Source organism: Blastopirellula marina (assembly GCF_002967765.1).
Classification (GTDB): Bacteria; Planctomycetota; Planctomycetia; order Pirellulales; family Pirellulaceae; genus Bremerella; species Bremerella marina_A.
The window spans coordinates 346,030-461,372 of record NZ_PUHY01000014.1 but is presented as its reverse complement, the minus strand read 5'-3'; the positions used below and the strand labels follow the sequence as shown (position 1 = coordinate 461,372).

The following is a 115,343-nucleotide window of genomic DNA, read 5'->3' as shown; positions in this document are numbered from 1 at the left end:
GGAAAATACTTGTCATTGATGTAATTTTAGCGATATCCCAATAGCACAACGAGTAGCTGTCCGTCTTCCTGAAACGAGCAGGGGAGATTTATCGTGTTAGGACTCTTTGTTTGTATCCTGCCTCCGTATTTTCTGTGTCGCGTTATCTACCGCGTCGAGCCATAAAACTTTCCATCTTTCCGTCGATCTATCGGTGCCGCGATGAGTATCGATTACCTAGTCGCCAACCTCACGAAACGGCAGTACTTCGACACCTTTGATTTAGGAGGTCCGAGTTTGCGCTGGATCTTGCGTGGTGAGAGTCCGCGTGGACTGGGACCGCTTCTCAGTCCTGAAGTGAAGTTGGGTTTCCATCTCTCTTCCTGGGTCGGCGATTGCTTTTTTGTGGTGACCGACCGTGATGACTGCATCGTGCCGCAAGAGCTTGTCGACTTGCGTTCAGAACCGCGAGAGTCTCCCTATTGGACCGTCAAAAATCGCTTCGCAAATATTTCGCTAAACTTGCTCGCCGAGATGTGCTCGTTTCGAGACGTACGAGAAGAGTATCTGGACTTGGCAACAAGGGACGGTCGAGCATTCTTCAATGTAGCGCACATGGTCATGTATCTCGATGCCCCCGACATCGAAGCGGCGTTCGTACACACGTTCGGTACCGATTGGCGGAAGCGATATAAAGAGATCGCCGACGCCCGACAGTGGGATCATCCAAGACCGATGCTGCCACTTGATTAGCACCTTACTACTTGACTTTCGACGGGCACCCCCTACCTTGGATGGACGCACCCACTCGTCTTGACTCCATGCCGTAGGATCTCTGTCATGAATGGACAACTCTGCCGACCGATCTCCTCTTTTCTTTTCGTAGGGATGATCCTTTTCGGAAGTTCGGTTTCCACCACATATAATGCCTTTGGCTCAGGTTGCGAACCAGAACCCAACAACGACCCGCGTGGTATCCAAGAGGTATTCGGTCCGATCGAACGGGCGGCATTGGACGAAACGGAAGAAGCGCAGAAAGATGCAGAGTTGAAACGTATTACGCAAGAGCGCGCGACGATTCAGCGAGAACGCTTGGAAGCGGATTTAAGACGCGTGACCGATCGCTTGCAGACGTCTCTTAAGAATGTTCAACTTTGGCTCACCAGGGCGCGCATTTACGAGCAACTGGAAAGACGTGAAGCCGCAGTCAGTGATTTGTCCGAAGCAATGAAGTTGCAAGGAGAATCGGTCGATCTGCTCATCCGCCAGGCGAATCTTTGGCAGGATCTCAACGAATTCCAGAAAGCGGATGACGCGCTTCTACAAGCGTTCAAGCTTGAGCCGCAAAATGCAGACATTTTCTTCACTCGCGGAAAACTCTTTCAGGAGCAGTGGGAAACTCAAAATGCGTATAACGAGTTTTCGAAGGCGATCAAACTCGACCCACAACACAAGATGGCTCGTTATCATCGGGGCTATATCTTAATCAACGGGCGAATCACGGAGGAAATGGCGGAATTAGCGTGTAAAGACTTCGCCGCCGCTTTGGAATTAGACCCTGACATGATGCAGGCTCGCTACTTCTACGTCCGAGCTGCTTATATTTCGGGAAGGCCGAAAGAGGCAATTAGACAGGCGAATTACGTTATCTGGGATGATCCGAAATCGGATTGCACGTACCTGTATCGCTGCAAAGCGTACATGGATTTGGGAAAACTTGATCAAGCATTGCACGACGCTACTCGCTACATCCTATTCGAGCCAGACGACATGCTTCGCTACGGCCTTCGGGCGTTGGTATACGAAAAGCGCAAGGAGTACGACAAAGCCGTGAAAGATTGGACCAAGTACATCTCGGTGATGAAGCACGCCCGGCAGCCATATAAGTCGCGAGCAAAAGCTTACGGCTATTTAGGAAGGTACGAGGAAGCAGCAGCCGACTGGGATACACTCGTCAAGATGGAGCCTAACAATTCCGACTTCATAAGGTTTCGCGCGAGTGCTTATGCCGGAATGGGCAAATACGATGAAGCCCTGGCCGACATTGAAGCCGCAAAACGAGTGAGCTATTTTCCCGCTGGGTTAGACGGGGATCTAGAAAATATTTTGACCAAAATGGGTGAGTTTCCTCGAGCACGCGCAATGGCGAATGAAGCGATGATGGCGGGATATAAGCGTCAAAACAGATTGGACAAATTCGAACAAGAGTTCGCCGCCGAGCAACTGGAACTTCGTCGGAATGTTGAGGAACAACTTGCTCGTGTCAGACAGGGAATTCCTACGCAAGGCAACAAGTTCTCACTGCATCACAACGCAAGTGTCTTCAAAGCGAAGGGCTGGACTGGGCCTTGGCTCGAAGGGTTAACCCAATTGCTTGCAAGTACGAAGGATCCCAAGATCCAACAAGGCACACTAGACGCCTCGAACACCTTCATAAATTCTATTGGAATTCATACGCTACCGGAAAAGGAAACTCAGCAAGCGATTGCCGCCTTGCGGAAACTGTCTGAGTCGGAACCCACGCCACAAATCAAAGAGATGGCGGAAGTCCAAATCAAGACATTGCAAGTACTTAAGGCCGTTAACGAGCCTGACAATAAGATAACCGAACCGAACTGCTTGTCGTTCGAGAAGTTTGAGTATCTCGAAAGTAAAAGTGGCGAGCCTGTTCAATTCAAAAAGTACGGACACCGCTGGACCGAAAGTATCCCCGGCCAGCCGACGCACTTCTACCGGGAAATCAAAAGAACGCCGGAATATATCGAAATGTTTGACCTGAATCGTGCGGTTTGGGTACGCCTGAGCGAGACGAAAGCTACAACATCCAAAGACCGGGAAAGTTGGGATCTGATTAGCGAAGGGAAAGTGATCGCTAAGTAAGTAGCTTATCGGCTGTTGTATTTGTATGCGGTCCCGATAACCACATTCCATGAAGAATCAGGCCGATCTTAAGATGTGCCTAGGTGAAAGTCTCTTTCACCTACTTCAAAAAGACACGTTTTTCCCTTGACAGGTTAACGTACCGCCTCTTAACGTGGATGGCCACACCCCTCATCGTTACTTCCCTGCTCAGGATGTGGCCCCATGTTAGTCTGCGGAATGCGTTTCTGGGTGGCTTGTTCGTTGGTGCTCTTCGGTTCCATTCAAGCTACCCTCTTCGAGTTACCACGCGCGGTCGGCTCCGATTGTGAGCCAGAGGTAGGCAATTCGCGGAAAGCTCTTGCCGAGTTGGCTGGCCCGATCGAACGCGACTTCCCAGTACTGACTGAGGACGAAAAGGATGCCGAGCTGAAGCGAATCGCGCAAGAGCGTCTCAAAATCGAGCGAGAACGCCTGGAGCAAGACATCCGTCGGATTACGAATCGCCTGCAAACGAATCTTGATAACCTCAATCTCTGGAACACGCGGGCGCACCTCTACGAGAAGCTAGGACGACGTGAGGCTGCAATTGGCGACTATACCGAAATCCTCAAACGTGATCCGAAGGCAACAGATGCTTTGCTCGAGCGCGGTCGTCTGTGGCTAGCGTTGAATGAATTTGAGAAGGCGGAAGAGGACGCCGATCTTTTGATCAGCCTGGAGCCTGACAACGAAGAAGCTCATTACGCGCGGGGCAAAGTCTTCATGGAGCAATGGGACACCGAGACCGCCAAGAGTTGTTTCAACAAAGTCTTGCAGTTAAACCCCGATCATGTTTTGGCGCGATATAACCGAGCCTATCTCTTAGTTGATGGGAGTCCCTCCAGCACGCAATTGGAAACGGCGGCAAATGATCTGAAGAAAGTGCTGACTCTCGACCCCGATTTGCTGGCCGCCCACTATCAAGCTGCCCGAGTTCTGCACGCGATGTGGCGAAACGAAGAGGCGGCAAGAGAGGCTACCTATATCCTCTCACACAATCCAGATACCGAATGCATGTATTACCTTCGCTGCCGAATCTACATGAACATGGGCAAGTACCGAGCTGCCTTGAAAGACATCAACCGGTTCATCTCTTATTCTCCCAATATCGCGGCGCGTCATGGAGTCCGCGCACAAATTTATTCTCGTATGGGGAAATACGAAAAGTCGCTGGATGACTGGAAGATCTACCTTGAGGAGTATCCGAATGATGTCGATGCAATTCAAGGACGTGCCGAAGCCCTACGTTCCACAGAACGCTACGATGAATCGATCGCGGCCTGGACGGCACTCATGAAACTAAGTCCAAGACTTAAGTCCAATTGGCTCGAAGAGCGCGCCAAGACCAAAGCCGCTGCAGGTGACATTGAAGGTGCATTGGCAGACATCAATCCAGCAATCGACACAAGATCGTACCCACAATATTTTCGTGCCCGGAGCGAGTTCTATGAGATGATTGGTGAGTATGTTAAAGCCAACGCCGAGATGATTCAAAGCCAGAAGGCTTCCAATAATCATATTTCAAATGGGGATCCCGAAACGCGGTACGAGCAACAACGGATCCGACTCGTGAAACATGTCGACAAACAAATTGGTTTAATACAAGCTGAGGATCCACTCGCGAATTCTCAGTTTGGTTCCAATATTTACGACGACCATGAAGATTGGGGCTTGCTGTGGACCATCGGCCTTTCCAAGCTATTGGCCAATCCCGAAAAGGCATCGATCGAAAATCAGCTGAAGTATGTCACTATGTTTATTGAAGCCGTCGACTTGTATCCCCTGCCCGAAAAGGAATCGAACAAGTTGGTCGCCGCGCTCACGAAGATCGCGGAAAGCGATGAGCCAGAACAGTTGCGAAATAAGGCTCGACTGGAAGCCAGAGTACTTGCTGCACTAGTAGAAGCGAATGATCCAAATCAGAGCATGAGCACCCCAGGAGCCCTATTTTTCGATCGATTTGACTTCGCCGTTGATGAGTCTGGCAACACACAAAGCTTACGCCGAGGTAGAACGCCTTACCAATGGATATACTTCCAGAACGATCGAAATAAAGGAAAGGCATATCGCGAAATTAAGCGAACTCGCGACTACATCGAACTACTAAGTCTTCGTGATGGCGAGTGGATTCGCCTGGAGGAGGATCAAGTGCTCAAGTCGAGCGATCGTAAAAACTGGACCGTTCTCGCTCAAGGGAAGATCGCTCCGAAAGAGGAAGAGAAGAAGTCTAAGTAGTTCCTGCCAGAGGGCGACTGCAACCCACTTCCGTGCCGATCATGTTTCATCACCCTGCACCGGTCAGGCGGGCGCCAAGGAAGATTTCGTCAACGCTTGGGGAAATGCCATTAAATCTGTATAAGTTGCTTGCAACAGACGCTTCTCCCCCCTAACCTGGGCGTAGCCCCTTCGCTCAGTCTTATTACTCTTTCGGAGCGTCACGGATGTTGATGTCGGCTCGCCAACTGCCGCTGCGGTTATTCTTTGCAATTGTGTTGTCGATAAGCCTCACGATTCCATCCACCAGGCTAAGCATCGGGTGTGAGCCAGATGCGAACGATGATTTGCCCAGCATCGAAGTCCTCTTCGGGGCAATCGAGCCTGCCAGTGAAGAGCCAACCGCGCAGGAAAAGAATTCTGCCGACCTGCGGCTTTTGGCCGAAGAACGTGCGCGGATTCAGCGAGAACGTCTCGAACAAGACCTCCGCCGAACGACCGATCGCCTGCAAACCGATTTAGACAACGTCAAAATCTGGACCCATCGTGCCAGCCTATACGAGAAGCTGAAGCGATACGACGCGGCAATCAGCGACCTGAACGAAGCAATGAAGCGTCAAGGCGAGTCCCCCGATCTTTTGATTCGTCGAGCCCACATGTGGCTCGGAAAAAATGAGTTTGAACCAGCCGAATCGGATGCCGAAAAAGCCATCGAACTCGATCCAAAAAGCGCCGCAGGCTACTTCGCCTTAGGGGAAGTATTCCGGGAACAGTGGAAGATTCAAGAGGCGTTCGATAGTTACTCAAAAGCCATCAAGATCAACCCAAAGCATAAGATGGCTCGCTACAACCGGGCCTATGTGATCATCGGTGGACGCCCCGACGACAAAGGCCTGCAGCTCGCGGCCGCCGACCTAAAGCAGGTCATCGAACTCGATCCCGAGATGCTCAAAGCGCATTTCGATCTTGCGAAAGTGTTGTATGCCACGAGGCAACTTGAAGAAGCGGCGCGTGTCGCGGACTACGTTCAGACCCAAGATCCCGATCTTGAGTGCTTGTACCTATTACGATGGAAAATCCATTCTCAACTCGAAAGGTACGATCTCGCCATCTACGATGCCACACGCTATATGGCTTTCAAGCCGGAAATCGTCTCTCGTATCCGTTTGCGGGCCAAATCTTATTACGCCCTGCGAGAGTTCGAGAAGTCGATTGCCGACTGGAATGTTTATATTGAGTCCGAGCCAAACGCGATCGACGGGCATTACTTCCGGGGCCGCTGCTATGACGAGTTGTGGATGTTCGACAAAGCCTTGGAAGACTGGAACGCGCTGATTTCGCTTCAGCCCGATAACCCAGATCACTTGATCGAACGGTCGCGAACCTATGTCAGCATGCATCGTTACGACGATGCGTTTGCCGACATCGATAAGGCGGAAGGTGTTAACCCCTTAAGCCCGCAGTATTGGAACTCACGTCAGTCGGTCTATCAGACGATGGGTGAGGATGCGAAAGCTCGGTTCGCTAACTGGATGGCACGAACGCATACGCATCGTCGCCAGAACACAATGAGCAAGTATTACCGAGAACAAGACGAGGAGAAGCGACAACTTGTCCAGCATGTGGTCGAAGAAGTCGCTGCGCACCGTCATGGGCAATCACTTGACATCACTGCGTTCCGCAAATTCACCAACAACGATGCCTATATTCCCGTTTGGCTCGGTGAAATTACTCCATTGCTTACTACTCCGAACGAAGCTGTTCAAAAGCGCGGCATGGAGGCAATGCAAACATTTCTTCGGTACGTGATGGTCCAGCCGGTTACCGAAATCGACATTGCCCCCACCATGGCCGCACTCGATGCGATTGTCGAGGATGATCACTCTGAGGAAATGAAGCAGGACGCCTTGATCTTACGTAAAGGACTTCCCGTCCTAGTTGAGATCAACGATCCGAATACCTTCAAGAACCACGTAAACCCGATCCGCTTCGACCGCTTCGAGTATTCCGCGGACGAAGAGGGGCGAGCCGGCTACTTCAAGTATGTCGGCGCGGTACCTGTGATGTGGGACGAGTTGAAATTCAACGGAAGCGGGAAAGTCCGCGTTTTCGATGTCTACAAGGAAGTTGGTCGCACGGCAGAATACGTCGAGATGTATTCGTATCGGACGGGAACATGGGTTCGTCTCGGTAAGACGAAGTACGAAAAGTCGACAGATCGCAGCGAGTGGAAGTTAGTGGGCGAGGGAGAATCTTATACTAAGAACGTGAAGAAGCCGCCAACGTATTCTGGCAAGGCGCTTATCCGCGTTTCCGAGGACGATTAAGCGTCGTTTGGCAATATCCATTGCTTAGCCAACTTGGCAACCGATCAGACCGAGTGGGCACCACCCTCGCATCCTTCCTTCGCTTCTGCTTCGAGATAAAGGTCCACAAATGTCCGAATCGGTTTACCGGCTACCGCTTCGTTTTCTCACTTATTCTTTACTTGGCATCGGCCTCCTGTCGATGGACGCATCGGCCATTGTCGTCGCGGCCGATTGCTCTCCAGGTAAGGAAGAGAGTCTCTCTGCCGTCGAAGCTGCCGTTGGCCCATGGAAACTTAAGCCAGGGGGATCAGCCGAGGATCCGAACAAGGATGCCGAACTGCAGCGAATCGCCGCGAAGCAAGCTCAAGCAGAACGGCAACGTCAAGAGAAGCAGCTTGAAGAGATAACCGAGAAATTGAGGGAAGACGCAGATGACGCCGAACTTTGGCTACTCCGAGCTAGCCTTAATGAAAATCTGGGCAATAGGCAAGCTGCGATTAGCGACTTGACGGAGGCTATCGAGATTCAGGGAAGCTCGGCCGAGACACTCATTCGCCGTGGTTATCTCTGGCAGAAGGAGAACAAATTCAAAAAGGCCGAAGACGACATGAATAGGGCCGTCATGCGTGATCCGCACAACGCGGAAACATCGTTCGCCGAAGGCAAGATATATCTCGAACAATGGCGACCAGTTCAAGCCCAAGCGTCGTTCAACCGAGCGATAGGCATCGATCCGAAACATCATCAGGCCCGGTATTGCCGAGCTTATGTTATCCTCGGCTCACAACACGAACCGCAAGCCTTGGAAATTGCCAAAGACGATTTGAGTCAAGTCATCCAACACGACCCAGATAACCTACTTGCTCGCTATCATCACGCCCGAGCATTATTCGCTTTGAGAGATTACGCGGCCGCCTCCGAGGAAGCAACTTACGTACTCAATCGCGATCCGAGCATGGTATGTATGTATCGTGTTCGTGCTGTATTTCATTCCGAGGCCGGCAAATACGAGTCCGCCATTGCCGATGCCACCAAGTACATCGAGCTTTCCCCCGATAAATCTTCCGCTGCCAAGCTCCGCGCGACGATCTTCTTCGAGATGCATGCCTACGCAAAATCGATCGAGGACTGGGACAAATACCTTGCCGCAAATCCGAAGGATGTTAACGCCTATTATTATCGTGGCGTTGCTTTAGAAAATACGCGTCGCTTTTCAGAGGCAGCCGCAAACTGGACGAAGGCCATCGAGCTGGAGCCTAAGAACGCGGATTGGTTCCATTATCGTGCGTTTGCGAAATGGCGATCGGGTCAGATTCAAAATGCCCTTGCCGATCTTACAGCAGGTATCGATCTCGCACCGAACGACTCTGATCTCTATGCGACGCGAGCGTTCGTCTACCGTAACATGCACGAGTTCGCAAAAGCTCGCGTTGACCAGCTCAAAATGAAAGCCCTTGAGCAAGGCAAAGGTCGAGCCGAACAGAATCAGCTTCAAGAGATTACTGTCAAGAAACAGCTTGCCACGCACACGACAAAAATGGTTGCCAAGCTCTTGCAAGGTCAGCCCCTGTCCGAGAACGATTTCCAGGAGTCTTCCGAACACGAAGCTTGGGGCGAACTGTGGCTAAATGCCCTCACGCTGGCACTGCGTGATTCACAGCCCGATCAACATGAACGTCTTCTCCAAGGTTTTCGCTCGCTCGCCAAGTACACATCGCTCAATCCTCTTCCCCCAGAGGAAACCAAGCAAGCTCAAGAGGCGTTAGCCGACTTAGCGGCGGACACAAAAATCGAGTCGTTGCAAAACGAAGCCAACATAATCTCTCGTGTTTTAGGTGTCTTATCAGAAGTTAACGATCCCTCGTACACGGCATCCAGCCCAGATGAGATTACACAGTGGCGTTTTCGCTACCCATCAGACGAATCGGGGCGTCCTGGCATTTTCATTGCCTCTCAAGAAGAATTCATCATCTGGGATGAATACAAGAACTGGAGAGAAAACGCCAACATAAAGCGGTGGGGAAGATTCCGCGAGCTGAAGCGAACAAGCGAATTCGTCGAGCTGTTCGACACAAAGCGCGGACTTTGGATTCGCTTGGCCCCGACCGAGGCGAAATGGTCGTTCGATCACGAAAACTGGGAACTGGTAGGCAAAGGACAGTTCGTAGACGAATAAATAGGTCCAAGTCTTAAGAATGCAGAGAGATCCACCAGGCCAACTTTCGGCTTGATTGTCGCGGATCGCCATGGGAAGATCACCTGCCTACCCCTTCCCTCTTATCTCCCTCCGCTTACGAGTCAAACCGATGCGATTCGCCCCGACAAGGCGGACTTTGGTGTCCGCTGTTTTCGCCTGCATGGCCCTTCTTTGTCTTTCCCCGCGTCCCGCATTCGCTATCGAACCTTGGAAACAAGATCATTGGTATTGGTCGGTCGACGGCCAGCCGGTCTTACTACTTGGTGGTAGCGACGACGACAACTTGTTTCAGTGGCCCACCGAAAAGTTAATTCCGCAGTTAGATCGCATTGCCGCCGCAGGTGGCAATTACGTTCGCAACACGATGAGTGATCGCAAAGACGGTGGCTGGGAGGTCTATCCGTTTGCCCAGCGTGACGACGGCAAGTACGACCTTACCCAATGGAATCCAGAGTACTGGAATCGCTTCGAATCGTTCCTTGAGGAAACCGCCAAACGTAAAATCCTCGTCCAGATCGAAGTATGGGATCGTTTTGATTACACGGACAACCGAAGTAGCGATCCGAAGCGTTGGGAGAACCATCCTTACAATCCGATCAACAACGCAAACTACACAGCGGAAGAAACAAAGCTGGCCAAGCGGTACCCCAATCATCCCGGCAAGAATGATCAACCATTTTTCTTTTCCACTCCCAAACAGCGGAACATCAAACCACTTCTTCAAGTTCAAGAAGCGTTTGTGAACAAGATGCTCGATCATTCGCTGAAATACGATCACGTGCTCTATTGCATCGATAACGAGACCGCCGCCGAGCCCGCTTGGGGAACCTATTGGGCGACCCTGATCCAGAAGCGCGCTGCCGCAATCGAAAAGTCGGTTCCCGTAACCGAAATGTGGGATGATTGGAACTTAACAGCGAAACGTCATCGCCAAACCTTCGATCATCCCGAAATCTACACCTTTGTCGATGTCAGTCAAAACAATCACAATAGCGGGCAGAAGCATTGGGACAACTTTCAATACGTTCGCAATTATCTCAGCAAATCGCCTCGTCCAATTAACACCACCAAAACGTATGGGGCCGACGGAAACAAGTTTGGCCATTCCGATCAAGATGCGATCGAACGATTTTGGCGACACCTGCTGGGAGGCGCTGCGGCGATTCGCTTCCATCGACCAGACTCCGGGTTGGGAATCAACGATAAAGCGGTTGCTTGTATCAAGGCTGCACGACTGGTAACCAACGAAGTCCCGGCGTGGGAATGGGTACCGGCAATGAATTCCCTGAAATCCAACGAACCGAACGAATGCTATGCCGCCGCCACGCAATCAGGCGGCACAATCGTTCTCTTCTTTCCGAAGAGCGACAAAGCACGCGAAGTGAAATGGAACGCAGCAAAGCCCTCGTCAACCGGTTGGCATGTTACCTGGATCGATGTCGACCAAGGAACGATAGCAAGCGACGAACAGCTTTCCGGCAACGAAATTGTACCACCAAAACATCTGGGCAACGTCGCTGCCATTTTACAAGCGGAATAAACGCCTAACCCCAGTAATTGATTTTGGCACATCCTTTGCGGTCTTTTCTGATCCATGCATGATCGCTTCGAACTCGTAAAGGTACGACATGACTGACATCAACATCCCCCTTCCTCAATGTAAACCTCTCAAGATTCTTACGGGCCAAAAGGCGCTCGTCACCGGAGGCAGCTCCGGTATTGGCAAAGCGGTGGCGATTGCCCTCGGTGAAGCTGGAGCTGATGTGGTCGTCAATTACCACAGCGATGAAGATGAAGCTCACGAAGTTGCCGAAACGATTACTTCTGCTGGCTCGCAGGCCTTGGTCGTCGGCGCGGATGTCTCGAAAGAAGAAGACGTCCAACGGATGTTTCAGCAAATGAAGGATAAGTTTGGGACGATCGACATCTTGGTGGCCAATGCCGGCTTGCAGCAAGATGCTCCCTTCGACGAAATGACGCTCGACCAATGGCAGAAGGTCATTTCGGTCAACTTAACTGGCCAGTTTCTGTGCGCACGCGAAGCGGTTCGCGAATTCAAACAACGTGGCGTTGTCGAAGAGGTTTCTTGCTCGGCAGGAAAAATTGTCTGCATGAGTTCCGTGCATGAGACAATTCCTTGGGCAGGGCACGTCAACTACGCTGCCTCAAAGGGAGGCATCATGCAGATGATGCGTAGCATCGCGCAAGAAGTTGCGCCATTCCGGATTCGTGTCAACAGCCTATGCCCGGGTGCGATTCGGACGCCCATCAATTCCGAAGCTTGGAACACCAAGGAAGCGTACAACTCGTTGATGAAGTTGGTCCCGTACAATCGCATTGGCGAGCCGGAAGACATCGGTCGGGCTGCCGCTTGGCTAGCGTCTGATCAGGCGGATTATATTACCGGAGCGAGCCTGGTAATCGACGGGGGGATGTGTCTTTATCCAGGCTTCGCTCACGGCGGTTAATTAATCGAAGCGTATCCTTGCGCTCGATTAAGCCAACTGCTCTTGCATTTCGTTCTCGAAGCAAGCGACCAGGAAAGCGAATAGATCGTCTGCCGAAAAACGTTCTGCTGGCATCCCTGGCTCGTAGTGATGTGCTTCCAGGATCTCGTCGGCAATCTGAGTCTTATTCCGTAGCGCCATCCAATCGTCCGCGAAAAGGGGTGAGATCACACGTTGCTCTCGACGAACTTGAATATCATGATGCCGCCAATCGCGGTTTATCCGCTGCATGCTGGCATCCACATCATTTGGTAGGCCTTCCAGTAACTGGAAAAAGTAGCCATCTAAAAAGACCAAACCGCCTGTCAAGCTGGACTGGCTGTTTCGATTGCTGGAAACGCGAGTAATTTCGAAGACATCCCGCATCGAGATATCGGTATTGGCTGTGCTTGAATACAGGATCTGTTTCAACATGACGGTGCTCCCCACTTACAAATTCAACGTTGGAACCAATCTTTCCAAAGGCACTGGCTTGCTTAGATAGTATCCCTGAACGTGACTACATCCGGCCTGTCGCACGAGATCGAGTTCGCTTGCTGTTTCGACGCCCTCAGCCGTCGTGGCAACTTCCAGAACGTTACCAAGGGTCGCGATCATTCGCACAAACGCAGCCGATTCCGAGTTCAAGTGTGCTCCAGTCACCAATGACCGATCAATCTTGATCTTGTCAAAGGGGAACTGGCGAAGATAGTTAATGGAAGAATAGCCCGTACCGAAGTCATCGAGCGCCACTCGCACACCATTTTCACGAAGTTGTCGCAAAATCGCGAAAGCCAGTTGCCCATCCTCAATTAATGAAGACTCGGTGATTTCTAGCTCTAAGCGATCTGGTGGTAGCGAAGTTTCCTCCAGGATGCGAGACACGGTCGACACAAAGCTGCGATTGCGAAGCTGAATTGGGGAAACATTCACGGCAACTCGGTACGTCCGACCGGGCTCGGCAGCATCGCGGCATGCTTGTTCGAGCACCCAGGCCCCGATTCCAATAATCTGACCTGTTTCTTCCGCCAAGGGGATGAAGCTATCAGGCGAGACCAATCCAAGTCGCGGATGCTCCCAGCGGATCAGCGCTTCGAGCGTCGTCACTTGATCGGTACCGATTTCGAGCACCGGCTGATAGTGCAACTGAAATTCGTTACCATCGAGCGCTTGCCCGAGTTCTTTTTCCAACACTCGACGGGCTTCGGCACGAATCCGCATCTCAGGCTCGAAATAGCGGATGACGTTACGTCCCTCTGATTTCGCTTGAAACAGCGCCAGATCGGCATGCCTAAGCAGATCTTGCGCGTTATCTCCATCGATCGGAGCGACGGCGATTCCGATGCTCGCTCCGACTCGAATTAAGTTGCCATCCACCACAATCGGACTGGCAACCGATTCGATGATTCGTTTTGCCGTTTTCCGAGGAAGCGAGTTCTTGCTGGACCATTGAATAAGCGCAAACTCGTCACCACCCAGTCTCCCCACAAAGTCAGCTGGCGAGACAGCACGCACGATTCGTTGCGCCACTTCCTGGAGAACACGGTCGCCCACTTGATGGCCAAGCGTATCGTTAACCCACTTGAATCGATCGAGGTTGATATAGAAGAGCGCGAACTCATCTCCCCCATCAAGCTGACTGCATGCCCGATCTAGTGCGCCGAAGAACGCACGACGATCATTCAGCCGAGTCAGGAAATCAGGCTGTAAGCGTTCCGTGGTTTCCCCTGTCAATTCAGCAACATTCTCCATTCGCTCGGGACAGGCCACGTGCCACTCCGATGGCATGGCTGCGGTACGAATCGTCGTGGCGACTAACGTGCTATCAATCTTGTTCATACGCTTAGATTCGCGATGGCGATAACGAAGGGGGCGGCATTCACGCAAAATTAGATGAGACAAAGCGAAGCCTAGCATGAGTCCCGCTCGTTCGACGGAGTTCAAGCGGCAACCCGCGAGGGGGTTAATGGAACCCGTTTCATCGGCGTGCGTCCTCCTCAGCTAAACCAAACGACTGGCGTAGCATTCGTGGCTCGACGTTTCGATTTTGCCACACCGGGTAAGGCTCTTTCTGGCCGTGATTGGTTGCATGAGAACGGCATGCCCGAAACTTTTTGACGCGTTGAGTAAGCCCGCTTACTGAAATCACGTAAGCCACTTCACACTGGGAGAATAACACATTGACATCTCGCGACATCTCGATCTATACAGAGTAAATGGACATTGCCGGAATCGGGGCCGCGCGATGCACCGCCGTCTATTTCCGACAATTAATCCACGAGGCGAGAACAGAAATGAGCAAATCAATGAACCCAAGACCAACAATCTCGGAAGCCGTTTTCCGGGTCTTACTGAGCGGTATTTTTCTCGTCGCAGGCTTCAATCACTTGGTAGCCCCAGACAAGGTAGCGGCTCGCCTGCTCAATGCGCCGTTTGGCTATTTAGCGACTCAGTTCGCCTCGGCCGAACTGTTAGTAATTTTAGCTGGCATTGCCTTACTGGTTGGTGGTGTCGGATTAGCGACGGGGACTTTCACGCGAATCTCGGCGACCGGGCTGATTTTGGTACTGATCCCAATCACGGTCACCGTGCAGATCAGCCCAGCTACGCTCGGTCCCCTGTTCAAGAACGTGGCCATCTTAGGTGGCTTGATTTACTTCGCCACCAACGGCGCCGCATGTTGTAGCGTCGATTCGTTATGGAGTAGAAACGCAGTTTCCGTCTCGGCCCCTGAAGAATTGTTGGCTTAACCTACCACCAATAAACGGAGAGAATCTCATGTTTCAGAAAAAGACATTTATCGCATTTACCACCCTCCTCGTGATCACTGCGACAGTCGTTTGGCTTTCAATCAGCAACGACACGACAGCCGCCGAGGCTAAGTCCGGTCCATCGAAGTCGGCTCTGATATTGGTTCAAAACCCGAAGCAGATTCCAGTAGTGCTGAAGACGTGCGAGGAACTTTTGACCAATTCCAAATACCAAGTGAAACAAGCCCGCGTATTAGTCTGCGGACAAGCAGTGAATGCGATCACCGCCGATAGCGAAAACGTATCGGTCATCGCCCACGCCAAAAAGACAAGCATCCAGATCGATGCGTGTGGCATCTCGCTGAAGAAACTCGCGGTATCGCCAGAGCAACTCGCGGAAGGTGTCTCTCACGTCGACAACGCGTTAATCACGGCGTTCGAACTAAAAGTGGATGGTTGGATTTCAATCGATCTCTAAAAACTTCGACCTCTAAAAACATCGCAGGCCCGTCCGATTGATTTGATCGCGACGGGCCTGCTTTGTTCCAGCCTTCGTGAAAGCAACCGTTACTTCACATCCTTCAATCCCGACTCATCACTAACGACGGCGGGTACCAACTTGCCAACGTGCCCTTGCTTGGTATTGGTATCGCGTCCGATCAGAAACTTGCCAGGGCCGACGCCGATGATGCCGAGCGCGGCATCGTACGGCCACCGCTTCACCTCTTTGAATTCTGGCGATGTACGAATCAACTCCGCTGGCTTGCCGTAACATCCGAACCACCAATGGCCATCGTGAAACGTGGCGGTTTGAATTCCCATCAGTGTGTAACCACTCTCGATAACGTGACGCTGAACGAACTTGAAATTAGCGTCGTACTCGTAGGCGTAATTCTCATTCGTTCCGGGAGGCAAACCACCGATGACATAGAAATGACCCTCGTAATCGTCCATTCCCCCTGCCCCGTGTACGACCTCAGAGACGTCATGACGCGAGATCTCTTTGAAAGTCTCAGCATCGTAAACAAAGACCCATGAGTCGGCCTTGCCGGCAGGCTGATTGAACTGGCCGAGATTGACCGCCACGTAGACCTTGCCGTCTCGGTAACATAAGTCTCCCTGGTGACTCGGCGCGTCAACCGCGACTAAGATTTGCCCCTCGGTGTCGGTCTTAACCAGCCGATCGGTAAACGACCAGTAGACGCCTCCTGCCGAATCGCAGCACACGCCTTGTAGATGACCGCGATAGGTCCCCTGGCAATCAATCGCGTGAAACGGGAGCAAAGTCTTTTCCGTTTCTGCGGCCTCGGCTTGTTGCCCGTAGGCCATCCAAGCCGTTGCAGTAATCGCCAGAAGAACGAGACATTGCCGTAAAAACTTCATAGTAACTCGTGGTGGGTGTACGAGAATGTTGGTCGCGATGAGAACTCGCTTGGAGGGCCGCTTGCGACATTTTGGCATTGAGATTTAGGCGGTTCAACCTGCAAGCGCAACTTTAACATTCGCGAAGCAAGACACGTCTCAGAACAAACAATGGCATTCTTTCAGACCACGCTCGTTTTGCTGAACTCGCAAGGATCCTATCAATCCGTTTACGATTCGCTGGACAAAGCAGTCCTACAAGCCAAGCAGAATGGAATCCCCCAGCAATCCGTCCAGGATGCGATCTTGCAGGCCGCTCATAAGTATGGCAATCATGACGGCGAGAAGCACGAAGCAGCACTCGATATCTTGGATCGGGTTTGCGGCTGGGTGTAACCCAGCGTACACCTATCGGGAGGCGCAACTCGCCGACGAAGCGTTCGGCTAGTGGCTTTCCACGGAGTATGGGACTAGCATCAATTTGCGAGTTCCTGTCACCCCCGGTTAGAGAAACATCCGCCTCTTCGCTATAACAAAGGGGACGACACACGCCATGACTTCGGCCCCCTAGGAACTTCTTTTATGTCACGCAGTAAGAGTCACGACATTTTTGCCCGCGCGAAACATCTGATGCCTGGCGGCGTGAACAGTCCGGCCCGGGCTTTCGGAGCTGTCGGGGGCGAACCAATCGTGTTCGAGCGAGGCGAGGGGGCCTACCTGTACGATGTCGATGGGAATCAATACATCGATTACATCGGTTCGTGGGGGCCAATGATCCTGGGACATTTGCATCCCAAAGTTAAAGAAGCTCTGCACGCAGCTGTCGATCAGGGCACCAGCTTCGGTGCACCGACCGAACGTGAAAACGAACTGGCTGAGTTGATCATCGACATTATTCCTTCGGTCGAGCAAGTTCGGTTGGTCAACAGTGGAACCGAAGCGACAATGAGCGCGATTCGGTTGGCCCGCGGATTCACCGGTCGTGACAAGATCATCAAGTTCGCCGGCAACTATCACGGTCATGTCGATAGTTTACTTGTTGCGGCCGGAAGCGCCGCAGCGACGCTTGGTGTTCCCAATTCGCCAGGTGTCACGGCAGGAACCACGAAGGACACGATCGTCCTTCCCTACAACAATTCGGTCGCCCTGGAAGAAGCGTTCGAACGAAACAAGGATCAGATCGCTGGAGTGATCTTCGAACCTGTGGTCGGCAACATGGGCTGCGTCCCGCCGCAACCTGGATTCCTCCAAGCGATCCGCGACGTCTGTAACAACAACGGCGCCTTAATGATCATGGACGAGGTCATGACTGGCTTCCGCGTTGCTGCGGGCGGAGCACAAGACTTGTATGGCATTACGCCCGATTTGACGACACTTGGCAAGATCGTCGGCGGCGGGCTCCCTATTGGGGCATACGGCGGACGGGCTGATATCATGGGGCACATTCTTCCTGCAGGCGAAGTCTTCCAAGCAGGCACGCTCAGCGGTAACCCCTTGGCAACGGCGGCCGGGATTGCCACGCTGCAAACCTTGAAAGAACTCAACCCCTATCCAGAACTCGACCGGAAGACCAAGACGCTGGAAGAAGGCCTGTTAAAAGCGGCAGAAGAGGCGAACGTCGCTATCTCGACGGCGCGCGTTGGAAGCATGCTCACGCCGTTCTTCCACGATGGTCCAGTCCATAACTGGGACGCTGCGGCCCATTGCGATACCAAACGCTATGGCAAGTTTTTCTGGGAACTGATCGAACGGGGCGTCTATTTTCCATGCAGTCAGTACGAAGCCCTCTTCGTATCGATCGCCCATACCGACGACGATATCGCCAAGACCATCAGCGCCGCGAAAGAAGCGTTCGATAAAGTTCGCTAGAACCTAAAAGGCCTGGTATCTAGGAAGCGTCCGCTTCGAGCTTTTCCTCAGCGGCGCTCTTGCGATAATACTTCGGATTGAGTGTCCAGAAGTCATCCGACTTGCCGGCTAGAAATTCGGCGATGCCGATTCGTCCCACCGCTTCGGCCGTTGAAGCCCAATAGTTTTCGTCGACCACCCTAACACCTTCGGGGACCAGGGCATGTTTGTTATGCAAACCGGGCCCCGTAATCGTCTGGCCGGCGGTTAAGCTGGCGAAGAACTCTTCTTGGTCGACGATTCGGGTATCCTGCTGCGCGACGTATTTCCCGTATTCATCCCGCTCGAAATGGGAATGAAAGAACTGATTTCGCTGGGCGTCCATGATGACATGCAGTGAAGAAACCGGTTCGTTGCAGCGAACCGTAATCGCTTGCAGCGTATTTACCCCCAAGGTGGTTGCTCCGGCGACGTAAGCAATCGTCTTGGCGGTCATCACACCAATTCGCAGCCCCGTGAACGAACCTGGCCCTTGAGCGACGATCACCAGTTGTAAATCGGTTGGCTTCCAGCCAACTTCATCGATCAGCCGTTTCAGGGTTGGCGTGATGACCTGAGTTGTGGGAACCGTAGTGTCCAGCCAGTCGGTCGCCAGGAGTTCGTCTCCTTGAAACAAGGCCAGCGAGCTTTGTCGCGTGGAGGTATCGATGGCAAGTGTCTTCACGGTAAATCGTTCCTGAGAGGGTCAGGGGGCGTGATCGTAGTCGCAGGTTTCCCTGGTGGTGCTGGCGACCCAAGCATGATTTGGCCGATCTTACCTTATGACCTAAGTTTGGGCGAGTTGGCTAACTGCCGACAAACGTATACTTGGTGGATTACGGCAATGTCCGTTGGTAATCTTGACCGCACGCACCCTGGCACCTAAATTTAGATCCTATATCAGGTTGCGACGGCTTCCATTAAAATCGAACTGCCGCGTCACGGGTTTCCAGCGCTCGTATGACTGGCTGCGGCTGTGACCCCAGTTCTTGAAAATCGGAAAGGTAGTCGGGCGTGAAACGTGCCCTCATCAGCGACATCCACGGAAATTTGGAAGCCTTAAACGCGGTCTTGGACGACATCCGCCAACAGGGAATCAGCGAGATTTACTGTTTGGGCGATGTCATCGGATACGGCCCCAATCCGGTGGAATGTCTGGATATCGTGCGTCGGAAATGCGCCATGTGCCTACTGGGCAATCATGATCAAGCGGCACTTTTCGATCCAGAAGGCTTCAATCCGGTCGCTTTCCGAGCCATTTTGTGGACGCGTGATCAAATTGATAACTCATCAGGTGGTGCCGTGGCGGTGAACGAACGCTGGGACTTCCTCGGCGAACTTCCCCGCACCCATGTTGAGCCAAATCGGCTGTTTGTGCATGGATCGCCCCGCGATCCAACTAACGAGTATGTCTTCCCGGAAGACATCTACAACCAACGGAAGATGGAGAATTTGTTCGAGCGCGTCGAAAAATTCAGCTTCCAAGGGCATACCCACATTCCCGGGGTATTTACTCCGAATCTAGAATTCTTCGGGCCAGACGAATGCGATCATGAGTATCGCTTTGGTGACGAAAAGGCCCTGTTTAACGTTGGCAGCGTCGGACAGCCCCGCGATGGTGATCCTCGTGCGTGCTACGTGATTCTGACTGACGAATCGGTCGTGTTCCGCCGGGTCGAGTACGATCCTGGTGTGCCAGCGGCCAAGATTTACGACATCCCACAGCTAGATAACATGCTGGGAGATCGTCTCCGCGACGGACGATAGCAGGCCGAAACCAGAGCGATTTAACAGACGGTGCCTAGCTACCCTCAAGCGAGACCGCGATGAAAACGGCCGTTGTCAGCGACATCCACGGTAACCTGGACGCCCTCGAGGCAGTTCTAGCCGATATCAAGACGCAGGAGGTCGAGCGGATCTACTGCTTAGGGGATGTGGTTGGTTATGGACCGAACCCGCGAGAATGCGTCGACATTGTTCGTCAATTCGACCTCTGCATCCTGGGGAATCATGATCAGGCCGCTCTGTTCGATCCTGAAGGCTTCAGTCACGGTGCCGAGCAGGCTATTTTTTGGACGCGGCGCCAATTAGAGTCGGGCGAAAGCGAAGAAGAAACACTAAGCCGCTGGCATTTCCTCTGCGGGCTCCCTCGGACGCACACCGAAAACAACTTGCTGTTCGTCCACGGCTCGGCCCGTAACCCGCTCTGCGAGTATGTCTTTCCCGAAGACATCTACAATCCCAAGAAGCTGGAAAAAATCTTCTCACTAATTCCCAACGTTTGTTTCCAGGGACATACCCACGTACCCGGCGTCTTCTACGAGTCGGCTCAGTTTGTCAGCCCAAAAGACTTCGACAACAGTACTTACCAACTCAATGGCGAGAAGGTAATGATCAACGTGGGCAGCGTCGGTCAGCCGCGCGATGGGGATCCCCGTAGCTGCTATGTGATCATCGACGACAATTCGGTTCAATTTCGTCGTGTCGAATATCCTATCGAGACCGTCGCGAATAAGATTCGGGATATTGACGATTTAGACGATTCTCAGGGAGAACGCCTCTTCGAGGGACACTAATCTTTTGACGAAACCGGCATAAGTTCCCTGTTTTTGCCCAAATATGGCCGATCTCCCTCCGAAGAAGCCTTGTGGCGTTTCCAAGAACCGCCCGAAAGGTGAGAATGGGGATGACTAGGTGACCCCCTTTCTCCAGTCACCATGGTAACTTCCAATCGTGCTTGGCCCATATTTCCAAGTAGGAAGGGACCTGGAGACGGCATTATCATTTTCTGAGCTGCTCCCTCAAGCAATTGGCAGCCAGTTTTCATTGCAGAGTTTCGATTACATCCCAAGGATCTTCGCTCGTGGAACGGCGCCACATCACTTTCATTTTTCTAGCCGCTTCGCTGCTGTTGATGTTCAACATGTTGAACAGCTCGAACAAGCAGCAAGAACCGCCAGCCCCGGATAATCAAGAGATTGCCGACCTGGATGAGGACGCCCCGAACGATAACGGGGACGGCGAGAACCAAACTGACGATGCCGATGCCCCGGCAGATAAGCCGGACGAGAAGGACAAGGTCAAATACAAACGCGAGTTCGCTTCGCTTGGTTCCGTCGCCGCAGATGGTGGCTACCGTATGCTGGTGACGCTCGATTCTAAGGGCGCCTCGGTTCACCGCGTTGAATTGAGCAACCCAAACTATCTCAGCTACGAACATGATGAAGATGGCGGCTACCTCGGCAACCTGGCCTTCGACGAAGCAGACGGCAAAGGTGTGCTTACCCATGTCGTCGGTCCTGGAACGCCAGCCGCCGAAGCCGTCGCGAATTTACCAGATACCGAAAACGGCCTGAAACCGGGTGACAAGATTATTTCGGTCAATGGCGAGTTGACCCCAACCGTCGATCAACTTCGAACGGTCATGAAGCAAACCCGGCCCGGACAAGAGGTCGAGGTCGAGGTCGAGCGGAAAACTTCCGAAGAAGCCGACGCCGGCACCAAGCAGCTAACTTTCACCGTCAAGTTGCGTAAGCATCCTGTCGAAGTGATCAAGCCCGAGCAGACCTCCCTGCCAGGCGCAAGCGGGGAAATGCCCAGGCGTGTCGATCACCCACCCGCGTTTCTGACAACCCTGGCCAAGGTTGGCAATCTTTCGGCTCGCAATGGTCTTTCCGAGATCAAAGGCCTTCCTTCGCTGATCGACAGCAATTGGAAAAAAACCCAGGTCTCCGACGACGAAGTTCATTTCGAGCTGACATTATTCCCCAGCGACCTCGAGCAGCTTGGTGAGAACCGCAAGCTACGCATCGTTAAGAAGTATCGCCTTGACAAAGTGACCGACGAAACCAAGGCCGCCCAAGGCTTTGAGATTCACTACGACCTCGAATTACACAACGAGTCCGACGACTCGCTGGCTGTTGCCTATCGCCAGCTCGGCCCAACAGGGCTTCCTCTCGAAGGATGGTGGTACGCTCACAAAATCAATCGTGGTTGGGGCTCCGCCGGCATCCGCGACGTGACCTGGGAGTCGAAAGACGGTAGCCAGTTCAAGATGTTTACCGTTTACCAGATGGTCGAGCAGCAAGAGGATGCCGTTAAGAATGGCTCCGACCCGCAGACGCCGCTCTACGCACTTGGTCAGGACATTGAAACGAAGTATTCCGGTGTCGATGCCCAGTACTTCAACTGCACGATGATTCTGGACGATGAAGGAAGCGATCCAACGATCGATCTTGCGAAGGGAACTTGCGGCCCAATTGGTCCGATCGATCCGACCTACAAGCCTCGTACCGATTGCACATTCACCTTGGAAAGCCGTGCTTATCCCATGGCAGCGGGCCAAACGGTAACGCAAAAGTTCAAGATCTTCGCCGGTCCGAAAAAGGAAGAGGTCCTGGAACATTACGGGCTGGAAGATGTCGAGTATTACGGCTGGTTTGGCTTTGTCTCGAAACCGCTGTTGTGGATCTTGCACACGCTGTATGCCGTACTTGGCAACTATGGCTTGGCAATTATCGTGCTCACGCTGATGGTGCGTGGTGCTATGCATCCGATCAGCCGGAAGCAAGCCAAGAACATGCAGATTCAGCAAGCCTTGGCTCCTGAGATCAAACGCATCAGCGATCAATATAAGGACGATCCTGAAGGTCGTTTGAAGGCTCAACAAGAGCTCTTTAAGAAGCACAAATTCAACCCGGTTGGCGGTTGCTTGATGATGTTCATCCAGTTGCCAATCTTCCTCGGACTTTATCGCGGCTTGGCAGTCGACTTTGAATTGCGCCAAGCCCCACTGATTCCAGGCATCTCGTGGTGCTCGAACCTGGCTGCTCCCGACCAATTTTGGTACTGGGGCGACATCATGCCTGACTTCATCACGCAGCCTGGCAGCATGTTCAGCCTCGGTCCTTACCTGAATATCTTGCCGCTGGTCACCGTAGTGTTATTCCTGGTGCAGCAGAAGATGTTCATGCCGCCACCGCAAGACGAGCAACAAGCTATGCAGCAAAAGGTCATGACCTTCATGATGATTTTCATGGGTGTGATCTTCTTCAAGGTCCCTGCTGGTCTCTGTATTTACTTCATCACCTCCAGCATCTGGGGCATCATCGAACGCAAGATGTTGCCCAAGCCCAAGAATGTGCCGGTCGTGATCGAGGCCAAACCAGAAGCGGTCAAACAACCGCGTGTTCGCCAGTCGAAGCGTAAGAAGTAACGGCGAAGAACCAAGGAGAGGACTGGCTATGTCCTTGGATCTCGATCGGACCATCGCCGCGATTTCCTCAGCGCCCGGGATTGGTGGGCGCTCGATCATTCGTCTCAGCGGTCGCGATGCTGTCGCGATCGCTTTGTCGATCACCACGGATGATGTTGCCCCTCACCCGACTCGGTCGGAAGTCTCGCAGCGTTCGATCGCGCTTGAAGGGGGCCGTTCTCTTGCTGCCGACTTTTGGGTTTGGCCCACGGAGCGTAGCTATACCCGCCAACCTCAAGTTGAAATTCACATGCCCGGTAGTCGTCCGATTGCCAACGCGATTGTGACACAGCTTCGCACGAAAGGGGCTCGGTTAGCCCAGCCAGGCGAATTCACGATGCGGGCATTTCTCGCCGGCCGGCTTGATCTTACCCAGGCGGAAGCGGTCCTGGGGATAATCGACGCTACCGGCGAGGGGCGTTTCCAATCAGCCCTCCGGCAACTGGCCGGTGGTCTATCGGGGCCTTTGCAAGATGCGCGGTTTCAATTGGTTGAATTGTTAGCATTGCTCGAAGCGGGCCTCGACTTCGTGGAAGAAGACATCGAATTCATTAGCCAGGAGGAACTCACCCGGCGAATTGATCGCATTCGCACTTCGCTAGTCGATCTGCGCGATCAGATCAAATCTCGAACTTACGGCCAAGCTCTTCCCAAGGTCTCGTTGGTCGGACTTCCCAATGCCGGCAAGAGTACACTTTTCAACGCCCTGACTCGATCCGACGATGCGATCACCTCGTCTCAGGCGGGGACCACCCGCGATTTCATCTCGCAAAAGGTCACCTGGCAGGGAGTCGACCTTGAGCTAATCGACACGGCCGGTCATGAAACTGCCTCCCACGAAGATCTGTTGGGAAATTTAATGGCTGAGCAAACCCGATTTGCCACTGAGGAATCGGACATCTGCGTCCTATGTGTCGACGCTTCAGCGGGTATCAGCGAAGCGGTTTCGGAGCTAAAACGGCTACTTCCGTCCGAACGACTGCTGACAGTCGCCACCAAGTCAGACATGGCGACCCGCCCAGTTGAGACGATTGGTACGCTTTCTACCAGTGGCCGAACCCTTCAAGGGCTGGAAACCCTGGAAAACGCGATCTTACAGCGAATTGAGGACCTTCAGCTCTCTACCACCCAAATGGTGCCAGAGACAGCCGTTCGCTGCCTGGGAGCGATCGAGGCGACGGTTGGGGCGCTTACCACCTGTGAGGACGGTATTGCGGCCGGAATGTCGGAGGAACTGATCGCTTCTGAGATCCGTTTCGCTATCTCGCAACTTGCCGAAGTGGTCGGTGCGGTCTACACAGATGATCTCTTGGATGTGATTTTTTCCCGATTTTGCATTGGGAAATAGTTGGATTATCCTGCAATTTTGTGCCGGGATTGATTGCGTAAGGCCAGCTTTATCGCTAAGTTGACAACTTAGGCGGTCCTTGTGGAATCCGATACTCTATGAGCATATCGATTCTGTCGTTCTTCACCGACGCCCTCGCAAGGCCCCTTCCCACCCCTTCCTATTTTGGATAACAACCGCTTCTCTGGCTCGACCCGCTTGTATTTCTTTATTGAGCAATTTGGCCACCAGAAGCAAACAAGTCGTATTTAACGAGGAGTTTAGTTAATGAGTTCTCGCCAGAATCGTCGTAACTTCATGAAGCTGACGGCCGCGGCCGGTGCAGGCTTCTGGGCTGCTGCCGGCGTGCAGGCCCAAGAGAGCAATTCTCCGAACGAGAAGATCAACTTCGCCAGCATCGGTGTTGGTGGTAAGGGTTCCAGCGACTCGGCCGACGCAGGTCGTTCCGGCAACATGGTCGCTATCTGCGATATTGATAAGGAACGCTTGGAAAAGGCGGGCAACTTCTACCCAGACGCGAAGCAGTACAGCGACTACCGCGAAATGCTGACCGAAATGGGCGATAAGATCGACGCCGTGACCGTCAGTACTCCTGACCACTCGCACGCTCCCGCTTCCGCCATGGCGATGAAGATGGGCAAGCACTGCTTCACCCAAAAGCCTCTGACGCACAGCATCTGGGAAGCACGTCGCCTGGGCGAAATCGCCAAGGAAAACAAAGTCGTTACTCAGATGGGTAACCAAGGTACGGCAGAACGTGGCGTTCGTCGTGCTGCTGAAATCATCCAGGCTGGCGCCATTGGTACCGTGAACGAAGTTCACGTTTGGACCAATCGCCCGATCTGGCCACAAGGTGTTGCTAAGCCAGAACCACAACCGGTCCCTGAAAACGTCGACTGGGAAATGTTCATCGGTCCAGCTCCTTACCGTGAATACGCCGACGCTTATCACCCATTCAAGTGGCGCGGTTGGTGGGACTTCGGTACCGGTGCTTTGGGCGACATGGCTTGCCATACGTTCAACATGGCCTTCATGGCTCTGAACCTACGTGACCCGAACAAGGTTGCTGCCGAATCGTCCGGTCACAACGGCCAGACCTACCCCAAATGGTCGGTCATCGAGTTCGACTTCCCAGAACTTGATGGACGTGCTCCATGTAAGGTCTTCTGGTACGACGGTGGTAAGCTGCCACCTCCGGAACTGACCAAGGATCTGCCACTGGGCGATAGCGGTAAGCTGTCGACCAGCGGAAGCCTGCTGATCGGTGACGCCGGTAAGATCTACTCGCCTAACGATTATGGTGCACGCTTCGATCTGCTGCCGGAATCGAAGTTCGCTGGCTACGAAGGTCCTCCGGAAACCATTCCTCGTTCCCCAGGTCACTTCAAGGAATGGGTTGACGGCATCAAGGGCGGTCCAGAGCCGATGTCTAACTTCGCCAACTACGCCGGTCCGCTGTCGGAAACCATTCTGCTGGGTAACTTGTCCGTCTGGACGACCGGTGAATCGGGTAAGGGCAAAGCAATCGAGTGGGATGCCAAGAACCTGGTTGCTAAGAACGCACCAGAAGTCGCGGACATCATCAAGCCGAAGTACCGCGAAGGTTGGGCTGACTTGATCTAAGCGTCCCATACGACCTAGATTCTCTGCAAAAAATGAGAAGCGAAGCCGCAATATCAGTGGCTTCGCTTTTTTTATGCCAACCTCCGCCTGCCGAAACGAAGAATTGCTCGAATCATTTGCGAAAAATGTTACCTTTCTTATATGATTAAGTGGGATCGAACCTCTCGATCTGTCCTCGCAATCTCCTCCCGGATTCCGCTATGGCCTTATCCCCTTCCGCGACGAAAACGGCGACCGACGCTCACGAATTGGCGTCTCCGTCGACCACCGGCTTTGTCCATTACCAACGGCAGCAAGCCGCGGAAGAGGATGCTCTGCTGATTCAGGCCTTACAGTCGAACGACCGAGAAGCTCTCGGGGCGTTCGTCCAACGACAACAGAGCTTCGTATTTGGTTACCTCCGTTCACGCTTAGCAGATCCGACCGATGCCGACGATCTCTGCCAAGAGGTATTCCTCCGCTGCTTGGCCGGCAAGGTCCGTTTTCGTGGTGATGTCCCGGTTCGTCCATGGCTTCTGGGCGTGGCCCGAAACGTACTTCGAGAACACATCCGCCGCAGTCGACGAAGAAAAGAGGTCGAGTGGACTGAACTTTGCCTCGAGTTGGACGCCCTCTCGCAGGAAGATCAGTCCGATTATCGCCAAGTCCATGATTGGCTGAATTCGTGCATCAGTACGCTCGGCCAGTCTGCTCATGACGCCTTAAAAATGCATTACTATGCGCGGCTGAAGATGGCGCAAATCGCGGAAAAGATGCGTCGCAGTGAAGGGGCCGTGAAACTACTGGTATTTCGTGCTCGACAAGCGCTGAAAGATTGCGTCAATCGCAAGTCGCGGAACTCTGCGGATGAATGACCAGCAACTGATCGAGCTTGTCCAGGAAAGCCCGATCGAAGACTTCACGCTGTCGCAGATTCAGCTGCTTCGCGAGCGTATTGCTGAGTCGCCAGAACTGCGCGATGCACTGGCTGATCGTCTGCGAATGGACCATCATCTAGCCGACGCCCTGGGTACTTCCGATGATACTTCGGATCAGTTCGTTCAGACGTTGCTCAGGCGGAAACAGCGACTTATCGCGCGCTCGCGATGGACTATCGGATTAGGGCTGGCACTGCTCATCGCCGTCGGGATAACGGTCGCCAGCATTCTCCCATTCTCTGGCAAGCCTACCGGCAATAACGAGGTCGCCCAAAAGGAAACTCCACCAACGCCTGATCCCGTCGTGGAATCGCCGCTTGCAACCGAAAACGCAACAGATTCTTCCACGAAAGTTATTACCGATACCGCTTCGTCCAGCGAAGAGAAGACTCAGGAAGAATCGCCTGCCGTCGAGGTTGTCGCCGAGCCGGATGGCTCGCTGCCGCCAGCGCCACTGCCAGCCGACATGGCCGAAAGTTTGCCTGCGGACGAGTTGACTGTTCCGGCAATCGATCCCATTTCTTTCGCGCATCTCACCTCACTTCCAGATGCAGGCCGTTACGATTCGCTGACACGCAGCCAATTCGATCAGTGGTTTGTGCGCGCGGATGAATCACTGCCTGGCGAGATCGAAGAGTTTCGTGATGGGGATCATCCGCAAGTCCGTTTCAAAGGTTGGTTCCGTCTTAGAGGCCCTTTGCCAAGCGGAACGGCACTCCGCTTCGTCGCTTCTGATTTGGACAAACTTCAGTTCCACTTTTACAACGGGGACGAAGGAGTCACGGTCGTCAAATATCGACACGATTACAATCCTTGGTACGCCTACTCCATGAAGCGAGGGGAAGATGGAATCCAACCTCGCGATTTCGCACTTGAGGCTAACGACGGTTACCGTGAGCATCGCGGTAATGCGCGACACTACCAACCCGTTGCCATTTATTTCGATGATACCACTAGCGAACTGGTCATCTATCGTGGTGACGCCGAGGTCATTCGCACGCCACTTACTGCAACCCCAGATCAAATCTACGTTGCTGGCGAATCGATCATTCGACAAATGAATCTTTGGCCGCTTTCCAACGTGCCAAAATCGCCAGCCCCTGAATATCCCGCCCAGGTCACGATCGACAAACCGGCCGAACTTCCTTGGGAAGAGAAGCTTGCGCAGAACGCAACCTTAGAGCGCAATGCGGACGGAAGTATTTCATTCATGGTCAACTCTCCCGACAACAACAGCTGGGCCTGCGTGCCAATCCCAGGCTACGGCATCCGCATGGTTGACTTGGAATTGACGGAAATCGACCCCTCGTTTGCGATCTTCCTGACTCGGCATGACAAACCGAAAGAGGAAGGCAAACCGCGTGAAATTCCACCCCCGCGCGATGCAATCGTCTTGGGTCGTAATCGTCGCTCCGAGAATCTCTACGCTCGGTTCTCATACGTGTTCGACGGCAAAATGGAAACCGATCGCGACCTGAAGGAATATCCGTCTACCGAAGTTCGCGACCATGTTTGGCTTCGTCTCTTTCAAGGCGGTGGCCAGGTCAAGGGATGGATCAGTCGAGACGGAATTCACTGGGCTCTTTTGTCGAGCGAAGCAAATAATGCCAAAGAGTATTACGACTATCTCGGAATCGGGGCTGCTCGCGTCGAAGGCGAACGTCGTCTGACAATTAGCAAGATCATCGTTCGCGAGTTGCCCACGCTAACCGGGCTCTTTACGGAATCGCATTGGCGCGAGGTCGATCAGATTCCGTGGAAACAGCTGGAAAACTCGCCTCGCCGCACCGACACGTATACCCTGGATGACGGATCGCAACAAGCCCCCGACTTGGCCTCGGCCCTTCGTCGCTACACGGCTAAAGATCTTCCTTTAGAAGGAATGATCGAACTTTGCGAAGAGGCGATGCACGGCAAACCGTTAGCAGAGCAAAAAGCGATTCTGACGGAAGTGCTCGCTTTAACCAAAACCTGGCCGTTGGATTACCACCAGAAGCGTTTTCTCACGTGGTCCCGAGATCGCTTGAGTGATATCTTCACCGACCAGCTCTACACGCCAGAACGACAAGACAACGCAGCATTCCGGCGAGAACTCTTCAACTTACCATCGATAAATCGTGACTCGCAGGAGTATCTTTCGCGCGAGCAGGTCAATGCCGAGTTATTAGCGGCGATTGAACAACAACGCTGGAACGACGTGCTATTTGGCTGCGAGACGATTCAAAGGTACTATCACTACGATCGCAACCGAGCACGCCGCGATTTTCCGATCTTAAACTGGGCGGGTGGTATCGCGATTCGCTACACCGGACGTCTGGTCGATTCGCAAGAGTATCTGACGGAGGGACGCTTAGCTTCGTTGCTTGTCGAAGACCTCAGCAAAGAAGCTTACAATATCAGTGCCGACTTGAACGCCGCCCTCGAGAGCGGCGCGATCGCCGATGCGTGCCGGTTGATCACGCAAATTCCTGAATCGGCTGTCCAGGGACTCGCCCCTTCGGGTAGCGATCCAGATCACTTCTTCTCGGTCCCGGCGGCGATTCAGATGGCCGTGCAGAATAATCAACAGCTGCGGCAGCAAATGCAGAGCGAGCACTCGGACTTGGCTCAGCTTCGACTAAATGCAGCCATCCAACGTGGCGATCGGAAGGTTATCGAGCTCGTCACGCTTCAATTTTTCGACACTGATGCTGCCGCTCAGGCGCACCTCTGGCTCGGCGATCAAGCGACCGCAGCAGGAAACTTCGCGACGTCACTTCAGCATTACTTAAAAGCGGCGAGATCCGCTGACGAAGAACTACGCACCGAAGTCGATGCCCGGATCATGATGCTCGGCCATATTCCTCCCGATCATCACGAGATTCTCACGGGTGAAATCGATCTCGGATCCACTAAGTTGCCAGCGAAGTCTTTGGTAGAAGAAACCGAAGTCTTGCGAGCTTCAATTCCAACCAGCGACGCCGTTCAAACAGCCGACACGTCGGCAACAACTTCCCCGGCTTGGTCCGATCAAGCCTGGCAACCGATGGAGATCATGTGGAGTGGCGTCTGGGGGAATGGTAAGGACAAACCGCCGACTGCAATTCGTGAAGAGAAGGTCGATTGGCGGCGACGCGATATGGGCATCTCCGTTCACGATGATCATGCCTACGTTTGCAATCGTTTTAAGCTCATCAAGATTGATTTGAATGATGGTACGGTGCTGTGGCAACAAGCCGAGCGTGATAATGGACGTGGCAAAGCCCACGATTATCCTTTCACCCGATCGGTACCGTTGGTTGTAGGAGATTTGGTGCTGTGCCGTATGCTCCAAGAGAAAGGGTTCGCGTTGAACGCTTTCGATCGCGCAACGGGCGAGCCGCGTTGGGCAAGCAATCTCGACGGACAGATGGTTTTGGCCACCGATCCCATCGCCGTCCAAGGACGAGTACTGATTGTCACGCTCAAAGAACTCGCCCAATCGACCCATGTCGTGCGACTTTCTCACGTCGATCTAGCGACCGGCGAGTTCGTGGAGAGCAGCAATTTGTTTCGCATTCGCGATACATGGTTCGATCGTGGGATTGGTAAGATCGTCCAGCACCAGGAACAGCTTCTCATTGACTTGGGAGGCGTGCTGGCATCGTGCGATATTTCTGGCTATTTACAGTGGGTCCGCAAGCAGTTGACCTTCCCGCAATCGATCGACAATCGTTGGGCTCACCAAGACCTCAGCGATTTAGTCATCGTTGGCAATCGAGGCGTCTCCTTCCATGCTGGCAGCATGCGCATGGAATGTTTCGACATCGCCACGGGGCTTCTACATTGGACGAAGCCAGCAGTCGATGTCCACCGGATTGCGCGGCTGGACGATCAGAATCTGCTTGTCGAAAACGCCCAAGCTTGGCAACAACTAGCGATGGAAGATGGCCAAGTTCGACAACAGATCCAGAAGCCTGAGAACCTGCTTTATGGATTTCGTGCCGCCGATGGCATGATCGCATTCGTGCATCAACCACCACTGGAAAAGGACGCCCAATCAAGCCTTGCCACGAAACGTTTCCCCTGGTCGGGTGAAGCTCCTACCACGCTACAAAATCGCGAGCTCCCGGGCGACCAAACGCCTGGTGTGGGCCCCTCGTTTTACGGCGCAGGCCATTGGTATCTTTGGTATTCGGATGACGAAAGCAGCGATAACCGCGAACTCTTGCTCGTCCCTTAGGTCGGCCCTTCACGAGATAACGTCGCAGCAATGACAAGAGCCGACGTTCTTTTTTCGGAGTAAAACTTGTTTACTGATCACTTTTTTGCGTAACGATTGCCTGTGCTCAGGGCATAAATTGACAAGAGACGACCCTTGCCCCAGAAAACTTAACATTCGTTCAGGCAAGGCCTTATCGGCCATCCCTAGTTCTTCCGCCGCAAAACTATGCACTTTTCTCGGTACATTTTCGTGATCCTCTGTCTCGGCGTTTCGCTTCCTGCGATGACACCAGCCTGGGCGGAAGGACCATGGGAGATCACCCCGGAAAGCACGGCGGCGTTAGACCGTGGCTTAACCTGGCTGGCTGAAAACCAAGGTCCTAACGGCGACTGGGAATCAGACGACTTAGGGCTGATTGGCATGGGAGCCCTCGCATTCATGGCCGACGGTCACGCCCCAGGTCGTGGCAAATTCGGACAACCACTCGATCGAGCTCTGAACCGGATCTTATCGAGCCCCCGGCCTTCTGGCCTTTTGAACGTCGCCGATGCCCAACGCGACATGTACAACCACGGGCTGACCACGTTCGTTCTGGGTCAAGCTCATGGGATGACAAACGACGCTCGCATTAACGGTGTTCTCGATCGCGCGCTCAAACTCATTGCGTTTACTCAAGCCGAAGACGGCGGCTGGGATTACCGCGCCGTGCGAAGAGAAAACGGTCATGATCTAAGCCTTGCCGTGATGCAAGCGAAGGCCCTGCGGAGCGCCATGGATACGGGCATTGAAGTTGCCCCGGAAGTGGTCGACCTGGCGATCAGTAGCGTCCGCGAGCATTACAGCCCGGAAGGCGTTTCTCGCGATGCATCCGAAGCGGAACAGCGCAAGTACCCCGGTCAATTCACCTACACGCGTCATGGCGGCAAAGCCTCGCTGGCGATGGCCGCCGCCGGCGTGGTTTGTTTGCAAGAGTTTGGCCAATACGACGACTGGCGAATCCAAAAAAACATGGAAATCATCCATGCCGAGATCGCCAAGCTGAAACAGAAAGACAACCGCCAGAACGGACGTTTGCCGTTCGATGCTTACACGCTCTACTACGTTGGCCAGGCACTCTATCAAGTCGGAGGCGAGGACTGGCAGCGGTCGTATCCGATTTTGCGAGACGCGGTCGTCGAATCGCAAGTCGTCCGTCCTGGCAATCCGCGCGAAGATGGTCACTGGAATGCGGGCGCTCACGTTGGCGGAAAACCAGGCGATTTGTATGGCACAGCGGTCGGTTGCTTTATTCTGGCGATGCCGAATCGTTATTTGCCCATCCTGCAGGAAGGGCGAATCGAATCTTTCCAACATGAAGTCCCGTAGTCATCCCGTGTTTTGCTCTGGAGAATTCAGCTAGTCCATGTTTCCCGCGTTCGTAGCCTCTGGTTTCGCGATTGCTGGCGCCGTTATGATGTTCGGCCCGGCTTTGATTCACCTGTTGAATCGAAATCGCTACCGCACCGTCGAGTGGGCTGCGATGGACTTCCTGCTCGAGGCCATGCAGTCGAATCGTCGATTGCTGCGAATCCGCGACCTTCTACTCATGCTCCTACGAGCGGCAGCTCTTCTCCTGTTTGGATTAGCGTTAGCTCGCCCCTATTTTGCTTCCTCAACCGATACCTCAGCCACGGTTGGAACATCACGACCACCCCATGCAATTCTCGTGATCGACAACAGTCTCAGCAGCTCACTCGGATCCATCTCAGGCTCGGTACTCGAGCAATCGAAAGAACAAGCCCGACAGTTTGTCGAAACTCTTCCGTCCAATAGCAAGATCTCAATTCTTCCGCTTAGTGGTGGCCAATCGCATCGGCTCTCCGATCCCTTTTCATCTCACATCGATGCGGTCGACGCGATCGATAAGGTGGCTGCCACGCATGCTGCTGGCGAACTGACACATGCTTTGAATCAAGCAAGAAGTCTCGCCGAAGAAACTCCCTCGCATGCTCCTCACGTGATAATTTTCGGCGATCAGCAAGCCGCCCAGTGGCAGCGACTGGCACGGACGAGCCCGCCTGAGGACGACATGCCGGTGATTGTGGTCGGCAACGAAGCTTCCGCCCCAGATAACGCCTGGATCGAATCGTTCGGCATCCCAGATGGATTAGCGGAACTTGGCATGACGACACGGCTGGTGGCCACCGTTCGTTACCACGGCGATGCTCCTCGCGACAATGTTGCCGTGACCTTGCGTGTTCGCGAAAACGAAGTCGAAACCAAGTTCGTCGACTTCCCAGCTGGCGACTCGGCACGGACGTTGTCGTTTGATTATGTGTTCGATCCGATGGAAGTGGATCCAGCCCGAACGACCTCCATTCCTATATCGGTCAACCTGAATGGCGATGCCCTGACAGCCGACGATTGCCGTTGGCTGGTTGTTCCGTTAGTTGCCTCGACACCGGTGGTGTTCATCGACCAGTGGAGCGATGCCGAAGAGTCCCCTTCCTTAGGACGCGTTGGAGATACCTGGATTCTCCGGCAACTTCTCAGCCCGAAGCCTGAAGTAAGCCGAAACGACGAGCATCTGATCCGCGCCATACATCTGTCGCAGCGTGAAGCCGAAGGAGAAACGCTGCGAGCGGCCTTACGAGAAGCGCGCTTAGCCGTCATAGCTGGCGTCGAGGCCCCCTCGGCCAGCCTGGTCGATACGCTTCAATCATACGTCCAGCAAGGAGGACAACTTGCGATTGCCGCCAGCGGCGAGTTCGACGCGAATGCCTGGAATGATGTCGCTTGGCGCGGCGGACAAGGAATTCTCCCGCGGCCATTACGCCGTGAAACCATCGGTCACAGCTTGGACGACTTATCCGACGACTTGCAACCGTTCCGGATTGCCTCGAAGGGGCTGCTCGATCACGCTTACTTCCATATCGCCAACCTCGACGAAACGCAGTTGATCGACCTGTACACTGACGCCCTCTTCTTCAAAGCCGTCGTTCCCCAGAACGATTTTTCCCACGAAGATCTTGCCCAGCCGCCAATATCCACTGCCTCAGAAGAACCTTGGCTGGCCTGGTCCCCGCCCGTTAGCCACCTGGCGACCAATAAGAGCAGTCAAGATATCTCAGACGCTGCCGCCACCACGATCGCCCAGTTTGACAATGGAGTCGATTTCGTGGTGCAGCGTAGCGTCGGCAAAGGGCAGATTGTCTTTTTCAGTTCCGGTGTCAGCACAAACTGGTCGACCTTGCCCAGCACCAACGCCGTGCTGATCTTCGATCGCGTGCTTCGAAACCAACTCGCTTCGACCTTTCAGCGGGTCAACTTCAACGTCGGTGAGACCGCCTTGCTGCCGTTGCCCTCCGCGGCAGGCGATTCGAGCGTCCAAATCGAAACTCCCAGCAGCGGCGTTGTAAGCTCGATTTCACCTCGCTTTCTCAACGAAGTCACACGAGGCGTTTTGATCGAAAGCTTGGATACGTCAGGCATCTACTGGCTCTCAGATCGAGCGGGCACAGATACCACCAACGACATGAACGATAACGGATCGCGTTATCGCTTCCCTATCAGTGCAACGCCACCTGCGTGGGAATCGGAACTATCCCGCCTCGATCAATCGTCGTTCGAGGCGTTGCAGTTGCCGCCACAGTATCGCTGGCAGAACTCGATCGAGTCCATGAACGCTGCCGGCATGAACTTGTCTGGGCATTCTTGGTGGCAATGGTTGATCGCGTTGGTAATCGTTTTGCTGATTGTCGAAATGACCGTCGCCGCAACCCCTTCGTGGTTATCCTGGCTTGTCGAACGTAGCTCTCCTGCCACGGCGACTAAGTAACGAAAGAATTCATGTTCTCCAAGGTTTTAGGTTGGTTATTCGGGATAAGCGACGTCGAGATGGTCGACGGCGTCAGCATGTCCTTTGCCGCGCCTTGGGCCACATCAGATCCCACGTGGCTGATCGTTGGTTGCCTGGCCGCGATTGGGTTTACGGTCTGGTACTACACTCGAATTCAAACCGGCATCACCACGTTGCCAACCGCTGCATTGGCTTCTGTCCGAGCGATTATCTTAGTTCTGCTGATTGTTACCCTGGCAGACCCGACCATCCGGCTGACGGCGGTTCGCACCCTAAAACCGGTGCTCTATATGGTGTTCGATGGCACGGAAAGCATGAACATCCGCGATAACCTAACCCCGGACGAACTTGCCGCACTGACCGAAGCCGTCGACAACGAAAGCCTTAACAGTCAGGCTTCCATCCCCGAATTAACTCGACAGCGATGGGTGCAAGAGTACCTCGGAAAAGCAAATCACAACCTGATCGACGAATTAGAGTCGCAGCATGATATCCAGCTCGAGTACTTCCTTTTCGACGGTGACTCGACCAGCGTTGCCCGGCGCATTACCAGCGGAACCCAGGAAGGCCCGCTCACGCCTGGCGAAATTGCTCCAGAACTAACCACCCATGGCAAGGTGACTGCCCTCGGCGAATTGGTAAACGATTTGGGCAATCAATCGACTCGTCGCCTGGGCGGATTGGTGGTATTCAGCGATTTCGCGCACAACTCAGGCATCGCACCACTAGGCTCGAGTGGTCCCAACGAACCGACACCCCTGCAGCGATTGGGAGTACCGATTTACACCATCGGAATTGGCGCTATCTCGACACGTGACATCCAAATTGAAGTTCAGCCTCCCTTGAAAATGAAGAAGGCGGAACGTTCCACGATCACCGTGCGGCTTAACCAATCTGGCGTGCAAGGGGAATCGGCTCAGGTCAACGTTACGGCGCGTCCGCTTCAGGGGGACAGCATTGGGGAAGATTCTGGACTGCAAGAGATTGTCGTCGGATCGCAACTTGTCACCTTCGATTCATCGATTCAATATCTTGAATTCTCCTTCATTCCCCAGCAATCAGGCCGGTTCTTAATCTCCGCCTCAGTGGATGTGCTACCAGGCGAAGTCAGCGAACAAAACAACGAGTCCTCGCGTCCCGTCAACATCGTCGACGATTACATCCGCCTCACTTACATCGAGAACGAACCGACGTGGGAATGGCGCTTCGTCAAGGAAGTGTTCCATCGCGATCGTTTAGTTGGTATGGAAGGTTTTCGCACGTTTCTCCGCTCGGCCGATCCCAAGGTGCGGCAAGCGAACGAGATGTTTCTGCCAACGCTCACACCTCAGCGAAGCGAGTTCTTCGCCAACGACGTGATCTTCCTGGGAGACGTCCCCTCGGAAGCATTGAACGAGCGTTTCTGCCGTATGCTCAAGCAGTTCGTCGGTCAATTTGGTGGCGGACTAGTGGTCGTTTCTGGGCCAAACAATGGTCCATCTCAGCTTATCGATACCGAAATCGCCGATATGTTGCCGGTCAAGCTCGATCGATCCCTCTCGCTTCGCTCGGCCCGCCCTTTCCCACTACAAATTACACCGCTCGGCAAGCAGGCCGACATCATGCAGTTAGGGGATGGACTGACTGGCGAACCGATTTCTCCCTGGGATAACCTCGGAGAACTTCCTTGGTACCAACCAGTACTCGGCGTTCACTCACAGGCCAACGTCTTGGCCCAACATCCCACCGATGTATGTGCCGATGGCAAGACGCCTCAGCCGATCATCGCCACGCGTCGTTACGGCAACGGCGAGGTCATCTACCTCGGCTTCAATGAGCTGTGGCGAATGCGGCGCATCTACGGCGAAAAGTACTATCGCCAGTTCTGGTCCCAGATCATCTCGCGACTGGCCCTTAGCCATGCTCTGGGAAGTCAAAAGCGTTTCGTCCTTTCGATGGATCAAATGGAATACCAAGTCGACGACCGGGCCCTCCTCACGGTGGAAGCATACGACGAAAACTTTGATCCCCTGACGGCGGATAACCTTCCCACGGAAGGATTGCAGGCCCAAGTCTTCCTGGGCGAGGCTGCCGCTGGTCAACCGCAGCAGGTCAAGCTTAGTGAAACACGCCCGGGACGTTTTGAAGTTCGTGTGCCGGTTTATGAAGCAGGCCGTTACACCGCACGGGTTACCGACCCTATCACGGGTTCGCCGAGCGAGATTCGTTTCGATGTCGTCGGTGCCTCCGCCGAACAGCGTAATCCGGCGCGTAATTTGGCCTTGCAACAAGCGATGGCGAATTCGACTGGCGGCAATTCGTACGAGCTGTCCGAAGCCAGCAAGTTGGTCGAAGATTTGAAACTTCAGCCGGTCGCAGAGGAGATCTCGCGTAGCTTTCCGATCTGGGGAACGCCTCTTTGGTTCATCGTAGTGGTCGCACTTCTTTTGACGGAGTGGATCGTTAGAAAGCGAGCGAACCTGGCATGAGCACGGCTAAACTCAGCAGCTTGAAGTCGCAGCTAAAGCGGTTACGTGATGCCCGCGATCGTCTTCGCTTGGGGACGGCGCTGACCGGGTCGTTCTTTTGGATTTCCGGAATTCTGGCGGCGTGGTTCGTGCTCGACTACGGGCTGCACCTCAGTACCCTCCACCGCTTTCTGATGATGGTCGTTAGTTTGCCGGTATTGGCTTATGGACTTAATCGAGCATTCACCGCGCTACGTGGCTGGGGTGCTTCACTAATCGAAACAGCCATCACGGTCGAGCATCGCCACGGAATCGACGGCGATCTGGTCGCTGCTATTCAATTCGACCAAGGACAGGCAATCGGCTCGAACGAACTGCAACAAGCGGTCGTTGATTACGTTTCTGAACTTAAAGAAGAAATCGATGTATTCGAAGGCTTCGATGCCAGCCACGTTCGCAATCGAATGCTGGGTGCAGGGTTGGTACTGCTGCTGTTCGCGGGAGCCTGCTTCGTCGCGCCACGCTACGTTTCGGTTTTCTTTCAGCGGTTGTCGATGGCCAACGTCAGCTACCCGACGCAAACCATAATCGCGGCGATTGAAATGAATGGGACGGCGATTTCGGTTGATGATCCTTCGCAGGCTGCAACACTTGGCTACGGCAGTCCCCTTGCACTTCGCATTGCCTGTGAAGGTGTCGTACCGCGTCATTGCCGTCTGCAGATTACCGATGCCCAGGGAGGTTCCACCGAAGCAATCCTGGAACCGGAGTTAAACCAGCCTGGCGAGTTTCTTTACTCGGTACCACGCTTGATCGAGCCGATTCACTACCAGATTTTTGCCGGAGATGCAGAATCACCTGAGTTGGCTATCGAGATCATCCCTTTGCCAACGCTCAAGGTCGAACTTGCCGCAACACCGCCCGATTATGCCAAGAACATCCACCTCTCCAGTTCTTCATCATCCACGCACCTGGCAGTGCTCGCCGGCAGTGATGTCACGCTCAACGTCATCTCTGATCGGCCCGTCAATCCACCGGAGCTCACCCTGCGTCGCGGTGCAAATGCGTGGACCGAACTTCTTGAAGAGACCAACGACACATCGAATATCTGGAAGCTACCCACCACACTCGATGCGTTATCAAACGTGCAGGAAACGATTGCTTACGAACTAACCGCGATCGACGAACATGGGCTTTCCCCTGCCTCGCCGGTTCGGGGTACGATTCGTGTGGTTCCCGATCGACTGCCTTCGGTTTCACTTCGGACGATTCACCATATCGTCCTTCCGACGGCCGCCCCAATGATTCATTATCGAGCCGCCGATGATTTCGGCTTGGCCAACCTAACTTTCCGCTTGGAAATCCGTCGCGGCGAAACGGCCCCGCGGATCGTTGAAGTCCCCCTACGAAAATACGACGCCAAGTCCCCTCCGCAGACCCTAGTCGAAGGAGACTATGCCCTCGACTTGGCACCTTGGCAGTTACAAGTCGGTGATCAAGTACAAATCGTGCTGCAAGCCACCGACTTTCGCGCTAGCGCCCAGGAAATATTGGGGGCCAGTGATCCGCTGAACCTCGAGATCGGCGATGAAAGCAACGTGCTGGCCGCAATCGCCGAAGCAGATAAGCAATCGGAACAAATGCTCAACGAGCTGATCGAGCAACAACTAGGCTTGGGAGAGAACCAATGATGCGCGGCTCACTTTTGGCCTCACTCCTCGTACTGCTCACAATCCTGGTTCAGGGCGACGTTTCCGTGACCTACGGCCAGGATGTCGATTCGGGTTCACTCCGCCGCAAGCAGTATACCCAGCAACAAGCACAAGCCTTGACGCGACAACTTGTCTCGCAAGTTCTCGATCTTCAAGCCGCTCAGTTACGGCAAAACGGGCTGACCGAGGTTCCGATCTACAGCGATATCCTACAAATGCGCGGCAATCTCGACGAGTTGATTCGCAACGAAATGCAGGGAGTCGTCCAAAAGCTGATGCTGGCCCAGCATTCGGAAGGTCAAGCCAGGATCGATGCCATAACAGGTGCCCGCGCTGAGGTTCGGAACGTGCTGCTGGCATTGATGGCCGAACGCCAGCGACTTTATCGCCGCATGCGATTAGCTCGATTGCACGCTCAAGTACGTGAACTGATTTCCGTGCAGGAACAAGTCTCGACGCAAACCCGGGAACTGCCTGGCTTGCCGATGGAATCGCGCGACAGTGTCGCGCTCGCCAACCTCTCACGGCAGAGCGATGCCGAAGGCATGTACCGCCAGTTGGAAGCAGTGTTGACCGACATGCGTAGCTGGGGCGGTTCTCTGGCAACCTCCGCAATCGCCGGACAGCAAATCTTGAAAGATACAGGCGCTCGAGACGAACTTGATGGAGCTTTGCGCAGCATTCGAGAAGGACGTTACTCCGGGGCAGCGGTCCACCAGGACGCGTTTGTTGCCGCCCTCTATAAGATTCTAGAAGACCTCCAGCAAGCCCAGGGGCTCGTCGACAACAGCCTCGAGTCAACGATGAACGAGATCGAAAAGCTGCGGAACGAACAGCTAGACGTTCAGAACGAAACCAAGGAGTCGGAACTCACTCCAGATAAAGCCGACGAGCTCTCGCAGAAGCAGGAAGCGATTCAAAAGAAGCTGGAAGATTTGGCTAAGTCGATGGTCAATCAGCCAGAGTCTGCCAAGCCGCTGGAAGAAGCCACCCAACTGGCCGCCGAAGCCGTAAACGAATTGTTCGAAGCCGATCAGGAAGCCGCAGTCGACAAACAGGACGAAGTGCTTGCCAAGCTCGATACCCTCAAAGATCAGCTTCTTGAGCAAGCGGTACCTCCGAACGTCGCTAGCGCGGACGAGCGAGCGAAACAGATCGCCGCTCTCGAAGAAGCGAAAAAGAATCTTGAAGAGGCCCTTGAAAAACAAACCGCCGCGGAGCAGCAATTTGAATCATCCCCTGATCAAACCGCGCCGATCGCGCAAGCCGAACGCGAAGCGGGCCAGCAACTAGACAACGCGGCCCAAACCGAGAATCTTCCGGAAGCGGTGAAGCCGATGATCGCCGAAGCGAAGTCAGAAGCCAATCAAGCAGTCGCTGCCGCTCAAGACGCTACCAGTGCGAACGAGCAATCGACGGCTCAATCCTTGAAAGACGCTACCGATGCAACGCGTCAAGCATTAGAGAACGTTGCCTCAACCTTGGCAGACGCACGCCGCCAGCAACTGGCAACCACCATCGGAGAACTGGCCCGTGCTGCTGAAGCACTCGACCGTGCCGCCGCGGCCCAGCAGGAGATCACACGCGATGCCACGAAGATCGCGAATGATCCCCAGCAAGCTGAGGCCGAGAATATGGAATCCCTTGCCGGCACGCAAAGCGATATCGCAGCCGTCGCCAATCGTGTCGCCGAAGGCACCAAGACCACGGCCCCTCAAGCCGCCGAAGCATTGAAGCAAGCGCAAGACCAGATCGCCAAATCGAGCCAAGCGGCCAAGGGAATGTCGCGTCCGCAGCAATCGCCTGAGGCGACCGGCAAGCAGGCCCAACAGCTTCAGTCCGAATCGCGTCAGGCCCAGCAGCAATTGAATCAAGCCGCCAACGCCCTCCGGCAAGCTGCCAAAGAGGCAGCGAATCAGTTGGCCGACACCGCAGATCAGCAATTGGGACAGATCGATTCCGTCGATCAGGCGTTAAACGATCTTCCAACCCAGGAGCCGCCGGCAAATGCCCAGCCTCGGCTAGAAGCTCTTGCCAACGAAGCGGGCATGATTTCGCCGGAAGCCGCAGCCCGCCTTCGTCAGCCAACTTCGGGCAGTCCCCAAGGCCAAGATGATGCTTCCATGACGTCCGATGCTTCCGCGAATAAAAACAGTCCTGGCCAACCATCGACCAACTCTACCGGGGCGTCCCCCAGCCAGAATCAAGTTCAACAAGCGCGCGCGGAACTCGCCGGACGTCGCCAACCGATCGCGGCGGATAAGAAAGCGGCGGAAGAGATCGCGAACTTGCTGGATAACATCAGCGACTCGAGTGAACGAATTCAGGAGCTATCCGAGCAGTTCATGGCCAACGCCGAATCGCCAGTCGATGCGAACGATGCCCCAGGTGAAGCTGAAGAGAATTCAGCATCCCCGATGAGTCCAGGCGAAGGCGCTCAACCGATGCCGACCGACGGATCGGAGGGCGACGCCGCTTCACAGGCTCCTGAAACACCCAATCCGGTGGCGGCGCAACTGGCCGAATCCATGCGGCAATTCGCCAACTCCCAGCGACAAGCGACCCAATTGGCATCTAACGCTGCCCAGCAATCGCAAATCGCTAACCAACCAGTCCGCGAAGCCTTGCACACGGCGTCCCGTTTGCCTGCCCCCCAATCACCGATGAGCGGTCCAGACGGAAGCCAGTCAAGCGATGGGCAAAAGCCATCTTCTCCCGCACCTGGCGACCTAGCAGGAGAACCAACCGAAGGTAATTCCGAACCTGGTAGCCCTTCGGAGGCCTCCTCCGGTTCACAAAGTTCCGCAGCCGCCGAGCAGCCTAGCCACGGACCACAGCAAAGGGCCGGCATGGGGACCTCCATGACCTCACCCACACCACAAGTTACTGCCCAAGCACTCGCTGGTTCCCAGGTCATGGACACGCTTTGGGGGCAAATGCCCGAGTTGATTGCCGATGGGGATTCATCCAGCCAGGAAGTCGCCACCATCGATCCACTAGGCATGGCCGCACCCGCTTCGGCGATGCTCGACAACCCAACATCGACGCAATCGAATTCGCCCACCGATGCCGTCGCCAGTAACGCGATGCAAGGACAAAACACCAACGATCAGGCTTCCAACTCTCAGCCAACCGGCTCGACTCAAGCTTCTTCTGGTGACGAGTCGACTCCGGAAGAAGCTCCTGGCATGGGAACTGGCAGTGGCAGTTCATCGCCAGGCGCACGATCGTTCGAGAAGGAACCTTGGTTCACCAAGCTTCCCCCAGGCGTCCAGCAATCGATTCGAGCAAGCGTGCGACGCTCACCGCCACCGGGCTACGAAGAGCGTCTGCGTCGCTATTTCGAGAACGTCGACTAATCCATTCAAAATTAACCAAGACAACCTGATAGCTTTCCGAACGTCGAGGCACCTTAGTTATGGCAAATGATCCAATCTCTCAAAGCGACGTCGCCGCCGTGCAAGAGTGTGAAAACGCATATGGCAAACTGCGAGACGAGTTGGCCAAAGTGATCGTCGGACAAGCCGATGTGATCGAGCAAGTCCTTGTGGCGATGTTTGCCAAGGGACATGCCTTGCTTGAAGGTGTTCCAGGCTTAGCGAAGACGCTGTTGGTCAGCTCGTTGGCCGAATCGCTGCACTTAAGCTTCAAGCGAATTCAGTTCACGCCTGACTTGATGCCCAGTGACATCACCGGGACCGAGATCATTCAAGAAGATCTCGAAACGAAAAAGCGTCGTTACGAATTTCTAGAAGGTCCGATCTTCGCGAACCTCATATTGGCAGACGAAATCAACCGTACGCCACCGAAAACGCAAGCTGCCATGCTGGAAGCAATGCAGGAACGCCAAGTCAGTGCCGGTGGTACAATTCGCAAGCTACCTGATCCCTTCTTCGTATTGGCGACGCAAAACCCTTTGGAGCAAGAGGGAACCTATCCCATGCCCGAGGCACAGCTCGATCGTTTTCTCCTACACATTCGCGTTGATTATCCGACCGGAGCCGAGGAATGGGAGATTGCTCGCCGAGTAACCGCAGGAGCCCAAGAGTCAATCTCGGCGTGCATGACCGGCGAGCAAATCGCCGAGTTCCAGAAACTGGTGAAGCGTGTACCCGTTAGTGACCAAGTGCTTGGCTATGCTTGGGCCTTGATTCGCGCCACCCGCCCTGGCACCCCGGAAGCTCCGCAGTTTGTCAATCAATGGGTCGCTTGGGGCGCCGGTCCCCGTGGCCTTCTGACCTTAGTAACATGTGCTAAAGCTCGGGCCATTTTGTACGGACGTTATCACGCCAGCATCAGCGATGTTCAAGCAATGGTCAAACCGGCGTTGCGTCATCGCTTGGCGGCCAACTACTCGGCTCAGGCCAACGGCTATACCAGCGATAAACTGATTGAAATGCTGCTGGAAGAAGTCTCAGCAGAAAAGACGTACGCTTGTCCCGCCGCATAACCAAAGTAAAACGAACAGGTAAGGTGAGCTCGTGAGTAGCGGCGTCCTTTCGCGATATCTCGACTACGAATTCTTACGGCAGCTTTCCGGCCGCTCGCTCGAACCGCGCGGATTAGTCAGCGGAAACCTCGCTGGTTCACACAAGTCGCCGGCGTCGGGTTTCGCGGTCGAGTTCTCGGGGCATCGCGAATATGTTCCTGGTGACGATCCCAAGCATATCGACTGGCGCGTTTTCTTCACGCGTGATAAGTACTTCATTAAGCAGTACGAGATGGAGACCAACTTCGTCTGCCATCTGATGCTCGATATCAGCAAGTCGATGCGCTACGGTGACGATGGTTCGCAGAAGATGCTATTTGGTTCGCGATTGGCGGTGAGCCTCGCGCACAGCATTGTTCGACAGGGCGATAAGGTTTCGTTCACGACGTTCGATACGCAAATCCGCGGTCACATTCCGGCCAGTAATGCCTTGCCGCAGATCATCCGCATGTCGCAGCACCTCGACGAGACAGCCGCCGAAGACAAAACCGACCTACATGCTTGCTTATCCGAATTCAGCCAACGCATGGCGCGCCGCGAGATCGTCATGATCTTCAGCGACTTCTTTGGTGACTTGACGAAGCTGGAATATGCTATCCAGCGAATTCGCTTTAACAAGCACGATGTGGTCTTGGTGCAAGTCATCCACGATCACGAACTCAACTTCAACCTCGATGGGATGACCCGATTTATCGGGCTGGAAGTCGACGCTCAGCAAATTGCCCAACCGGCCGATATCCGAAAGTCGTATCTGCAGGCGATTGGGCGGTTCAATTCCGAACTGGTCGATATCGCCACCCGCAACAACTGCGACCATCTGCTGGCCTGTACCAAGGACAATCCAGGGGCGATCTTCTGGGAGTATCTCAACCAGCGCAGCCTGCAAAATCGACGTATCTAAGCGCTGCCCAATTCAGGCAAACGTTTCACGAGATTTTCTTATTCAACGGTAGAAATGGCCTTCAGGTGGCCAATTAAGCCCTATTACGGGAAATCAGCGCGCCGTCAGTCCCGATTTTCGGCGTTTTTTCTTTAAGGGTGCCGAAAGTCACGTTGACAACAAAGGTAAGATAGTCATCATTAAGACATACGCCAGCTAACCTCCAAAGTCCGCTTGGCTCAGGCTCGAAAGGATGGCCAGGATTTCCGTGCCAACCTGGGGAAGATTAGCCTCTATTACAATGAAGATTAGGTAGAGCAACCCTACGCTCGGAGAATCACGATGAAATTCTCATTTCGCCTGGCAGAATTGCTGAATCACTCGCCAGATCCTAAGAAACGACCTGGCACCATTAAAGCGATCTGCGACTTCACTGGATTGGATCGCCACCAAGTTTCGTCCTTGTTGAAGAACGAAGCCAAGTACATTCCCTTGTCGGCCTTGGCTCAAGTGTGCGACTTCCTGATCAAACATGGCTACGCGGAAGCAAATCAACTTCCTGGTGCGTTGTTTGCCGTGGAACCAGAAAACTTCTGGGAACTGTTGGCACGTCGCAAACGTGTTGAAATGTGCCTTGGTATTCGTGCGGACGAAAACTGGGCGGAAGGTGCCTGGGTTGTCGCTTCCGACACGATCCTGCAAGGCCAACTACTTACCGGCATTTCTACCCTCGGCGGTACCGCCAAGTATCGTCAAAGCAGCTTGTCACCCGACATGCTTTCGATGGGTGCCGACGGCTACATCTCACGCGACACACCGATTCCACAACCGGAAGACCTTTTCCAGACGTTGGTTTGGGCTCCTGGTCAGGCCGAAGACGAGGAAGTCCATCGCCGTGGTCATGAAGTTTATACCAACTTCCAAGCGGTCGACGGCGACAAGGCATTGATCAGCCTTGGTAGTATTCGTAGCAATCCCGTGATCGAACTCAGCCTGGCCAGCGCGTTCAATACCGAACCGTTCATCAGCCAAGACGAAGTCGACGATCCTAGCCAGCGAGCGATTCCGATTTACCTTCGTCACCGCGAAAAGAACGTTCAGTTCCCCAGCTCGTGCTGCGGTGGTGACCAGCTTTCTAAGAACTTCTCACCAGAAACACCTGGTTTCTACTACGAGAAGGAAGATGGTAGCTGGGGCTGCTGCAAATGGGACGAAACAACCTACGAACCAGCTTACCTCATCTACGTCTATCACGAATCGCAAGGCCGCCTCGAGATGATGCTCGGTGGTTACTCAGGTCGTGGTACCCGCTTGCTTGCCAAAACTCTCTCTAGTCGTCCAGAAGAGTTCTGGCCCCCGGTCTTCACCGGTAACGGAACGCAGATCGGTGCTTATGTTATTCAGTACGAACTGAAGAAACAAAAGAAGGCTCGTAGCGTGTTAGTGGCGGATTACTCGGCAACGACCAAGATCATTCCGATCGATCCGAAAGCCATTCAGCGTCGCTTGACGGTCTAGTTCCGCTCAGGCAACAACAAGCCAATAGAAAAGGCCGCTCGCAACAAAGCGAGCGGCCTTTTCTTATTTTGAATGCGAATTGCTAAGCTTACGGCAATTCACGAATTTTCAGACCACGGAATTCAACAGGCGAACCTTCCGATTCCAAACACAAGAAGCCTGTGGCTGGTTGGCAATCTTTTCCACCGGAAACTTCTTCGCCGTTGACCCACAAACGGATCTCACCGTTGATCGCCCGAACGTAGTAGTGATTCCACTCGCCGACGCCCTTGCTCAGATTCTTCGAGGGAAAGCTTCGTTGCCCATTCGGCGAAACAGGTGGGAACGGCTTCATCTTGCTGACGCCAACCGGGAAAACATCACCATGGCAGGTGAACCAGTCCGCCTTCCGCTTGCCACCATCTTCGTAAGCTTCAGTGTAGCCGAGATCGAGGACCTGAACTTCGATACCACCTCCTGGCAAACCTGGCTTGGTCAGTTCTTCCAGCTTTTCGGGAATGGTCCATACGAACAGCCCACTGTTTCCGGCACTCTTTAAGTGACGCCACTGGCATACGAGCTCGAAGTTAGTGTACTGCTTGACGCTGCGAGTCACACTTACCGGTTTGCCGGTACACTCGATCAGGCCGTTGTCGTTGAACGTCCAAGTATCGTCGTTGCTATTCACTTTGACGAAGTCGTCTTTGCCGAGTGCGACCCAGCCTGGACCTTCGCCGTCGATAAATGCTTTGCTGACAGGCTCTTCGCCCAGGCAAAACGACGGAAGCAAAGCCAATGCGGCGACGAACATAAACCAAGTTTTCATCTACGGTATCCTCAATGGTGCGATTGTTGATAATGGGAAAAGGTGCTCGACAAGCCGTTAAACCGACCAGCCGTCACGATACTCTTTGGACATGTACTGTGCGGCTTCCGGAGAATTGGTCACCTGACCGGTCGTTGCATCATACTCAAGCTTCTTGCCAACACGATGCGCGACGTTGCCCAGTAGGTTATGCTCGATCAGCTTGCCAGAGTAGTTGAAATTGCAAAGTGATTCTCCGCCGGTCTTGGCGGCGTGTATCCATTCCGCGTAATGCCCAAGGCTCGGTGCGATCTTGTCGGCCGGGGCAGGATAGTCTTTGAATTTGTCGCCTGGGCTCAGGACTAGTTTGCCGTAGTCGGCAACCAGCACGCCGTTATCACCGACGAACGCTACACCAATGCCCCACTTGTTGATCTCGGTATCGTTTCCGACCAATGGCTGCAGATAATCACTGCGGCGTTTCATGCCTTCGGGGCCGTGGTACCAAATCACCTTGGTAGGCTTCGACCAATTGGCATTTCCTTCGCGCGGGGCGTGTTCCCAGGTCGCCATTTGCCAGGGAGGGCAAGCGACTTCATCGGCGTCAGGTCCTTCAGAAACGACACTAGTCGGGCTCTTCAAATCGAGTGCCCAATACGGAAGGTCGATCAGGTGGCTCCCCATGTCCCCCAGCACCCCGTTGCCAAATTCCCAGCGCCGATTCCAATTGAGATTGCCACCTTGCCAATAGGCAGTGTTGTAGGGTCGCATCGCGGCAGGTCCGACCCAGGCTTCCCAATTAAATCCTGCGGGTACGTCTTGCTCTGGTAGCTTCGCCACATCGACCGGATTGATCGTTCGGCTGCACCAGACGTGTGCTTCTGAGACCGGGCCAATCGCGCCGGCAGCAATCAATTCGACGACACGTCGATAGTTTTCGGTTGCATGAATTTGCGTTCCCATCTGGGTAGCGAGCTTGCCCTTATTCTGCGCGTAGACTTCCTGCATCAACCGGGCTTCTTCCACGGTATGTGCCAGGGGCTTCTCGCAGTACACATGCTTTCCTGCCCGCATCGCGGCAATTGCCGCGACGGCATGATGATGATCAGCCGTACTGATTACCACGGCATCGATCTGCTTATCCTCAAGCAGGTCTCGCCAGTCGCTGAAGGTCTTCGCCGCTGAAAAGCGTGATTTGGCCTGCTGTAATGCCTTGGGATTCGTATCGCACAATGCATAGATATTCTCGCCACTCACGCCGCCAGTGTTGGCTGCCCCGCGATTACCGGCGCCGATGATGCCGATGTTCAGTTTCTCACTGCTAGGCTTCTCCGCTGCACCCAAGTGCAGCCCAGGTCCGAAAACGGCCGCCGCAGCGGTTACCGTTCCGGTCGTTCGCAGAAACGCGCGTCGCGTTACATTGGGCTTCGACATGCGATATTCCTTGCATCAAAATGAGGGAGGCAGCGGCGATCTGAAATCGAGAGGCGACGAGCGCCATCGTCGATTTTTCCGTAGATCGCTCGTGATATGTAGGAGGGACGCAGTTCATCTGCGCTGGTGCGATTGTAATAGATCCACGCGCACAGGTCCCCTCTTTTTTCGCAGATTGCGACTAGAAAATCGAGTGACTGGCACCAGCTCAGCGGCCGCCAGAAGAGGGAGACGTTAGTCGGGCACGCTACGAATCACCAGGTTGCGGATCTCCGACATCTCTTGCATCGCGAACCGCACCCCTTCGCGTCCGATGCCACTCTCTTTGACACCCCCGTACGGCATGTGATCGACTCGCCAGGAAGGCACGTCGCCGATGATCACGCCGCCAACTTCCATCGTGTCCCAGGCTTTCATGATCTTTTGAATGTCGCGGGTAAAGATACCGACCTGAAGACCAAAGTCGGTGTCATTCGCTTCCGCTAAGGCATCGTCAAACGTATCGAACGAGCTGACGACGGCGACCGGACCGAATACCTCCTTCGCACAGACCGGCTGATCTTTCGGTACATCGGCCAACAGTGTGGGCGAAACCATGATCCCGTCACGCTCACCACCGACCAGAACCTTTGCGCCGGCTGACTTTGCGGAAGCAATCCATTCGTCGATGCGTTCGGCATCCTTTTCAGAAATAATTGGGCCCACGAAGGTGTCTTCGGCTTGCGGATCGCCCGCTTTTAGCTTGCCCACCTTCTCCGTGAGCATTGCGACTGCCTTGTCGTAGAGATTCTTATGAATCAGTACCCGCTGCACGCTCACGCAGCTTTGTCCCGACTGGTAGAACGCTCCGAAGATGATCCGCTCGACCGCATCTTCCAAGTTCGTTCCTTCGTCGATGATACAAGCGGCGTTACCCCCCAGTTCGAGCGTCACCTTCTTTTCGCCAGCGCGGGCTTTCAGTTTCCAACCAACGTCTTGCGAACCGGTAAAGCTCAGCTTCTTCAGACGATCGTCTGTCACCAATAGGTCGGCTGCCTCGCGATCGGCCGGCAAGATCGAGAATGCTCCTTCCGGTAGATCGGTTTCCGCCAAGATCTCGCCGATCAAGAGTGCTCCCACCGGCGTCTTGCTGGCTGGCTTCAAGACAAACGGACAGCCAACTGCTAACGCTGGAGCGACCTTATGCGCGACGAGATTCAGAGGGAAATTGAACGGCGTGATGAACGAACAGGGTCCGATAGGTACCCGTTTCCACATCCCTCGATATCCGGTCGCACGCGAACTGATGTCCAGCGGCATGACCTCGCCCACCATCCGAGTCGCTTCTTCTGCCGCAACACGAAAAGTATCGATCAGCCTGGTCACTTCGCCGCGGCTGTCTCGAATCGGCTTTCCTGCTTCGATACACAAAGCTTCGGCGAACTCGTCCGAACGCTCTTCAAACCGCTTCACGCAGTACTGAAGCACCTCTTGCCGACGGTACGAGGGGAGCTCAGCCATCGGCTGAGCAGCTTGCGCGGCTCCAGCAATGGCCTGTTCCATCATCGCTACGTCCGCGAGCGGCACCTTGGTGGCTGACTTTTGGCGAAACTTATCTTCTACCGAGAGGTTGAAATTAGGAGAGATTGCCTTATTCGCCAGGTAAGCAGGGTAGTTCTCGTTCAGCGACATGGGTGTTCCTTCCTGGATGGCAAACGCAGAGAATATGCTTCGGTGCTGACATCCTACGCCGCACGTTTCACCGAACCAGGGGGCGTCGATTCGGATTGGGAAATCCTTACGAATTTCCACCCGAAAGCAGCCATTTCGATTTGACAAGTGAACATGAATACAAGTATCATCAAATACCTCTATTGGGTAGTCAAATGTCCAGTACGCTTGAGCGGCTTCTGGGCATGATTTCGCAGGGTAAGCGCGAAAAAAAATACTGCCAAATTTTGGGAACCACTCCAATAACCGCGCGTCTCATACGAATCGATAGAAAAAACCATACCGCGCAAGAGTTTTGAGCGACGGTAACCTAGCCCAACCCACGACGGGAGGAAATCATGGTGGCCAGCCGGTTCCTTATTGCTAGCTTATTTATCTGTACCTTCGTATCTGCTGCGACCGCCGCCGAAGTTCGCACGTGGACCGATACGTCCGGCAAGACACTGACCGGCACGTTCGTCGAAGTCGTCGATGATGATACCGTCCGAATCGAAGCGGACGGCAAGACTTACGACATTCCGATCAGTCGCTTCAGCAATTCTGACAAGCAATACATCGAGCTTCAAAAGGCAAACGATACCGATTCGCCTACTGAAAGCCCACGCCGCCGACGCAGCAACCTGAAAGGCTGGCGTCAGTGGACGGACTCCGACGGAAACGAGATCCGAGCCAAATACGTCCGCATGGTGGACGGTGAGGTTGTCTTATTGCAAGGCAACATCGGACATCGCGTCGACTTCTACAAGTTGAGCGAAGAAGACCAAGCCTATTTGCGGACCGAATTGACCGCTATCGGCGAAGAAGGTTCGATTCCGGCAAAGCCGGTCACGCCAACCGCTGGCAACGAAGGTATGAACGGTGGCCAGGGCGGTAATCCCTCGTACACCCCACCTTCGATCACGCCGCAGAACGGCAACACCTATGAACCGAACGTGATGGGCAACCAGGCACCTGCCTACGCGCCTCCGAAGACTGCTGCGGAAATTGCTGCTGAGAACGCCAAGATTGAAGAAGCTCGTCGTCGCGAAGCGGAAAAACAAGAGTACGCCGCTCAAAAGCAACGTGAGAAAGAGGAAGAAGACGCCCGCCGTCGTAAGCAGGAAGAGCGTCAGCAACAGCAGCAGGTCGCCAACAATAGCGGCCCTCGTTTCCCTCAAGGCATGAACAATTCGTCCACGCCCGACTTTGGTGGATACCAACAAGAACAAGTCATGGTCTACCATTGCACTAACTGTAACAAGGAAGTTCCCGCCAATTTAGGTGCTGGTGACCACTGCCCTCACTGCAATGCATTCTTCCAATACGAAGAAAACGAGTTTGGCCAAAAGACCAAAGAAGTCGCCATGCCGTGGTACTACAGTGCACCCATCCCAATCGGTTTGATCGTGTGGGTTGTTGTGGCTGTGATTCGCCGCATGGGATCGTAAAAGGGTCGATCCCAAGAGAGGATCGATCGCAAGAGATAATGCTCGATCGAATAGATAACCCGGTCTGAAAACTCAGGCCGGGTTATTTCTTTTTCCGAGCTTCGAGAATCGCTTGAATCAGCGGTTCGGGGACTGACTCAGGAACTTGTTCTTCGGCGAACTGTTTGCAGCAGGTTTTGCCCAGCTTGATCGCCGTTCGGTAGTTCTCCAGATAGTGCTCGCAGCATGGGCAGCGCGAAAGATGCGTTCTCATCACGCACATCACGTCATCAGGCAGGTTACCTTCTAGGTAATCCCCCATGAATTCGTAAAGTTCCTTGCACGTTAGTTTCATTTGTTAGTACCCGCTGTTCATATGCGGATCCAACAGGGTCTTTAAAGCCTGCCGGGCACGATGTAGCCGCGTCTTGACGGCCGAAACACTTAAATCCAGTCGTGCCGCAGTTTCCTCGGTACTTAGCTCTTCGATGTCACGAAGCAGCAATACGGTTCGGTAACTTTCCGGCAATTCTTCAATTCTTTGGCGAACTATTTCGCGGGTTTCCCGACTTTGAACAGCCGTATCGAACGTAACTGCCCATGAGGGTTCGACTTGGTCGCGATGCCCGTCGGAAACGAAGTGAGGCAATAATTCCTCGACCGTTCGTTCTCGTTTCCGTTTTCGCGTGCGAAGCTTCATCAAGCACGCGTTCACGACAATTCGGTGCAACCAAGTGGAAAGCTTCGAGTTTCCCTCGAAATCGCCGACGGCTTTAAAAGCAGAGAGGAAAGCATCCTGAACCGCATCCTGAGCGTCCTGGTCTTGCCCCAGAAAACGCTTGGCAACTACTAGCAAACGACCGCTATAAGCGCGTACAAGGTACTCGTACGCGTCATCTTCCTGCCGACGAAGGGCTTCGATCAGCTCTTCTTCGGTTTTCCAGGGGCTCGTTGGTAGTTCGGATCCCGTGCTTTCCATAGCTGCCAAAAATAGCAAATCGTGGGTAGTTCGTCTACGATCGTCTTCCTCTCGTACTCCATTGCCTTCCAGGCAAATCCACAGAGGCCAAATGGCCACTTCTCGGCCAAGTGCTAGACTAGGTTACGGAGATTGGCCCCGGTTGGTGCGCGAAATAAGCGACTTTGTTTCCACGGCTTCCCTGAGTTGCTCCGTTATGGCGAACCGATTAGATTGAGCTTGGGCACGGCACGCAAAGCAGTCTCTTGCTTTTTAGGGGGAGTACGATTTCTGTGCGATTTCTTACCGTCATAGGCACTTTGGCCTGTTGGGCTTTCGTGTCGAGCGCTGCCTCCCCCGAATTGCTGGCCGCCCCACTCCAGTTTTCCATCGGACAGGTCGATATCACGCCAGACGTATCCAATAACAAAGCCGTCTGGCTCGCTGGCTATTATCACGGCCGGGCCGCCACCGACGTGCACGACCCAATCCATGCCCGCGGCATCCTACTTTCCGACGGGGATCAATCGGTGGCAATTGTCAGCCTCGACCTGATTGGCTGGTCGTTCCCATCGACTCAGCGGATCCGCGAGCAGTTGCCGGAAGTTGACTACGTGATGGTTTGCAGCACGCACAGCCACGAAGGTCCCGACACGATCGGGATCTGGGGCGAATCATTCATCAAGTCAGGCTTAAATGATGCCTACAACGAACGTGTCGAGCAGGCCGTCATTACCTTGGTCCGCCAATTGACAACAACGCTCGAGCCCGTCACCGCCCAGTTCGCGACAATTGATCGCCCCGAACTGGTGCATGATAGCCGTTTGCCGATCGTGATCGACTCGACCATTCGTGTGCTCCAATTCCGCTCGAAGACGAACAACAAGCCGGTCGGCCAATTGGTTCAAGGGACAGCGCATCCCGAGGCACTCGGCTCGAAGAATACACTGATCACGTCGGATTTTCCCTTTTACACCCAACAGCGGCTACAGCAAGAATACGACTGCCCGACGGTGTACGTCAGTGGAGCGATTGGCGGACTGTTGGCACCGCCGCCGGAAGGGATCGTGGACCAAAGCAACAAGCCACTTCACCCCGGCAATTTCGAGTATGCTGAGGTGTATGGGACCGCGGTTGGTCAGGCCGTGATCGATGCCCTGAAGACTAGTCAACCGCTCAGCCTCACACCGATCACCGTCGATCGAAAAGAGATTGCCATCCCAATCGACAATCCGCTCTACCGGATGGCGCGCTCGTTGAACGTGATTCGCCGTGTCAGCTTCGAGTGGACCGGTTCTGCCGAATCGTGGGGCGAGCAGATCACCCGTAAGTTCCGCCCCGAACGAGGCGCAATTGTGACCGAAGTCGCGGTCGTCACTCTTGGGTCGCTTCGCGTCCTAGGCATCCCAGGCGAGCTCTATCCAGAACTGGTCACCGGTGACATACCCGACCCCGCATTACCGCAGGTCGATTATCCCGAGGCACCGATCGAACCGGTCGTGAAAGACCTTTTCGCCAACCAACCGTGGATGTTGATGGGACTCGCCAATGATGAAATCGGCTACATCATCCCAAAACGGCAATGGGACCGCGAACCTCCGTTCGCCTATGGTCGCAGCTTATCGCAGTATGGCGAGATTAATAGTTGCAGCCCAGAAGTGGGCCCCATCATCATGAAAACGCTGGCCGAGTTGAGCGAGCGTAACGCCAAGGCTGCCGAGGGGAACTAGCCACTCGCAGCCTCGGAACCAATGCCTTAGTTGACTGGAGGCAACAAGCGTGGTGGCTCCAGTTCCGGAGCAGGCGGAATCTTGTTCGATTCGGGTGCAGGTGGCGCCACGGTGCGAACCGGGTTATTCTGCGGCTGATCGCTGATGAACATCGTCTTGCTCTGGGCGGGCACCATTTCAGGTTCGCTCGGTCGTTCTCCTTGGATCCGAATGAGCATCTGTTCGGCTGGTTTCAGCGAAGCGTCCGCGGCCAAGGCAGCGCGGAATGCGGAAGTCGCTCCGGCGTTGTCCCCTTTGCGATACAACAGGAAGCCAAGATTGTACTGTCCCTTCGATTTCCCATGTGCGTAGGTCAGCTGCGACAACGCTTCGTCGTTGCGACCTGAGTCGACCAGGATCATCGCCAGGTTGTTACGATAGCGAGGATCTTCCGGTGCGATCAATGTCGCCTTGTGGAACTTCTCCATCGCCTCGTCTTTGCGTCCCATGCGTGCCAGGCACAAGCCAAGATCGTTGCTGATGGTCGCATCTTCTGGATACTGCTTAGCGGCTTTTTCGTAGGTCGAAAGAGCGTCTTCCAAGCGATTGGTACGGTGCAGTAGGCGGCCATAGCTGATCAAGGCCAGACGATGCTTAGGAAACTTCTCCAAGCAGGTTTTGTACTGGCGTTCGGCGGCCTCGAAGTTGCCGCCGTTCTCCATCATGCGCGCGGCGTTCATGTAAACTTCGGCGTTTACTTCTTCCGGCATGTTCGAGAGGCTGATCGGATCGTCATCCGCGACCTTCGGCTCATGGGCGGCTGGTGTCGGGGACGTGCTTGGTGTGAAGAAGCCAGAAATCGAGCTTCCGGCCTTCTTGAATGCCGACGTGATCGAATTGTCCGACGATTCCCCTTCGCCTGAGAATTGAATCAGACGAAACTTGCTTTCCCCAGTGCTTTCCGAAGAAATACGACTGACCTGGTGAATCGGTTTCGGCCGTTCTGCCCCCAAAGCCAAGGTCGGTACAACGACCACGGCATGGACCGCCAAGCCGGCACAAAGCAATTCACGCGTGCAGGTTTTCAAAACGCTTTTCGCGATAGTCTTTCGCATCGATCCCTTGCAGGGCCCTTGCGGACCATTGCCTCCATGCACTGGTTTGGGTTCGTCTGCCGATGCCCCGCTAGCAAAAGGGCAGTCTGCAATGAATAGTTCTTCCTTTCATTGCATCGGCATTTCAATACGCAACTCTCTAGCGTTTTGCGCTAACCACGATGCCTGGCACGGTCCGTATCGGGGGTGCCTAGGCGAGGATTGGCAGATATGACTAGCCGTCTGCGTTCGAAGGCAACCGCGGAGCGGGGATCGTGGCACGCTCGCGGCGGTAGACGTCGTCGATGTAATCAGCCGAACGACCAATCGGTTGGTTGGGGCTGACCAGTACTTCGGTGGCATCTGCGTTGCCGACCAACTCCTGCATCGCGGTTTGCACAGCGGCGATGCGGACATTGGTTTCTTCCTCAGTCAGGCCACGCATCACAAAGATCATACGACGATCTTCGGCCGACATCAGAATCTGCCGAACCTTCAGCTTGCCCGCTGGTGTCAACACGATGTCATTGTTGGCTGGCTCAAAGAAGTGATCACCCAGCGTATTTTGTAAGCGAATGCCAGACGCGGTCATTGTCGCAAAGTAGTTGCGAACTGAGGCTCGGTCTTGTTCGACGAATGGTGAAGGCCAGCACTTGTTGCGGGCGTAGTCGATGTGCACTCGATCCCAGAATTCGTTCCAACCCGCTTGGCTGACTGAGCAGAAGAGGAGTGTCGCCAAAATAGATTTGGTAAATAGGTTGCCGATCTTCATGCGTGGCCGCCTTCCGTGGGTTCTCGCCGGGGATCCATGCGCCTCTGCTGACCTGAGGCGCGCTATTCTCGTTCAGAGAATGCATCGACAACAAAACAGCCAGGTCAACACTTGTGTCGACCTGGCCGTCATGAGAGTTAGAATCGTTAAACTCGCAGCAACCCTACGAGTTTGCCGCCATCATTGGTAGCATCTCGCGAACCACTGTGATAGCAGCTGGTCCGACAAGCACCACGAAGATGCCGGGGAAGATGAAGAACACCAGAGGGAAGATCATCTTCACCGCCGTCTTGGCAGCTTTCTCTTCCGCGATCTGACGACGACGTGTTCGCATTGCATCACTCTGCACGCGAAGGGCCTGGGCGACGCTCGAACCAAACTTATCGGCTTGGATCAGAATGGCCGCAAGTGAACGTAGATCTTCGACACCCGTTCGCTGACCAAGTTCGTGCAGCACATCGACACGAGCCCGGCCCATCTGCAACTGAAAGTTACACATGCCGAACTCTTCGGCGATGACGCGGTAGGTCTTCTTCATTTCTTCTGCCACGCGTCGCATAGCCTGATCGAGACCAAGACCTGCTTCGACACAAACGACCATCAAGTCGAGTGCATCCGGCAAACCGCGGAAGATCTGTTCTTTGCGAGTCTTCCCTAAGTACCACAAGCCCACTTCGGGCAAGTAGAAGAAGAAGCCCAACACAAGCCCTGCCTTCAAAATGCCAAACAGCGAGAAGTCGCCAAGCAGCATAAACGTTCCGCCGCCTAAAAGCAGACCGCAGACCAGCCCAGCAAACTTCAAACCGAGGAACGTGGTCGGTGCTGCTTCGCTCCGGAAGCCAGCGTACGACAACTTATCTTTCAGCTTGTTAGCGTCTTTTTCATTCGTGGGCTGAAGAGGTTTGGCCATTGCGGGCGAGGCCTTTTCCAAGACCTTTCCCAAAGCTCCACCCTTGCCACTTTTTTCACTCCGACCACTTCGCTGATAAGGGTCTTTCAGTCCTTCCAGGCGGTCCTCGGCACGGCTATTGTCTTTGAAAAGCATGTCGGCCAGGAAATAAATCCCGGTGGCGATCAGCCCAAACACAGCTACCGCGATGATCAAGACGCCGTTGGTTCCGGATTCAAACATGGCTACACCTTGATATCGATAATTTTCTTAATGACCCAGGCCCCGATCAATTGCATCACGACGGCACCAGCTAACATCTTTTGTCCCAACGGATCGGTGAACAATGTCATCACGTACCCGGGGTTCAAGTACCACATCACACCGAACAATGCCGGAGGCATACCCAACAGCACGATGCCTGAGATACGACCTTCACCCGTAAGAGCTTGAATTTGGCCGAACAGTTCCATCCGTTGACGCACGAGTCGACCGATTTTGTCAAGAATTTCGGCAAGGTCACCACCCGTCTGACGCTGCAGAATGACCGCCGTACCAAAGAACTTCAAGTCGAGGTTCGGCACGCGATCGGTCATGATCAGAATCGCTTCTTCCAGAGGCACACCCAAGTTCTGCGACTCGAACACCTTGCGGAACTCGCCACCAATCGGGTCGAGCATTTCTTCGCTTACCAGGTGAAACCCGGCACCCAAGCTATGACCTGCCCGTAAAGCACGGGCAATCAGTTCCAGGGCGTCCGGCAGTTGTTCGCCGAACTTGGCCAAGCGTTTGCCACGCTTGTACCAGATGTACGCCAAGGGTCCGACGCCAAACAAGACTGCCAACATCGGGCCGACATAAAACGGCAACCCCAGCAGGAAAGGAACCACTGCGGCACCACCAGCCAAACCAGCGGTCAGCAAAATGAAGTTAGCAACCGATGTGTCCATTGCCGCTTGATCAAGGTACAACCGCAAATTGAAGTAGTTTGCGATAAAGTCCTCGAGCGCACCGCCGTTCTCTTCGGGGCGACTTAGGATCCCACCTTGCTGATCCTTCTTGCCTGGCTCGGCTTTCCCCTTGCCAGTCAGAATCTCTAATCGCCCTTCAATCTCCGGGTTGGAATCCCCACGAAACAAGAGCGCTACGGCGCCTACCAAAGTGGCGACGCCGACGAATACCGTAATCAGGACTACTAGCGTCAACATGATCGCTTCTCTACCTTTTCCGAGTTAATCTTCGAGCATCATTCGTTCACGGAATGCACTTGCCGGCAGGCGAACACCCGCCGATTCGAGACGTTCCATGAAGTTGGGGCGAACACCCGTCGAGATGAAGCGGCCACGTGCGCGACCTGTTTCATCGATACCCGACTGCTCGTAACGATAAATGTCTTGCATCACGACCGTTTCCTGCTCCATACCGATCACTTCGGTGATGTGGGTCACACGACGCGGACCACCTTGCAAACGGTTGGCTTGAATAATCAGGTCGACGGCGCTCGCGATTTGCTGACGCATTGCTTTCACGGGCAGTTCAAAGCCAGACATCGAAATCAGCGTTTCGATACGGGCAATCGCGTCACGCGGTGTATTACTGTGGATCGTGGTCATCGAACCTTCGTGACCCGTATTCATGGCCTGCAACATATCGAGCGTTTCGGCACCACGACACTCACCGATGATGATTCGTTCAGGACGCATACGCAGGGCGTTTTTCACCAGGTCGGTCGCGGTAACGCCCCCCTTCCCTTCCACATTCGGCGGACGCGTTTCCAGGCGAACGACGTGTTCCTGCTGCAGCTGAAGTTCCGCCGCGTCTTCGATTGTGACGATACGCTCGGCACCGCTAATGAAGCTGGAGAGCGTATTGAGCAACGTCGTTTTACCAGAGCCCGTACCACCGGAGATGATGATGTTCAAGCGAGCCTTGATGGCACCTTCCAGTAGCATCACCATTTCTGGCGTGAACGCCTTGTAGTTGAGCAGGTCTTCCAATTTCAGCGGATTGGAACCGAATCTACGAATAGAAACCGCCGCTCCATCAAGGGCCAGCGGCGGAATGATTGCGTTAAAACGCGACCCGTCAGGAAGCCGCGCGTCGACCATCGGGCAGGTTTCGTCGACGCGCCGTCCTACCTTCGATACGATACGATCGATGATCTGCAGCAAGTGTTCGTTATCGCGAAACTTGACGCTACTCAGTTCGAGCTTACCGCCCTTTTCGCAGTAAATCTGGTGAGGGCCGTTGATCAGAATATCGCTGATCCCGTGATCCTTCAGCAGCAGTTCCAGTGGACCAAGACCGAATGTTTCGTCTAAGACCTCTTCAATTAAACGCTCGCGTTCGGTGCGGTTGAGCAGAGTCTCTTCGGTATCGCACAGGTGCTCGACGACTAAACGAATTTCACGTCGCAGAACATCCCCTTCCAATTCACCAATTTTGGAAAGGTCGAGCTTGTCCACGAGTTTGCCGTGGATCTTCCGCTTCAGGTTCTCGAATTCTGCCTGTTTGGAGTTCGATGCTTTGGGATCCGATACCGTTGGTCGCATGATCCGATTCCTTCGTCTACTTGAGTACAGCCCTGACTTCCCTTGCTTGCTTATCGCATCACATCGGGTGGAACACAGATTGCCGGGCCATCAGCATGCCGCATCGGTGCAGCGAGATCGCCGGAGTTGAGCTACCCAAGGAGATAAGGACCGGGCCAAGCAAGGGCTACGCGACGGTCCCTGAAAACATAGCTCACGTAAACTTGCGCGAGAGCGTGGAAGTTTAGAATTTGGCAAACCGCACGGAATGTACGGTCGTTACAACATGAGCGGATTGGGCGAGATAATCCACGTTCGTTGATGCGGCAACCACTACTCGGTTGCCGACGCTTCAGATTCTTCCGACTTAGCGGCTTTTTCGTTCTTTGACGACAGGAAACCAAACCAGCGGCCAAGGCCCGATTTGCCAGCGTTCGCCTTCTTCGAGCCATCGCCAGAAAGCGACTCGGCTAAACCGACGAGGGCTTGCGTAATTCCTGCGCGCGGAGCTTGCTCGATCAACGGCACACCGTTATTGCGAACTTCGACCATCACTCGGTACTCGTTCGGAATCTGCCAATAGATCTCGCTGCCGATCGTCTCTTGCGCTTTCTTCAAACTGATCTCGCCGTTGTCGAGACCGACGCGGTTGACGATGACCTTGGTCTTCTCTTTCAGGCCATCGACTTCACCAAAGCTCATCATCAAGCGGACGACGTTACGCAGACATGGTAAGTCAAGCTGAATCGTCATTAAGTTGATCTGAGCTTCTTTCATCGCCACCATATCGAGCGACGAATACGACTTCGATGTGTCGATGATCAAATGCGTGAAGGTGGCTTTCATCAGGCCAATCACACGGGTCAAGTCATCGGGCGTGATCGGTGCTTCGTCTTGCAGCTGCACAGGTCGTGGCAACAAGTACAACCCGCTGCTGTGTCGAGTGAGCGATCGCTTCAGCAAATTGAAGTCAAGACGCTTAATATTTTGGGCAACGTCCAATAGCGTGTAATCAGGAATGGTATCGAGGAAGACGTCGCTGTCCCCCAACGCCAAGTCGAGATCGATCAGCGCGACATTATTCTCTTCACGGCTCGCCAGAATACAGCCGAGATTCACGGCCAAGCTGGTCGCGCCGACGCCACCGGTTGCGCCGCAAACGGTGATCACCTTACAGCTGCGAGACTTGGTGTTTCCCTTGCCGAAACGCTGGTGCCCAATACGCTCCAGGGCACTGACCAAATCTTCCAAGCTCAGCGGCTGCGTCAGGAACTCTTTCGCTCCGGCACGCATCGCGCGAAGAATCAGTTGTCCGTCGCTCGAACCACTAACGACCAGAATGCTGCAATCTGGCGTGCTCTCGTGAACCTCTTGGATCAAGCGAACTGCTTTATCGGGATCGGAGTCGATTGCCACGATCCCGATGTCGGGATTCGTCTGACCTACCACATCGGCGAAGAATTCATACCGCGAACACTCCGCCTCGAGCCATACGATATCCATCCCCAGAAGGGTCGATTTTAACGTTTCTCGCGATGAGTCCTTCGGATCGACCAGGGCGACTCGTAATACATTACTCATGGCGATTTTTACTTTCCTGACACGACTGCGACTTTGAGATGAGATTTCCCTTTATGGGTTTAGGAAACTCTAGTACGCATTCTGTGCATCCGTCTTAAAAATTGAGCGTGTCATACCCAGATGGACCAATCATTGCGGGCATTGGCCCCATTGGCTGGGCGGACGCAGCCGGAGGTGCTGTGGTTGGCCGCAACTCCGAAGCGGGTCGCGTTGGCGGAGCCGGCCGTGAAATCGACACAGGCTGGCTGCGTGTCCCTGACGGCGTATGAACGCCCTGCATCGCGGCAGGTCCCATCTCAATCGCTGGTGCCGAAGTCGGAGCGGGCACTTCCATCAGCGGTGTACCTGGCTGAATCAGCTCACCTTCGATTGCACTCGGGCCCGTCGGACCGATCATGCCCCCGTTGTAGTTGGCCGCACCACCGTTCGGTCCACAGTTAGGAACTTCGGTGTAACCTCGCCAGTACAATTCCGTGTCGTTGAGCAAACCGCTCGACGTGCCTGGCTTTGCACATGGCTCTTCGCTCGGATCTAACGCACCGATCAACTCAGGCGTCACCACGATCAGCAGTTCCACTTCGTTGCGGCGATCTTGATCACGGCGGAAAGCAGCACCGGCCCAAGGAATGTCGGCCAGGTAAGGCAAACCAAGGCTTTCCGTTTCGATCTTTTCGTGAATCAAACCGGCCAGAGCAAGCGTTTGCCCCGCTTTCATCTCGACAGAGGTATCGACCCAACGCGTTTTCAAACCGGGCGTTCCGTTGACGGCGACACTGTAGTCTAGCTCGCTGACCAATGGACGGATTTCCAAGCGAATGTTGCCATTTCCTAGGACAATCGGCACGAAGTCGACACGGGTACCGTACTCTTTAAACTGGATCGAGGTCGTACCCAAACCGGACGAAACCTGAATCGGCACTTCACCGCCCGACTGGAAGCTGGCCGGACGACCGCTGACCGAGGTCAGGGTTGGTTCCGACAGCAACTTGGTCAAACCGTTTCGTCGCAATGCTTCGATGAAACCGAAGAACGAGCTGTTGTTGCCTACCACGCCAAACGTCACCGTATCGGCAGCGTTGGTGCTGATCTGTCCGGTCTGAGCGGCAACGCTCGAGATGATGCCGCTGATGCTGGACACGAAGAAGTCGTTGCCACTGTAGGCTGCGAAGTCGAAACCGAGGGTCCGCAGCTTCGTACGCGAAACTTCGTAAACCTTGGTCTTCAGCATTACCTGCTGCACGCCACCAACGGTGATGTTGTTGATCACACGTGGGTAATAGTCTTCGGCCATGGCGACGATTCGGCTGACCGCGTCAGGTCGATCGACGAAACCAGAAAGAACCACGCTGCTGGCCAACGGACGCACCTTGATGGTGGCGTTGGGGAATTCACTTTCCAACAACATTTGCAGTTCGCGTCCGTCACCGATCACGATGACGTCGACCGTGAAGATGCTGCCATCTTCCGACCAGAGATTCACCTGCGTGACGCCTGGTTTCAAGGCCGAAACCTGAATCTTGTTGGGCGACAGTGGCGTCAACCGCAACAAGTCCGGGTTGTTGACCTGAGCCTTGGGGATCTTTTCATCCAAGGTGAAGATGCGGCTTGAGTTGACGATCATTTCAAGTCGCTGATTGGGCGAGGCGACTTGAAAATTGACGTCCGGAGCCTCGTTTTGTGCCTGGGCGTTGCCACCAATCGCGGCAAACGCCAACAGAGCAGCAGTCGTGACAAAATGTCGCGCGAAGCGTTGCATGATAATCATCCGTGATTTTCCTTGCGCCGAAAAACGATTTCCCAATCCGTGGAAAAATCTGGACGTAACTAGGCGGCGTCCGGTCCGTAATCTGAATCTGGATCCGCTGGCATGGAACCATCTTCGTGTGTAGGTGTTTTTGAATCCGCGTCCGAAGTGGGCGTGGGTTCATCCGATGAAGTCGGCTGTCCTGTGGTGCCGGAAGGCAACATCGGCAGCTTCGCCGATTGGGTCGGGACAGGAGCAGGGTTGTTGTACCCGCTAGGAGTCGAGCCTGCGCTGACTTCTTGCGGCAACTGCTGATCGTCTCCGAACTCAAAACGACGCACACCATTGGGGCTCAGCAGGTCCATGGTCCATTCCGCTTTCGCAGGAGCAGGCATGGTTTGCTTGGCCGTCGTGGAGGTCATCGCGGCTTGCGAATTCTTCAGGAAGTCCAGGAAGCTGTTGCTTGATGGATTCTTCTTGGTCATTTGTGGCTGAGGTGCTGGATCGTCGTCTTGTTGTGGATCGGCGTTCAGCGTTTCGCCCAGCAGTTCGCGAATGGTAGCTTCATCAGCGGTGCCTGCTTCGTCATCACCCGATTCATCCGGTGGACGGAGCGACAAGCTGAGGCTACCCAGCTTCGATGCCAACACCAGGATTTCAGCCTGCTTCGGGGTCACCAACAGCGACACCGTCTTCGCTTGAATCGAGTTACCTTGTGCATCGGTTTCGCGATGGATTTGTTCGTTCACAGCAAACACACGGCAATTCGTCAGAATCGTTCGAGTCATTTGCTTCTTCTGGCTTCGGTTGGCCTGGTTCACCACTTGTAGGTAAACCAACACGTCGACGCGATCGCCCGGCAAGATCAAACCCGCCACCGAACTGTCGGCAGTCACGCGGATCGCTTGAACGCGGTAACCTTTCGGAATCAGTTTCGAGGCACCTTGGTCTTCGTCCGATCCGAACAGCTTACCTTCGAGGATGACTTCCCCGGTAAACAGTCGCGAACGTGGCCGGCGGCTCTCGACGTTCTCGAGTTCACGAATGGCCCCTTCGGGAATCTTATCCGCGGGCCACGGTTCTAGTTTGACCATCTCGGGGGTGATCGGCTCGTTGATATCGATGTCCTCGAGGGCGACAAAGATGTTTTCCATCTCGACCTGAGGTACCGGCGCGGCCGTCTGCTGCTCGAGTACTTGGCTAATGCCGATCGATGCGACAAGCCCGCACCCGAGTGCGATGATGATCAGAATGATTGATTTAGGACGCATTTGGTTTTCCTTGTTCAGCTAGCCTCCGTGCCTTTAAACGCTAGCTCCTCAGGCCCCTCTGGCCACGCTCGTGGTTATGGGGATTCATCGGGTCGTGACATCGAGAAGGTCAAAACAAACCTTTCCAGTCGGACGACCAATGCGTTTGTCAATTTCCGGATATTCGTTACAGTTTGCATCAACGGTTACTTAACTGTCTCTCGACGCATCGTTGTCTTTGCTTGCAGGGTTGTAGACCCCAAGTACATAGGGGATGGCAACCAACTGACTTTGCTAAACGGAACCGATACGGTGACCGTGACCGCTCCGCCGTAGCCGGCGTCTTCCGGCGGATCGGGCGAAACGATGACATCCACAGCCCCACTGTTGACGGCTGCGGAATCAAGGAATTCATCCACGGCAGCCACAACCCCTGAGGTTGTGGCACCGTCCAGGACTGCTCGGCGAGCCCCTTCGCGTGAAGCGTTGGTAATCACCTGCTGCACCATGACCATCCGACCGTATTCGATCATTCCAAAAATCAGAAGGAAGAAGAGCGGTGCCACGATGGCAAATTCCACCACGGCTGCCCCTGATCGTTTAAATCGGAATAACCGGCATGTCTTATCAAGGCGGAAATGTCGAGCTCGCAAAGTCGAGTTCATTTCCCCCAGTTTTACACATTCGGTTGCGCAGTCTGTGCATGCAGGTGTCGGGGTCATACCAGCAGTCCCATCCAGATGAAGTAGCCAATGGTTCCGATGGCGATCGGAATACCGTAAGGAAGGAGGAGCATCGTCGGCTTTCGCTCGGCAGCGATGCTCGACAACTGATTCGGATCACGAATCGTCATGATCTCGTTCAGGATGATCCGGGCGTTGTTGGAGTGCTTCTTCCAACCCTTCTGAACAGCAACCATCAAGACTGCCAACACGGCACCGACGATGGCCGAGATGCAGAAGGCGTAGAAGGTGTGCATGCCGTACATCCAGGCACCAACCCCCGCCAAAAGTTTCACGTCGCCGGCTCCCATGCCGCCGATCGAATAGGCCGGCAAAAGAAGAGCCAAGCCAATGACCGTACCCACCAAACTCCAGCCCAGACCTTCCCATCCGAATGCGCAAAAGCTGTAAATCCAGCCGCTTGCCACGAAGGGGAACGTGATCCAGTTTGGCACCTTTAATTCAAAACCGTCGATGACTGCGGCCAGAATCAGGGTAAATGTGACGACCCAAACGGGCCAATGTTCTGCAATTGCTTCTGCCAAGCTTACAAAAAGATCCATGACTCTCTCCTCACCTCGCGCGTCATATGCGAGGTTGACCACTATTAATGCGCAAATTCAAGGAAACCACGATTTCGCCATGGACCTTCTGCACTGCAAAAAATCCGGCATCAAACAGTAGCTCACTTAAAGCAGCCGTGCGGCCGACCATGACCGCTTTTTCCCGAGTTTCTGCCTAAAGGGAATAGGTTGCCAAAGCGCTGTGTTTCGTTATTCCCGCCACAATCGATCTAAACCAAAAGAAAAGCCCCGCTGGCCCCCGTGTTGGGGTGCCCCGGGGCTTTCCAAGATGTTTACGCAGAAAAACGCGTGAGCCAAACGTGGCACACGCGTTGGTGGATGGGGCGGCTTAGAGCGCGCCACCGGTCGTATTGGCGGTCTGCATGTCGGTGCCAATCTTGGTGAACGTAGCGTTCGCCTGGGTACCGATCGCCTGAATAGCGGTCAAACATACGATGACGATCAGAGCCAACATCACGGCGTATTCAACCGCGGTTGGACCGTCTTCCGATACCAGGAAATTCTGTACTTTTTGGATGAGACCTTGCATGAGTTTTCTCCAACGTTGCCTAAAAGCGGCACAATACTAAAGGATGCTTACTACCACTGTTCAACCTCAGCGAATCCATTACGCCGGCCTGCGAAACTCGGTTGAATGTGGTCCTCTAAGTAATGCCTCAGTCCCATACACAGCCATCAGGAAGTGAGCGAACATCGCTCAGGGTCAACCCTTCGGCAGCTCGGCTACCACCGTGAAGTGGTCCTAAGCTTTGCGTCCTGGCCTCGCGACCAGTTTGCCTTTGTCGGGGGACATTGGCGGCAGGCCATTGCCCGCACACCGGGAGCTCGATTCCCAAAAAGGTTTTGATGAGTTCCAGATGAGACGAGTAATGACTGGCAACTTAATCCTGTTGCCATCAAGGTTGTGTGCGATGCACTTGCCTTGACACCTGAAACCTATGTCAGATCCATCTGGTGTCAAATTGCGAGCTTTAGAAAAACCGGGCAATTCTTCCAAATTTTTCTCAATGTGTGTCTAAAGTGCTTATTTGCAAGCACTTATCTAAGATTGAATTCCACCACAGCGCATGAAAAACGCCGCCCAGATTCCATTGGACGGCGTCTTTTCTGTTTAATTCGAGCGAGAAAACAGCTTAGTGGGACGGTTCGTTGGCCGGAGCCTCGTCCGTTCCGTAGCCAGTCTCTTCTTCGTCGGTATCGACCTTGTCGTTGAATAGCAGTCCGAACACCAGCATGACGATGCCCGACGCGATACAAGGAATCAACCAAAGCATTTGCCAGTTGGTAACCGATTCCTCAGTCGCTGGGTTCACTTCGGTGAGCGAACTGAACAACCAGCCCATGATCTGTGCACCAATCCCCAGACCAAGCCCCTGTGTCACAAGAACCAGGAATCCTTGTGCCTGACCGCGAGTTTCTTTCGTGCACTTCTTGTCCGTATAGATAAACCCGGTCACGAAGAAGAAGTCGTAGCAGATACCGTGCAGCAAGATACCACCGATGACCAAACCGTACGGCAGGGAGCCGTCCATTCCTTCGGCAGCTGCAAAGAAACCATATCGCAGCACCCAAGCCGCCATGCCAACAAACAACATCCACTTCACGCCCAAGCGAGCGAAGAACAGTGGCATCAACAGCATGAAGATGATCTCCGAACCTTGGCCCATCGACATCCAGCTACCTGGCTTATCGAAACCAACATGTCCGACGAAGACTGGCGCGAATGCGTAGTAGGCTGCTAACGGAATACAAATCAGGAACGATCCCAGGATAAAGATGAAGAACGAAGGCTCTTTCATCATCGACAACGTATCGGCGCCCACGATCTCGCGGAACGTAACCGCCTTGCCGGCAGAGGGAGGAGGCGTGTGCGGCAGGAAGAAGCTGAAGATACCCAACGCCACGCCAGCTACGCTCGTGATATAGAACTGCGTCGCCGTATCGTCAGCTCCGAATACAGCACTGACGGTCAAGTTAGCCACGATCCAACCGATTGTTCCGAACACGCGAATGATCGGGAACTGTGTCTCTTGATCGTCAATGTTGTGAAACGCCAAGGTGTTCGTTAGCCCAAGCGTTGGCATGTAACAAAGCACGTGAACCAAAAGCGTCAAGATAAATGCGGTCGGGCTGATTGTTGCCGTGAACGGAGCAGCGAGCATCGCGACGGCACCCAACAGATGCAACGAACCCAGCACACGTTCCGATGCGAAGTAACGGTCGGCGATGAATCCCAGAAAGAACGGCGAGATGATCGCAGCGATCGGTGCAACGGTGTAGGCCCAGCTAATCTGGTCCACCATTCCGTTCGCTTTCATAAAGTTACCGACCGTCACATACCACGCCCCCCAAACAAAGAATTGGAGGAACATCATCACCGATAAACCGATGACCTTGGAATTCAGCATTAACCAGGTTCCTTAAGCGTTTTTGCGTATCAATAAGCGGATTGGAGGGATGTTGGGGCTCGATTGTAGCCCAGCTAGCAGTCTTCACAAACCAGGGAAACCGCCTATTTTGCAGCAGGTTTGTATTCTGGATTGGGTTGAGGCATCTTCGCGTTCATCTCTTTTTGCCAAGCATGTAGCTTCTCGCGAAGTTGGGAGGTCTTTTCCGGTTGTGACTGGCTCAGATCGTTCTGCTCGCCAGGATCGTCCGCCAGGTTATACAGTTCCACTTCGTCGTACTCGTAGAACTCGATCAGCTTCCAATCCCCATCACGGATCGAAGCGCCCGGAGTCCAGGTCGATCCATGATAGTGTGGATAGTGCCAATAGAGGGTGCGTTCCGCTTGCTCCCCTTCCCCGCTAAGTAGGGACACCAACGATTGACCGTCAGCGTGCAACTTTGGTTGCAGTGGTAAGCCGGCTAGTTCGAGCATCGTCGGAAAGAAGTCAGTGCTGACGACCGCGGCCTCGGAAACGGTGCCTGGCTTCGTTATACCAGGAGCCCGCACAATCATCGGACTGCGGACCCCTCCTTCATACAGCCAACCTTTGCCGCTTCGCAGAGGCAGATTGCTGGTCGGCCCTGGACGTCTTAGCGTGCAGAGTCCCCCATTGTCGGAGAAGAAACAGACGACGGTGTTGTCTTGTAGTTTCAACTCATCGATCTTCGCGAGTACATCTCCCACACTTTGATCGACGGCCGCAATCATCGAGGCGTACGCTGGGTCGTCCTGTCGAGCACGAGAGACACCGTGATGCTCGACGATGGTTGGTGTCTTCCCTTCGATCGTCGCTTCCGCTTTTTCACGGAAGTGTTCGACCCGCTTTTTGTACGGCGTGATAGGCGAGTGAACGTTGTAGTACGAAAGATACAAAAAGAACGGCTTGGCCTGATCGCGTGTTTCGAGGAAGTGAATCGATTCGTGGGTCAATCGTTCGGTCAGATACTCGCCATCTTCTTTGGCTTCGAGGGTCGGGTTCTTCCAAGGTGCATAGTAGCCACCGGGAGGCGAGCCAGCATGATTGCCGCCAATGTTGAAGTCGAAGCCTTGATCGGTTGGGTAATGCCCCTCGTCCCCGAGATGCCATTTGCCGGCGAAGAAAGTCTGGTACCCTGCCCCTTTCAAAACTTCCGCAATGGTGACTTCATCGAGGGCCAGATTGTCTCGATCTTGAACTGTTAAGAACTTGCCGATTCCGCGATTACCAGGGATCCAGTCGGTAATATCGACACGCACGGGGTGGCGACCAGTTAGAATCGAAGCCCGCGTCGGCGAACAAACGGGGCAAGCGGCGTAGGCTTGATTGAACTGCATGCCGCTGGCGGCCAGCGCGTCGATGTTGGGCGATTCGTGATATGTGCTGCCGAAACAGGAGAGATCGGCCCAGCCCAAATCGTCGACGAGAAAGAAGACAAAGTTAGGTCGCTTAGATTCCTCAGCGGCATTGGCCGCTTGAGGGGCGAGTGTCGTAGCGGCGACTATTACGGCGAGAAAGAGGTAAGTTCGAGTGATCACGGCCTCTCGACTCCGATTGAATTTAGCTCAAGGCGGGAAGCCTGCGCGTACCAATCCGCGCAGGCCGACTTCTGAGCATAATCGGAATCGGGTTGAGAATCACCCGGTCGTAGCTGATTTCGCGACTGGGCCTGACTGACGAACTTCCTCGGAAACGCCCGATGCGTACTTCTGGAAATTCTCAGTAAATAGTGACGCCAGCATCGAAGCGGTCTTGTGATACGCGTCGGCATCTTTCCAGGTTTGCTTGGGAACCAGGATCTCAGCCGGCACATCGGGGCATTCGGTTACCACCTCGAAACCAAACACCGGGTCAGCCTCGGTCGGTGCAGAAGCCAGGTTTCCGTCGTGAATCGCATCGACGATCGCTCGGGTGAACTTCAATTTGATCCGCGTTCCGTCGCCGTAGGCACCTCCCGTCCAGCCAGTATTCACCAGCCACACGTTGGCGTTGTGCTTCTCGAGCTTCTCAGCAAGCAGCTCGGCATATTTGCCAGGATGCCAGACGAGGAACGGACCACCAAAGCAAGGACTGAAGGTCGCTTGCGGTTCGGTCACGCCCATTTCCGTGCCTGCAATCTTGGCCGTATATCCGCTGATGAAGTGATACATCGCTTGGGCAGGCGTCAGCTTGCTAACAGGCGGCAATACTCCGAATGCGTCGCAGGTGAGGAAGATCACATCACTTGGATGTCCAGCGATACACGGAATTTTCGCATTACGAATGAATTCGATCGGATAAGCACCACGTGTATTTTGCGTGATGCTGGTATCGTGGAAGTCGACGTGGTGATCTTCCTGGTCGTAAACCACATTCTCCAGCACCGCCCCAAAACGCAATGCCTGGAAGATCTCTGGCTCGTTATCTGGCGTCAGGTCGATTGCTTTGGCGTAGCAACCACCTTCGATGTTGAAGATTCCGTCGTCGCTCCAGCAATGCTCGTCGTCGCCAATCAGCAGGCGATTGGGATCGGCCGAGAGAGTCGTTTTGCCCGTTCCAGAAAGCCCGAACAAGATGCTGCTTCGGTCGGAATCGGGGGCACAGGTCGCACTACAATGCATCGACAGGACTCCCTGCTTCGGCATGTAGTAGTTCATCATCGTGAAGACGCCCTTCTTCATTTCGCCGGCGTATTCCGTCCCCAGGATCACCATTTCGCGGTCTTCCAGGTTGACGTCGACGCTCGTCTTCGAGGTCATCCCAGGCGTGTGACGGTTGGCTGGGAAGCGGCCCGCGTTGTAGATCACCACGTCAGGCTCGCCAAACGCCGCCAGTTCGGCCTGGGTTGGACGAATCAGCATCGTGTACATAAACAACGCGTGATACGGTCGCGAGCAGATCACGCGAATCTTCAATCGGTACTTCGGATCCCAGCCTGCGAAGGCATCGATCACGTACAGCTTTTTACGCGTGTTCAGGTAGTCCTTGGCCCGCTCGAGATTGATGCGGTAGATCTGGTCTTCGATCGGAATATTGATCGGTCCCCACCAGACATCGTCCTTCGATTGGTCGCACTCGACAACCCGTTTGTCCTTAGGAGAACGGCCCGTTTTCGCACCACTGTAGGCTAGCAGGGCACCAGAATCGGCGATGGCGGCGTCGTCTTCGTCACGAATTGCCTCTTCATAGAGAACGCAAGGTGGCATATTCCGACGAACATCTTCAACTTCGATTCCCAGTCCTTTTAAATCGATCTTGCTCATGGTGGCCACCTCATCGCAGGGTTAGTTGTGAACACACTAGGGGTGTCTTTTCGTCATTCTACTCCTTTTAGAAAAGCACGCGACCCGTACATTGCGCATAAAAATGCACCTTCTAGTCCGACCAGAAGGTGCATTAAAGTTCGCTAGTTGTGGTATGCGAAATCGTGGATTACGCGATGATCTCGTGGATCGGTTCGACGTGTTCGACACCGACCAGTTTCTGATCAAGACCACTGTAGAAGTAGCTCAGTGCATTCGGATCAAGGCCGAGCTGATTCAGCATCGTGGCGTGCAAGCGACTCACGTGTAGTGGGTTTTCAACCGCTTCGGCCCCCAGTTCATCAGTCGCACCGTACGACACACCACCCTTGATACCACCGCCGGCCATCCACATGGTGAAACCGTACGAGTTGTGGTCGCGACCGGTACCCTTTTCGTACTCAGCGGTTGGCTGACGGCCGAACTCGCCACCCCAGACGATCAGCGTGTCATCCAGCATCCCTTTTCGCTTCAGGTCCTGGATCAGACCGGCGATTGGCTTGTCGGTACGACCAGCGTGATAGTTGTGGTTCTTTTCCAAGTCGCCGTGCGCATCCCAGTTGGCATCGTTGTGGTGACCACCGGAGTAAAGCTGGACGAAACGAACGCCCCGTTCGACCAAGCGACGAGCCAGCAAGCAGCGACGGCCGAACTCTTCGGTTTCTGGATTATCGATACCGTACAGCGATTTGGTTTCTTCCGTTTCAGTCGCCAGGTCGACCGCTTCCGGTGCGTGCTGCTGCATGCGGTAGGCTAACTCGTAGCTGTGGATCCGCGCCGAAAGTTCCGTGTTGTCCTGCCGGGCAGCGAAATGCTCTTGGTTGGCATCCTTCATCGCATCCAACAACCGGCGCTGTGCGGCACGCGTCATACCGTCTGGCGTGGCCAGGTCGATGATCGGAGCTCCCTTGCTGCGAAAGATCGTTCCCTGGTAGTTGGCCGGCATGAAACCGCACGTCCAGTTTTTCGCACCACTGATCGGACCACCGGTCGGATCGAGCATCACCACGTAACCTGGCAGATTCTGGTTGACCGTTCCTAAGCCGTAGGTGACCCACGAGCCCATGGTTGGGTAGCCGCTGAGAATACGCCCCGAGTTCATCATCAACATGGCCGAACCATGAATCGGAGAGTCGGCCTGACACGACTTCAAGAAGGCGATGTCATCCACGCAAGTTGCCAAATGCGGGAACAGATCCGAGACCCATTGGCCCGACTGGCCGTACTGCTTGAAGTTCCACTTCGGACCCACGACGCGACCTTCGTTCTTCTCACCGCCACGTCCCTTGGTCTTCACGGGCACCGTCTTGCCATCCAAGCCGTACAGTTTTGGCTTGTAGTCGAATGTGTCGACATGGCTTGGACCGCCGTACATGAACAGGAAGATTACGTTCTTGGCTTTGCCTTCAAACATCGGCTGACGGGCAGCCAATGGATTGTCGAAGTTGCTGACGCCGTCGGCGGCGACTGCTTGATTCGCCAAGAAGCCGTCCTGAGCCATCATGTAGGTCAACGCAACACCGGGGAACTTCGCGCCGGCATCCCACAGGAATTCACGTCGCGTGCGGCCACAGTACGTTGGCTTGGGCTGATTGGAGTCGGACATCTCTACCTTCCTTCCGTTATGTATTCTTTCACTGAAACAAAAACCCGACAATCGACAAGGCAACTGCCGCGTCTAGTCCAGGAAGAAAAATTCATTCAAGTTGATCAGCATCAGGCAGTACAAATCGAATGCCCGATTGTCATCCAATCCGTGGTCTTTCTTGAGGTCGTTGATCAGCGACATCGCTATCTTGACGTCGCTTTCCTGTGCTTCACGAGCCAAAGCGAATTGAACCGCTTCGCGAACTTGATCTTCCATTGCAGTGGCACCGGTCTCGCGGACCCGCTTGGCAAGCTCTTCCGCTTGCTGGTTAGCGAAGGCCCCATTGATCATGCCCAACGCTTGGGCGGGCTGCGTTGTGACGAAACGTTCTTCGCACGCGGCGTCCGTCTCAGGGAAGTCGAAGCTCGACAAAATCGGCGTCAGCAGCGATCGCTTCACGTGGATGTAAATTGCTCGACGGGCCTGTTCTTCGTAGGACGAATTGCCCCAACCGTCGCCCGGCTTCGACTGACCCGCCATGACTTCGTCCGAGATTTTCGGATAGAAACCGTGACCGAACATTTTTTCGTTCAGACGACCGTTGACGGCCAAGATCGAGTCGCGAACTTCTTCCGCCGTTAGACGACGCGTGTTGAAACGCCACATCAGATCGTTTCCAGGATCTTGGGCGAGCCCCTTCTCCTGACCGCCCGACGACATCTGATAGGTCGCCGAAGTCATCATCAGCTTTTGCATGTGCTTGATGTCCCAACCGCTCGCGACAAACTCATTTGCCAACCAGTCCAGCAGTTCGGGATGGGTCGGTGGCGTTCCGAGTTGGCCGAAGTTGCTCGAAGAACGGACGATCCCGCGACCGAACTGGAACTGCCAGAGGCGATTCACCATGACGCGAGCCGTCATCAAGTTTTCTTCTGAAGCAATCCACTTAGCCAGCACCAGGCGGCGACCCGAGGTTTCTTGCTCTTCCGACGGAGTCGGGATCGTTGGTCGAGGAGCGTTGAAGAACTTCGGGAAGCCCGGTTCAACGACGTCGCCCGGGACGTGCGGGTTACCACGCATCATGATGGTGGTTTCTGGAGGAACTTTGTCGCTCTTGTTGATCGCCATGGCGAACTCACGAGCGGGCAGGTACTTCTCGCGGTCCTTGATTCCGGCCAGCTCCCGCTTAAGGGCGTCGTATTCCGAAGCATCGTTTGGCACGAGTTCCGCAATTTTGGAATCGACCATTTCGCGACGACGATCTCGGTTGCGTTCCTTACGAATAGCCTTACGTTCTTCGGCTGGCAGCTTACCAATCGCCGAGGCGACGATCTCGTTGAGACGTCCTTCCACGGCTTGCAGTTCTTTCTGATAGTTCTCGTGAGCGGAAATCACCTCGGGCGAGGAAATCTCTTTCTGGCTATAAGAAACATCTCCTCGCGTACCGTATGGCTTCATTCCGCGGAAGAACGAAAGGAACTCGTAGTAATTGGCCTGGGAGATTGGGTCAATTTTATGATCGTGGCACCGTGCGCAATTCACCGTGATACCCAGGAAGGCCTTACCGGTGGTGGCGACCAGATCGTCGTACTGATCGTAAACGTGCAGTAGCGGATCTGCCGGTTCGTCGTCCCACAGACCGAGTCGATAGTAACCAGTCGCGATGATCGTCTCCGGTGTCGGCGACTCAATCTCGTCGCCAGCGAGCTGCTCGATGACGAATTGATCGTACGGCTTATTTTCGTTGAACGCCCGGATGACGTAATCGCGATACTTCCAAGCGTTCGGCTTCACGCCATCGCGCTCGTAGCTATTCGTCTCCGCGAAACGAACCAAGTCGAGCCAGTGCCGGCCCCACTTTTCGCCGTAATGATCCGAAGCCAGCAGCTTGTCGATCAACTTACTGTATGCGTCAGGCGATTCATCCGCCTCGAAGGCTTCAATGTCTTCCTTCGTTGGCGGCAGACCGGTCAGGTTGTAGTAGGCCCGACGAATGAGCGTTCGCTTCGAGGCCTGTGGATTGGGTTCAAGCCCGGCATCTTCCAGGCGTGCCAGAATGAAGTTGTCGATGTCATTCTTTACCCAACCTTCATGCTTCACTTTCGGCGGGGTTGGGTGGGTCAGCGGCTCGAATGCCCAGTGACCTTGGTACTTGGCCCCTTCACGGATCCAAGTTTTAAGAACTTCCACGTCTTCTGCGCTAACAGCATCCCCTTCGGGGGGCATCTTCTCGAATTCGTCATGCGAGGTAATTCGCCGAATGAGTTCGCTTTCCTCCGGGCTGCCGGGAACAATCGCAATTTCGCCCGAATCCGCTTCCCCCGTCGCGACCTCGCGCTCGTCGAGTCGCAGACTACCCTCCTGGTCGGCTGGGCCGTGACAAGAAAAGCACTTCTTCGCCAGGATCGGCTTAACGTCCCGGTTGAACTTAACCGTCGATTGCGACTCGTCCTGAGCCAGACCAGTCCCCACAAACGTCGCTGAAGCCATGCAGGCGCAGACGATGATCAGAGACCGCTTCGCGACAGATAAATAGAACATATGCAACAACTTAAGGCAGGAAGTGAACAGGCAGGTCCATCTCTCACAGAACATCGTCCTGAGAGACTTCACGTTATTTCAGAGAAGCTTTAGTGCATCATCCTATCTATTTTTGCGCTGAAGCCTGGGGGAATCAATGAGATTTCCCGAAAACCTTTTGAGAGCCTTTTCTTATCGCAAACGAGAATGCGTTTTGTGACAGCAAAGTGTTTCAATCGCGACGAGCCTGAAGCAGTTTTCCCCTAGAAATATCACCATCCAGACGACGCAAAACTGCGAAAAGAATTTCTGGAAAAAAATGATCCACCGTTTGACATGTGATTGCTTTTGAGAATCGTTTCGTCTCATAATAGGCTTTCCTTTCAGCAACCAACCTCATCTTGTACTGAGCCTCTTTTCCATGCAACGCCGTCGAGTCATGCTCATCGTTGAGACTTCGCTTGTTTACGGGCGCGAAGTTCTTCGTGGAATCAATCGTTACGTGGTTGCGAACGAGCCCTGGTCGATGTTTGTCGATCTCCGTGAGCTGGCATATCGCCCCCCAGCATGGCTAGAAAACTGGGACGGGGACGGTATCATCACGCGTAGTACGACCCCCAGCTTGGCGGAACAGCTAAAGGCCTGGAACATTCCCACCGTCGACTTGACCGATATCTACGGTGACCAAGGTCTTCCGCACATTGGTACCGATCACGAAGCGGTGGGACGCATGGGGGCGGCACACCTTTTAGAACGTGGATTCCGCTATTTCGCTTTCTGCGGTTTCAGCGGCCACAACTGGTCAACCCGTAGATATCAGGGCTTCAAAGAAGCAATCGAGAAATCTGGAAGCCAGGTCGAATTGCTGGAAGGACCTTGGGATTCGTCTTCGGCCCTGACGTGGGAGCAACAGCAAGCTCAGCTGTGTGATTGGCTCCGCGAACTGCCGCGCCCCATCGGGATTATGGCCTGCAATGATATGCGCGGCCAGCACGTACTCGACGCATGCCGTCGTATCAATCAAGCCGTGCCGGAAGAAGTCGCCGTGGTGGGTGTCGACAACGACGAACTGGTCTGTGAATTGTGCGATCCGCCTCTTTCCAGCGTAATGCCCAATCCGCAGCGAATCGGCTTTGAAGCAGCCGCCCTGCTCGATCGCCTGATGAAAGGGGAACAACCGACGCAGATGAGCAAGCTGGTTGAACCGCTTGGCATCGTCACCCGTCAATCGACCGACGTCCTGGCGATTGAAGATCCGCTGGTCGCCTCCGCGGTGAAGTACATTCGCCAACATGCATGCGACGGGATCTCTGTGGTCGACGTGCTGCAACACGTGCCGGTCTCGCGGAGCATCCTCGAACGCCGCTTCCGTAAGTTTATCGGCCGCAGTCCACAATCCGAAATCCGCAACGTGCAGCTCAAACGCGTGAAGCAACTCCTCCGCGAAACCGATCTCCCCTTAGAACGCATCGCCGGCCTCTCAGGCTACGATCACCCGGAATATATGAGCGTGGTCTTCAAACGAGAACTCGGCCAGACCCCTGGCCAGTACCGCACACAAAACGTGAAGGGCGCGTCACGCCGCTTCCGATAGTGCTGGCGCGACATCAGCAACAAAGCATCTGATGATGCACTTCGGCCAGAAAACACTCGCTTCCCACTGTCAGCACTTCTATATTGCTTTCCGTACCTTCCCTCTTGTTAGCGAGTGAAAGGTAATCGACAAGCATTCTGGCATTTTGAAATTGAAGGGAGTCAAGCCGTGTACCGGATTCTTGCCCTTGCTTTGCTCGTTGTTCTTTCCGGCGTCACGGTCGGTCGTTCTCAGCAGCCAGAAATTGGCTTTCAAAACCGTCCAGTTAAGGGACTCGTCGTTGACCAGCAGAATCAGCCAGTGGCGGATGTTGCTGTGCGATGTTTAGCGAGAGGTGAATTCTTTGAGACGAAAACCGATGCCAACGGGCGGTTCGAGCTTACCTTCGATGCAATGGGCTTCCATGACAAAGCCATCCTTGCGGAAGACGCACAAGGGAAGCGTATGGGAATTGCTATCAAAGATTTCTTTGTCGCGACGTTTCCTGGTAAGCATCTGACCATCACACTCGAACCAACCACGGAGATGCCGGTTGTCGTCCTGGATGCCAAAGGAGATCCGGTTGGTGCCGCCGATGTTTGTGCCTTGTTTGGTCGGTGGCCGGATGCGAATTCGCAGCCGATCATGTCGACGAAAACCAACTTCGATGGGAAAGCAACATTGCGTTGGCCGAAAAACGAACCGCCGCGAATGCTCTATGCCTTTAAACCGAATGTCGGTTTTGAATACCGCACGGTCTTTTCCGACTTCGATAAGACCGAAGTCGCTGACTGGCTCAATAAGGCCCCTATCACCTTGAAGTTTGCCGAATCACAGACGCTCCAATTGCAGTTCGTCGACAGCGATGCCAACCCGATCGAAGGGATTGAAGTCAAACCTTGGCTAATCGTCAAACCGGACGAACGTTATCCGTTCGGTTTCAAACCGGCACCAACCCTCTTTCAAGCGACGAGCGACGCGGAAGGTTTTGCTGTCTTCTTTGGCTTCCCAAAATGGAAAACCGATAAGATCACCTTTTACTCCAAAGGGACCGGTTTTTATACTCCGCCGATTCAATTCGTTCCGCAGGATCATCCCAACGGCCTTATGCGGGTGGAACTCGAGCGACTCGTCAAAGTATCCGGTCGAGCATCCTACCCGAGCGGCGCAGCAGGCTCGAACCTGTCCATTCAAGCATCGGGCGTGGGTTACGGCTATGACAGCGTATCGATGACGGCAACCACCAACGAACGTGGAGAATTCGAGCTAAACCTGCCACCCAATCGTCACTATGCTCTCGCCGCCGCAGGAGAGAACTGGGTATCGCCGCTCGTCGACGGCATCATCGTTCAGCCCGATACTCCCATCTCCGATTTACTTATCGAGGCCTGTCCGACGACACGCGTCTATGGCCGCGTGATGAATGAATCTGACAACAAGCCGGTCGCAAACCGAAGTATCAGCTTGAAACGAGTTGGGCGTGGCCTTGATGAACTGCCAGCCGACGCACTACCCAATCCCGATCGGCTCGAATCGGATGCGGCGCCGTTCACTCAGTACCAAACATCGACCAACGAAGGAGGCTATTACGAGTTTCTTGTCGGCCCTGGCTCGTACGAGATTTCCATCTGGCCCGATCTCGCCAAGAAATCGTTTCAAGTCGAGACATCAAAGGATTTGGAAATCGATCTGAAAAGCCCCCAACAGCAATAGCGAAACTTGCGCGCCGCGTGAGCATCTCGGCACGATGACGATTTCCTCGCTTCGGACTTGTTCCATCGGTATACTGCTATCTGCGCGGGCTACTTGTTCCCCCTCTCTGAACGAGCGTCGGATGGATTTCGTCATCGGTTTTTCTCGAAACCAGTTTGTCACACTGGTCGCTTGGCTGGCGGCATGTTTGCCGGTTGTTGCCGCTGCAGAACAACCGCGCGTTTCGCTATCTGGCCAGGTGCTGGACAAGCAAAACCAACCGGTCGCCAACATCACCGTGCGAAGCATGGCCTATAAAGATGTCGATCAGACGGTGACCGATGCCGAGGGGAAATTCACAGTTCGCGTTGAGGAAAACCGCCTGAATCATTTGGGGATCGTGGCGAACGATTTTTCCGGGAATCGGATGGGGCTGTTCACTTCACGGTACGACGCCCCACCGTCACCCGACGACCCGATTACCATCTCACTCGAAGCGTGCACCGAGCTGCCGGTCGAAGTCTTCAACGCTGCCGGCGAACCGGAAGTGGAGGTGATCGTCGGGGGGATGATCGCGAGTCATCCGGTGACAACAACGGTTACCAATGAAGAAGGGCGTGCGACGCTACGTTGGCCGGAAAGCCGGATACCCAACATTCTATATGCCTTGAAACCACAAGTTGGATTCGATTATCGCATCGTCACCAGCCCCCGCGATAAAACGCATCAGGCCGATTGGCTGAAGAGCCCTCCGGTGTCGTTTCAATTAGCTCCTGCCCAGACGATTCAGGTTCGACTGGTCGACTATCAAGACAATCCAGTGGTTGGCGGTAAGTTGTATCCCTGGCTGTTCAACAAGCCGGGTGAACCCGATAGCTTCAACCTTTCGTTCGCCCCGCATCTCTTTATGGAATCGACCAACTCGCAGGGCATCGCCACGTTTCGTGGGATTCCTAATTGGAAACCATACACATTCGTGTTTTGGCCCTCATCGAAAGATTTGACGCATACCCGCATCGAGTTCGATACGGAGAAGCAAGCGGGCGAAGTCTTGACCGTTCAGGTCGATCGACTGATCCCTGCCACCGGCCAGGTTCGTGACGAACAAGGCAATCCAATTGCCGGAGTAACCGTCGCGGCCATTGGATCGGGGACTTCCAACGTGAACAATCAGCGTCACCAAACGAAGACCGACAGCGATGGCAAGTTTGAATTGATGCTCGCCCCCGATCACCTTTATTCATTCGCGATCCGCAGCGAGAAGTGGGCAGCGCCCCTTTTAGAAGGGATCATCACGCTGCCCGAAAAGCCGATAGAAAACCTGACCATCGCCGTGCGTCCCGCCACACATCTATCGGGGCGATTAACCGTCGGCCCCGAAGCCACACCCATAGCCGACGAACAAATTCGTTTACGCCAAGAAGCCCGCAACTCGTCGGAGTTTCCCAGCGAGATTCGCCCCAACCCAGGCAATGGCCTGCATTTCAGCTCACCGTATCATTATCTTCACGCGACCACCGACCAAGATGGCAAGTACGAGTTTTTCGTCGGACCGGGCAAGTATTTCCTTATCGGTCCGTCGCCACTGGAGTGGCAAGAGCTGGAAGTCTTTGCCCAGCCCGAGGTGCATTTTGATCTCCATGCCCCACGTAAAGAGACCGGTCCCTTTTCCGGCAAAGTGGTGACCGGGGATCCGCCACGACCTGTCCCCAACGTCACGGTCCACGGCATTTATCGGGCCTCACTCAGTGTTGGCGACTTAAAACTCGAAGCGGACGAGAATGGTAAATTTGCCGGAACCCGCCAACTGCGCCGAACCGTGCTTTTCGCCGAATCGGAAGATGGCCAGTTGGCCGGAATGCTCGAGATAGGCCCCGAAGTGGATGAAGTAGTGATTCCTCTCAAGCCGGTAGGATCGGCGGAAGGTCGCCTGATTGATCATGTCACCCGCATCCCTCTGGCTAATCGCGAGATTGTGTGGGGACGCAAGGTTCCTGTCGGCGACGACAATGCCCCTTGGCGAACGGCTTGGGGCGGCAAGACGACGACCAACGAGAACGGCGAATTCAAAATCACGGGACTCGTCCTCGGCGAAACTTATGTGATCAACATGACGCTCAGTGAAAGCAGTTGGCGAGGTATTCATGAAGTCCGGCGGACGACGCCCAAGCCAGCCAATCTCGGTGACCTTCCCGATCGAGTGCCGCGCGAAAATCGTTAATCACACGCGAACCTGATTCCGGCAAGGTTGTCTCTCCTGTTAACGCTGCAGCGAAGGAGCTTCTTAGTGGGTTCGATTCCCAGCGGCGTCACTGACCGACCAACTGCCGATTTGGACTACATTCGTCTGTTAAACGAAAGCTGTTCCGTCTAAGTCATCGCTTCGTTGGAAGGTCGCTTTACAGCTCAACTGCCTGTTCTGGAATCCATGACGGCCTTAAAGTAGCGATGCCCGGGCGACCGGCTAGTGAATGGCGCTGGAGTCTCTTGTAGATGAAGGGGCCCGTCAACGGTTTGTGAGTCTTCGCACAGATACGGACGGCCGATGTTCGATGAGGTTTGCATTGCCGAACGAATAGGGGCGACCAACGGAAGCTCCAGAGTTTTCGGCGACACGCTTGCTCTTGTTCAGCTTGCGTGAGCAGACATCAAAAAAGACAATTCTGGGCAAACCTTCGTTGAGCCAATTTTCATCATCTAACCTGGTTGGGCAGGGAGATCGAAGACGCTGCTCCCTCCTCGGCAGATCTCCTTCGTGATCTCACAATCAGAATCACGGTCGTCGTCAGCACGCCCAGCGAATCGATCAACACGTCAGTGACGTTACCATGACGATCTGGTATGAACGTCTGATGCCACTCGTCGCCTGCAGCATACATGAAGCCAAGTAGCATCGCCACCAAAATGCTCCACTGCCCCGACTTGGGGAAACATGCCTTGGTTCCCCAAGCCAGGAACAACGTTAGCAAGGCAAATTCGGTGAAGTGCCAGCCTTTGACGATTGTGAACCACCAGATTCCCCAAAAGATGCGAAACTCTGCCATCTTCGCTGTATCGATCAGCCCCCAATCCTCGACCAGGGCGAAGAACTCGTGCGGCCGAATCACGTAGCACGAGGTCACAAAGATCGAAGCGGCCCAGATCACGGCAATCGCCAGCCACCACCACCGGCCCAATCGACTTGAACCATGGTCTTGGCTAGATGCCTGCTCTGCTGCTTCTTTCATCCTCACGTCCTTGGCTTACGGTGCATTTCCGACAGAGACGAAACGGACACCCTGTTGGATTTCGAGTCGACGATTTTTGACGTGAATTCCTCGTTGCGTTCGTTTAAGATCGAAGCATCTCCTTTCACTCTCCCACCAACACTGCTTCCGAGACAGCCCATGCACAAGCTTCTGTTGACGGCCACCGCTCTGGTCTTGTTCGCCTCCTCCCCTGCTCTGGCCGAAGAAAAGAAAGGGGTTTGGGCGATTGATCCAGATCCTTCCCTCCCCAACGTGTTGATCCTTGGCGATTCCATTTCGATCGGCTACACGCTACAAGTTCGTAAGGCGTTGGAAGGCAAGGCGAACGTCTTTCGCCCCCACACGGCCGACGGCTCCAAGCCCGAGAATTGTTCTGGCACGACGAAAGGTGTCGAGTCCATCGATCGCTGGCTGGGCGATCGCAAATGGGACGTAATTCACTTCAACTGGGGACTGCACGACTTGAAACATGTCACCGAACCGGGTGGGAATAAAGTCTCGAAAAACGCCGACGATCCCGTTCAGGCAAATGTCGAACAATACGCTGCCAACTTAGAACAGATCGTCAAGAAGCTGGAAGCGACCGGGGCGACACTCATCTTCGCCACCACGACGCCCGTTCCCGAAGGAACCAGTGGCGTACTGCGCGAGCCAGAATCGCCGCCGAAGTACAATGCCGCCGCCCTAAAGATCATGCAGGCACACAACATCGATGTCGACGATTTGTTCGCGTTCTGCGAGCCGCGTCTGGCCGAACTGCAGCGGCCGAAGAATGTTCACTTTACCGACAAAGGTTCGCAAGCCCTTGCCGATCAGGTAAGCGCTGTGATCGAGAAGGCGCTTACCAAGAAGTCGTCGAAGTAGTCACTGTTTGCCGCGGAACTCTTTCACGGCGGCGACGGTAACTTCCGGATAATCGGTCGCAAATGACTCGACGCCCAGTTCCAAGAGTCGCCCATATGCCGCTTGGTCCTGGCATTCCCAGGGCAGCACCTGAAACACAATGCCTTTCTCCTTCAGTTCCTGACCAACCTGCTTCAGGAACTTGGTGGAGGGAGTGAAAGGATCTTCGCTGTTCAAATCGCCCACCCGCACGTGAATTTGCAGGTGCGTGATACCTTCGAAGTCAGCAGCCCGCACATCGGCCAACTTCTTGGTCAAGCTCTCTTCGCTTCCCCCGTTCCAAAGCAGTGTCAGCGAGCCAGGCACACGCTTCTTCCACTCTCGAATCAATTCGGGATGCGTCGTGGTGTAAATCACCTGCGATGTGACGCCGTACTTGTCGATCAGCTGTACCAACTGATCTTGATCGGCCGTCTTGATATCAAGATACAGCAGCCGCTCAGGCCGACCCTTCATGGCAGCAAAAATCGACTCGAGCGTCGGTACCTTCTGACCTGCGAACTCCTTGCCGCGGAACGAGCCCACTTCCAGTTGCAACACATCTTCCGCTGGCAGCTTCTCGACGGACGCCTTCTTTTCCGCATCGCTCACATTGCTGACCACGCGGGCCAGGTTCGCATCGTGGAAGCACACGATTTCGCCATCCGAAGTCGTTCGCAAGTCAGCTTCTGGCGTGACTCCGATGCTCCAGGTGTACTCAAATGCTTCCAGGGTGTTCTCTGGCTTGGCGATCCCAGCCCCGCGATGGGCTTGAATGTGAAACGGCTTTTCCTCGGCGGAAACGAAGGAAACAGCAACTAAACTGAAAACTGCGCCAAGGAACCAACGTCGCTGGATCATGTTACGCCTAATCCGAAGATTGAAGTTGTAGGTATTGGATGTGTCTCTTTCTAGGTAGCCGCCCGTGCGGCGTCAACCAGCAAGGACGTTCGAAACTCAGTTCACAGTTCGCTTCCTCAAAGCGGCGCGAAAACTTCACACAAGTACGAGTGCCATGCGATTGTGGCTTCCCTCCGTAAGTGGCAAAACGTTGACTTACTGCGCAATTCACGGGAAGATAGGCCACCCGCCAGATTCACTTCCCTCCCATAAAGTTCACACCATGACGCACACGCGAATCGTTCTATTGCTGCTTGGCTGCTTCCTGGCATTTGGTCCGGTCCATGCGGATGGTCTGCCAGTTGTTTCCAGCAAGCCGCCGGTCCCTATTGATCATTTCCCCGATGCGCTGCACGCGGTGGTCTGGCGGAACTGGAGCCTCGTCTCGGCGGAGCGTCTCGCCGATGTCCTAGAGACAACGCCTGAGAATATCCAGCAGATCGCTACGTCGATGGGCCTGCCAGCCGATCCGCAGGTCGCGTCCGAAATGGAATCGCGTGGTTACATTACTCTGGTCCGCCGCAACTGGCACTTGCTGCCGTATGAACAGCTTCTCAAGCTGCTGCAAATCGACGAAGAACAATTCGCGCATCGCCTCCGCGAGGATGACTTTCTGTTGATCAAGCTCGGCAACATGAAACCCAATTGCCCGCCGGTTCGCTACACCGAACCCACTTCCACGGCCAAAGCGCGCGCCGCCGAGATCAAGCAAACCGTTGACCGATACTTCGGCGAACAGCTCAAGCAACCAGAAGAGCAGCGGTTTCATTTCATCGAGGAGTTGAGCCAGATCGATCCCGCTTCGGAGAAAAGCCCGCCTCCGAAGTACGATCCCGAGCATCCAAGATTTATCTACTCGTACTTCGCGATGTTCGGCGATCCGCTGAGTGATCCAAAGCTCGATCCATTTCCCGATGGGTTGTTGGCTCGCCTGCAACAACGTGGTGTAAACGGAGTTTGGCTGCACGTCGTGCTGCGAGATCTGGCTCCCCCTTCGGCTGACTTCCCGGAGTTCGGCGAGGGGCATCGCGAACGCTTGAAGAACCTTGAGAAAATGGTCGAGCGTGCCAAGAAGTACGGAATCGACGTCTATCTTTACATGAACGAACCGCGTGCAATGCCGGAATCGTTCTTTGCGAACCGCCCAGCGATGAAAGGTGTGCCTGATCCAGGCTCGCCGGTTCCCTACTTCGCGATGTGCACCAGTCATCCGAAAGTTCGAGGATGGGTCAGTGATAGCCTTGCCTACATCTTCGAGCGTGTGCCGAATCTGGGAGGTGTGTTCACGATTACCGCCTCCGAGAATTTAACCAACTGCAGTTCGAAGTTCACGCAATCAGCTTGCGTCCATTGTAAAGACCGTGCCCCCTCGGACATTCTGGTCGAAATCAACGAAGCGATCGCGGAAGGTGTTCATCGCTCGGCACCCGATGCCAAAGTAATCGCCTGGGACTGGGGATGGGCGCGGCATGGCGATGCCAGTGATACCGTGGCTAAATTGCCCAAGTCCATTTGGTTGATGTCGGTCAGCGAGTGGAAACTGCCAATCGAACGGGGCGGCGTGAAAGCGGTGATCGGTGAATACTCGATTTCCGCCGTCGGTCCTGGCCCCCGCGCGACGAAGCATTGGCAAGTTGCGCAGCAGCATGGATTACATACGCTGGCCAAAGTGCAGTTCAACATCACGTGGGAAATCGCCGCCGTACCGTACGTGCCCGTGATGAACCTGATCGCGCAGCATAATGCAAACCTCGCTGAAGCGAACCTCGACGGGCAAATGCTCAGCTGGTCGCTGGGTGGTTACCCTTCACCCAACTTGGAGTTGGCCCGCCTATTCGCCGAAAACCCCGGCCTGACCGTCGATCAAGCACTAGATATGCTGGCGAAAAGCACCTACGGCGAAGCAGGCGCCGCCGAGGCGAAGCAAGCCTGGCAACACTTCAGCGATGGTTACGCCGAGTACCCGTACAGCAGTTCTGGCATGTATACCGGTCCGCAACATATTGGCCCAGCGAATCTGCTGTACGCCAAGCCGACCGGTTATTCTCCCGGCATGGTCTGCTTCCCCTACGACGGGCTGAATCGTTGGAGTTCACCTTTCCCGCCCGAAGTTTACGCAGCGCAGTTTCAGAAGATCGCCGATGGCTTTGCACAAGGATGCTTCCACTTGGAAGCCGCCGCGAAGGCTGCTCCGGCCGATAAACAAGGTTTTGCCGCCGATGACTTAAGCGTGGCCCGCGCGGCGCAGTTGCATTTTGCCAGTGTCGCCCAACAAGCCCGCTACATCCTTGCTCGCGACAAGTTGGCCAACGCCACAACGCCGGAGGAGAAACAGCAGTGGCAGGAAAAAGTGCAACGAGAATTATCGCAAGAGATCGAGTCAGCGGTTCGCCTCTACCCGGTTGTCGCTGCGGATTCACGTATTGGTTACGAAGCGTCGAATCATTATTTCTACGTACCGCAAGATCTAATCGAAAAGGTGATCAGCTGCGAACATTTGCAACATCAGTTCGCTCCATAACGCGACTAGGCAACTTTTTTTCCTAGCCTTGCCTAGAGTCGAAGTTTCCACTCGGTCTATAATCGGTCCGATCACCCCCCTGCGAGCGGAACTCGCTAGTACCTTAGACCTAAATTGATGTGCACTCATGGATCGACCTGCAAGAAAAGGGCTCGGCGCTCTGGCCGACTTGGCGATTAATTTTCACCAAACGCAATCTCAAGAAGGGGAAATTGAGAAGCAAACCAAGATTCTCGCCGATCCTGATATCGACGCGAAAGCGCGAAATCTGGCGTTGTTCGACCGCGGCTATGCTTATCTGATCGCTGATAAGAACGATTTAGCCGTCGCGGATTTTACGGCGCTGATCGAATCCGGCCAGGAATCAGAAGAGGAACACGCCGAGACGCTTTACAATCGAGCACGCGCGTTTTGGAATCTTCAGGACTTGGCGCGAGAACGAGACGATTTGCTCGCGTTAACACAGCTATCCGCGGCACCTGCCGAACTGGTGGCCCGTGCTCATATCCAGCTCGGCTACAGTTATGGCGAGTTAGAAGATGCCGAAAACGAAGCCGTCCACTACAACGCCGCCTACGAGGTGCAAGGTGCGCCGGAACACGTTCGGTACGACGCCAAGATCCGCCTCGCTCGTGCATTCAATTCGCAGTCGCGTTTCGAGGAGACCGAGCAACTTTTAACTTGGCTCCTTTCCCAAGACGACGTCCCGCATGCCCAGCGGATCGAAGCGTTGCATTCGTACTCGGTGGCACTCGATCGCATGGATCGGCCAGAAGATGCGATCCTCAATTATACCACCATCATCCGCATGCCGGAGGCAAACAACTTCGATCGCTCGGAAGCGTACTATTGGCGGGGGCATCTCTACAACCATGTCGATCGCTTGGATGAAGCCGTCCGTGATTTCTCAGCGATTTTGCGAATGGAAGGGCTCGATCCATGGACGATGGCCCGGGCCCTGTTTGAACGCGCTTGCGTATTTGGTCGTTGGGATCGCATCGACGAAGAACTGGCCGACTTAACCAAGCTGATCGATCTGCGATACGACCCGCTTGATCCGCGGGTTGAGCTGTTCAAAATTCGAGCCCGCGCGCGACGTGGTTATTCCCTCAAACAGCGCGAACAATTCGAGGAAGCCTTGGAGGACTTTGCCATCGTGCTGGCATGCGAGGTGCTTACCCCGTATCAGCGCGGCGATGCCCTGGTCGATCGAGGTTCGACCCTGGCTATGGCTGGACGCTATGCCGAAGCAATCGAAGACTTCGATGCCGTCTTGGCCATGGACGACCTCCCAGAAGCCTCGGCAAGTATCTTGGTGCCGGATGCCCTGTGGTACAAATCACTGGCCCTGGCTGACTCCGACAATTTGGAAGAGGCAATCGAGACGCAAACCAAGCTGCTGGAGATATCGGACATCTCGAACGGAATGCGGCTGAACGCCTTGAATCGTCGCGGGATTAATCGAAATCGACTGAATCTACTCGATGAAGCTCAAGCTGATTTTGAAAAGGTATTCACCGACGCCGAAGCGAGCGACTGGCAGCGTGCCTATTCCCTGACTTGCTACGGCGAGATTTGTTTACAACAAGGTGAGGCTTCTACAGCGCTCACGTACCTGAAGCGGGCCGCCGAGGCGGAAGATATTCCGAACAACCACCGCGCACGTATCTGCTGGTTCGAAGGCCAGGCACACGTCCGGGAGAAAGACTGGGACGCGGCCATCGATGCCTACACTCGCGGGTTAGCCTTCGACGAGATCTCTCCCTACATGCGAAACAGTCTGCACGAGGAGCGAGCTTCGATCTACAGTGACCTGGGTCAATACGACGCCGCGATCGCCGACTACGAGGCAGCAATGACCGTCGAGGGGATCGATGGAGAAACGATCGCCGAATCAACCTACGCGTTGGGTAATGCCTATTACGCGTTGAAGAAGTACGAACAGGCCCAGCAATATTACTCCCAAGTGTTGAACTCGGAGGAGGCTTCGACGGCTTACATTATCCTGGCAATGTACGCCCACGCGATCTCACACGATCGCCTTGAACGTTACGACTTGGCGATCGCCGAGTACCAGCAGCTTGTCGCCCGCGAGGATGTTGTTGGCGAGGACGAGGCGGACTACCTCTACTCCCTCGCGCATACCTACGGTAAGGCCAAGGACTACGAGAACTCGGAGGCGACCTACCAAAAGGTGATCGCCCATGAAGCGGCCGACCCGATTCTCAAGGCAAAAACGATCATCAATTCGGCGATCGACTACCAACGGCAGCATCGCTTCAAGGAGGCGATCGCCCGCTTCGGTGTTGCTCTTGAGCACAACCAAGGCCCTGACGGTTGGTTCGCTCGGTGTCACTGTAACATTGCGACTTGCTACTACCATCTCAGACAGTTCGAGAAAGTAATCGAGTCGACCGAAATCGCGCTCGCCGAAGAGCACATCGAAGACAGCGATTATGCGGAATCGTTCTTCTATTACGGAGTGGCCCTGGCTTACCTGGGGCGATTTGACGAAGCGATATCCCAGCATGAAAAGACACTTACACTCGAATACGAGGATGCTGAGGAGCAGTCCGAAGTCTACCTATATCGCGGAATCACCTACAAAGTGATGCAGAAGTGGAACGAAGCACTCGCCGATTTCCAAAAGGGAATCGATATCGCCGACGCGAATTCCGAGCAGCACGCCGTTGGGTTACGCCATCAAGGAGAAGTCTTATTGCGACAAGGCAAGCCAGCCGAAGCGAAGCAGGCATTACAAGCCGCGCTTGAGCTAGAGAAGCTGCCACCGCAAGACATCCGCGAAGCCGAGGCATTGCTGAAGGAAATCGAGCCGTCTTAAGCTACGGCAATTTAATGCCCCAGATCCCTTCTCGCCTCTTATGATTCGGGATCGGACCGTTTCTTCGCAGTTGTTCCACACCTTGCGGCGTGATGCCGACGTCCCGGTACGAACCGCCATGTTTCTCAGCAATCGCGGCAAATCGCCGCGCGTCCGAGGCTTTTACGTGCATACCCAACGTGTAGATAGTAACCCCCGGCGTTGGCGTCGAGATCAACGCGTAATCGGCCGCGTCCGTAAAACCGCCGTCGCCTAAGATATAGATCAAGTCAGGCTTCATCTCCAGCGCTAACCGAATCGCCTCTCGGCCATTGGTGAAATTGCAGATGTGGATCGTCTTGAGCCACTCGCGAACTTTCTCTTTGTTCTCGCCGGTGGCGTCGATCATCTCGTCCGCTGTATCGGGATAGAACAGAGGATAGGCCGTGTCGCTGTAGAAGATGATGTAAAACTCTTGCGTCGGCGACAGCTTGCGAACTGCCTTCTCTAATTCAATGAGCGCTGTCTCCATTCGACCGCCCGACATGCTGATTGAATTATCGACCAGGAAGCAGATTCGCTTGCCTGTGGCACCGGTACCAAAAAACTTAGCGGCATTGCCAATGCCATCACCCAGCCCAGAGATTTCGCTCATTAAACCTTCAGGATCCATCCCGGCAAAATCGACTTGGTCCGCTTCCAGCATTTCGTCAGCCGGGATTGCCTCGCCCAGCACATTCGGATCGAGCTCGATCTCAGGTGTCTCAAACGATTCCGATAGCAGCTGCGGGGCCGCGGCTTGAAAATCCATCTCCTCCAGTTCTGGCTCAAGTTCCAATTCCATCTCGACCAGTTCTTCCGCAACCGGTTCGTCGGTTGCCGTCAGATTCAACACTTTGGAAGGAGGAAGCGGGGCAAGGGTGGCCATCACCAGCGCAGTCACGCCCAGTGAATGAATCAAAAGACTGATCAGCCACGCTGGCATGTTCCAAATAGAAGCGAGTTTCAACCAGCCAGCCGCCGCAGCGACCATCCCCAAGCGCGCATCGACATCCTCTGCGTGACGTGTCGCTTCGGCTTGGTTCGCCGATGAATTTGTCGGTTGCTCGGACATCGCCTGAAAATCTCCGGACCAAACTCGGTGATTGGAACTCCGTGGTTAGGTCGACCTGTCTCCGTGGGAACAGAGGTTTCGCGAGATGAGCTACTTCCTATTCGGTTCATTGTAGGCGAGTTGCCTGCACTTTCCGAATCAATTCTCTCGGCGAACTTCTCACGAGAGGTGATTGAGCAACATTCAGGCCGTTTACCGGGCGTTTAAGAAAAAAAAACGTTTCCGATCTGTCGTACAGGAAACTTGGTTGGGAACCGCGATGGCGATGTCCTAAGAACCATCTGTTTTCTCTTCGACAGCGCGAACCAGGGTCGTGCCCAAGTAACTCGATCCGGTTGGATTTCCGGCGGGCTCCGAGATCAAGGTGATTCTTTCGCCTTGCCATTTCCAAACGAGCCCCTTCATCCGCATATCTTCTGGCTCCTTAACTACCAGTCGATCGCCTTCCCGCAAATAGATACCGTCGAACACCGAACCCCGCGATAACAACAGAAATCGATTCTCCTCGAGATAAGTCAACTTAACATCTCGCTCGTGGCCGAGCGGCAATGTCGCATTCCAAGTCCCCTCCAGTTGGCTAGGGTCTGAGAAGCCTTTGCCAAAATGACCCGCCAGGTAAACACAGACCAGCGTCATCAAAAGCAGCAACGTACGGACGCTGAACTGGAACCAAGAACGTTTCGATTGGCTTGCAAGCAATTCTTCTTCCATCATTGATCCTCCCGTTCAAGAATGCACCCTTAGGTTCTATCACGTTGGTTGCCGTAATTCACCAATGAAATAGGGGCACCGCAATTTAATTGCGGTGCCCCTATTTGTGTTCGTCGTTTCTTGAATGGAGAGCTTACGACACGCGGAACTGAGCCAGCAGCGTGTTCAAGTCGTCGGCGATCCGCTGGACGTCCGCCCCAGAACGGCGGGTGCAAGTTGCTCCACTGGCAGTCTGCTGCGCGGCAAGATCGACGGCGTGCATACTGCTGCGAATTCCTTCGCTAGCCTCAGCCGACTTGGTCACACCATCGCTAATTTCGCTGACGGCAGTCGTCGTTTGGTTGATATGATCGGCAATCGACTGGGTCGTTGCATTCTGCTCTTGAATCGCCGCCGCGATCATCGTCGAGACATCATTCACCTTCGCAATGTGCTGACCGACATCGTTGATCGAACGAGTCGTCTTTTGCGTCGCCAATTGAATGGCATCGATCCGAGCACGAATTCCATCGGTGGCCGAGGCTGCCTGACGTGCGAGCTCTTTCACTTCGTTTGCCACAATGCTGAAACCTTTGCCAGCCTCGCCCGCTCGGGCCGCTTCGATGGTCGCGTTCAGGGCCAACAAGTTGGTTTGCTCGGCAATGTCTTCAATCGTTTCAATCACGCGATTGATCTCTTGGGCCGCACTCCCTAGCTCGACAATGCTCGCATTGCTTTCCTCAAGTTCCCGGGCAGCTTCGCCTGCAACGACCGAGGCTTGTTCGGTATTGCCAGAAATCTCGTTAATACATGTCGCAAGTTCTTCAATCGCGCTGGCCACCGAAGCGATGTTCATTTGCATCGACTGGGTCGACTTCGAGGCAATCGACATCCGACTAACCATTTGCTCCGCTTCCGAAACGACGAACGCCGATCGGCTGGTGGTATTGTCGGCATGCTCAGAAAGCTCTTCGGCGGTGCCAGAAAGTTCGGATGAAGAATCAACCAAAACCAAGGCATTCTCGCCGACGCGAATCATGACCGCTTGCATTTGATCGACAAACTTGTTGAACCAAGTCGACAGCTCGCCGATTTCATCGTTTCGTTCGACCGGCAGCCGGCGAGTCAGGTCTCCTTCGGCCTTCGCGATCTCGGCCAGTAGCCGCGAAACCTTCCGCAAGGGACCGACGACCAGCATCACAATGAAAGGACATGGGACCAAAGCCAACACGGCTCCGGATACCATCGCCACACGGGAACGAGCGGCAACTTCTTCAGATGATTCGATCCGCTGTTTGAACAGTTCGGTCGTGGCGTCGGCGACAAGATCGATGCCTGATTCCAACTCGTGAATCGGCTCTTTGAACGGCTCCATCGCTTGGTTCGCCGCTTGAGGCGTCCAATCGGTGTCGGCGATCGCTTTGTCGGCAACCGACAATACGCCTTGCATGTATTGATTATGTAATTGGACCAGCGCACCAGCTACGTCTTTGACCTCTGGCGCGAAACGAGGATCCTCGCTGATGGTTTGCTGCATGCTTTGCAGTAAGACTTGGATTTCGGCCTGCTTCTCTTTCAGCTTTGGCAAGTACTTTTCGACTTGTTTCTCGGGATTCCCAATATTGAGGAACAAGTCCTTTTCGTACCGGCGATGTTGCAGCATCAAATTCTTGATGTTTTGCGCGTCGCTATAGATTTGCTTGTCAGCCGCGATGTATCCCATCTCGGCTTCCAAGTTACTCAGCCCCGAGTACCCCAGGTAACAAGCGAACGAAGTCAGGAGAAAGATGACGACAAAACCGCCAATAAGCTTCGTGCTAATACGTAACGAGTTCATCCGCTGGATGAACGAACCAACCACCGACTTCTTCATGACTTGCCCCTATTCAACGTCTTTCCCATTGCACCCCGTTGGGCGAAATGACAATGAAACGTAGGGCATCTGAATTGCCAGTTTGCTTCTTTACACAACTTTCATGAATGAAAATCTGCTCTTTCCCCTGCAACCGCTACAAAACGAACCGGTGCCGACCAATCGCTACAGTCTCATCCACAACGCGACCGGTTCGTATCCCCCAATACGAACCGGGTTTAGCGTGCAGAGGCTTCGCATCGAGTCGCTATCGTTCGTTGTCTGCCAGCGGCGATTTTTTTACCAAGATTACGGGCGTTTGCTCGACCATCTCGGCATTCAGCTTTACATACGATTCCCATTCCGGCGGCACATCTTCATCGAGATAGATTGCGTCGACCGGGCATTCCGGGATACACGCCCCGCAATCGATGCATAATTCAGGATCGATAAACAACATGCGTTCCCCTTCATGGAAGCATTCGCAGGGGCAAACCGTGACGCAATCGGTATACTTGCAGCCATCGCAGAGGCCGGTGACGACGTGAGTCATGAGAACTTTTCTCCATCGCGGGTGTCTAACCAGGGCGAGATCGATCTATCTCGCCTAATGGGTTGATTCGATTTCCGCTTCTGTTTGGCCACGCGAAGGCAAAACTTTTTGAGATTTCCCATGACCGACCCAGCAGCTCACTCCGTCGAGAACTCTCAGCAGTTGCTCCAGCGGTTTGTCGCTGCCGATCCCGATGCGGCCGCAGAGATTTTCTATCGTTACCTGACTCGGCTTCTGCCTTTGATTCGGCGGCGGCTATCGAAATCACTTCGCACACGGATCGATCCCGAAGACGTCGCGCAGTCCGCGTTTCGGAGCTTCTTCCTGAAAGCACAGGACGATCATTTCACGCTCGAGAAGCCGGGCGACTTGTGGCGGCTATTGGCGGCAATTTCACTCAACAAGCTGGGCCGGCAAGTCGAGCGGCACACGGCCAGTAAACGTTCCGTCGCACGGGAAGTGACCACCGATCATCCCGTTTCGCAGCATGATCCCCAACCGGGCGAAGTTGAAGCATTACTGGAAGAAATCGAGGTTGCCCTGCAAGCGATGCCGCCTGATGCTCGCGAAGTAATCTCACAAATACTTGCCGGCAAAACAGTGGAAGAAATCGCTGAAACCAGCGACAAGTCGGCGCGTACCCTCCGTCGTTGGCTGCAAATCTTTCGGGAGACTCTGAAGCGACGTCTCCATCCACAAGACGAAAGGGCAATCCAAGATAACGCGATCCTCTTGTGGCAAGACTACATGCTGAAGTAGCACGTTGGCAGCGGCGGCTTTGGTAAGGTGTACCGAGCGGTTGAACTCCGACGCAATCGAACTGTTGCCATCAAATCGCTACACAAACGTCATCAGCGAGACCGATGGGCGGTGCGGCAGTTCGTCAGTGAGGCCCAGATAATGGCCAAGGTTTGCCATCCCAGCATTGTTGGCGTGCATGGACTTGGCCAATACCCTGGCGGCGGCTACTTCCTAGTTATGGACTGGGTGGACGGTGAAAACCTTCAGCAAAAGGTCGATCGGGCTCCTCTCCCTGTGGCGGAAGCCGTCCGCATCGTGAACAACGTGGCCGGCGCAATCAGCGCGGCACATCACGGCAACGTGCTGCATGGTGACTTGAAGCCTGCCAACATCTTGATCTCGCGACAGAACGCCGTGTACGTCGCCGATTTTGGCCTCGCTTCGCTGCGTAGCCAAACCTTGAATACCAATACAATCCGCGGTGGTACCTTGGCCTACCTGGCACCAGAACAACTAACCAACACCCCGCTCGATTTTAGTGTCGACGTGTACGGTTTGGGGGGTCTCCTCTATTCGATACTCACCGGTCGACCACCGAGAACGGGATCGCCCGACACGATTTTAAGCGATCTCGAACGAGGCATCCCGCCAGTTCCTCCCAGTCGCTGGGGCATATCGCTGCCGTCGCAATTGGAAGCACTTGTCATGAACTGTCTGGCCAGCGATCCCGCCGCTCGCCTGCCAACAGTCGAGCAGTTCCGCCCTGAGCTAAAGGCGTTTTGCGACGCCGAATCATGAAGTTCATCTAAATAGTTCGTGAAGAACTTGAGTTACGCTTTGCTTGCCAAATACTGGGCGAATCTGCAAACCTCTGCTATTTCTAGAGCTAGGCGAGCAGCCGCTGACATGTCGCAGTGAACTTTCCTTGAGTGGCTCGTGTCGAGTGAATTTGTCAACTCGACCACGATCGTTACATTGTCCGGCAGGGAAACCGCGTCTGGCAAAAACCCTGACGGGAAAGGAGTCTGCCATGTCGATTGCGATGAGACCGTTGGTCGAGCGAATCGTACAAGGCTATGCCTTGCCGCTTGACGGCTGCCACGGCATTGCCCATTGGGCTCGCGTGCACGATATCGGGTTCCGTCTGGCGGAAGCCACCGACGCCGATCCCGACGTCGTTCGCTTATTTGCGGTGTTCCATGATGCATGCCGCGAAAGCGAAGGGCACGATCCCCAGCATGGACCTCGCGGTGCACAGCTGGCTGCCGAGCTGCGTGGTGAATTCTTCGAGCTGACTGATCGGCAGTTCACCTTGCTTCAGGAAGCTTGTCAGGGGCACACCGATCAGCGACACCACGCCGACGTCACCGTGCAAACGTGTTGGGATTCGGATCGACTGGACCTTGGAAGAGTCGGCATCTATCCGAATCGATATTTCCTGAATACCAAAGTGGCGATGCAGGAAGAAACGATCCGCTGGGCTCACAGCCGCGCCGCGTTCCTGATGATTCCCGATTGGCTGCACGAGCAGTGGGGCGTGCAGCTTCCGCTCGCCGCGCGCGACTAGGCTGCTTGGGTTTGGGCAGCACACGTCAACTGATGGAAGTGCTCCGTCAGTTCATGCATCTCTTGTAAGATTTGGCCGTTTAAGATTTCCTCGAGCCGGTTAAGGATCGTGGCGACTTCCTTGCCATCCATCACGCGATGATCATACGCCAGGATGACGTCGCACTTGCCTGATTCGTCGAGTGGACCATACGTCAGGGTCGATGTGACAGGTGCCTTCGGATCGAGAATCGTTACGCCTTGCCCGGCAACTGTTGTCAGAGCGAACGTACCAAGTCGTTTGATGCGTTTGCGGGCCGAGACGTTGAAACGTAGCCACCACAACACGCGACGAATCACACGCGGATAACGGGCCAAACGAACTTGATTTTTAAAGACCCCCTCGACCGGTTCTTGTTGGTAACGGTTAAGCAGTCCCTGGAGTTCCACCAGCGATCGCTGCTCGGGAGATTCGATTGGGGCGAAGAATAGCCACGATTCCCCGTCAACCTCGCGAGAGACCGTCATATTGGCATACGACGTGGGATGCTCGTACAAATGACGCCATGGCCATGTAATTAGCGTGCGGCGCAGGTTGGGAAATTCTTGCGCGGCTATCGCGAACGCACGTAGGTAAAGCAGCGTCCACGAAATCCGTTGCGGACATTCTTGTCGTGCTTCGCTGAGCGTCTGCAATTGAAACGACTTCGCTTGCGACACGGTCGGCATCTGCTGATGCAGATCCATCAAATCACAAACAATCGACCGATGAGACGGCATGCCAGGCGGAAGCCATCGAAGCCACCACGCTCGTGCAGCGCGAACCGATGAGTGGGACATGTCCAATACAATTGCCCGCGACGTTCGGGGCGTCCGAATGATCCAGGTTAACGTCAGCCCGTTTCCCATACGAACGGGCCATGCGTCAAAAAAGATAGCGAAACTTTAGAAACTGGGGCAATGCCAGTTTCCGATTTTTGCTATCGCTGCTGTGGCATTAATTCGGAGCCTTATCGTCAGGCGTAATGCCTTTCACCTCTTCGACTTCGGCGGTCGACTCAGGAGCCTCAGGAGCTCGTAGCTTCAAGGCCATGGCTTCGGCTTGGCGACAGTAATCAATCGACTCGCCCAAAATCCGGGCCGACTCTTGCGAAGCGTGAAATCCCTTTGAATTCTCGCTGCTGATGAAGTCGAGACGCCACATTCCCTTCCGCTGCAACGCATAAATCGGCTGCAACTGCTCTTCGGTCGCGCCAGCTGCCTTGGCGTCGCGAATCGCATCGAGCATATCGGTCATCGCGGTCGCGGCTCGGTCGATCAGGGCCTTGGTTCGCTCTTGGATTCCTTCTACCCGATACTTCAACTCGTTCTCGTTGACGTTGTGGCACTGCTGACAGGAACGGTTCACGCTGAGCATGGGGCTCCGCACGTTGTGGCTGCTGACCTTCATCGCTCCCTTCCGCTCGTACGGCATGTGGCAGTCCGAACAGCTGACGCCGCTGCGCGCGTGAATCCCCTGGCTCCACAGCTCAAACTCGGGATGCTGTGCTTTGTAGACTGGCGCGCCCGTTTCGCCATGCTTGTAATCGTAGAAGTCGCTTCCGTCCGGGAACTTGTGTTCGTCGTAGGTCTTCTCGATCTCTTCCACCTTCAAGCCGCCTCCCCAGGGGAAGAAAAGCGTCTCTTTGTTGGCACAATAGTACTCGACGTGACACTGAGCACAGACGAAGGTCCGCATCTCTTGCCGTGAGGCATCTTGATTCGGATCGTAGTCCCGTTCTCGCTTACCTTCTCGCCAACGATTGACGCTCGGAAGGTGAACCACCGGATCATCACTTTTGGCCAGGGCGGCGATGCCGTTGATGAATCCGGGACGGGTGACGCGGATTTGCATCGTCTCTGGATCGTGGCAGTCGATGCAGCTCACCGGGTGCGCGTTCCCTTCGGTAGCGGGCGTTCCGTCGGGCGTTTTCTCCAGTTCGGCATGCGCGTCCTCATACGACATCGTGCTCATCTTCTCGAACCCAGCCATGACCGCAGGCATGTTGAATTCGGCGGCCAACACTTCGGCCGTGACTTCCTTGTCCCCCTCCTCTTCCAGTCCCAACCGGCGATAGGTCGGAATGATGGAAGCATGGCAGTGCAAACAGGCCCCGGCTTGCTTACGTTCGGTCACACGCTTGGTCACCTCCTGATCGGCCAGCATATAGGCATGTCCTCGTGCCTCACGATAATCGATGCTGAACGCGTAGCCGGCGTACAATCGTTTGAGCCACGGATGCTCTTCCAGCTTGCTCGCCGTGAGTGCTTCGGATCCGCCATACTCGGACTCCTCGCTATCGACGGTCAACAAGTACGAGTCGTACTGATCGGGCCAGTTCAGCCCCCATGGCTCAGGATCGGTCGTCACCTCGTCGACTTCCGCGACCCTTACGAACGGCGTTCGCGCCTCGTGTTTGCGTTCGTAAATGCTCATCAACAACGCGACAACGCCGAAGGTTACCACGGCGAACAGGAGCATCAGCCCCGCCAGAGCGAAAAAGCTCGTTCCGGCAGCGCGTTTCTGGGAAGGGGTATTCTCAGCAGTCATGACCAATTCCTGTGAAGCTTCTGGTCCGTCAGTTAGCGTGAATTAGGTTCCAGCGTGGGATACACACGTGAATGCAACGCGTGCCCGACATCGCTGTGGCAATGGACGCACGACATCGTCTGTTCGTGCTCGGTCGCGGGAAGCATGTTATGGACAAAGTCGGAGTGACAATGGAGACAAGCGTGCTGCGTTACTTTCCGATTCCGCGGCTTGATCCGTAGCGGATCGGGGTAGTCGTTGAAGGTGAACGCCAGCGAATGAAAGAAGCCGTTATCGGCCTTGGTAACCCATTTGCCGATCGGATCGTGCGATAGATGACAGTCATTGCAAACAGCAACGCCGTGGTGGCTCGACTTCTCCCAGGTATCGTACGACTCCTGCATCACATGACAATTGACGCAGGTCTTGGGATCGTTGCTGAGGTAACTGGCCCCCTTGCCGTATCCGAACGTAAACGCCCCCAACCCGAGAACAACGCCCAGCAAGATAGCGAACAGGGAAGAGAAAACCCCCAGGTAGATCTTCGCCTGAGAACGTCGTCGCGAACGCGTAGGCTGCTTCCCACGAATACCGCCAGGGTTCGAAGCCACTGCTGATCCTTCCGTAAGTTATGCCCCCAATCAGCGGGCATCTTCCGTAGTGGTCGTGCAATCAGCCGCATGATACCCCGATCGAGGATGCATGCAACGGAAAACTGTAGGGTTTTGCTCTTTTGCGTTTCCGGGAATGTGCCAGCGCAAATTTCTTCCAGGATCCCCTCACGGGAAGTAGCACGTGATCATTTTCTAGTCACACTATGCGGATGGTGAGTTTAAACCCATTTCGAGTAAACGAAAAGCGGACTTTCTCCCCCTTGTTTAGGCACGATTCCGCACTCCGCATGGACTGCGAGGAGGTTGTTCTAAAAAGATGTAAAAAAGCCATTCAATGCCCCTCTTTTTCACTTGCGCTAATGTAGGGTTTCGCAAATTTGAAGCATCAAACAGGTCGTTTCGAACGATCGAGTGTTGGTTCCGCCCCCTTCAGAACAAGATGATAAGTGAGTTAATGATGAAGCATTGCGTAGCTGGCCAGAAGCGCAACACTTTCACACGAGCGGTCGCTCTCCTCCTTCTTTGCCCGGCAGCGGTCTTCGCGGATGGAGCAGCAACCTCCACGCCGATCGTTGCCGAAACGCTGACCGACGGCCACTCGATGGTCGATTACGCCTGGGTGATTTTTGCCGCGGCACTGGTGATGCTTATGCAAGCCGGATTCATGTGCCTGGAGTCAGGACTCGCCCGGGCGAAAAATTCGATCAATGTAGCCGTTAAGAACATGGCCGATTTCGTCCTTTCAGTAGCTGGCTTCTGGTTCATCGGTTTCGGCTTGATGTTTGGTGTGTCGGCTTACGGTTTGATCGGAACCTCTGACTTCTGCGTGTCGTTCGAGAATGCTCCCTGGTTGGCCGTGTTCTTCGTTTTCCAAGCAACCTTCTGTGGTACGGCCGCGACGATCGATTCCGGGGCCGTCGCCGAGCGGGCTCGCTTCTCGACCTACTTATTCATTTCCTTCGTGACCTCGGTCGTCATCTACCCGATTTTTGGCCACTGGGCTTGGGGAAGCCTCTACCATAGCGAGTCCTCTGGCTGGCTCGAGAACCTCGGCTTCATCGACTTCGCTGGCTCAACCGTGGTGCACTCCGTCGGTGGCTGGGTGGCTTTGGCCTCGGCCATTCTGATTGGCCCGCGCCTGGGCAAGTTCAATCAGGATGGAACCGCGAATCACTTTCATGCCCACAACCTTCCTTTGATGTACTTGGGAACGTTCATCCTGATGTTCGGTTGGTTCGGTTTCAATTGCGGCAGCACGCTGCAAGCGACGACCGATGTCGGCCCGATCGCCATGACCACCATGCTGGCCGCTGGCTTTGGCGGCATTAGCTCGACTTTTGTCAGTTGGATGTTTGGAAACAGCAAATTGCCGCGGCCCGAAGATGTGGCCAACGGAATTCTCGGCGGCTTAGTCGGTATCACCGCCGGCTGTGCCTGTGTGTCGGCTGCCGGGGCCGTGCTAATCGGGCTGGTTAGTGGCGTGGTCGTCTTCTTCGGTTCAATCGTCATCGAGAAGTGGTTCAAGGTCGACGACGTCGTCGGTGCCGTTCCCGTACATGGCTTTTGCGGCGTGTGGGGAACCATCGCGGTTGGTTTGTTCATTCGCCCGGAACTATTGGCCGAAGCAGGCACAACACGCTTTGACCAAATCCAAATCCAATCGCTCGGGGCAATCGCTTGTTTTGCGTGGAGCTTCGGAACTGCCTTCATTGTGGTTGGCCTCCTGAAAATGTTCACCCCAGTCCGCGTCAGCGAAGAGGACGAAATCCAAGGACTGAACATTTCAGAGCATGGTGCCAAAAGCACGCTGTTCGACCTGGCCGTGGCCATGCAGAAGGCATCGAACTCGGACAAGATCGATCGCAGCTTCTGCATCGAACCCGAAATCGGCACGGAAGCAGGCGACCTGGCGTTTGCCTTCAACCGGCTGATCGGCGCGATCGAACTGGAGCAGGCCCGCACCAAATCAGCGGTTGACTCGCTCGAGCGACAGAAGAAGCTGGCTCAATCAGGCATGACAAACTATCGACGGCAAGTCGAGACAAGTCTGCAAGAGATCGATCAACAACGGAGTGGCCTGCAGTCCATCCTGGAAACTTCCTCGTCCAACGCTCAGCGTCTCGTTGGCTCCGTGCAACAGATCTTCGACCGGATCGATGGCATGGTGACATCACTTACCGATATCTCAACCCAGATGCAGCAAGCCGCTTCCCTCGCCGAAAAAGGGAAGGCAACGGCCAACAGCAGCGGCATGACGATGTCTCAGCTGAATGAGTCTTCGACGGAGATCGAGAGCGTCCTCGACATGGTTCGTGAGATCGCCGAGCAAACGAATCTGCTGGCCCTCAATGCCACCATCGAAGCGGCTCATGCCGGCGAAGCAGGCAAAGGGTTCGCCGTGGTGGCCACCGAAGTGAAGCAGTTAGCTCGCGCGTCGTCGCAGTCCACCGATCAAATCGGCAACCGCATCTCACGAATCCGCCAAGATACCCGCCAAGTCTCCACCGACCTCAGCGAGACCGCGGAAGTTATCAGCCAGGTTTGTGCGTTGAGCGGCGAGATGAACGCATTCCTACAGCGATCTTCTTCCGATCAACAGCACTCCGCCTCGCAAGTTCGCGAGATCGGCTCGGAGATCGAGCAGATGGTCGACAACTTAATCGAGGGGATGAAGTCGATCCGCGAATCGAGCACTTCGATCGAGAAGCAGGTCCGTAATTCGTACGAAGAGTTCACCGCTGTCCTGGACGAGGCGGGCCTGGCTTAGTTGTGAGCTACTCAAAGTGGAAGTTGGAAGGAACAGGAGATCTTTGGTCTCCTGTTTTTTTTTGTGCCGTTCGCGAACGACCGATCGCACGCAAGATTGCCACACTGCCAGAAAATAGGCCAAAAAATGCTTTGCCTCTGAAACACTTTGCAAGTATACATACGTTCACATTATCGCAAAGCGTGTCAGGCCTCTGGATCCACCCGGCTTGCGAATCGCTTCGACCATTGAAAACGCCTGGTTCCTGGGAAACGCCACAGCGTTTCCTCAGGGGGAACTTGTGCGCCCGCTCAAACCGCTTTCTCGAAAAGGCATTGGATCATGCATGGCATCAGCATCACCGCGCAGCATTGGCAAGCCGCGCTTCAATTTCCGACCGAAATCGCACTCAGCGTAACGGAAACCACCTCGGTCCGACTTCAAGCCGCCAGGATGGTGCAAGCGATGCTCAAAATTTTGTTGAAGAACAGTAGCGAGCGAGAGGAATTTGCGGAGACGATTAAGCAGATTCAGCCAACCATTCGCCCGGCAAGCGATCACCCCACGGTCTCAAATGCGACTCGTTCGTCTCCCGAGCGCACTCAAGCTGCTGACAAGGACGAAAAGCCCAATGTGCTGGCAGCAAGTCGAGCCGTTTCCGCTGAAAAATCATCGAAGACAAACGTGGGCGTCTCCCCTCCGTCGGTAAACCCATATCCCCCTGATTTAAGTTCATCCGAACAGCGGACGCGATACATTGGCCGTGACGGGCCTCGGAAGTTACGGGGGAAACCGAAGTAGTTCGATTTTGGAGGGGAAATCCTCCCCCAGCAAAATCCGCTTCTCGGCTTGTACATTTCTCAAACTTGCTGGTTAACTTTGCGTCCTAAGTTACGGTATCTTTAACAACAGTTGTCTTGACGTCTATTGTAATAACGCCTATCTTGGGGGTATGGTTCAAAATCCAGAAACAGCTCGTTCGCAACCCGTAGTTCGGAAATTCGACTCCTTGGAACAGGAAGTCTTCCTCAATTTGTGGCGAACTTACGACCGCCTCAAAGCGTTTGAGGAGGAAGTCTTCAGCAAGGCAGGACTTTCCGCCCAGCAGTACAACACGTTGCGTTTACTGAAGTCGGTTTATCCCGAATCGATGCCAACCCTCGTATTGGGGTCGCGTTTGATTTCGCGTGCACCCGACATGACGCGTCTGTTGGATAAGCTGGAACAGAAGGGTTTATTGCAACGAGAACGGCGTCCTGAAAATCGACGCGTGGTTGAGGTGACGATTACCGAGGAGGGAAAGCAACTTCTTCGCGATCTCTCATCCCAGGTCGAACAGTGCCACCGGAAGCAGCTGGGTCACCTCTCTCCTGAAGCTTTGCGTCAGCTGGCTGCGCTCTTGAAGGAAGCGCGTGAGCCGCACGAAGACGTCGCCAATCTGTCCCTCGTGGACGACTAACTATGGAGCCTTCTGAAAGCTCCCTCGAACAGACAGGCAAGAAGCATGATCGATACCAATAATAAGACCCAGGTGGTGGTAATCGGAGGAGGCCCGGCCGGGGCGACCGTTGGTACGCTTTTGGCCCAACAAGGAGTTCAAGTCGAGCTGTTCGAACGTGAGAAGTTCCCACGTTTCCACATCGGTGAATCGCTAATCCCGGAAACTTACTGGGTTCTGAAGCGACTGAACATGATCGACAAGCTGAAGCATAGCCCCTTCATCAAGAAGTACAGCGTTCAGTTTGTCAGCGATACAGGCAAGCAGTCGGCCCCGTTCTACTTCCACGACAACAAAGATCACGATTGCTCGCAAACCTGGCAGGTCCGTCGTAGCGAGTTCGACGAGATGATGCTTCGCAATGCGGAAGAGCATGGCGTGAAAACGCACGAAGGTGTCCGTGTTCTCGATGTCTTGTTCGAAGGCGACAAAGCGGTTGGCGTCCAGATCATGGACGAAGATGGCAACAAGCGTGAAGTGCGTGCCGATGTGGTGGTCGATGCCAGCGGTCAAACTTCCATGCTCCTGAACAAGTTGAAGCTGCGTGTGCCTGATCCGTCGCTCAACAAAGGTTCGATCTGGACTTACTACAAGGGTGGCAAGCGAGATGCTGGCCGCGACGAAGGCGCAACAACCGTCCTGCAAGTCGAGAACAAGAAGGGGTGGTTCTGGTACATTCCCCTGCATGACGACACCGTCAGCATTGGTGTGGTCGGCGATTTCGACTACCTCTTTAAAGGTCGTGGCAGCCACGAAGAAGTCTTCTTTGAGGAATTAGAGAAGTGCCCCGGTGCCAAGATGCGGGTCGAAAATGCCGAGCAAATCACCAAGGTCTTCGCTACCAAGGACTTCACTTACAAGGCGAAGCAAGCCGCCGGTAACGGTTGGGTGCTGATCGGCGATGCCCTCGGCTTCCTCGATCCACTCTACTCTTCTGGCGTTCTGTTGGCGCTGAAGTCGGGGGAGCTTGCCGCCGATGCGATCGTCGAAGGCTTGAAGAAGGGAGACACGTCCCGCGAGCAACTTGCTGGCTGGGAAGCAGACTACCTGGTCGGCATGGAGCGGATGCGCAAACTGGTTTGTGCCTATTACGATGGCTTCAATTTCGGCAAGTTCGTCCGCCGCTTTCCCGATCATCGCGGCGACATCACCGACCTCTTGATCGGCGATCTGTTTAAGGACAGTCTCGACAAGGTCTTCGAATCGATCGATACGATGAAGGTCGAGTCAGAAGCCATGGCGGAATAACCCTCAGTCAGGCGAACCTCTCTCGCATTCGCTTTGTCCTGCTGCCGAAAGCTCTCTTTTGCACCTTTCGGCGAAGCAGGCCCCCGCATGTCGATTTCCGACGCCTATTCCAACTGGTCGTCAACCTACGACGAAGATGTCAATCGTACGCGTGACTTGGATCAGCAAATCACGCAAGCATCGCTGGCTGGTCAACGTTTTCCCCATATCGTTGAGATTGGCTGTGGCACGGGTAAGAACTCATTGTTTTATGCCTCGCTGGCCGATCATCTGCTCGGCATCGATTTCTCAGCTGGCATGCTGGAAAGAGCTCGACAAAAAGTTGTGCTTCCGCATGTCACGTTCGTCGAGGCCGATCTGCAGAAACGTTGGCCCATTGCGAGTGGTTCGGTCGATCTGGTCGCGTGCAATCTGGTGCTCGAACACATTGCCGATCTCGCCCCGATCTTCGAGCAAGTCGCACGTTGCCTCGATACTGGCGGGCAGTTTTTCGTCAGCGAACTCCACCCCGCGAAGCAGTATCTGGGCAGCCAGGCGCAGTTTCAACGCAACGGCGTAGCGAACAAAGTCGATGCCTTTGTCCATCATCTATCCGACTTTCTGACCACGGCGGAGAAGTTCGGTTTGACGCTGATTCGCCTCGACGAGTGGTGGCATGAAGCAGACGATAAGCTGGCCCCAAGACTGGTTTCTTTTCGCTGGCGAAAGCTGTAACCGGCCACCCAACATGTGGCAAAGCATGAGAATCTTTGCACGCTGGCTGAAAATGGTTGCGCCCGAACTTGAATTCCATGCGGTGCAAATCGAGGTTTCCGTTGGATTTCGATGAAGCTGTGGTAGATTGAGCGGTCCCCCAAGCGATTTTTACCTAGCCATCGAGGAACACTCCATGCTTGTCGTTCGATTATCTTGCCTGCTCCTTTTGCTCGGGCTATTTGTCTCGCCAGTTTCCGCTGCCGAGCGTCCCAATATCATTCTTGTGTTCATCGATGATATGGGCTGGGGCGACTTCTCCTGCTTCGGTAACGAGGCCGCCACGACCGAGAACTGCGATCGGATGGCCGCCGAAGGGATTCGCTTTACGCAGTTCTACGTGAATTCGCCAATCTGCTCCCCGTCGCGGACCGCGATCTCGACCGGGCAGTATCCGCAGCGCTGGAAGATTTCTTCCTACCTGGCGCACCGCGAGCTCAATAATAAGCGAGGCATGGCGCAGTGGCTCGATCCGTCCGCCCCCATGTTGGCTCGCATGCTGCACAACGCCGGCTACGCTACCGGGCACTTTGGTAAGTGGCACATGGGTGGCCAACGCGATGTGGGCGAAGCGCCGCTGATCACCGAATACGGCTTCGACGATTCGCTGACCAACTTCGAAGGCTTGGGGGACCGGGTCTTGGCCGAACTCGACGCTTACGACGGCAAAAAGCCAAAACTGTGGACGCTCGGTTCCGATAAACTGGGCCGCGGCGAAATCTTCTGGGAGAAGCGTTCGCAGGTCACCCAGCGCTTCGTGGATGATGCGATCGCGTTTATCAAGGAAGCCGAAGCGAAGGATCAACCGTTCTACGTGAACGTGTGGCCTGACGACGTCCACTCGCCGTTTTTCCCGCCTAAGGAACGTCGTGGTGATGCTTCGAAGCGTGATCTGTATCTCGGCGTGCTGGAAACGATGGACGAACAACTCGGTACGCTGTTCGACTTCGTTCGCAACGACGAAAAGCTGAAGAATAACACGCTGATCGTGATGTGCTCGGACAATGGTCCTGAACTGGGCGCTGGCACGGCGGGTCCATTTCGCGGGCACAAGACCACGCTGTACGAAGGAGGCATTCGCTCCCCTTTGGTCGTCTGGGGCCCTGGTGTGATTGCCGCCGACAAAGCAGGCACCACCAACGAAGAATCGGTCTTTGCAGCATACGACCTGGTGCCGAGCTTACTGGCAGTGGCTGGAGTGGAAGCTCCACAAGATGTCACTTTCGACGGCCAATCGCTGCCAGGCGTGATCTTGGGTCAATCGACCGAGTCGCACGAAGGCCCGATCTGCTTCCGCCGCCCTCCAGATCGTCCCGAGATCCAAGGCAAGCAACTGCCCGACCTGGCAGTGCGAGATGGCAAGTGGAAGCTACTGTGCAGCTACGATGGCAGCGACCCACAGCTTTACAATCTCAACAAAAACCGTGGCGAGCGTAAGAACGTCGCCGATGCCCATCCCGAGATCGTCGAGCGTTTGACGAAAACGATCCTCGCCTGGCACAAGGAAATGCCTGCCGATAACGGTGCCGACTGGGAACCGAAGTAGTGATCGTCCTTCGACGATGGAACGTGATTTGCGGCCTTTTGCAAAAGGTAAACGTCACGTTCTGTAACAGAAGGAGTAGATCATGCAATCGATTAACGCTGATCAATTGAAGACGCGACAGAACCAGGGTGAACGCTTGACGCTCATCAATACGCTGAGCGAAGCGAGCTTCGAGAGCACCCGCATCCCAGGCTCCATCAACATTCCACTTGAGAAGAGCGATTTTGAAAAGCGAGTCGAACAAACCATCGGCGGGAAGAATCAGCCGGTGGTGTTGTACTGTGCCAGCGCTGATTGCCACTCATCCACCAAGGCAGCCAAGCGTCTAGAAGAATCTGGCTTCACCGAAGTCATGGACTTTGAAGGTGGAGCGAAAGAGTGGGAAGAACAAGGTGGCCATCTAGCACACGCCTCGTAATTCCCCGCCTGGCAATCCATTACGAAGACGAAAAAGGGGCGTTCCCGACGAGGAACGCCCCTTTTTTAATACCAGCTCCTGCGTCTCAGTTATTCCTTCGCAGGCAGATCGGCGATCTGAATTTTCATTTCGTCCGAGTTACCGACCAGTTCGGGTGCGTACATCGCCTGAGCGACGGCGGGTAACGCACTGAACTTGCCGGGGATCTCGGCCCGCAGTCGATAAGTCAGCGTATGTTTGCCACGTGGCAACTGCCGGACGAAGAAGGTTACCCGTTCGTCGCGGAGTTCCATGTAGGCTCCCAGCGAGTTGCCGTTGTAGCCACTTCGCAGATCAACCGCTTCAAACCCAGCCGCTTTCTTATCCTCGAACATGACGTACTCATAGTCATTCTTCGATTCGATTACGAGGTCAATCTCGATGAGATCGCCGCTAGTAATCTGCGACTCGTTTTCCAGCAAGGTCCGCGTGTACTTCTCGACCTTCTGGTTGAGCGCCTGACCGCGATCGCCAGCCGCTCGCACGGTGGCATCTTCGTCCCGATCGAGTCGGTAGAAGCGACGCTGGACTTTCACTTCCAGGCCTGCCTTGGTGATGAAATCTTCCAAGGTGAAGTTGGTCAGGTAAGCACTGTAGTAGACCGGGCCCTTCCCTTTTCGGCGAACCTCGACCTTATGCTCGCCATCGGTCACTTGCAGCCCGGTCAGCTCGACCGTGTTGTCGACGATGAAGAGATTTTCCTTGGTGAACTCGGTTTCGGCTTTCTTCTGACCGTCAACAAAGATCTCGACCGTCATCTCCGGGTTCAACTCGTCGGTCGCCCGCAGGTAGTCCGCCATCGCTTCGACGCATAACGCCGTGTCGCGAGTCGACTTCCAGTAGGTCGCATGCTTCCGATTGTTGAGCAGGTACTTCACCATCCGGCGAGCGGTCACGTTCTCGGCATCGGTCGCCGCCAACAGCTTCAGATAGTAAGCGTTTGCTTCGATTGGATCGCCGTACCAGTTCCACCAGTAATTGTCCTCGGCCATTTTCAGATAGGCGGTCTCGTTCTCGACGTCGGTCACGACGTATTGATCGAGGTTCCGGCGAACCATGGCCAGCTTCTCCTCGTCGCCGACCTGGTGCAGGGCCAGGGCGAAGATTGCGTTGGCGTAAACCGAGAGCTTCGTTCGATCGCGATAGAGGAAACCTCGCATCGCAGGATTATCGTGTTTCATCTCGGCCAGCACGCCGAAGACCATCGCATCGAGGTTGCTCGCCTGCGACTTCCAGGGGTCCTTCTTTTCGTCAGCGTTTTGCAGCTTTTGAACTTCCTGATTCTGGTAGTTGATCAGCCACTGCTTACCACGCTCGAGCGTATCGGGCACCACGGCAGCACCGTTACGCTGGGCGATTTCCAAACCACGCACCACGACGGCTGTAGTGTGGGGATAGCTGTGTTCGTTATAGCCAGAGAACCAGCCCCAACCGCCGTCCGAGTTCTGCATCTCGGTCAGACGTTGAACGCCTGCTTTGACCATCTTCTCGAGTTCGGCATCATCGAACACCGGATTCTTCAGCGTGTGCTTCCAGTCGGCGTTCCAATCTTTATTGCGTTCGGCCGGATCACCGATTTCCTGGGCGTTCAGGTTATTCTGGTGTTCAGCGATCGACTTCAGATCGATTCCCATTTCCCCCAACACCTTACGGGTGATGACCGACGGCACGAAGCGGTTGAGCGTTTGCTCGGTGCAGCCATACGGATAGTCAACCAGGTAAGGAAGGGCTTCCACCATCGAGGCCGCCAGGCTTGGCGAGTACCTGACGATCAGACGCGAGTCTTTCGGACGACGATCTTTAGGCACGTTGATCAGGAACGACTGCAAATCTTTTTCTGGCTGAACGGTGCCTGCCCACGATTCGGTCTTCAGCATTCCGTGAACGTACACGGGGAAACTTTGCTGCATGGCGTCCGATTCTTCATCGGTCAGCGCCTTCATCGTGATAGTCGCTTCCCCTTCCTGGACGACCTTTACGGTCCAGTCGACGCGAACCTCGCCGCCAGCCGGCACAGTCACCTTTTGGGTCAGCGGGGTGTTGCTGGTCATCAACTTAGTAGGAATATCGAGCGTGACCATCGCCGTCTTTTCGGTTTCCAGATAGTTATGCACGTTGGCCGAAAGGACCACTTCGTCGGTTTGCACAAAGTAGCGAGGCGCTTGCAGGCGAACGATCAGATTCTTCCGCGTGACCACTTCGGTCTCGGCCGATCCGACCTTGGTCCCCTGCCCCATCGCCCAACTGCGAACGATCCAAGTCGTCAGATTCTCCGGCATATCGAGCGTCAATTCGGCTTCCCCTTTGACGTTCGTTTCGACGGAAGCAACCCACAGGGCGGTATCGGCGAAGTTCGAGCGAACCGTTGGTTCGACCATGTCGGGCATGCCGCCGGCATCTTGCTTGTCGGCCGCCAAGTCCATGCTGTCCGCCATTTCGGCTCCTGCTGGAGCTGCGGCCATGGGCATGGCACCTTCCATGATCGCTCCCTTAGCCATGCTGCTGCGTGACATCAGAGCACGACCGCCAAAGCCGCCGCCTCCCATTCCACCCATACCACCACCGAAACCGCCCCCTCGGCCCATCCCTTGGGCGAACGAAGCGTTTTCGTCAGCGACGCTGTTTCCAAAGATTCCCAGGAAGTTCAGTGTTACCTGGCGCTTCGGGGTCAAGTTGTAGCTGTACAGGTTCAAGCTATGTTCGGTACTGGGGTGGTGATGACGACGCCACTTCCAGAAGAACTCTTTAATATCAGGCACATTCGAGCCGCCACTGATGTATTCGACTGACTTGTCGTACATCGTCAGCACGGTCGAGCCTACGAACGGTTCGCCCGTGTCGTCAGTCAACTTCAGCTTGATCGTCCCTTTGCTGCCTGGCAGGTATTCCGAAGCATCCATTTCGACATGCAAGTCGAGCACCCGCGTTTCTGGAGGCACAACGATCTCTTTAGTCTCGTCATGCACCTCGGCATCGGCGATGGTGACTGCTTCGACAAAGAAGTTTGGCATGTCCTTCTTCAGCACGGCAATGTCGTACACCGTGCTCTTGCCGGTCAATCGGATCGTCTTCGGTGGCAAGTAAACGCCGTTGGAGGGACGGACGAACAACAGTACCGTGCTACCAACGCGATCGGTATTGATCTGCAATCGAACCGTGTCGCCTGCTTGATATTCCTTTTTATCAGGAATGAGTTCCAACGCGTTGAAGCGATACTGCGAACCATCGAAGCCTTGCCCACGAATCGTGAAGATGTAACCACCTTCCTGCTTGTGGCCTGCTTTGTCGGTCACCTCAAGACTCAAGCGATACTGCCCGGCGGCCGAGGCTTCCATCGTTTGCGAGACGCTTCCTTGCCCGGTCATATCAATATTCCAAGACTGGACCTCGGTTTCGATCGGCTGGTTGTTTTCGTCGTAGGTGATCTTCAACAGCTTCAGCAACCCCTTGCCAGCCACATCGCGCGAATCGAGCGTTTGAGCCAGGAAGTGGGCGTGAATCGTGTCACCAACGTTGTAATAACCACGATCGACCCAGGTGTAGACCTTAAACGGTTCGCGAGCAACCAACACCTTGCCAGTACCGACGATCGTTCGTCGTGAGGCATCTCGCACTTCGGCCGTGATGGTGTACTGATGATCGGAATCGCTATGCAAGGCCTTCGCCAAAGCGGTATCGATTTCGACTTCGATCGTGCCATCTTCGCCGATCTCGACCTCTTGTTCGGCGACCAACTCAGGTGGGTTGTTCGACCAACCAATCCAGAACGGGGCAGGCCGCATACAGCCAACCCACTTGGCGTAGCCTGGGTACCATGGATAGTCGTAGGCGAACCACCAGTATCCGTTGCCGAAGCACCAATCCCAGCGAGCGGTCGGGTACCAATGCTTGTTGTACTCGGAGCGTTCGATCTTGTACTTCACGGTGGCGTTAGTCACCGGCGAGCCGAAGTAGTACTTGGCGTTGATCTTGGCCGTCACCTTCTCGCCTAGCTCGACCGGCTTGGACGGGGCGTCGATGGTAACCTCAAACTCAGGCTTCTTGTACTCTTCAATGCGAAAGTTGACACTGCCGTATTGGGTGAACAAATGGTACTGGCCGAGCTTGGCATCGCTGGGGATCTCCCACTCGGCATTGACGCCACCAAACTCGTCCGCCTTCATCATTTTGACGAACATCGAGTTGCCTTGCGGATCGCGTAGTTCGACGCGAATCTCTTGCCCGGCAAAATTGCTGACGTTGTCTTGATCGTACTTCGAGGTCCGTGTCCAGAACTTGTACTTCATCGTCTGGTTCGGGCGATACACCGGTCGGTCGGTGATACCGTAGCTTCGAACCTGGTTGTATTGGGCATCGTGCTGCTGCTGATACCAGATGTGCTGGAAGCCGAGAAACGCCAGACGACCAGCGTCGGTCCGGGCCATGACCAGGAACTGATACTGCTGGGGCATTTGGTTTTCGCCCAGCGTGATCTGGCCATCCGGGCTGGTGAATTCCGCGAAGTCCTTCGTCAGCACCGAGTAGCGATTTTGATTGCGGACCTGTTCCACCTTGTAGCCGAAGAATTCGACATTTGCCTTCTCGATCGGCTTACCGGTCACCGCGTCGGCCACGTAGTAAAGACGCTTTTCGTCTAACTGCTTACTGACGATCACCGTGTCGGCTACCCAAACAACCACTTTGCAGATGTTGCCATCCTGCATCTTGGCGGTCACCATGTAGGCGCCGGCGTTGTTGAGCGGGGCGTTGATATCGATGCGGCGATCGAAATGATCAGGGCGAGGTTCCAGCTTCACATTCCACTGGGCGACTTGGCCACCGAGGTATGCTTCGCCATCGTCTTGGAACAAGATCTTCTCGCCGATCTGCTGCAATTGCATCTTTTGATAATCGATTCGACCGGGGTTCGATTTCAGATACTGCTTCACGTCCGAAAGCAGCTTATCGACTTTGATTTCATGCGCAGTCAGGGCGACTTCTGTTCCGTTACGGAACAGGTATTGCAGTGTCACCCCTTGGCCGGCGGCATGCACTTTGCCTCCCTGAAATTGGCCCAGGTTGCCGATAATTTGATCGAGTCGCTTCTGGCGATACTCGTTGTTCCCTTTGCCCACGTCAGCAATCGCAGCACGCCACGTTTCGGCTGCCTTGGGATATTGGCGACGGTTCTCGAACACCGAGGCCAGGTTGTCGTAAGCTTGCGACCGACGACCTGCTTTATCAGCGATGATCTTCTGCCAGACACGAATGTGATTGAATTCGTCCGGTAATTCAAAGCGTTTGATTCCGGTTGCCAGGCGGGCGATCGTTTCGTTTTCTTTCAGCGTCACCAATTGCAGAAGCTGCGGCGTGGCGTCCTCTTCATCCGAACTCGCTCGAGCGGTGAAGAACCACTGATATTGCTGCAGCGTGTTGACGCCAAACTGAGATTGCAGGAAGTTGGCCCATTGCAACTGGGTATCGTCGAGGCGATCGGCGTTGTATTTGCCTACCTGGTCCATCGCCCACCGCATCCGCTCGCCATCGTTCTTGGAGGCATCCCACGACTCGGGCAGGTGATAGAAAATCGGGTTTCCAGCTTCATCAACTGGGGCACCTTGATTGTTGCCACCGTAGCTGTAGCCTTCTTCGTAATCGGGCAGCTCGGCAATGTCGGTCAGATATTGCAGTTCCCAGGCTCCGCGGCCGAAGTTGTTGTATAGAAAGAAGGTCGAAACCTGGAAGTACAGGTCGGCCATATCCTTGTCGGCTTGCTCTTTCTCGGCCAGCTTCATCGCTTCGACATACAGCTGTAAGGCACGTACGCGATCGCGTTGGAAGCTGTTGACGCGCTTCCCACCACCACGAACCGGCCCACGCTCGAACTTGTTGTCGTTGATCACGCCCCAATGATTGATCGAAGCGTACTGATTGCCCAGCAGCGTCAGCACGCGCCACTCATCCTTTTGAGCTTCCGCGGTCTTCTCCAAGAAGTTATCGACATCGGCGTAGCGTCCTAGCCGCTGCAGACACTGGACCGGGATGTTCATCGTGCGGGCAAGCTCTTTCGGATCCTGCTTGGGATCGAAGAACAGTTTCTCGGCCGCCTCATAGGCTTCCTTGAAATTGCCTTGTTTGTAGAGTGTTTCCATCTGTTGGATGTCTGGGGCTTCTTGCTGGGCGTTTTGCTGTCCGATTCCCAGCCACGCGGCCATCACGGCCCCGAAGCAGACTAAGATTGCGATAGGAATCGATCTTGCGAACGAATATTGAGTCATTGGGGCGTCCTTCAAGTGCACTCGTCAATAGTTCCGGGTGTTTTGGGTGTTTTGCCTGTCCTGGGGTTAGACGAGTTCAAGCCATTTAGCGATTTCCGTAAATCCCAATTGGGGATAGATTTTCCCAACGTTCATTTTTACCGATTTCCTGATGTTTTCCACTTGATAACGAACAGGGTAATGGGTCGCGTCAACATCGGAGTTTGCTGTTTCGATTTCCCCAAACGACAGTACAATGGGGAGTTGCACACCACTCTGGCGACGCAGTCCCCCCCAGGATGACCGCCGTATCCGTTTTGCGAAACAAAATCGGTTGTCTCCTCGTCGTAACCTTCAGGAGACCTCGATTGATTGGTCGAGCACAAGTCTCCGGTGGCGACTACCTTTGAGATAACGTTGTCTATTGCGAGTGTCGAGGAATGACTGGAAACACCAACCCTTATCAAACTTGGTTGGGTCTCAACGTATCGAGCCGGCCCGATTGTTATACCTTGCTTGGTCTGCCGCTGTATGAAGCGGACGGCGGCAAGATTATGGTCGCTGCGCAAAACGCGATGGCCCGGGCTTCCATTCCGATGGCTCCTTCGGACGAGCCTGCCCGACAAGCACTCGTCTCCGAAATCCAGCTCGCACAGAACTGTTTGCTCGATCCGGCTCAAAAGCAAGCCTACGACCAACAGCTGCAAGCCTACTACAGTGGTCAAACCGCGGCGGCAACCGCGCAACCGGTCGCCGCTGCTCAGCCTGTTTCCCAGCCGGTAACGCCGGTTGCAACACCAAGCGCTGCCCCAACCAGCCCAGTTGCTTCGTCCGATTCGTCAAGCGAACCGCTAATTCAATCGAAGAAGCAATCTGCCGCATCCACGGCCAAGCGTCGGGCCCGCAACTCGGCGTTTACCACCTACGCTGGCTTTGCCCTGGTCCTGATCACCGCCTTGGGTGGCGGTGGCTACTATTATTTTTTCATGAAGCCCGCTGAGGATGTCGCCCAGCAAAATCAAGATCCGCAGCCTGTCCCGCAAGCGAAAGATCCCGCACCGGCGGAGCCAGCAACACCCGCCGAAGAACCGGACGAGACCGAAACAGAAAAGCCAACCGGACCCAACATTCCTCAAGGCAAACGTCCCACATCGGCCGAGTTGGCCAATTCGATCCCGGGCCTTGGCAACCCAGACGAAACCATGGCTGGCATGGACGAAATGCCTTCCATGATGAACAAGCCGCCCGAACCAACCGCCACCCCCGAACAGCAGGCGGAACTGCAAACCGCGTTCATGACCGCGTGGACCGGGATCGGTGCTCGCGACTTCGCCAAGGCCTCGATCGCGCTGAACAACGTCCGCGAGCTGCCCAAAACCAACGAGGGAAAGGCCCACTTCGAGCAAGTCGACCAGTTCGTCCAAGACTTGATGGCGTTCAACAAGGCGCTGAACGAAGGGATTGAAACACTCGCCGAAGAGGAGGAATTGACTGTAGGAACGACCAAGTTCACGGTCACAGTCGTCGATGACAACCGCATCGTCGTCCGCTTCGCCAATCAGAACAAGGCATTCGAGCGCGACAATCTTCCCGAAGGTTTTCAGCGGGCTTTGGCAATCAGCCGTTTGAAAGGGGACGATGCCGCCAAGCAGCGCATCGAAGCCTCTTACTTGCTGCTGTCTCCTAAAGCAGAAGCGGAATACGTCCGTGATCTGTGGATGAAAGCAGGCGCCGACGGGGGTGCGTTGGCGGCCCTGGAAGCGGACAAAAAGAAATATGTGGCCAGCGAGATGGTCGCCGCTGCCCCATCGGGTATGCCTGCGGACGGCGCGGACGAGATGTCAAGCGATACGACACCCGATATGGCACCAGCGAATGGTGGTGAAACATCGGCCGCGCAAGTCGCCAAAATCGTCGAAGTGGCCCGCAAACAGTTGGTCGATCGTAATCCTTCCGCCGCCCAGCAGGCTTTGAGTTCAATCGATGCAACCTCCCTCACCCCTGAGAACCAGGCGAAGCTGACAGGTTTGCAGCAAGTGGTCGATCTGAACACCAAGTTCTGGGACGCCGTCTCGAAGCGGCTAACCAAATTGCCCGCCGATGAAGACCTCGACGTGAACGGCACATTGACGCGCGTCGTCGAGTCGGATGCCAATCGGTTGGTCCTGCGTATGGCCGGGGAGAACAAACGTTACACGCTGGCCGACATGCCGCCTGGTTTGGCGAAGTTCCTCGCCGAAGAGGAGCTGCCAGCGAATGTCGAAACC

79 protein-coding genes, 1 pseudogene and 1 riboswitch (1 of these 81 running past the window's edge) are annotated in these 115,343 nt (G+C 54.6%); of the genes and pseudogenes, 45 read left to right on the top strand and 35 right to left on the bottom strand.

All coding sequences use genetic code 11. The features are described 5' to 3' along the window. Nucleotides 1-201 precede the first annotated feature (201 nt). The 7 genes from C5Y83_RS24520 to C5Y83_RS24490 all read left to right on the top strand — a co-directional run bounded on the left by C5Y83_RS24520 (nt 202) and on the right by C5Y83_RS24490 (nt 12,068). Nucleotides 202-732 carry a hypothetical protein gene (locus C5Y83_RS24520; protein ID WP_105332431.1) on the top strand — a complete coding sequence of 177 codons (531 nt, stop codon included), beginning with the start codon at nt 202-204 and terminating at the stop codon, nt 730-732. An 87-nt stretch (nt 733-819) separates the two neighbouring features. Beyond that, entirely contained in the window at nt 820-2,859 is a 2,040-nt protein-coding gene (locus C5Y83_RS24515) for a tetratricopeptide repeat protein (protein WP_105332430.1), read from the top strand. A gap of 204 nt (nt 2,860-3,063) precedes the next feature. Then, nucleotides 3,064-5,115, top strand: a complete 2,052-nt coding sequence (locus C5Y83_RS24510; RefSeq protein ID WP_105332429.1) for a tetratricopeptide repeat protein — start codon at nt 3,064-3,066, stop codon at nt 5,113-5,115. A 212-nt stretch (nt 5,116-5,327) separates the two neighbouring features. After that, entirely contained in the window at nt 5,328-7,421 is a 2,094-nt protein-coding gene (locus C5Y83_RS24505) for a tetratricopeptide repeat protein (RefSeq protein WP_158262502.1), read from the top strand. 109 nt (nt 7,422-7,530) lie between these two features. Further along, entirely contained in the window at nt 7,531-9,579 is a 2,049-nt protein-coding gene (locus C5Y83_RS24500; protein ID WP_105332427.1) for a tetratricopeptide repeat protein, read from the top strand. Between the two features lie 160 nt (nt 9,580-9,739). Beyond that, nucleotides 9,740-11,140, top strand: coding sequence for a hypothetical protein (locus C5Y83_RS24495; protein ID WP_146117911.1), 1,401 nt, complete (start codon nt 9,740-9,742; stop codon nt 11,138-11,140). A gap of 88 nt (nt 11,141-11,228) precedes the next feature. Further along, the gene (locus tag C5Y83_RS24490) at nt 11,229-12,068 is read left to right on the top strand and encodes an SDR family oxidoreductase (RefSeq protein ID WP_105332425.1); all 840 of its coding nucleotides are present in this window, start codon (nt 11,229-11,231) and stop codon (nt 12,066-12,068) included. Between the two features lie 27 nt (nt 12,069-12,095). Here the strand turns inward: C5Y83_RS24490 and C5Y83_RS24485 are convergent, their stop codons facing one another. Then, complete coding sequence (locus C5Y83_RS24485) at nt 12,096-12,521, bottom strand: BLUF domain-containing protein (RefSeq protein WP_105332424.1); 426 nt, start codon at nt 12,519-12,521, stop codon at nt 12,096-12,098. 15 nt (nt 12,522-12,536) lie between these two features. Next, nucleotides 12,537-13,925, bottom strand: coding sequence for a putative bifunctional diguanylate cyclase/phosphodiesterase (locus C5Y83_RS24480; protein ID WP_158262501.1), 1,389 nt, complete (start codon nt 13,923-13,925; stop codon nt 12,537-12,539). A 455-nt stretch (nt 13,926-14,380) separates the two neighbouring features. On the opposite strand from C5Y83_RS24480, the gene C5Y83_RS24475 reads away from it, so the two are divergent. Further along, nucleotides 14,381-14,836 (top strand): DoxX family protein, encoded by a 456-nt coding sequence (locus tag C5Y83_RS24475; protein WP_199195124.1) that lies wholly within the window; start codon nt 14,381-14,383, stop codon nt 14,834-14,836. Nucleotides 14,837-14,864: 28 nt separating this feature from the next. Beyond that, nucleotides 14,865-15,314 carry a hypothetical protein gene (locus C5Y83_RS24470; RefSeq protein ID WP_105332422.1) on the top strand — a complete coding sequence of 150 codons (450 nt, stop codon included), beginning with the start codon at nt 14,865-14,867 and terminating at the stop codon, nt 15,312-15,314. Nucleotides 15,315-15,403: 89 nt separating this feature from the next. On the opposite strand, the gene C5Y83_RS24465 is transcribed toward C5Y83_RS24470, so the two are convergent. Further along, nucleotides 15,404-16,219, bottom strand: a complete 816-nt coding sequence (locus tag C5Y83_RS24465; RefSeq protein WP_233207351.1) for a hypothetical protein — start codon at nt 16,217-16,219, stop codon at nt 15,404-15,406. 150 nt (nt 16,220-16,369) lie between these two features. Between C5Y83_RS24465 and C5Y83_RS24460 the strand changes: the two genes are divergently transcribed. Next, on the top strand, nt 16,370-16,594 hold the full coding sequence (locus C5Y83_RS24460; protein ID WP_105332421.1) for a hypothetical protein: 225 nt from the start codon (nt 16,370-16,372) through the stop codon (nt 16,592-16,594). Nucleotides 16,595-16,780: 186 nt separating this feature from the next. Then, nucleotides 16,781-18,067, top strand: a complete 1,287-nt coding sequence (gene hemL / locus C5Y83_RS24455) for a glutamate-1-semialdehyde 2,1-aminomutase (protein WP_105332420.1) — start codon at nt 16,781-16,783, stop codon at nt 18,065-18,067. Nucleotides 18,068-18,086: 19 nt separating this feature from the next. Here the strand turns inward: hemL and tsaB are convergent, their stop codons facing one another. Beyond that, nucleotides 18,087-18,770, bottom strand: a complete 684-nt coding sequence (gene tsaB, locus C5Y83_RS24450; RefSeq protein ID WP_105332419.1) for a tRNA (adenosine(37)-N6)-threonylcarbamoyltransferase complex dimerization subunit type 1 TsaB — start codon at nt 18,768-18,770, stop codon at nt 18,087-18,089. Nucleotides 18,771-19,099: 329 nt separating this feature from the next. On the opposite strand from tsaB, the gene C5Y83_RS24445 reads away from it, so the two are divergent. From C5Y83_RS24445 to C5Y83_RS24375, 15 genes are all read left to right on the top strand, one after another. Continuing rightward, nucleotides 19,100-19,852 (top strand): metallophosphoesterase family protein, encoded by a 753-nt coding sequence (locus tag C5Y83_RS24445; RefSeq protein WP_105332418.1) that lies wholly within the window; start codon nt 19,100-19,102, stop codon nt 19,850-19,852. 59 nt (nt 19,853-19,911) lie between these two features. Beyond that, nucleotides 19,912-20,661 (top strand): metallophosphoesterase family protein, encoded by a 750-nt coding sequence (locus C5Y83_RS24440; protein ID WP_105332417.1) that lies wholly within the window; start codon nt 19,912-19,914, stop codon nt 20,659-20,661. A gap of 287 nt (nt 20,662-20,948) precedes the next feature. Then, nucleotides 20,949-23,300 (top strand): YidC/Oxa1 family insertase periplasmic-domain containing protein, encoded by a 2,352-nt coding sequence (locus C5Y83_RS24435; protein WP_105332416.1) that lies wholly within the window; start codon nt 20,949-20,951, stop codon nt 23,298-23,300. Nucleotides 23,301-23,328: 28 nt separating this feature from the next. Next, nucleotides 23,329-24,687 carry a tRNA modification GTPase gene (locus tag C5Y83_RS24430; protein WP_105332415.1) on the top strand — a complete coding sequence of 453 codons (1,359 nt, stop codon included), beginning with the start codon at nt 23,329-23,331 and terminating at the stop codon, nt 24,685-24,687. A 267-nt stretch (nt 24,688-24,954) separates the two neighbouring features. Beyond that, nucleotides 24,955-26,310 carry a Gfo/Idh/MocA family protein gene (locus tag C5Y83_RS24425; RefSeq protein WP_105332414.1) on the top strand — a complete coding sequence of 452 codons (1,356 nt, stop codon included), beginning with the start codon at nt 24,955-24,957 and terminating at the stop codon, nt 26,308-26,310. Between the two features lie 200 nt (nt 26,311-26,510). Then, a complete protein-coding gene (locus C5Y83_RS24420; RefSeq protein ID WP_105332413.1) occupies nt 26,511-27,164 on the top strand; it encodes an RNA polymerase sigma factor in 654 nt (217 codons plus the stop codon). Further along, entirely contained in the window at nt 27,157-31,428 is a 4,272-nt protein-coding gene (locus C5Y83_RS24415) for a PQQ-binding-like beta-propeller repeat protein (protein ID WP_105332412.1), read from the top strand. The genes C5Y83_RS24420 and C5Y83_RS24415 overlap by 8 nt, the downstream gene beginning before the upstream one ends. Before the next feature lie 231 nt (nt 31,429-31,659). Beyond that, a complete protein-coding gene (locus C5Y83_RS24410; RefSeq protein WP_233207350.1) occupies nt 31,660-32,775 on the top strand; it encodes a squalene--hopene cyclase in 1,116 nt (371 codons plus the stop codon). A gap of 37 nt (nt 32,776-32,812) precedes the next feature. Beyond that, a complete protein-coding gene (locus C5Y83_RS24405) occupies nt 32,813-35,227 on the top strand; it encodes a BatA domain-containing protein (RefSeq protein WP_105332410.1) in 2,415 nt (804 codons plus the stop codon). An 11-nt stretch (nt 35,228-35,238) separates the two neighbouring features. Further along, complete coding sequence (locus C5Y83_RS24400) at nt 35,239-37,716, top strand: hypothetical protein (RefSeq protein ID WP_105332409.1); 2,478 nt, start codon at nt 35,239-35,241, stop codon at nt 37,714-37,716. After that, nucleotides 37,713-39,386, top strand: coding sequence for a DUF4175 family protein (locus C5Y83_RS24395; protein ID WP_105332408.1), 1,674 nt, complete (start codon nt 37,713-37,715; stop codon nt 39,384-39,386). Before C5Y83_RS24400 ends, C5Y83_RS24395 begins: the two co-directional genes overlap by 4 nt. Further along, a complete protein-coding gene (locus C5Y83_RS24390) occupies nt 39,383-42,766 on the top strand; it encodes a hypothetical protein (RefSeq protein WP_105332407.1) in 3,384 nt (1,127 codons plus the stop codon). The genes C5Y83_RS24395 and C5Y83_RS24390 overlap by 4 nt, the downstream gene beginning before the upstream one ends. A gap of 59 nt (nt 42,767-42,825) precedes the next feature. Next, complete coding sequence (locus C5Y83_RS24385) at nt 42,826-43,857, top strand: AAA family ATPase (protein WP_105332406.1); 1,032 nt, start codon at nt 42,826-42,828, stop codon at nt 43,855-43,857. Between the two features lie 31 nt (nt 43,858-43,888). Continuing rightward, the gene (locus C5Y83_RS24380; RefSeq protein WP_105332405.1) at nt 43,889-44,797 is read left to right on the top strand and encodes a DUF58 domain-containing protein; all 909 of its coding nucleotides are present in this window, start codon (nt 43,889-43,891) and stop codon (nt 44,795-44,797) included. Nucleotides 44,798-45,118: 321 nt separating this feature from the next. Then, nucleotides 45,119-46,294, top strand: a complete 1,176-nt coding sequence (locus C5Y83_RS24375; RefSeq protein WP_105332404.1) for a helix-turn-helix domain-containing protein — start codon at nt 45,119-45,121, stop codon at nt 46,292-46,294. 88 nt (nt 46,295-46,382) lie between these two features. Here the strand turns inward: C5Y83_RS24375 and C5Y83_RS24370 are convergent, their stop codons facing one another. From C5Y83_RS24370 to C5Y83_RS24360, 3 genes are all read right to left on the bottom strand, one after another. Next, complete coding sequence (locus tag C5Y83_RS24370) at nt 46,383-47,099, bottom strand: DUF1080 domain-containing protein (protein ID WP_105332403.1); 717 nt, start codon at nt 47,097-47,099, stop codon at nt 46,383-46,385. 57 nt (nt 47,100-47,156) lie between these two features. Continuing rightward, nucleotides 47,157-48,512 (bottom strand): Gfo/Idh/MocA family protein, encoded by a 1,356-nt coding sequence (locus C5Y83_RS24365; RefSeq protein ID WP_105332402.1) that lies wholly within the window; start codon nt 48,510-48,512, stop codon nt 47,157-47,159. A 234-nt stretch (nt 48,513-48,746) separates the two neighbouring features. Continuing rightward, nucleotides 48,747-50,183 (bottom strand): aldehyde dehydrogenase family protein, encoded by a 1,437-nt coding sequence (locus C5Y83_RS24360; RefSeq protein WP_105332401.1) that lies wholly within the window; start codon nt 50,181-50,183, stop codon nt 48,747-48,749. Nucleotides 50,184-50,560: 377 nt separating this feature from the next. Here C5Y83_RS24360 and C5Y83_RS24355 point away from each other — a divergent pair, with 377 nt between their 5' ends. Further along, a complete protein-coding gene (locus C5Y83_RS24355) occupies nt 50,561-51,649 on the top strand; it encodes an SHD1 domain-containing protein (RefSeq protein WP_105332400.1) in 1,089 nt (362 codons plus the stop codon). A gap of 82 nt (nt 51,650-51,731) precedes the next feature. On the opposite strand, the gene C5Y83_RS24350 is transcribed toward C5Y83_RS24355, so the two are convergent. Then, the gene (locus tag C5Y83_RS24350; protein ID WP_105332399.1) at nt 51,732-51,983 is read right to left on the bottom strand and encodes a hypothetical protein; all 252 of its coding nucleotides are present in this window, start codon (nt 51,981-51,983) and stop codon (nt 51,732-51,734) included. A 3-nt stretch (nt 51,984-51,986) separates the two neighbouring features. Next, nucleotides 51,987-52,607, bottom strand: a complete 621-nt coding sequence (locus tag C5Y83_RS24345) for a sigma-70 family RNA polymerase sigma factor (protein ID WP_105332398.1) — start codon at nt 52,605-52,607, stop codon at nt 51,987-51,989. Between the two features lie 272 nt (nt 52,608-52,879). Here C5Y83_RS24345 and C5Y83_RS24340 point away from each other — a divergent pair, with 272 nt between their 5' ends. Continuing rightward, on the top strand, nt 52,880-54,316 hold the full coding sequence (locus C5Y83_RS24340) for a hypothetical protein (RefSeq protein WP_105332397.1): 1,437 nt from the start codon (nt 52,880-52,882) through the stop codon (nt 54,314-54,316). A gap of 26 nt (nt 54,317-54,342) precedes the next feature. Here the strand turns inward: C5Y83_RS24340 and C5Y83_RS24335 are convergent, their stop codons facing one another. The 16 genes from C5Y83_RS24335 to C5Y83_RS24260 all read right to left on the bottom strand — a co-directional run bounded on the left by C5Y83_RS24335 (nt 54,343) and on the right by C5Y83_RS24260 (nt 75,247). Further along, nucleotides 54,343-55,410 carry a tetratricopeptide repeat protein gene (locus C5Y83_RS24335; RefSeq protein WP_146117910.1) on the bottom strand — a complete coding sequence of 356 codons (1,068 nt, stop codon included), beginning with the start codon at nt 55,408-55,410 and terminating at the stop codon, nt 54,343-54,345. A gap of 214 nt (nt 55,411-55,624) precedes the next feature. Beyond that, the gene (locus tag C5Y83_RS24330; protein WP_105332395.1) at nt 55,625-56,161 is read right to left on the bottom strand and encodes a hypothetical protein; all 537 of its coding nucleotides are present in this window, start codon (nt 56,159-56,161) and stop codon (nt 55,625-55,627) included. A gap of 163 nt (nt 56,162-56,324) precedes the next feature. Next, a complete protein-coding gene (locus C5Y83_RS24325) occupies nt 56,325-57,293 on the bottom strand; it encodes a type II secretion system F family protein (RefSeq protein WP_199195123.1) in 969 nt (322 codons plus the stop codon). A 2-nt stretch (nt 57,294-57,295) separates the two neighbouring features. Beyond that, entirely contained in the window at nt 57,296-58,258 is a 963-nt protein-coding gene (locus C5Y83_RS24320) for a type II secretion system F family protein (RefSeq protein ID WP_105332394.1), read from the bottom strand. Nucleotides 58,259-58,282: 24 nt separating this feature from the next. After that, nucleotides 58,283-59,602: a CpaF family protein gene (locus C5Y83_RS24315; RefSeq protein WP_105332393.1), complete on the bottom strand. Its 1,320-nt coding sequence runs from the start codon at nt 59,600-59,602 to the stop codon at nt 58,283-58,285. Between the two features lie 312 nt (nt 59,603-59,914). Beyond that, nucleotides 59,915-61,162 (bottom strand): response regulator, encoded by a 1,248-nt coding sequence (locus C5Y83_RS24310; RefSeq protein WP_105332392.1) that lies wholly within the window; start codon nt 61,160-61,162, stop codon nt 59,915-59,917. A gap of 94 nt (nt 61,163-61,256) precedes the next feature. Further along, a complete protein-coding gene (locus tag C5Y83_RS24305; RefSeq protein WP_105332391.1) occupies nt 61,257-62,927 on the bottom strand; it encodes a type II and III secretion system protein family protein in 1,671 nt (556 codons plus the stop codon). Between the two features lie 59 nt (nt 62,928-62,986). Beyond that, nucleotides 62,987-64,177, bottom strand: coding sequence for a Flp pilus assembly protein CpaB (gene cpaB, locus C5Y83_RS24300; RefSeq protein WP_105332390.1), 1,191 nt, complete (start codon nt 64,175-64,177; stop codon nt 62,987-62,989). A gap of 185 nt (nt 64,178-64,362) precedes the next feature. Continuing rightward, nucleotides 64,363-64,821, bottom strand: coding sequence for a TadE/TadG family type IV pilus assembly protein (locus C5Y83_RS24295; RefSeq protein ID WP_105332389.1), 459 nt, complete (start codon nt 64,819-64,821; stop codon nt 64,363-64,365). 53 nt (nt 64,822-64,874) lie between these two features. Beyond that, nucleotides 64,875-65,441 (bottom strand): prepilin peptidase, encoded by a 567-nt coding sequence (locus tag C5Y83_RS24290; RefSeq protein WP_105332388.1) that lies wholly within the window; start codon nt 65,439-65,441, stop codon nt 64,875-64,877. Nucleotides 65,442-65,790: 349 nt separating this feature from the next. Further along, entirely contained in the window at nt 65,791-65,991 is a 201-nt protein-coding gene (locus tag C5Y83_RS24285) for a Flp family type IVb pilin (RefSeq protein WP_105332387.1), read from the bottom strand. A 181-nt stretch (nt 65,992-66,172) separates the two neighbouring features. Then, a riboswitch (cyclic di-GMP riboswitch) is annotated at nt 66,173-66,250 on the bottom strand. Between the two features lie 345 nt (nt 66,251-66,595). After that, the gene (locus tag C5Y83_RS24280) at nt 66,596-67,870 is read right to left on the bottom strand and encodes an MFS transporter (RefSeq protein ID WP_105332386.1); all 1,275 of its coding nucleotides are present in this window, start codon (nt 67,868-67,870) and stop codon (nt 66,596-66,598) included. A 104-nt stretch (nt 67,871-67,974) separates the two neighbouring features. Continuing rightward, entirely contained in the window at nt 67,975-69,426 is a 1,452-nt protein-coding gene (locus C5Y83_RS24275; protein ID WP_105332385.1) for a sulfatase, read from the bottom strand. A 99-nt stretch (nt 69,427-69,525) separates the two neighbouring features. After that, complete coding sequence (gene pckA, locus C5Y83_RS24270) at nt 69,526-71,130, bottom strand: phosphoenolpyruvate carboxykinase (ATP) (protein ID WP_105332384.1); 1,605 nt, start codon at nt 71,128-71,130, stop codon at nt 69,526-69,528. Between the two features lie 169 nt (nt 71,131-71,299). Next, entirely contained in the window at nt 71,300-72,775 is a 1,476-nt protein-coding gene (locus tag C5Y83_RS24265) for a DUF1501 domain-containing protein (protein WP_105332383.1), read from the bottom strand. Between the two features lie 72 nt (nt 72,776-72,847). Further along, nucleotides 72,848-75,247, bottom strand: a complete 2,400-nt coding sequence (locus tag C5Y83_RS24260) for a PSD1 and planctomycete cytochrome C domain-containing protein (protein ID WP_233207348.1) — start codon at nt 75,245-75,247, stop codon at nt 72,848-72,850. A 451-nt stretch (nt 75,248-75,698) separates the two neighbouring features. Here C5Y83_RS24260 and C5Y83_RS24255 point away from each other — a divergent pair, with 451 nt between their 5' ends. The 3 genes from C5Y83_RS24255 (at nt 75,699) to C5Y83_RS24245 (ending at nt 80,763) form a co-directional block, all read left to right on the top strand. Then, entirely contained in the window at nt 75,699-76,871 is a 1,173-nt protein-coding gene (locus tag C5Y83_RS24255) for a XylR family transcriptional regulator (RefSeq protein ID WP_105332381.1), read from the top strand. A 168-nt stretch (nt 76,872-77,039) separates the two neighbouring features. Next, nucleotides 77,040-78,563: a carboxypeptidase-like regulatory domain-containing protein gene (locus tag C5Y83_RS24250; RefSeq protein WP_105332380.1), complete on the top strand. Its 1,524-nt coding sequence runs from the start codon at nt 77,040-77,042 to the stop codon at nt 78,561-78,563. Nucleotides 78,564-78,684: 121 nt separating this feature from the next. Continuing rightward, entirely contained in the window at nt 78,685-80,763 is a 2,079-nt protein-coding gene (locus tag C5Y83_RS24245; protein WP_158262500.1) for a carboxypeptidase-like regulatory domain-containing protein, read from the top strand. A 472-nt stretch (nt 80,764-81,235) separates the two neighbouring features. Here C5Y83_RS24245 and C5Y83_RS24240 read toward each other — a convergent pair whose 3' ends face one another. Further along, nucleotides 81,236-81,769: a VanZ family protein gene (locus tag C5Y83_RS24240; protein ID WP_105332378.1), complete on the bottom strand. Its 534-nt coding sequence runs from the start codon at nt 81,767-81,769 to the stop codon at nt 81,236-81,238. Nucleotides 81,770-81,928: 159 nt separating this feature from the next. Between C5Y83_RS24240 and C5Y83_RS24235 the strand changes: the two genes are divergently transcribed. Next, the gene (locus tag C5Y83_RS24235; RefSeq protein ID WP_105332450.1) at nt 81,929-82,654 is read left to right on the top strand and encodes an SGNH/GDSL hydrolase family protein; all 726 of its coding nucleotides are present in this window, start codon (nt 81,929-81,931) and stop codon (nt 82,652-82,654) included. Here C5Y83_RS24235 and C5Y83_RS24230 read toward each other — a convergent pair whose 3' ends face one another. Further along, nucleotides 82,655-83,533 carry a glycerophosphodiester phosphodiesterase gene (locus C5Y83_RS24230; protein WP_105332377.1) on the bottom strand — a complete coding sequence of 293 codons (879 nt, stop codon included), beginning with the start codon at nt 83,531-83,533 and terminating at the stop codon, nt 82,655-82,657. It abuts the gene before it with no gap. Between the two features lie 262 nt (nt 83,534-83,795). Here C5Y83_RS24230 and C5Y83_RS24225 point away from each other — a divergent pair, with 262 nt between their 5' ends. Both C5Y83_RS24225 and C5Y83_RS24220 read left to right on the top strand, forming a co-directional pair. Then, on the top strand, nt 83,796-86,093 hold the full coding sequence (locus tag C5Y83_RS24225) for a hypothetical protein (protein ID WP_105332376.1): 2,298 nt from the start codon (nt 83,796-83,798) through the stop codon (nt 86,091-86,093). 127 nt (nt 86,094-86,220) lie between these two features. Further along, entirely contained in the window at nt 86,221-88,935 is a 2,715-nt protein-coding gene (locus tag C5Y83_RS24220; protein ID WP_105332375.1) for a tetratricopeptide repeat protein, read from the top strand. Nucleotide 88,936: 1 nt separating this feature from the next. Here the strand turns inward: C5Y83_RS24220 and C5Y83_RS24215 are convergent, their stop codons facing one another. The 4 genes from C5Y83_RS24215 to C5Y83_RS24200 all read right to left on the bottom strand — a co-directional run bounded on the left by C5Y83_RS24215 (nt 88,937) and on the right by C5Y83_RS24200 (nt 93,123). Beyond that, complete coding sequence (locus C5Y83_RS24215) at nt 88,937-90,028, bottom strand: VWA domain-containing protein (protein WP_105332374.1); 1,092 nt, start codon at nt 90,026-90,028, stop codon at nt 88,937-88,939. Nucleotides 90,029-90,298: 270 nt separating this feature from the next. Continuing rightward, nucleotides 90,299-90,742, bottom strand: coding sequence for a hypothetical protein (locus C5Y83_RS24210; protein ID WP_146117909.1), 444 nt, complete (start codon nt 90,740-90,742; stop codon nt 90,299-90,301). 130 nt (nt 90,743-90,872) lie between these two features. After that, a complete protein-coding gene (locus tag C5Y83_RS24205; RefSeq protein ID WP_105332372.1) occupies nt 90,873-92,591 on the bottom strand; it encodes a methyl-accepting chemotaxis protein in 1,719 nt (572 codons plus the stop codon). A gap of 247 nt (nt 92,592-92,838) precedes the next feature. Further along, on the bottom strand, nt 92,839-93,123 hold the full coding sequence (locus tag C5Y83_RS24200) for a ferredoxin family protein (RefSeq protein WP_105332371.1): 285 nt from the start codon (nt 93,121-93,123) through the stop codon (nt 92,839-92,841). Nucleotides 93,124-93,243: 120 nt separating this feature from the next. On the opposite strand from C5Y83_RS24200, the gene C5Y83_RS24195 reads away from it, so the two are divergent. From C5Y83_RS24195 to C5Y83_RS24185, 3 genes and pseudogenes are all read left to right on the top strand, one after another. Continuing rightward, a complete protein-coding gene (locus C5Y83_RS24195; RefSeq protein WP_105332370.1) occupies nt 93,244-93,882 on the top strand; it encodes an RNA polymerase sigma factor in 639 nt (212 codons plus the stop codon). Between the two features lie 15 nt (nt 93,883-93,897). Beyond that, a pseudogene (locus C5Y83_RS24190) lies at nt 93,898-94,662 on the top strand (serine/threonine-protein kinase); the annotation flags it as partial. A gap of 232 nt (nt 94,663-94,894) precedes the next feature. Next, nucleotides 94,895-95,431 (top strand): HD domain-containing protein, encoded by a 537-nt coding sequence (locus C5Y83_RS24185; RefSeq protein WP_199195122.1) that lies wholly within the window; start codon nt 94,895-94,897, stop codon nt 95,429-95,431. Here the strand turns inward: C5Y83_RS24185 and C5Y83_RS24180 are convergent. The 3 genes from C5Y83_RS24180 to nrfH all read right to left on the bottom strand — a co-directional run bounded on the left by C5Y83_RS24180 (nt 95,428) and on the right by nrfH (nt 98,589). Continuing rightward, on the bottom strand, nt 95,428-96,189 hold the full coding sequence (locus C5Y83_RS24180) for a hypothetical protein (protein ID WP_105332368.1): 762 nt from the start codon (nt 96,187-96,189) through the stop codon (nt 95,428-95,430). The two genes, C5Y83_RS24185 and C5Y83_RS24180, sit on opposite strands and share 4 nt — an antisense overlap. 217 nt (nt 96,190-96,406) lie before the next feature. Beyond that, nucleotides 96,407-97,999 (bottom strand): ammonia-forming cytochrome c nitrite reductase subunit c552, encoded by a 1,593-nt coding sequence (locus C5Y83_RS24175; protein WP_105332367.1) that lies wholly within the window; start codon nt 97,997-97,999, stop codon nt 96,407-96,409. A gap of 32 nt (nt 98,000-98,031) precedes the next feature. Continuing rightward, a complete protein-coding gene (gene nrfH / locus C5Y83_RS24170) occupies nt 98,032-98,589 on the bottom strand; it encodes a cytochrome c nitrite reductase small subunit (RefSeq protein ID WP_233207347.1) in 558 nt (185 codons plus the stop codon). A gap of 457 nt (nt 98,590-99,046) precedes the next feature. On the opposite strand from nrfH, the gene amt reads away from it, so the two are divergent. The 7 genes from amt (at nt 99,047) to C5Y83_RS24135 (ending at nt 106,801) form a co-directional block, all read left to right on the top strand. Then, nucleotides 99,047-101,359, top strand: coding sequence for an ammonium transporter (amt, locus tag C5Y83_RS29915; RefSeq protein ID WP_158262499.1), 2,313 nt, complete (start codon nt 99,047-99,049; stop codon nt 101,357-101,359). Nucleotides 101,360-101,680: 321 nt separating this feature from the next. Next, complete coding sequence (locus C5Y83_RS24160; protein WP_105332365.1) at nt 101,681-102,139, top strand: hypothetical protein; 459 nt, start codon at nt 101,681-101,683, stop codon at nt 102,137-102,139. 208 nt (nt 102,140-102,347) lie between these two features. After that, entirely contained in the window at nt 102,348-102,797 is a 450-nt protein-coding gene (locus C5Y83_RS24155; RefSeq protein ID WP_233207346.1) for a MarR family winged helix-turn-helix transcriptional regulator, read from the top strand. 45 nt (nt 102,798-102,842) lie between these two features. Further along, complete coding sequence (locus C5Y83_RS24150) at nt 102,843-104,084, top strand: NAD(P)/FAD-dependent oxidoreductase (RefSeq protein WP_105332363.1); 1,242 nt, start codon at nt 102,843-102,845, stop codon at nt 104,082-104,084. A gap of 87 nt (nt 104,085-104,171) precedes the next feature. Further along, on the top strand, nt 104,172-104,798 hold the full coding sequence (locus C5Y83_RS24145; RefSeq protein ID WP_105332362.1) for a class I SAM-dependent DNA methyltransferase: 627 nt from the start codon (nt 104,172-104,174) through the stop codon (nt 104,796-104,798). 175 nt (nt 104,799-104,973) lie between these two features. Next, entirely contained in the window at nt 104,974-106,383 is a 1,410-nt protein-coding gene (locus tag C5Y83_RS24140) for a sulfatase (RefSeq protein WP_105332361.1), read from the top strand. Between the two features lie 82 nt (nt 106,384-106,465). Further along, the gene (locus C5Y83_RS24135; protein ID WP_105332360.1) at nt 106,466-106,801 is read left to right on the top strand and encodes a rhodanese-like domain-containing protein; all 336 of its coding nucleotides are present in this window, start codon (nt 106,466-106,468) and stop codon (nt 106,799-106,801) included. Nucleotides 106,802-106,890: 89 nt separating this feature from the next. Here the strand turns inward: C5Y83_RS24135 and C5Y83_RS24130 are convergent, their stop codons facing one another. Further along, nucleotides 106,891-113,097: an alpha-2-macroglobulin family protein gene (locus C5Y83_RS24130; protein WP_233207345.1), complete on the bottom strand. Its 6,207-nt coding sequence runs from the start codon at nt 113,095-113,097 to the stop codon at nt 106,891-106,893. A 419-nt stretch (nt 113,098-113,516) separates the two neighbouring features. Between C5Y83_RS24130 and C5Y83_RS24125 the strand changes: the two genes are divergently transcribed. Next, nucleotides 113,517-115,343, top strand: the 5' portion of a protein-coding gene (locus C5Y83_RS24125) for a hypothetical protein (protein WP_105332359.1). It continues 651 nt past the right edge of the window; only the first 1,827 of its 2,478 coding nucleotides appear in the window; it begins with the start codon at nt 113,517-113,519; its stop codon lies off the right edge, out of view.

Bases quoted from the DNA above. Each gene is read 5' to 3' on its own strand.
- C5Y83_RS24210 (WP_146117909.1), bottom strand. From the start codon at position 90,742: ATGATGGAAGAAGAATTGCTTGCAAGCCAATCGAAACGTTCTTGGTTC.
- C5Y83_RS24475 (WP_199195124.1), top strand. From the start codon at position 14,381: ATGAGCAAATCAATGAACCCAAGACCAACAATCTCGGAAGCCGTTTTC.
- C5Y83_RS24205 (WP_105332372.1), bottom strand. From the start codon at position 92,591: ATGAAGAAGTCGGTGGTTGGTTCGTTCATCCAGCGGATGAACTCGTTA.
- C5Y83_RS24255 (WP_105332381.1), top strand. From the start codon at position 75,699: ATGCAACGCCGTCGAGTCATGCTCATCGTTGAGACTTCGCTTGTTTAC.
- C5Y83_RS24220 (WP_105332375.1), top strand. From the start codon at position 86,221: ATGGATCGACCTGCAAGAAAAGGGCTCGGCGCTCTGGCCGACTTGGCG.
- C5Y83_RS24500 (WP_105332427.1), top strand. From the start codon at position 7,531: ATGTCCGAATCGGTTTACCGGCTACCGCTTCGTTTTCTCACTTATTCT.
- C5Y83_RS24130 (WP_233207345.1), bottom strand. From the start codon at position 113,097: ATGACTCAATATTCGTTCGCAAGATCGATTCCTATCGCAATCTTAGTC.
- C5Y83_RS24225 (WP_105332376.1), top strand. From the start codon at position 83,796: ATGACGCACACGCGAATCGTTCTATTGCTGCTTGGCTGCTTCCTGGCA.
- C5Y83_RS24355 (WP_105332400.1), top strand. From the start codon at position 50,561: ATGGTGGCCAGCCGGTTCCTTATTGCTAGCTTATTTATCTGTACCTTC.
- cpaB (WP_105332390.1), bottom strand. From the start codon at position 64,177: ATGCGTCCTAAATCAATCATTCTGATCATCATCGCACTCGGGTGCGGG.
- C5Y83_RS24280 (WP_105332386.1), bottom strand. From the start codon at position 67,870: ATGCTGAATTCCAAGGTCATCGGTTTATCGGTGATGATGTTCCTCCAA.
- C5Y83_RS24420 (WP_105332413.1), top strand. From the start codon at position 26,511: ATGGCCTTATCCCCTTCCGCGACGAAAACGGCGACCGACGCTCACGAA.
- C5Y83_RS24215 (WP_105332374.1), bottom strand. From the start codon at position 90,028: ATGTCCGAGCAACCGACAAATTCATCGGCGAACCAAGCCGAAGCGACA.
- C5Y83_RS24520 (WP_105332431.1), top strand. From the start codon at position 202: ATGAGTATCGATTACCTAGTCGCCAACCTCACGAAACGGCAGTACTTC.
- C5Y83_RS24310 (WP_105332392.1), bottom strand. From the start codon at position 61,162: ATGAGTAATGTATTACGAGTCGCCCTGGTCGATCCGAAGGACTCATCG.
- amt (WP_158262499.1), top strand. From the start codon at position 99,047: ATGATGAAGCATTGCGTAGCTGGCCAGAAGCGCAACACTTTCACACGA.
- C5Y83_RS24375 (WP_105332404.1), top strand. From the start codon at position 45,119: ATGAAATTCTCATTTCGCCTGGCAGAATTGCTGAATCACTCGCCAGAT.
- C5Y83_RS24370 (WP_105332403.1), bottom strand. From the start codon at position 47,099: ATGAAAACTTGGTTTATGTTCGTCGCCGCATTGGCTTTGCTTCCGTCG.
- C5Y83_RS24335 (WP_146117910.1), bottom strand. From the start codon at position 55,410: ATGCGAAAGACTATCGCGAAAAGCGTTTTGAAAACCTGCACGCGTGAA.
- C5Y83_RS24470 (WP_105332422.1), top strand. From the start codon at position 14,865: ATGTTTCAGAAAAAGACATTTATCGCATTTACCACCCTCCTCGTGATC.
- C5Y83_RS24485 (WP_105332424.1), bottom strand. From the start codon at position 12,521: ATGTTGAAACAGATCCTGTATTCAAGCACAGCCAATACCGATATCTCG.
- C5Y83_RS24390 (WP_105332407.1), top strand. From the start codon at position 39,383: ATGATGCGCGGCTCACTTTTGGCCTCACTCCTCGTACTGCTCACAATC.
- C5Y83_RS24175 (WP_105332367.1), bottom strand. From the start codon at position 97,999: ATGACTGCTGAGAATACCCCTTCCCAGAAACGCGCTGCCGGAACGAGC.
- C5Y83_RS24360 (WP_105332401.1), bottom strand. From the start codon at position 50,183: ATGTCGCTGAACGAGAACTACCCTGCTTACCTGGCGAATAAGGCAATC.
- C5Y83_RS24305 (WP_105332391.1), bottom strand. From the start codon at position 62,927: ATGATTATCATGCAACGCTTCGCGCGACATTTTGTCACGACTGCTGCT.
- C5Y83_RS24140 (WP_105332361.1), top strand. From the start codon at position 104,974: ATGCTTGTCGTTCGATTATCTTGCCTGCTCCTTTTGCTCGGGCTATTT.
- C5Y83_RS24285 (WP_105332387.1), bottom strand. From the start codon at position 65,991: ATGCAAGGTCTCATCCAAAAAGTACAGAATTTCCTGGTATCGGAAGAC.
- C5Y83_RS24265 (WP_105332383.1), bottom strand. From the start codon at position 72,775: ATGTCCGACTCCAATCAGCCCAAGCCAACGTACTGTGGCCGCACGCGA.
- C5Y83_RS24245 (WP_158262500.1), top strand. From the start codon at position 78,685: ATGGATTTCGTCATCGGTTTTTCTCGAAACCAGTTTGTCACACTGGTC.
- C5Y83_RS24425 (WP_105332414.1), top strand. From the start codon at position 24,955: ATGAGTTCTCGCCAGAATCGTCGTAACTTCATGAAGCTGACGGCCGCG.
- C5Y83_RS24505 (WP_158262502.1), top strand. From the start codon at position 5,328: ATGTCGGCTCGCCAACTGCCGCTGCGGTTATTCTTTGCAATTGTGTTG.
- C5Y83_RS24260 (WP_233207348.1), bottom strand. From the start codon at position 75,247: ATGGCTTCAGCGACGTTTGTGGGGACTGGTCTGGCTCAGGACGAGTCG.
- C5Y83_RS24415 (WP_105332412.1), top strand. From the start codon at position 27,157: ATGAATGACCAGCAACTGATCGAGCTTGTCCAGGAAAGCCCGATCGAA.
- C5Y83_RS24510 (WP_105332429.1), top strand. From the start codon at position 3,064: ATGTTAGTCTGCGGAATGCGTTTCTGGGTGGCTTGTTCGTTGGTGCTC.
- hemL (WP_105332420.1), top strand. From the start codon at position 16,781: ATGTCACGCAGTAAGAGTCACGACATTTTTGCCCGCGCGAAACATCTG.
- C5Y83_RS24325 (WP_199195123.1), bottom strand. From the start codon at position 57,293: ATGTTTGAATCCGGAACCAACGGCGTCTTGATCATCGCGGTAGCTGTG.
- pckA (WP_105332384.1), bottom strand. From the start codon at position 71,130: ATGAGCAAGATCGATTTAAAAGGACTGGGAATCGAAGTTGAAGATGTT.
- C5Y83_RS24295 (WP_105332389.1), bottom strand. From the start codon at position 64,821: ATGAACTCGACTTTGCGAGCTCGACATTTCCGCCTTGATAAGACATGC.
- C5Y83_RS24400 (WP_105332409.1), top strand. From the start codon at position 35,239: ATGTTCTCCAAGGTTTTAGGTTGGTTATTCGGGATAAGCGACGTCGAG.
- C5Y83_RS24135 (WP_105332360.1), top strand. From the start codon at position 106,466: ATGCAATCGATTAACGCTGATCAATTGAAGACGCGACAGAACCAGGGT.
- C5Y83_RS24200 (WP_105332371.1), bottom strand. From the start codon at position 93,123: ATGACTCACGTCGTCACCGGCCTCTGCGATGGCTGCAAGTATACCGAT.
- C5Y83_RS24330 (WP_105332395.1), bottom strand. From the start codon at position 56,161: ATGAAGATCGGCAACCTATTTACCAAATCTATTTTGGCGACACTCCTC.
- C5Y83_RS24180 (WP_105332368.1), bottom strand. From the start codon at position 96,189: ATGCCGTCTCATCGGTCGATTGTTTGTGATTTGATGGATCTGCATCAG.
- C5Y83_RS24150 (WP_105332363.1), top strand. From the start codon at position 102,843: ATGATCGATACCAATAATAAGACCCAGGTGGTGGTAATCGGAGGAGGC.
- C5Y83_RS24395 (WP_105332408.1), top strand. From the start codon at position 37,713: ATGAGCACGGCTAAACTCAGCAGCTTGAAGTCGCAGCTAAAGCGGTTA.
- C5Y83_RS24480 (WP_158262501.1), bottom strand. From the start codon at position 13,925: ATGAACAAGATTGATAGCACGTTAGTCGCCACGACGATTCGTACCGCA.
- C5Y83_RS24290 (WP_105332388.1), bottom strand. From the start codon at position 65,441: ATGGATCTTTTTGTAAGCTTGGCAGAAGCAATTGCAGAACATTGGCCC.
- C5Y83_RS24230 (WP_105332377.1), bottom strand. From the start codon at position 83,533: ATGATCCAGCGACGTTGGTTCCTTGGCGCAGTTTTCAGTTTAGTTGCT.
- C5Y83_RS24365 (WP_105332402.1), bottom strand. From the start codon at position 48,512: ATGTCGAAGCCCAATGTAACGCGACGCGCGTTTCTGCGAACGACCGGA.
- C5Y83_RS24160 (WP_105332365.1), top strand. From the start codon at position 101,681: ATGCATGGCATCAGCATCACCGCGCAGCATTGGCAAGCCGCGCTTCAA.
- C5Y83_RS24465 (WP_233207351.1), bottom strand. From the start codon at position 16,219: ATGAAGTTTTTACGGCAATGTCTCGTTCTTCTGGCGATTACTGCAACG.
- C5Y83_RS24350 (WP_105332399.1), bottom strand. From the start codon at position 51,983: ATGAAACTAACGTGCAAGGAACTTTACGAATTCATGGGGGATTACCTA.
- C5Y83_RS24145 (WP_105332362.1), top strand. From the start codon at position 104,172: ATGTCGATTTCCGACGCCTATTCCAACTGGTCGTCAACCTACGACGAA.
- C5Y83_RS24195 (WP_105332370.1), top strand. From the start codon at position 93,244: ATGACCGACCCAGCAGCTCACTCCGTCGAGAACTCTCAGCAGTTGCTC.
- C5Y83_RS24185 (WP_199195122.1), top strand. From the start codon at position 94,895: ATGTCGATTGCGATGAGACCGTTGGTCGAGCGAATCGTACAAGGCTAT.
- C5Y83_RS24405 (WP_105332410.1), top strand. From the start codon at position 32,813: ATGTTTCCCGCGTTCGTAGCCTCTGGTTTCGCGATTGCTGGCGCCGTT.
- C5Y83_RS24240 (WP_105332378.1), bottom strand. From the start codon at position 81,769: ATGAAAGAAGCAGCAGAGCAGGCATCTAGCCAAGACCATGGTTCAAGT.
- C5Y83_RS24515 (WP_105332430.1), top strand. From the start codon at position 820: ATGAATGGACAACTCTGCCGACCGATCTCCTCTTTTCTTTTCGTAGGG.
- C5Y83_RS24440 (WP_105332417.1), top strand. From the start codon at position 19,912: ATGAAAACGGCCGTTGTCAGCGACATCCACGGTAACCTGGACGCCCTC.
- C5Y83_RS24315 (WP_105332393.1), bottom strand. From the start codon at position 59,602: ATGCGACCAACGGTATCGGATCCCAAAGCATCGAACTCCAAACAGGCA.
- C5Y83_RS24385 (WP_105332406.1), top strand. From the start codon at position 42,826: ATGGCAAATGATCCAATCTCTCAAAGCGACGTCGCCGCCGTGCAAGAG.
- C5Y83_RS24490 (WP_105332425.1), top strand. From the start codon at position 11,229: ATGACTGACATCAACATCCCCCTTCCTCAATGTAAACCTCTCAAGATT.
- C5Y83_RS24320 (WP_105332394.1), bottom strand. From the start codon at position 58,258: ATGTTGACGCTAGTAGTCCTGATTACGGTATTCGTCGGCGTCGCCACT.
- C5Y83_RS24460 (WP_105332421.1), top strand. From the start codon at position 16,370: ATGGCATTCTTTCAGACCACGCTCGTTTTGCTGAACTCGCAAGGATCC.
- C5Y83_RS24235 (WP_105332450.1), top strand. From the start codon at position 81,929: ATGCACAAGCTTCTGTTGACGGCCACCGCTCTGGTCTTGTTCGCCTCC.
- C5Y83_RS24345 (WP_105332398.1), bottom strand. From the start codon at position 52,607: ATGGAAAGCACGGGATCCGAACTACCAACGAGCCCCTGGAAAACCGAA.
- C5Y83_RS24430 (WP_105332415.1), top strand. From the start codon at position 23,329: ATGTCCTTGGATCTCGATCGGACCATCGCCGCGATTTCCTCAGCGCCC.